Here is a 110,529-nt window from a genome sequence, read left to right on the forward strand (position 1 = left end):
CCACCACGCACAGCGGCTGCTCGAGCCGCGCATGCTCGCGGAATGCATGGCGCTCCGGAAGGTTGAACGCCAGCGCAATGTCGATGCGGCCCTCTTGCAGCGCCTCCAGTACCGCGCGCGAGCCGACCACGGAGGCCACCACCCTGACCTGCGGATGCCGCTTCTGGAAGCGCGCGAGGTTGTTCGAGAGAAAGTGGCCGACCATGCCCTCGATGCTGCCGATGCGCACCACGCCGCAGGGCTGGCCCACCAGCTCCTGCAGCGCGCCGCGCAGTGCCGTGCTGTCTTGCAGCACCCGCTCGGCATGTGCCAGCACCAGCTCCCCGGCCGGCGTGAGCACCGTGCGGTTGGCGCGGCGGTCGAGCAGCGCGGTCTGCAGCTCGCCCTCCAGGTTGGCGATCTGCCGGCTGATGGCGCTCGGCGCCACGCCCAGCTGTTCGGCCGCCCGGCGCAGCGAGCCGGCACGCGCGGTCTCGCGGAAATAGAGCATCGCCGTGGAGAGCATCGTGGGTCCTCTTCTTTTCATTTGCCGGATGGCACGACCGGGCCGAACCATCGGCCCTTCCGCGCCGGACGTCAAGCAACCGCCGTGCCGCGAGAGGCCGATGCGACAATTGCCCTCCCATGACAGACACCCTCACCATCACCCGCCCGGACGACTGGCACCTGCACGTGCGCGACGGCGCCGCGCTCGAAGCCGTGGTGCCGCACAGTGCGCGCCAGTTCGGCCGCGCGCTGATCATGCCGAACCTGCGCCCGCCCGTGACCACCGCAGCGCAGGCCACGGCCTACCGCGACCGCATTCGCGCCGCGGTGCCCGAAGGCACGGCCTTCGAGCCCGTGATGTCGCTCTACCTGACCGACAAGCTGCCGCCCGAAGAAATTGCCCTGGCTGCCCAGGCGAGCGTGCGCGCGCTCAAGCTCTACCCGGCCGGCGCCACCACCAACAGCGATGCCGGCGTGACCGACATCCGCCACACCTACAAGACGCTCGAAGCCATGCAGAAGCACGGCCTGCTGCTGCTGGTGCACGGCGAGGTGACCGATCCGGCCGTCGATTTGTTCGACCGCGAAGCTGTCTTCATCGACCGCGTGATGATTCCGCTGCGCCGCGATTTCCCTGAACTCAAGGTCGTGTTCGAGCACCTCACCACGAAAGAGGGCGCTCACTACGTGCGCGACGCCGGCCGCTTCACGGCCGCCACCATTACCGCGCACCACCTGCTGTACAACCGCAACGCCATCTTCACCGGCGGCATTCGCCCGCACTACTACTGCCTGCCCGTGCTCAAGCGCGAGACGCACCGCGTGGCGCTGGTCGAGGCGGCCGCGAGCGGCAGCGACCGCTTCTTTCTGGGCACCGACAGCGCGCCGCACCCGGCGCACCTGAAGGAGCATGCGCTGGGCTGCGCCGGCTGCTACACCGCGCTGACCGCCATCGAGCTCTATGCTGAAGCGTTCGACAGCGTGGGCGCACTCGACAAGCTCGAGGGCTTTGCGAGCTTCCATGGGCCCGACTTCTACGACCTGCCCCGCAACAGCGGCACCATCACGCTGAAGCGCGAAAGCTGGACCGTGCCCGAGACGGTGCCTTACGGCGACGCCACGCTCAAGCCGCTGCGCGGCGGCGAAACCGTTCATTGGAAACTCATGTAATGAACGCGGTCGGCACGCCGGCAAGCACCTCGGCCAAGAGCATGGCCGTTTTCATCGACGCTGACAACTTGAACGATGCCACTGCGCTCGACCATGTGTTGTTGGCGTTGCGATCGATGGCCGACCGCATTCTTTACCGGCGTGCCTACGGCCGGCCCGAGAGTCTCAAGAGCATCCACGCTGTCCTTTGGAGGCACGGGGTTCGGCCTGTCGCCAACCTTATCGTCGACAAAACGACGACCGACAGTGCGTTGGTGATCGACGCTGTAGAAGCGGTGTGCACCAATGACATAGACATCGTCGCCATCTGCTCGGGCGACGCGGATTTCGTCCCGCTAGCCATCTGGTTGCGTGAGAAGGGCTGTAGGGTTCTTTGCTACAGCCTTGCCAACAAGATATTCGCCAATCCCGACAGCTTCTATGACGATGTGGTGCTGCTGGACGTGGTGGAAGCGGCAGATTTCGCCGAGATAGCTCCTCAATCCCAGATCGCGCGCGGCAGCGCGGCGGCTACAGAGGTTGAGTCCGCTAAGGAGCCAGCGTCAACCGTCAAGTCTCAGCCGATAGCGGCGAAGGCAGGAGGCGTGCCGGTGGTCAAGGCTGCTGTTGTGTCGGGGCCTTCCATCAAAAAGATTCTCTCGATCCTGCCTGAGCTCAAGAGCAAGGAACCCGTGCACTTGAGCTTGATCGCCAAGAAGCTGCGTGATGCTGGCCTGCTCACAGCGACCGCGAAGCCGGTTTTGCTATTTCGGCGCCATCCTGCGCAGTTCGAGTTGATGCCGGAGCGCCAACCGAATACGGTCAGATATCGGGGCTGAGCTCCCCGATCCTTGCAAAGGCGACTGAAGAGCCTCAGTCCAATACCCACTGGAACCAATATGACCCCCAGCCTTCGCGTGATGCTGTTGATCGATGCCGACAACGTCTCGGCGGACGTGATCGAGCAGGCCGTGCAGCGGACCCTGGCCGAGCATGGCGCGGTTCATGTGCGCCGCGCCTACTGCAACGCCGAAACGGCGCTCAAACAGCAGGCGCTTTTCAAGCGGCTGTCGGTGCGGCCGATGGTCAATATCTCGGCCGGCAAGAACAGCACCGACATCGCGCTCGCCGTGGATGCCATCGACCTCGTGATCGCCGAGCGTCCCGACGTGGTGGTGCTGGTGTCTTCCGATTCCGACTTTGCGCCGCTCGTGATTCGCCTGCGAGAAAAGGGCTGCCGCGTGTGCGGCCTCGGCCAGCAGGGCAAGACGGGCGAAGAGACGGTAACGGTCTACGACGAGTTCACCGACCTGCGGCACCATGGTGCGCCGGTGGCACCGCGCGCCGCGCCGGCGAAGAAGGCCGCGGCCAAGGTGGCCGCCAAGCGGGCTCCCGCCAAGACCGAGAAGAAAAGCGCAGCCGCGCCGGCCCGCAAGACCGCGGCCAAGACGCCGGCCCGAAAGACCGCCAAAGCAGCGAAGCCGGCACAGGCGCAGCCGCCTTCCGAAGCCGCCGAATTCATCCTGCAGGCGGCGCCTGCGCTGCGAAGCGGTGCCGATGTGCCGCTCAACGACGTGGCCCAGGCATTGCGCGCGGCCGGGCTGCTCGGCAAGCACGGCAGTTCGCTCAAGCTGTTCGACAAGCTCCCGGCGGAGTTCACTGTGCTGCAGCACCCAGACCGCATCCGCTGGACAGGGGCTCCCACGCCTTGAGCCTGGCGGCGATCGACTGGGCGCAGCCCTGGCTTGCGCCTTATCGCGCCATCGGCGAGGCGGCGGCCCACGCCGCACTTCACACCACCTCGGTGGCGGCTGCGCTTCAGCAGGGCGCGGTACCGGGCGCCTCGCCCGAGTTTGTGCCGCAGTTCGATCTGCCCGCGGGCCAGGCCTACGAAGCGCACATCTTCCAGACCGGCACCGTGCCCACGCGCGACAACCTGCACGACTTCTTCAACGGCCTGGTCTGGCTCGCTTACCCAGAAGCCAAGCGCCGCCTCAACGAGCTGCAGGCCGCGGAGATCGCCCGCAGGGGCATCGCGTCCACGCGCGGCGCGCTGCGCGATGCGCTCACGCTCTTCGACGAGAACGGCGCCGTGCTCGATGCGCCCGCACCCTTGTGGAAGGCGCTGGCGGCGCGCGACTGGCACACCCTTTTCGTGACGCAGCGCGCCCTGTGGGCCGAGGCGCGGCTGCTGGTGTTCGGCCATGCCCTGCTCGAGAAACTCACCACCCCGCGCAAAGCGGTCACCGCGCATGTGCTGCTGCCTTTGCCGGAGGCGGCCAGGCAATCGGCGCTCGACGACCGGGCGCTCGCGCGCAGCCTCGATCCAGACTATCTGGTGCAGAAGCCCTTCGTTCCGCTGCCGGTGCTGGGCGTGCCGGGCTGGTGGCCGGAGAACGAATCGCCGGATTTCTACGAGGACGCGAAGGTCTTCCGGCCCGGGCGGTAGAACTTTTGCTCCTATCATCGCTCTACCCGCGAGCCGCCGTGCAGGCCGCCTTCAGAACCAAACAACAACGGAAGAGGGCCACACATTGCACGGCTTGAAGAGGGCCATCCGGTCCTCATCTATGCGGCAGCGTTCCCCCACGGAGAATTCAACTTGAAACGTATCCTTCTGTTCGTTTTGACCAATGTGATGGTCGTTGCGGTGCTCGGCATCGTTGCCAGCCTGCTCGGCGTCAACCGCTTTCTGACGGCCAACGGGCTGAACCTGACGGCACTACTCGGCTTTGCGCTGATCATGGGCTTTGGCGGCGCGATCATTTCGCTGCTGATCAGCAAGCCCATGGCCAAGTGGACCACCGGCATCCGCATGATCGACAACCCCCAGTCGCCCGACGAGGCCTGGATTGTCGGCACCGTGCGCAAGTTTGCCGACAAGGCCGGCATCGGCATGCCCGAGGTCGGCATCTTCGAGGGCGAGCCCAACGCCTTTGCCACTGGCGCGTTCAAGAACTCGTCGCTGGTGGCGGTGTCGACCGGCCTGCTGCAGAACATGACGCGCGAAGAGGTCGAGGCCGTCATCGGCCACGAGGTGGCGCACATCGCCAACGGCGACATGGTGACGATGACGCTGATCCAGGGCGTGATGAACACCTTCGTCGTGTTCCTCTCGCGCGTGATCGGCTACGCGGTCGACAGCTTTTTGCGCCGCGGCGACGACCGCTCGTCGGGCCCCGGCATCGGCTACTACGTGAGCACCATCGTGCTGGACATCGTGCTGGGCTTTGCGGCGGCCATCGTGGTGGCCTGGTTCTCGCGCCAGCGTGAGTTCCGCGCCGACGCCGGCGCCGCCGCGCTGATGGGCAACCGCCAGCCGATGATGAACGCGCTCGCCCGCCTGGGCGGCCTGCCGGCCGGCGAACTCCCCAAGGCGGTCGAAGCCATGGGCATCACAGGCAGCATCGGCAAGCTGTTTGCCACGCACCCGCCGATCGAAGAGCGCATTGCGGCGCTGCAGAACGCACGCTGATCACTGCGCAGAGGCACAAGAAAAAGGGGCTGGTGAATCACCAGCCCCTTTTTTCATTCACCGAACGGTCTGCCGTCCGATCAGAGATTGAGTGCCGCGATGGCTTCCAGGCCCTGCTTGATGTTGTTGCGCGCGGCACCTTCCACAGACATGCGCAGGCGGGTCGTGCCGACGAGCGAATCGAACGCGCCACCCGTGTAGGTCGACTTGATGACCTGGCGCATCGCCACCGACTTGTCAGAGGTCTTGATGAGCGACCAGCCCGCCTCCATGTCGACTGTGAACGCGGCGCCGAACGTGGGCTTGGTCAACTTGACGATCGAGACCGAGAGCTCGTAGTCGCCGCTCTTGCCCTTGACGACTTCCTTGAACAGGGCCGATTGCGTCACCGTCTTCTCGATGGCGGCAGCCAGGTCCTCGTTGGAGATATCCGAGCTCCACATCGGGTTCGTTTCATTGCCGCCACCGGTTTTCACCGACAGCGAGTACGGCAGCTTCTTGCTCGAGGCGATGCTGGTGGGCGTCATGGCCTCGCGGTTGGCCGACGAAGCGCAGCCCGCGAGCACGACGACGATGGAAAGAACGGCCAGGGCGCCTGCGCGGCGAAGGGTGGTGGTGCTGATCATTTGGATTTTTCCGATTCTTTGAAGATGTTGCCGACCACCTCGTCGACCATTTCGGTCGGCGAGAGGCGTGTGAGGGAGGAGTGGAGCGAATTGCCGGTGGCCAACGGAAAGTCGGATTTCGGCTCGCGGACCGTGACGGTTAGCTCGATCAGGTACATCGTGATGTCCCACATCCACTTGTCGACGTACGTCACGACTGCATCTACCTTCTCGGGCGGCTTGGCGTCTTCCGACACCTCATACCCGCGTTTTCGCAGATTGCTGGCGATCAGTTTCTGGATCGTGCCGTCTTCACCCTCAAGCTTCCTGACCTGCACCACGCGCAGCTTGTCGAGATTCGCCGAGGGGTCGACGGTGGCTGTTGCGCGGTTGACGGCGCAGCCGCTCGCGAACACGGAAACAGCCACGGCTGCGAGAAGCAGCCTGATGACTCTTTTCAAATTAACTTCTCCTCCGCCCGAAATGGGCCGGAGAAATGTAACTGGAAATGTATAAAAACGTTTCCAGAGCGCCGATTCCTAGCGAAAAATTTCGCCGCGACCCGGTCAGACTGCACAGTTGCGGCCTTCCGAGCGCTTCGGGCGTTCAATTGCCGGTGGCGGCGGGCTGGTCGGACCCCGTAGTGGCCGGTGCCGCTGCGGCGGCAGGCGCGGCGGTTTCGGCCGCAGCCAGTGCCCGCTTGTTGTCGTCACGCGCCCGTTGCAGCGTGCGCGTCACTTCGTCGGCGTCCATGCCGTACATCTCGGCAAAGGCCTGCTCGCTGTCGCGTCCGCTGGCCTCGAAGGCGCGCAGCAGCGCCTCGCGCTTGGCGGCTTGCCGGCCCAGTTCGGCCAGCGCCTCGTCGAGCACGGCATTGGTTTCTTCGTCGCGCGAGCGCACCAGCACCGCGTAGGCTTCGCGGTCGAGGCCAGAGGCTTCCACCGCGCGGGCAATGCGTGCCACCAGCTGCGGACGCAGGTCCTCGCCGGGGTTGCGCTGCGCACGGCGGCGGTGGAGTTCGAGGATGGCGTGGTGCACATGCTCGGGCGCCACGGGTTCCACCACGTTGCCGTCGAGGTCGTGCCGCGCAAGGCCCGCCGCCACCGCCTCGAGGTAGCGCGTGGAACGCGCATGCAGGCCGAGTGCGACCTTCAGGTCGTCCTTCTTGAAATCGTCGGGGTGCTTTTCGAGCAGGTCCTGGAACACGCCGAGCTTGAGCGGCAGGAAGCGCGCGCCGAACATGCCGGGATAAAGCTCGAACAGCTTTTCGAGCGCGGGGTGCACCTTGCGCGCGCGCTGCGGCTGTTGCTGCTGCGCCGCGGCCTGCTTGCCGGGCTTTTGTTTTTGCTGCTGCTGCCGTGGCTGGCGCGGCTGCCGGGGCGGGCGGCCGCCCTCGGCGCGGGGCTGCTGGGCAGCGCCCTCGGCTTGCGTTTGCTGGACTTCCTGGATTTCTTGAGGCGTGGCGGTGTCGGTCATCGGTCGGTTCTTGTCAGGTTGGCAGCAGGCAGAAAGAAAAGCAATGTTCCCTCGCGCTCAGCGCGGTCGGAACATCTTGAAGAGATTGTCGGGGCTGATCTCGAAATAGTCGGCCGGGCCGCCGCCACGCAAGATGGGGCGCGCGGCAGCCGTGTCGTAAATGCCGTTTTTCAGCAGGTGCCGTGCAATGTGCACGCCCACCACTTCGCCGAGGATGAGCCATGTGGGCACCGGCTCGCCGTTCACGCCTTCGAGCTGCAGCAGCTGCGTGAGCCGGCATTCGAAGGACACCGGGCTTTCGGCCACGCGCGGCACCGCAATGTTGCGCGAAGCCGCTGGCGTGAGGCCGGCAAGCTCGAACTCGTTCACCTCGGGCGGGACGGCCGCGCACGACTGGTTCATTTGCTCGGCCAGCGGCCGGGTGGCCAGGTTCCAGCCGAACTCGCGCGTCTGGCGGATGTTGTGCAGGCTGTCCTTGGCGCCAATGCTCGCAAAGCCCACGATGGGCGGCGTGTAGTTGAAGGCGTTGAAAAAACTGTACGGCGCGAGGTTGAGCGCGCCGTTCTCGTCCTGCGACGAGATCCATCCGATCGGCCGCGGACCGACCATTGCATTGAACGGATCGTGCGGCAGACCGTGGCCCTTGGCGGGCTCGTAGAAGTGGAAGTCGTCTTCGCTGTTGCTGTTGCTGGACATGGCGGTGGCTCCTTACGTTCCGGTGACGCTGCGTGCCACCGCCTCGGCCACCTTGATGCCGTCCACGCCGGCCGACAGAATGCCGCCCGCGTAGCTCGCGCCTTCGCCGGCCGGATACAGGCCGCGCACGTTGAGGCTTTGAAAGTCGTCGCCCCGCGTGATGCGGATCGGCGACGAGGTGCGCGTTTCCACACCCGTCAGCACGGCATCGTGCAGGTCGAAGCCCTTGATCTTGCGGCCGAAGGCGGGAAAGGCTTCGCGCATCGCCTCGATGGCGTAGGCCGGCAACGCCTGGTGCAGGTCGGTGGGCGTGACGCCGGGCTTGTACGACGGCAGCACGCTGCCGAGCGCGGTCGAAGGCTTGCCCGCGATGAAGTCTCCCACCAGCTGGCCGGGCGCGCGGTAGTCGCCGCCGCCAAGCACGAAGGCGTTCGATTCGAGGTCGCGCTGCAGCGCGATGCCGGCGAGCGCATCGCCCGCGGTCTCCGCCGTCCAGCCCGGAAAGTCGCGCGGGTCGATGCCCACCACGATGCCCGCGTTGGCGTTGCGCTCGTTGCGCGAATACTGGCTCATGCCGTTGGTGACCACGCGGCCCGGCTCGCTGGTGGCTGCCACCACGGTGCCGCCCGGGCACATGCAAAAGCTGTAGACCGAGCGGCCGTTGCTTGCGTGATGCACCAGCTTGTAGTCGGCCGCGCCGAGCAACGGATGGCCCGCATGGCGGCCCCAGCGCGCACGGTCGATCAGGCCCTGCGGGTGCTCGACCCGAAAGCCGATGGAAAACGGCTTGGCCTCGATGTGCACGCCGCGCTGGTGCAGCATGGCAAAGGTGTCGCGCGAGCTGTGGCCAAGCGCCATCACCACGTGGTCGGCGCGCAGCTCGCTGCTGGTGCCGGTGGCCTGGTCGACCACCGTGAGGCCTCTAAGCTGGCCGTCTTCGATGTGCACATCGGTCACGCGCTGCTCGAAGCGGATTTCGCCGCCCAGCGCCACGATCTGCTCGCGGATGTTCTCCACCACCTTCACCAGCTTGAAGGTGCCGATGTGCGGATGCGCGACGTAGAGAATTTCGGGCGGTGCGCCGGCCTTGACGAACTCTTCCATCACCTTGCGGCCGAGGAAGCGCGGGTCCTTGATCTGGCTGTAGAGCTTGCCGTCCGAAAAAGTGCCGGCGCCGCCTTCGCCGAACTGCACATTCGACTCGGGGTTGAGCACGCTCTTGCGCCACAGGCCCCAGGTGTCGCGGGTGCGCTGGCGCACAGTTTTGCCGCGTTCGAGCACGATGGGCTTGAAGCCCATCTTCGCGAGCATCAGCGCCGCAAAGATGCCGCAGGGGCCAAAGCCGATCACCACGGGCCGGGGCGCACCCTCGGGCGCATGCGCCGGCGGCGTGTAGCGCATGTCGGGCGCAGGCTGGATGTGCGGATGGCCGGCATGCTTTGCGAGCAGCGCGGCCTCGAGCTGGGCGTTGGCCAGCTGCACGTCGACGATGTAGACCTGCAGCAGCTGCGGCTTGCGCGCGTCGAAGCTGCGCTTGAACACCTTGAACTCGCGCACGCTGGAAACCGGCGTGTCGAGGGCGGCGGCAATGGCCTGGGGAGCGCCGCGTCGTCGTGGTCGAGCGGCAGTTTGATTTCAGAGATTCTCAGCATGTCGGTGTGGCTTGTGGTTATCAAGCAGGCCGCAGATTTTACGCGCCCGGGGCGCTATGAAAGAGATAGCTGATCAGGCTGGCAGGAAGCCTTCGACCGAGAGGTAGCGCTCGCCGGTGTCGTAGTTGAAACCCAGCACCACCGCATCGGGTGCCAGCGTGGGCAGCTTCTGTGCAATGGCTGCGAGCGTGGCGCCGGACGAAATGCCCACCAGCATGCCTTCTTCGACCGCGCAGCGGCGCGCCATTTCGCGGGCCGGCTCGGCGTCTACCTGCAGCACGCCGTCGAGCAGCGAGGTGTCGAGGTTCTTTGGAATGAAGCCCGCGCCAATGCCCTGGATCGGGTGCGGCGAGGGCTGGCCGCCCGAAATGACCGGCGAGGTCACCGGCTCCACGGCAAACACCTGCAGCTTGGGCCACTTCTTCTTGAGGGTCCTCGCCACGCCCGTGATGTGGCCGCCGGTGCCCACGCCGGTGATCAGCACGTCGATGCCGTCCGGAAAGTCGGCCGCAATTTCTTCCGCCGTGGTGCGCACGTGCACGTCGACGTTGGCGGGGTTGTTGAACTGCTGCGGCATCCACGCGCCCGGCGTGCCGGCCACGATTTCCTCGGCGCGCGCAATGGAGGCCTTCATGCCGCCGGCGCGCGGCGTCAGGTCGAAGGTGGCGCCGTAGGCCAGCATCAGGCGGCGGCGCTCCATCGACATGCTGTCGGGCATTACCAAGATGAGCTTGTAGCCCTTGACGGCCGCGACCATGGCCAGGCCGATGCCAGTGTTGCCCGAGGTAGGCTCCACGATGGTGCCGCCGGGCTTCAGCGCGCCCGATTTCTCGGCGTCTTCCACCATCGACAGCGCAATGCGGTCCTTGATGGAGCCGCCCGGGTTGGCGCGCTCGGACTTGATCCACACCTGCTGCTTCGCATTGCCGAACAGGCGGTTGATGCGGATGTGCGGCGTGTTGCCGATGGTCTGGAGGATGTTCTGGGCCTTCATTGGATCTCCTTGGGCTTTATGGGGCAGGGCAGGTCAATCGAAGCGCCATTGTGAAACGGGCCGCCGGCGGATGCGAGGGGATCAGGCGATAATTCCGTTCGTGAAGCACGCCAGACCGCCGCTGGTGCAAGCCCGAAAGGGGCGACGCCGCAAGGCGCCGCGTCGAAAGACCGCACTGGAGGAACGTCCGGACTGCACAGGACAGCGCAGGAGTTAACGACTCTCCACCGTGAGGTGAGGATCAGAGCAACAGAGACGAGCCGATTAAGTTCGGGTGAAACGGGCAATCTCTGCGCGCAGCAACACCAAGTAGGCCAGTATCGAGGTGGTTCCGCTGAGCTGGCGGGTAGGTGGCATCGAGCCGTTTGGCGACAAACGGCCCAGAGTAATGGCGGTCACGTTGGGGGCAACCCCAACGCACAGAATCCGGCTTATCGGCGGGCTTCACACTTTTTCTTGCCCGGGGCAGCGAGCCATTGCGCAGCTGCCGCGGAGCGCGCGCTCAGCGCGTAAACAGCCAGCCGCCCTTGGGCTGGCGCATCAGTTCGTGCCGCCTGACGGAGCGCTCTTCGCCGTCGTCTCCCACGTACACCACGTCGAACCGCAGCAGCTTGGGCGACACCATCTTCCAGTTCTGGATGCGCTTGACGGTGACGCAGGCTGTCCTGTCGTGGTACTGCATTTCCGCCATTGGGCCGCCCTGAAAGCCCGTTGCATCGAACAGCCGCCCCGGCGCCGCAAAGGGGTTGAGCACGGCGCCGTTGCGGGCGGTGATGCAGCCTTCGGTCCGCACGAAAGATTCGATGGTCGGCGCCGCGCTTCGCACGATCTTGGCCACGGCCGGCGTCGGCGGCTTGGCGACGATTGCCTCGCGAATGCGCTCCACCTGCTCTTCGGTGATGGGTGCGAGCCCGCTGGGAGAAACGACCGGTGGTGGCGCCGGTGGCGCAGGCGGCGCCTGGTTGGGCAGCAATGGCGCCAGATAACTGCAGCCCGCCAGCGCAAGAGGCGCTGTGCAGGCAAGTGCGGCGGTCTTGAATCCGAACTTCATTTTTTCTCCTGTCCCTGTACCTGTCCCTGTACCTGTTTTTTGTCCCCCGACAGCTTCTTTCTTGTTGTTGTCGTTGTCGTGTCAGAAGCGTTCGTGCGGCGAAAGATAACGCCACTGCCCTGGCTGCAGCCCCGACAGCGGCACGCGGCCGATGCGAATGCGCCGCATCGCAAGAATGCGCAGCCCTGCGTCATCGCACAGGTGCGCGATTTGGCCCGGCCGCGCGCCCTTCAGCGCAAAGCGCAGGCCCGTCTGATCGTCGGCCTGGCGGCCGATGCTCACGCGCGCGGGCGAGCGCTCGAAGCGCACCAGCTGCTCGGGGCTGACCGTGCCCGCCACGTCGACCATGACCTCGTGCTCGATCACGCCCGCGTCTTCATGCAGCTTGCGTTCGATGCGCCAATCCTGCGTGTACACGACGAGTCCGCTGGCGCCGGTTTCGAGCGGCGTCATGCAGTTCTGGCCCTTGGCATGCGCCGGCAGAAAGCGCATGCCCGCGCGCTCGGGTTCGTGATGGTTGGCGGCCACCAGCAGCCGGTGCGCGTTGTCGGTCGGCATGCCGGCCGGTTTGTGCAGCAGCAGGGTGACGGGCAGCACCGGCTCAGGCTTGGCGCCGGCTTCGATCTCGACCTTCTGGTGGTCTTGCACGCGCGACTGCGGCAGCAGCGCCGGCACGCCGTCCACCCGCACTGCGCCGTTTTCGATGAGCAGCTCGGCCTCGCGGCGCGAGCAGCCGGCGATGGCGGCCACGCGCTTGGCAAGGCGAATGCCTTCTTCGCTGGCGCCGGTCATTGGGCGGAAGCCAGTTGCCGGATGCGCGCCACGTGGGCGGCCAGCGAGCGGGCCGCCACGGGCCACATGCGCTCGGGCACGTCGTCGTAGGCAAGCGGCAGCCAGTCTTCGGGCGTGCCTTGGGGGAGTTTCTTCATGGCGGATGCAATCTTGGCTTCGCGCTTGAGGCGATGCGCTTTCAGTTGGGCGATGGCGGCGCGCGCGCTGCCGATGACGTAGCCGTGCGCCGGCAGGATGAAGTCGATGCCGCCCACTTCGCATGCCGCGTCCAGCTTGTCCAGCGAATCGAGGTACGCGTTCATGTCGCCATCGGGCGGGTCGACCACGGTGGTGCTGCCGTTCAGGATGTGGTCGCCGGAGAACAGCAGTCCGTCTTCTTCCAGCACCAGGCACACGTGATTGGCGGCATGGCCGGGCGTGTGAATGGCGCGCAGCGTGTGGGTGATTTTTTGGCCTTCGGCGCCGGTGCCCGAGAGCACCAGGCGCTCGCCGTCGAGCAGTTCGCGCTCGGCGGCAAAGCGCGCGGAAGAGCGCGCCGTGGGCGCAGAAGAAAGCCCGAGGATCGGCGGCTTTGCCTTTTCGCACAGCGCCTGCAGCGGTGCCGCACCGGGTGAATGGTCGGCGTGCGAATGCGTGCAGACGATCATGCGGATGTCGCCCTGCGTGGCACGCCAGAGCCGGCCGATGTGCGCGGCATCGTTCGGCCCGGGGTCGATCACCAGGTAGCCCGTGGCCGCATCGCCCACGATGTAGCTGTTGGTGCCCGGGCCGGTCATGGCGCCTGAATTGGGCGCGGTCAGGCGCTGCACGTTCTTGAGCAGCGGCACCGCGTGCTCGCTTTGCCAGTCGAGCGTGTGCAGCAGTTGGCCGTCGGGGCATACCAGCGCGAGCTCGCCGTAGGGCGATTCGCCTTCCATGTAGCGCGCATCCTGCCCGCCGAGCAGTCCGGCGCGCGGGCAGCTGGTCCACAGCGGCTTTTCGCCGGCGCAGGCTTGCAGCACCGCATCGACCTTGGCATAGGCCGCCAGCCGCTGCAGCGTGCGCACTGTCGGAAAGATCATGAAGAAACTGCCCGCCGCGTGGCGCGCCAGCGCATCGGCCGGCCGCACCCAGCAGGGCTCGAACTGCTCGCTTTCGTCGGCCGTGGGCGTCTGGCCTTCGGGCATGCGCGCCACCAGAAAGGGCACGTCGAAGCGCTTGGGCAAGTCGCGGTCGGTGATCCAGTGCGCGAGGGTGAAGACCTGGTCGGACGCGAGCAACAGCCCGCGCTGCTCGCACTGCGCCACAAAGGAAACGGGCGACGTGGTGCTGCGGTCCATCGATGCGATGTCTTCCGCGCTCACGGGCCGGCCGTCGGCGTGGCGCGCGAGCAGCACGCCCAGTTCTTCAAAGCCTTCGCGAATGGCCGCAATGGCCTGCGTGAGTTGAAGTCCGCTCTGCGTCGGGCGGTGCGTGGCAATGCGCTGGGCGGCTTCGTCGGCCGCATCGATCTGGCCGCCGGGAAACACATAGGCGCCTGGCGCGAAGCTTGCTCTGTCGGAACGGCGCGTCATCAGCACTTCGATGCCGGCTTCGGAATCGCGCAGCAGCAGCACGGTGGCTGCTGCGCGCACGGGCACCGGCTCGCGTGCGGGGTGGAGTTGTTGGGTGGGGCGGACCATGCGGCGATTATGGAGAGGTAGCGCGATGCGGGCGCGACCCGCATAAGCTCATACCGGATCGGGCATGAACCGCGCGCCACAATCCCGGGCTGCACCGCCCGCATCGAGGAAAGACAGTCATGACTCATTCTCCCTTTTCACGTTCCTTCCGGCCCGGCCTGCTGCTGGCCGGCGCCGCCCTGTGCGTGGCCGCGTCGTCCGCCGCCTTTGCCCAGGCCGAGTGGCCCCAGCAGCCCGTCACGCTGATCATGGGCTTTCCGGCCGGCTCCGGCGTGGACGTGGTGGCCCGCGCCATCCAGGAGCCGCTTGCAAAGCAACTCGGCAAGCCCGTGATCATCGACTACAAGTCGGGCGCGGCCGGCAACATTGCCAGCGAGTATGTGGCCCACGCCAAGCCGGACGGCTACACGCTCTCTTTTGGCACCGCCGCCACGCACGGCAGCAACGCCGCGCTCTACAAGAAGCTGCCGTTCGACGTGGAGGCCGACTTCGTGCCCGTGGCGCCGGTGCTCGATGTTTCGAACGTGCTCACCATCAACCCCGAGGTGATCAACGCAAAGACATTGAAGGAGTTCGTCGATCTCGTCAAGGCCAACCCCGGCAAGTACAACTATGCGTCTACAGGCAACGGCGCCGGCACGCACATGGCCTTTGCCGAATTCAATTCGCGCCTTGGCCTGAACATGGTGCACGTGCCCTACAAGGGCGGGCCCGAGGCCATCACGTCGGTGGTGCGCGGCGAAACCTGCTGCATCATGAACCAGGTGCAGACGGTGCTGCCGCACTACAAGGCGGGCAAGGTGCGCCTGCTGGGCGTGACCACGGCCAACCCGGTGGCGGCCGTCAAGGAGGTGCCCACCATCGCCTCGAGCGGTCTCCCTGGCACCAAGGGCTTCGACAGTTCGATCTGGTTCGGCATCTTCGCGCCCAAGGGCACCGATGCGCAGGTCGTCAACAAGCTCAACGCCGCGGTGAAGGCGGTGCTGGAGCAGCCCGACATCCGCGAGCGCTTCGAAAGCCAGGGCAACACCGTGCGCATCGAAACGCCAGCGCAGTTCAAGAAGACCGTGCACGACAACCGCGTGAAATGGGCCGAGGTGGCCAAGGCCGCGAATATCAGCATCGATTGATGGCAGGGGCGGGGCCCCGCAGTGCTATTCGAGCAGCGCCCGGTGAACGCGAATCGCCTCGGCCGACACCGGGTTCAACGCCCCGCTTCCATCCGCATCCAGGTGCGCGAGCAGTTCCCTGCGCATGCGCGGCTCCCAAAAGCGCTTGAGGTGCAGCGCAAGATCTTGCAAGGCCTCCGCGCGGTCGGGCATGGCTTCGAAGAAGCTGCCCATCTGGTTCACCATGCGAATCAGCTGGTCTACATGCATTGCTGAAAACCTCAGGCGGTTGCGGGCTGGCCGTTCAGCCGCCCCGGGTGGGTGTAGATGACCAGGTCGTCGCCGCGCACGAAGCCCGCCAGCGTCAGTCCTGTTTCTTGCGCGACGGCCGTGGCCATCGAGGTCGAGGCCGACACCGCGGCCAGCAGCGGCACCCCGGCCGCAACGGTCTTTTGCACCATCTCGAAACTCGCGCGGCTTGTCACGGCGATGAAGCCGGTGGAAGCGGCCAGCGTGCTCTTGGCAAGCGCACCCACCAGCTTGTCGAGCGCGTTGTGCCGGCCGATGTCTTCGCGCACCAGCAGGGCCTCGCCTTCTGCCGTGCACCAGGCCGCCGCGTGCACCGCGCCCGTCACCTTCTGCAGCACCTGCAGCGACGCAAGCTCCCGCATGCCGCGGGCCACAGCGCTCTTCGATAGCGAGGAGCCCGGAGGCAAGGCAGGCAGCGTGCGCGCGACATGCGCGAGGCTTTCGGTGCCGCACAGTCCGCAGCCCGTGCGGCCGGCCATCGAGCGGCGCCGCTCCCTCAGCCGCGCGAAGGCCGCGCTTGCGACTTCGAGCTTCAGGGTGATGCCCTCGGGCCCGTACTCTTCCTCGATGCCGTAGAGCTCGCCGCGCGCCAGCAAGATGCCCTCGCTGAGCGCGAAGCCCAGCGCAAAGTCGGCCAGGTCGGTGGGTGTTGCAAGCATCACGGCGTGCGCAATGCCGTTGAACTCCAGCGCAACCGGTATCTCCACGGCCACCCAGTCGCGGTTGTCGAAAGCCTGCCGTGCGCGCACGCCGCGCACGGGCAGCAACTCGGCGCCTCCGGGCCGCAGGGGTATGTCGGCCAGGTTCATTTGGCCACCGCTGTTTCTGCCGCTTCGCCGAGCCGCTTGTTCAGCAGTTCTTCCTGCAGCGCGTTGAAGCGGCTGTACTCCTGCTGCCATTCCGAAGGCTGCATCACCGGCATCACCTGCACCGCGGTTACCTTGAATTCGGGGCAATTGGTGGCCCAGTCGGAGTTGTCGGTGGTGATCACGTTGGCCCCCGATTCGGGGAAGTGGAAGGTGGTGTACACCACGCCCGGCTGCACACGCTCCGTGATGGTGGCCCGCAGCACGGTTTCGCCGGCCCGGCTGCGGATGCCGACCCAGTCGCCCTCCGCAATGCCGCGGTCCTCCGCGTCGGCCGGATGGATCTCGAGCCGGTCTTCGCTGTGCCACTGGTTGTTCTCGGTGCGGCGGGTCTGCGCGCCCACGTTGTACTGCGAGAGGATGCGCCCCGTGGTCAATATCAGCGGGTACATGCGCGTGACCTTCTCGTCGGTGGGCACGTACTGCGTGATGATGAACTTGCCCTTGCCGCGGACAAATTCGTCGATGTGCATGGTCGGCGTGCCTTCGGGCGCGGCCTCGTTGCACGGCCACTGCACGCTGCCCAGTTTTGCCAGCTTGGCGTAGCTCACCCCCGTGAAGGTGGGCGTGAGCGCGGCGATCTCGTTCATGATTTCTTCGGCGCTCGCATAGTTCATGGGGTAGCCCAGCGCGTTGGAGAGCAGCTGCGTCACCTCCCAGTCGGCATAGCCGGCCTTGGGCGGCATGACCTTGGTGACGCGCGAAATGCGCCGCTCGGCGTTGGTGAAGGTGCCGTCTTTCTCCAGGAACGACGCACCCGGCAAGAACACGTGCGCGTACTTGGCGGTCTCGTTCAAGAACAGGTCTTGCACCACGATGCACTCCATCGCCATCATGGCCTCGGCCACGTGCTGGGTGTTCGGGTCCGACTGCACCACGTCTTCACCTTCGCAGTACAGGCCCTTGAAGCTGCCGGTAATGGCGGCATCGAACATGTTGGGAATGCGCAGGCCCGGCTCGGGCCGCAGCTCCACACCCCAGGCCGATTCGAAACTGCCGCGCGCGGTGCTGTCCGACACATGGCGGTAGCCGGGCAGTTCGTGCGGAAACGAGCCCATGTCGCACGAGCCTTGCACGTTGTTCTGGCCGCGCAGCGGATTCACCCCCACGCCCTCGCGGCCCACGTTGCCCGTGGCCATGGCCAGGTTGGCAATGCCCATCACCATGGTCGAGCCCTGGCTGTGCTCCGTCACACCCAGGCCGTAGTAGATGGCGGCATTGCGCTTGCCGTCATAGCCTTGGGCAAACAGCCGCGCGGCAGCGCGCAGGTCGGCGGCCGGCACGCCGGTCACTTCTTCCATGGCCTCGGGCGAGTTGGCCGGGCGTGCGACAAATTCGCGCCATTCGTTGAACGACTTGGGCTCGCAGCGCTCGGCCACGAAGGCTTCGTCGACCAGGCCTTCGGTCACGATCACGTGCGCCATGGCGCTGATGACCGCCACGTTGGTGCCGGGCTTGAGCTTCAGGTGATAGTCGGCCTTGACGTGCGGCGACCTCACCAGGTCGATGGTGCGCGGATCGACCACGATCAGCCGCGCACCGGCGCGCAGGCGCTTTTTCATGCGCGATGCGAACACCGGGTGGCCGTCCGACGGGTTGGCGCCAATCACCATGATCACGTCCGACTTTTCCACCGACTTGAAGGTCTGCGTGCCGGCCGATTCGCCCATGGTCTGCTTCAGGCCGTAACCGGTGGGCGAGTGGCATACGCGCGCGCAGGTGTCGACGTTGTTGTTGCCGAAGGCCGCACGCACCAGCTTCTGCACCAGGTAGCCCTCCTCGTTGGTGCAGCGCGACGACACCAGGCCGCCGATGGAATCGGTGCCGTACTTGGCCTGGATGCGGCGGAACTCGCTGGCGGCGTAGTTGACGGCTTCGTCCCAGCTCACCTCTTGCCACGGGTCGGTGATCTTGCTGCGGATCATGGGCTTGAGCACCCGGTCCTTGTGGGTGGCGTAGCCCCAGGCAAAGCGGCCCTTCACGCAGGAGTGGCCTTCGTTGGCCTTGCCGTCCTTCCACGGCACCATGCGCACCACTTCATTGCCCTTCATCTCGGCCTTGAAGCCGCAGCCCACGCCGCAGTAGGCGCAGGTGGTAATGGCGCTGTGCTCGGCCTGGCCCAGCCAGATGACCGATTTTTCCTGCAGCGTGGCGGTGGGGCAGGCCTGCACGCAGGCGCCGCAGCTCACGCATTCGGACTCCATGAATGGCTGGTCTTGGCCCGGCGACACGCGCGACTCGAAGCCGCGCCCGCTGATGGTGAGCGCAAAGGTGCCCTGCGTTTCTTCGCAGGCACGCACGCAGCGGTTGCACACGATGCACTTGGACGGGTCGTACGTGAAATACGGGTTGGACTCGTCCTTGGCGCTCTTCAGGTGGTTGGCCCCGTCATAGCCGTAGCGCACGTTGCGCAACCCGGTCACGCCGGCCATGTCCTGCAGTTCGCAATCGCCGTTGGCGGCGCAGGTGAGGCAGTCGAGCGGATGGTCGGAGATGTAGAGCTCCATCACGCCCTTGCGCAGCTCCTGCAGCCTGGGGCTTTGCGTGCGCACCTTCATGCCGGCCTCTGCCGGCGTGGTGCAAGACGCCGGGTAGCCCTTGCGCCCGTCGATCTCCACCAGGCACAGCCGGCAAGAGCCGAAGGGCTCCAGGCTGTCGGTGGCGCACAGCTTGGGCACCTGCACGCCCGCGTCCGCTGCGGCGCGCATCAGCGAGGTGCCCTTGGCCACCGTCACCGGCATGCCGTCGATTTCGAGCGTGACTTCCTCGGTGGACTCGCGCCTGGGCGTGCCGTAGTCGATGTCTTGCGATGGGTTCAGCATGGAGTGGCTCCTGTCAACTAGGCTGCAGCGCGGTCGGGGGCTTCGATGCCGAAGTCCTCCGGGTAGTGATTGATGGCGGACAACACGGGGTAGGGCGTCATGCCGCCCATGGCGCAGAGCGAGCCGTGCAGCATGGTGTCGCACAGGTCGCGCAGCAAAATGACTTGCTGCGGCCGGTTCTGGTTGCTGGTGATCTTGTCGATCACTTCCACGCCGCGTGTGGAGCCGATGCGGCACGGCGTGCACTTGCCGCACGACTCGATCGCGCAGAACTCCATGGCGTAGCGGGCCAGCTGCGACATGTCGGCCGTGTCGTCGTGCACCACGATGCCGCCATGGCCCACTACCGCGCCCACGGCAGCGTAGGCCTCGTAGTCGAGCGGCAGGTCCCATTGCGATTCCGGCACATAGGCGCCCAGCGGGCCGCCCACCTGCACCGCCTTGATCGGCCGGCCGCTCGCACTGCCGCCGCCGAAGTCGTAGAGCAGTTCGCGCAGCGTAAGGCCGAACGCCTTTTCGACGAGGCCCCCATGCCGGATGTTTCCGGCCAGCTGAAACGGCAGTGTGCCGCGCGAGCGGCCCACGCCGTAGTGCTTGTAGAAGTCGGCGCCGCGCGCCAGGATGAGGGGAACCGACGCCAGCGTGATCACGTTGTTGATCACCGTGGGCTGGCCGAACAGCCCCTGCAGCGCCGGCAGCGGCGGCTTGGCGCGCACAATGCCGCGGCGGCCTTCCAGGCTTTCGAGCAGCGCGGTTTCTTCGCCGCACACATAGGCGCCCGCGGCCTTGCGCACGATCAAGCGAAAGCTGCGGCCCGAGCCCAGGATGTCGTCGCCCAGAAAACCCGCCTGCTCCGCATTGCCGATGGCCTCGTTCAGCGTGGCAATGGCATGCGGGTATTCCGACCGCACGTAGATGTAGCCCTCGGTCGCGCCCGTCGCAATGCCGGCAATGGCCATGCCTTCGACCAGCATGAGCGGATCGCCTTCCATCGTCATGCGGTCCGAAAAGGTGCCTGAGTCGCCTTCGTCCGCATTGCAGACGATGTATTTCTGGCGTGCCTGCGCGGCCAGCACCGTCTTCCACTTGATGCCGGCCGGAAAGGCGGCGCCGCCGCGGCCGCGCAATCCGGAGTCGAGCACTTGCTGCACGATATCCGCCGGTGCCATTGCCAGCGCGCGGCGGAGCCCCGCAAAGCCTTCGTGCGCCTCGTAGTCGGCCACCGACACCGGGTCGGTCACGCCCATGCGGGCAAAGGTCAGGCGCTCCTGCTTCTTCAGGTAGGCGATTTCTTCCGTCAGGCCCAGGTTCAGCGCATGCGCGCCGCCGTCAAGAAAGCCTGCGTCGAGCAGGCCGGCCACGTCGGCGCGTGTGACCGGACCGTACGCAACGCGGCCTTGCGGTGTTTGCACTTCGACCAGCGTTTCCAGCCAGAAAAGGCCGCGCGAGCCGTTGCGCACAATGCGCACCGGCAGGTTGCGCGCAAGGGCTTCGGCTGCAATCTGCCGGGCCACACGGTCGGCGCCCACCGCCAGTGCGGCGGAGTCGCGGGGAACATAAATGGTGGTGGTCATGAGGCTTGCCGCGCTTCCCCGACGATTTCGTCGAACAGCGCCGGCGTGATGCGCGCATGCACTTCGTCGTTGATTGCAATGGACGGCGACGAGGCGCAAAGGCCAAGGCAGAACACCGGCTCCAGCGAGTACTGGCCGTCGGCCGAGGTGCCATGCACGCCGCAGCCCAGCCGTTGCTCGGCATGCGCCAGCAGCGCGTCCGCACCCATCGCCTTGCAGGCCTCGGCCCGGCAGACCTGCACCAGCAGCCGGCCCGCCGGCGCAGAGCGAAAGTGGTGGTAGTAGCTGACCACGCCGTGCACCTCGGCGCGCGACAGGTTGAACTGCTCGGCCACGAGCGGCACCGCATCGGGCGGCACGTAGCCCAGCGCGTCTTGTATGCCGTGCAGCGCGGGCAGCAGCCCGCCGGGCACGTCCTTGTGCGCGGCGGCAATGGATGCCGCGATGCCCAGGCCTGCCGTATCTGTCGTCTCTGTCATATGCTTTTCATCTCCTAATTTCGGAGTTGCCATACCCGTGGTTGCGCGAGTGTATGGAGCAGCATCAAGTGCCACAATATGATGCGACCGGCCCAATAAATATGCTTTGAAAAGCCTAAACCTATGCATGAAGTGCACATCAAGCCGCAATGGACCATTCGCCAGCCCGATGGCGCAGCCCTGGCGCCGCGGGTGATCGAGCTGCTGGTGAAGGTGCTGGAGCACGGCAGCCTGTCCAGCGCCTGCACGGAGGCCGGCGTGTCCTACCGCCATGCCTGGGAGCTCATTCGCCAGGGCGAAGCCATGTTCGGCCAGCCGCTCGTGGCCATGCAGCGGGGCAAGGGCTCCAGCCTCACGCCGCTTGGCGAAAAGCTGGTGTGGGCAGACCGCCGCATCACCGCGCGCCTGTCGCCCTTGCTCGATTCGCTGGCCTCCGAGCTGGGCGCTGAAATAGAAAAGCTGATTCCCACCGCGCCCAACTTGCTGCGCATTCATGCCAGCCACGGTTTTGCCATCGAGGCGTTGCACGGCTTCCTGGCCGCGGCGCAGGTGCCGGGCGATTTGCGCTACTGCGGCAGCGAAGAGGCTGTGGCCTCGCTGCATCACGGCAGTTGCGACGTGGCGGGTTTTCATGTGCCGCTCGGCGCGTTCGAGGCCGAAGCCGTCACCCACTACGGCGCCTGGCTCAACGCCGATACGCAGAAGGTCATCGGCATGGCAACCCGCCACCAGGGCCTGATGGTCGCGCCCGGCAACCCGAAAAAGATCTACTCGCTGGCCGACCTGGCGCGCCCCGATGTGCGCTTCATCAACCGGCAGGCGGGATCAGGCACGCGCTACCTGTTCGATCTTCAGTTGCGCGAGCAGGGCATTGCGCCCGAATCGATCAAGGGCTACGAGCAATGCGAGTTCACGCACGCGGCCGTGGCCGCCTTCGTGGCCAGCGGCATGGCCGACGCGGGCTACGGCGTGGAAACACCCGCGCGGCAGTTCAAGCTGGACTTCATCTCCAACCAGGTGGAGCGCTACTTTCTGCTGTGCGACGAACGCTCGCTCGCCGCGCCCATCGTGCAGCGCATGCTGGACATTCTGCGCAGCGATGCCTATCAGCAGGCGGTGAACCGGCTGCCGGGCTACCAGGCGGTGAACTGCGGCCGTGTGCTGTCGCTCTCCGAGGCGTTCAGTTCATTGGGCAATCAAGCCGCTTCGATCGAAAGCCGGGGCCACCGCTCGGCAAACCGCTTGGCCTGAACGCGCTCGCGGTAGGTCGCAGCGCTTGCCCTCTGCGGGTTGTGCCGAACGCGCAGCCCGAAAAGGTCGTCGAGCCCATGCGGAGCAACGACGCCCAGTGTTCCGTCGTCGTTGAGGTACACGCCAACGCACGTCGCGAACTCCGGCCACGTCGCAACGCCTTCTTCAAGCGAGGCAAGTGGCGCAACAACCTGGCCGAGGGCGTCGGCAAACCAGCGATGGACGCCGGCCTGGTTCGTGACTTCCCAGCAGAGGTTTGGCATGGCTGAGCGAAGCTGCTCTTCGAGATGGGCATCGTGCTCGGGACTCGCCTTGGCGTCGAAGTACACGACGTCCATGTCTTCGACGGGCGAGCGGTCGTCGAAGCCATGAAGGGTGTCCCAAACCAACGAGCGGATGGCGCCGGCACCGATGCACCAGGACCGGAGTTGAAGCGAGCGGACCGCATGCAGCGCGGCCATCAGCGGGTCTGATGCGGCCACCATCGCGGTGAGCCTGCGCTCGAGGTGCGCATGGGGTGCGTCAGTGACGAACGTGCGACTGCCAAAGCCGTGGGCGTCGGGCTTCGCTGCCGAATTTCCAATCAGCATACGAGCGGCCCCAGCTCGATAATGTCACCCTCAAAGAGGCAGAAGTCGAGGTCTTGCTTCAGGCAGATTTCCACACCTTGCCGATAAACATGGATGTCGACGAGGCAGCCTGCATCTGCGTCGTTCTCCTTGAACTTAAAGTACTTGGGCTCAGCAAGGTAAGGATCGAGGGGGTCGCCAGCGAATGGCGTAATCGTCACATTGAATCGAGCTTCATATGCGGCAATTGCCTGCCCGAGCGTTGCGACATCCAGTTTGTATGCCAGATCTTTGTGCGGCACTGGCGAACCAGTGAATGAGTAGCGGGAATTAGATGGGCCAAAGATCAACTGCATTGCGAAGAAGCTTGTCTAAGGCTGCTCATGAGCCGAAAAAATGTTTGAACAGCCAGATAGCCGCCATTCCTATGGCCGCGATAACGGCTGCTCCTCCTGCTTCATTGAAGATCTCTTTCCACCACTTCGGTCGCTGAATCCGGACCTCGGCAGTGCGCTTTCTTGGGGCAGTCAATTGATATGAAGCGACCAAGTCGTGCCCACATCGAGCGCAGAAAGCTGCAGTCGGAATATTCTCACCGCCACAGTGCTTGCAGTACATGAATGAACTGTAGAGCAGATTGATCGCCGGACCTCGAAAGCCAAGAATCCCGAACTGTAAGTTGTTAAAAATTCCTCTTCACGGCATTCTTGAACTTCGTATCGCGCCGCGGTGGTTCCTCAAAGAACAGGCGGAACATCCCTCAAGAACACCGGCAAGTCCATCGTCGGGGGACGAACCGATGCCTGGTAAAGCATCTGCGCCACGTATCCGCGGTGATAGGTCTTGTGATTCACCACATGGAGCACCATGTCGCCGCAGGTCATCGCGCCTGAGCCGCCGTCGACGAACTCGAAGTGCACCACTTCATCGTGCGCCGTGCCGGAGATCCGGTCGGCGTAGTCGATGTACCAGTCGTCGATGAGCGCCTGTGCATCGCGAAGCTCCCCAAGGCTTGGCATCACTTCCGTATTGCGCCAAGTGAAGCCATGGCGTTCTCCTTCGAGATGAGCCTTCCAGATCAGGTCGACCACATAGGCGTGATTCAGCGTCTTGACCATGTCGCCCAATGCGGATGCAGCTGCCTCGCTTTTGGGCAATTCGGCCAGCGCGCTGAAGAGGCGCGAGTTTGCCCAGGCCGTGTAGCGCGTGAGCATGCGGATGTTGCGGGTGTCGGTCAAAAATGCCTCCGTGAGCTGCCAATGATCGTCATCTCGTGCTATTGCTCCAGAAAGAGATCGGAGATGACCGATCTCAGCCACTTGTTGGAAGGGTCATGCTGGTACCGCTCGTGCCAATGTTGCTTGATGGCGAAGCCCGCCAGCTTGAAAGGAGGCGGAAAAACCTTCACGCTGGCAATTCGCAGCAAAGTCTCGGCCACGCGGGCAGGCACGGTGATCATCAACTCCGTCTGCGCAATCAGCGCGCCTATGCCCAGAAAATCCGGAAGGTGCAGGCTGACGTTTCTTTGTACGCCAAGCCGCGCGAGTTCGCGTTCGACGAGTTCGTTTCCTGCTCCTGTGGCTGACACCACCACGTGGTTCTCTCGCTTGAACATGCCTGGAGTAAGGCGAGACTGGATACGAGGGTGGTCTTTTCGCACGACGCATACGAAGCGCTGGTCGAAGAGCTTTTGCTGGTAGAAGCCTGCCTCCAGTTCCGGCATGAAGCCCACGGCCAAGTCTGCATCGCCCGATTCGAGCATCTTGGGTGTCTGAGCTGAAATGTGGGTGATCTCGACGCGGATCGACGGCGCAACCGCATTCAGGCGGTTCATGAGGTCGGGCAGAAGTACAAGGTGGGTAATGCCGGTCATGCACACGCGAAAAGTGCGGTCGGCCTTTGCCGGATCGAAGATGGCCTGCTGCCGCGTGACGGCACGCAGCAGCTCCAGTGCCTGCCGGATCGGAGCCACCAACGAAGTGGCGTGCGGCGTCGGTTGCATGCCGTCGGACGTGCGAACGAAGAGCGGGTCGCCGAAGTGCCGCCGCAGCCGTGCCAAGGCGATGCTGATGGACGACTGCGGCATGCCGAGGTGATCGCCCGCGCGAGAGACGCTGCGGGTCTTGTAGACCTCGTCGAAGATGCTCAGCAGTTTCAGGTCCATTATTTAGATTCTTGATCAAATGTATTGAGCGTATGTCATAGCTTAAATACTTTGGCAGACCTAGCATCGTTGAATGACTCTGAAATTTCCGATGGTGGTTCTCGCCCTCTTGCCCCTCGCCCTACCCGCAGGAGTTTTGGCGAAGCCGAGGCAGGCTGACCCGCCAGTCGTCAGTGCCTTCTATCGTGATCCAGAGCACTGCGCTTACATGGCGGGGTTGCCGGAGAACGATTCACCAGAGTTTCTCAAGCGCTTCGAAACCGATGTCAAAGCCGCGGTAGAGGCCCTGCAGGTTCGGAATCCGTCGCTGAATCTGACGACCGCCCTTTTCCATCTCAAAGCTGGGTGCGATCGGGCACTGGCAAGGGTCAGATAAAGCCGCTGCCGGGACCTTCTCTTTCACACCGCATAAGCAGCGCAGGCCCGTCAGGCGTCATGACTTCGCCAACGTCCTTGAAGCCGACTTTTCTGTAGCACCGTATGGCACGTGCGTTCTCGGGCGAGGGGTCTGTCTGCACTTTCGAAACCCTTGGGTCTTGAAAGAGCCGGTCGACGAAGGCCTTGATCATTGCGGTGCCCAGACCCTGGTTCAATCGCGCGGCGTCTGCCAGGAACTGGTCGATGCCTCTCGCGCCGGCATCGGTTTCGTCTTCCCACCACCCGTCTCCGGAGCCTTGCACCACATAGACCTGGATGAACCCGATCGGGTCATCGTCAAGGCTGGCGATGAATGCCCTAGTCGACGACCTGCCGTCGAGCGTCGGAAGGTACTCGTCCCTGATCTCTTCGAGCGTGCTGGGCTCGCTCCACCATTAAGCGACGTGGGGCCGCCGAACCCATTCGTGGAGCATCGGAAAGTCGCGCTCTTCCAGTGGCCTGAATGAAAGTGTCGTGAACACGAGCGGTACTCCTTTTCAAGGTGAGGGCGGGTCTTTACTATAGGGCTCGAGTCGGCGTCGACCTGTACCAGGAGCTCACATGAACCGCGCTGCCGTATGCATGCTGCTGGCCAGTGCCCTTGTGCTGGGCTGCGCGCCAGGCCCGGGCCAGACCGACACCGGGTGGGGCGCGCTGCGCAATGGCGATGTCGTTGTGTTCAGGCATGCCGAGGCACCTGGAATCGGAGACCCGCCCGGCATGCGCCTGGACGACTGCAGCACCCAGCGCAACCTTGACGACACGGGTCGCAAGCAGGCGCGCCGCATCGGCGAGCGGTTTCGCGAACGCGGCATTGCAGTGTCTACCGTGCTTACGTCCGAATGGTGCCGTGCGCGCGATACCGCTACCTTGGCCTTCCCCGCCATCAAGGCTCGTGTCGACAGTGCATTCAATTCGCTGTTCTCCGATCGATCGCGCGAACCCGAGCAGAGCGAGCGTGCGCGGGCGCTGCTCCTGGCCTGGCGCGGCCCGGGTGTACTCGTGGTGACCACGCACCAGGCCAACATCAGTGCGCTGACGGGCGTCGCGCCGGCGTCTGGCGAAGGCGTGGTCATGCGATCGCGCCAGGGCGCCTTGGCGGTGGTGGGCACGCTACCCACCGACGGGCAATGACGCCTGGGTCAGGTGAACGAAGCGACCCAGTCCCAAACCGCTTCGGGCGCCTCGATCATCACGTTGTGGCCGTGCGGCCCGAGGTCGCGTGCATCAGGGTCGAGCGCGCGGGTCTGCTCCATCGTCACCAAAGCATCGTCGCGTCCCCGGCCAAGGTGAACGGGGCAGCGGGCCAGCGCCATCAGTTCGGACAGCGGCGGTTTGCCGACTGCATTGGCCCGTGGGTCCATCGCCAGGCGCCATCCATCGGCGTCGCGCTCCACGCCTCTTGCAGCGGCAGCCGCCGATGCATCGGCGATTCCCGCAAGGCCTGAAACCTTCACGTATCTCTCCCGCGCCTCTTCTTCCGTGGAAAACTTCTTTGCGGGTTGCGATGCCAGCGTGTCCATGCGGCGCAGTTCATCGTCGCTCCATGCTGCCTTGATGCCGGCCCCAAAGACCCGGTGCGGTGCCACGCCGAACCAGCCGGTGGCCAGTGCGAGGGCGATCACTCCGCCCAGCGAATGCCCGAGCACTACCAGCCGACCTGCGGGGTCGACGTGCGGAAGTGCGGCGCGCGCAACAGTTGCGGCGTATTGGCCAATTGCATAAGAGTCTTGCCGGCCAGAGCGGCCATGGCCGGGCAAGTCCAGCGCGAGCCAGCGGCCGGCCCAGCGGGTGCCAGCCATGCCGCACATGGGCGACCACACGGCGCCGGTTGCGCCCATGCCATGCAGCATGAGAAGCAGGTCGGGGCCTTCGCCGCCTTGTTCCGCGTAAATGTTCGCTGTTTGCATCGCATCGCTCCTCAGGCGCGGCGCACTTCCATCACGCCATGCTCGCCGGCCTGCTCATAGACCGATGGCACGCGCGCGGCCAGGTGCAAAAGAATGCGGGGCGCCTGCTTCTTGACGGACCACCGCACCAGGATGCCGGCCACCACCGACGGCCCGCCGATCCACAGATGCCCGGCCAACGCCGCGGCAATGCCGGGGCCGATGAGGGCAAGGGCCAATGCCGTCGCATGCATGCGGTGCGACACGAAGGGCGCTGCCAGCGCGGGGTTGACGATGACCCGAAAGCGCCCTTGCGGCAGCCCCTCGCGGAATTCCTCGAAAGGAATGTGTTCGGTGGTCTCCTGCGTGTCGTTATGGTGGCTCATGGGCGCATTCTGGCCAAATGGCTATGGGTCGGCTACTGCTGCTTTCGATAGCTCAGCGGCGGCCCTCGCTCTCCGGTGGGACGTGCCCACGGATCTTCGACCAGTACTCATCTCGAGCGTCGTCGTCTATGGCTGGCTTGATGTGCGTTGCATACAGGGCGTCTTTCCCGTCCTTCCTGGGACCAGAGATCCAGTAGTGCTCGCCGGTTTCAACGTCGTAGTAGTTCGATTTGAAACCGTCGCCCTTGAGGCTGCAGAACGCCTTGCCTCCGTAGTAGAGCGTTGCGCCAGATTTGGAACTGGTGACGCGGCCTATGCGGGCCGGCCCTGTCAGCCCGCCCGTCTTCGCTTCGATGTACATGATGCGGCTTTTCATCAGCGCTCACCCTTGGGAAGATCAAAGACGTGCAACTCTTCCCATCGGCCGGTCGAGTTTTCGATCAGCATGACCGAAGTGCAATCTGCGGTGACAGCACCGAGTGCATCGAGCCGGCTCTGCAGCTCAGCGGCGACTGCACTGGCTTCGGCCGCGTCACCATGGGCCACCGTGAGGTGCGGAATGATGCCTTGGTGCTCTCCGCCGTAAGGCTGAAAATCCGGAAAAGCCTCCACGAGCGCTTTGGTCATCCTGATGAAGGGCTCGGCCGATTGCGGTGAGACATACGCGGTGGTCGGAAAGCACGCCACGGTATTCAGCGAGAAGGAGAACGCGGCAACTGTGTTCAACACGGTTTGCGCCCGCTCCAATACGGCAGGTGTGATGTGCCGAGGGTCCATGAACGGCACGAGCACGGTGATATGCGCAGGCACTCCCAGCTCGGTGGTCGCATCGAAACGCCGGCGCAGGTCTCCAACGAGCGCTTCGGCCGAGGGCACCGGAACAATGAATGCGGATATCGCCATGCCCGATGATATTCATCAAGCCGCGTACTCCGCATCGCCTCATGCAAGATCTCCTGACGGCGTTCTGCAACCTGTTCGTGAGCGAGAACAAAGGGCTGGACGTGCACCTCGCTGCCACGGGCCATCGCTACGAGGAGGAACACTTCGGCCTGCAACGAAACGTGCGCGCCCTCGGCCTACGCAAAAGTCCGTTGTCGGCTGTAGAACGCCGGGCCGGCGCCAGGAGAGCCTTAGCCGCAGATTCAAATTTTCGAAAAGAAAAGAAAGGCCTTCCATGCGCGCCAACGACAAATCGCTGTTCGGACCCGTTGCCGATGAACTGACGCCGCTGGAAATTTCCCAGGCCGTTCTCCAGGGCGAAGAAAACCCCAACACGGCACGGCCGCTCACGCCGCTCGAACAGGCCGCCACAGGCATCGGAACGGGCAGCGGACAACGCTCGTCGCTCGGCCGCATGCTGTGCAGCCCCGCGGTGGCTTGGGGCGCCGCGGCCATGGCGGGCCTGGGCCTTTTTGCCGCGCTGGCCTATGCAAGGCGGGAGCCCACGCTCAGGCCTTGACGCCGCTAGCGGCGATGGCGGGCACGCGGAGCCTGCCTCACTACACTGCTGCGGATGAGCCTTTCCCTCCACCGCATCGCGTGCGAGAAGACCACCTCGTTTCCTACTTCCTGAGCGGCGACGCCATGCGCAGTCGCAGCGTAGGCGATGTCGTGCTGTCCGGCACGGTCGATGTGCCGGTGCCTCCTGCAAGGCTCACAGCCGATTGGGAGCGCGAGATCTCTTCACGACTGGCCTTGGAGCCCGGCGACGTGGAGTCGTTGCCCCTGGCGCGGGCGCGTGCGCGCTGGCCCGACTACGCGCGTTGCGTGCAGGCTGCGGCGGAGTGGACGCGCGCGCTCGGCCTGGGCGACGTGCTTGCGTCGAGCGACGTTGCCCTCATGGCTTGCCGCGGCGCGAGGTACCACCACGATGCTGCGCAATACGGCGGCGCGGCGTTCTGCAATCTCTTTCTGAGCGAGGACAAGGGGCTCGACGTGCACTTTGCTGCCACGGGCCATCGCATTCCGCTTGCGCGCGGCACGGTCCTGGTCTTCGATACCGGCCAGCCTCATGCGGTGGTTCCGCGCGGCGGCAGCGGTTTCGATGCGGCCAGCTTCGGCCCGGAGAAAGACTGCACCCAGGTGTTTCTTACCTGGGAGCTGCCCATTGAAGATGCCAATGTGGCGCGCGCACTCGGCGTTGCGTTCGACGTCGATCCTTCGACCGCATCGCAACTGCATGAAGAGCAGGTGAGGGTGAACGGCAAGCGAGCAACGGTGTGCCCTGAATTCGGCCGATGGACGCCGTTCGACTGAGAAACATCGGCAATGCATTACCAATGCATTACTGATTTGCCTCCGACGCCTACCAAGGTTCGCATCGCTGCTACATCGCGGTGTCATGGCTGCTTCGTACGCTTGATGCCGCCTTGATGCATTGGCGGCGGAGACACTGCCGGTCGTCAAGGCCATTCAAATTGCCTCGGCGAAATCAGGAGTGACTCATCCATGCATTCACGGCTTTTGTATTTGCGCGCGCCGCTCGCGCTGTTGGTCCTCGCTTGCGCGTTGAGCGCATGCGGCGGTGGTGATGGCGGTGGCGGAAGTGGCGGCTTCAGCGCCAGTGCCTCCGCAAAGGACAGCGGTGACAACACGGCCAAGACCGACCCCGCATCGACCACGTCCAACGCGGGCAACAACAGCGAACCCACCGTCAGCTACGCCCCCTGAAGGCGCGCGCATCTTCAACACCTGAAACCGACCCACCATGACCACACGTCGCAAGTTTCTCCAGAGCGCCACGGGCACCGGCATTGCAGCCGCCACGCTGGCCACCTTTCCGCCCAGCATTCGCCGCGCGCTGGCCATTCCGGCGCACCACGACACCGGCACCATCAAGGACGTGAAGCACGTCGTCCTGCTGATGCAGGAGAACCGGTCATTCGACAGCTACTTCGGCACCTTCAAGGGCGTGCGCGGCTATGGCGACCGCTTTGCCATTCCGGCGCCCAACGGCAAGACCATCTTCCACCAGACCTATACCAAGACATCGCCGCCCAGCACCTATGTGCCCTACCGCCTGGACGAGAGCAAGGGCAACGCGCAGCGCGCGGGAAGCACGCCGCACAGCTGGTCCGATTCGCAGGCCGCTTGGGACCATGGCCGCATGTTCAAGTGGCCGGACTCGAAGAACCTGCTGTCGATGGGCTACTACGACACCGCGGAAGTGCCGTTCCAGCGTGCGCTGGCCGAGGCCTTTACGCTGTGCGACCACTACCACTGCGGCATGCACACCGGCACCATTGCCAATCGCCTGTTCTACTGGAGCGGCACCAATGGCCCCAACGGCACCAGCCCGGTCGATGGAAGCAAGGTGCAGCTGGCGGTGCTCAACAACCAGTTCAACGCGGGCAACGACATTGGCGCCTCCACCGAAGGCTGGACCTGGACCACCTATGCCGACCGGCTCGAAAAGGCCGGCGTCAAATGGAAGGTCTACCAGAGCCTGATCGACAACTTCGGCTGCAACGAGATGATGAGCTTCAGGCACTGGCGCACCGCCATCGAGCAGATGCCCGAAGCCCGCCGCCCCGTGTACGTGCCCGCCACGGACATCACGCAGCCGGTGACCGCCGCGGGGCCGTTTTATGACCCTGCCATCGACGACCCGCTCAGCCCGCTGGCCAAGGGCTTCGGCAACACCATGCCGTATGGCTTTCTCGAAACCTTCCGTGAAGACATCCGCAACGGCACCTTGCCGGCAGTGTCGTGGATCATTTCGCCGTCTGCCTACAGCGAGCACCCCGGCCCTTCGAGCCCGGCCAAGGGCGGCTGGTATGTGCAGGAAGTGCTGGACGCACTCACCTCCAACCCCGAGGTGTGGAGCAAGACCGTGCTGCTCATCAACTTCGACGAGAACGACGGCTTCTTCGACCACCTGCCTTCGCCCGCGGCACCGTCGCGCAACCCCGACGGAACGCTCGCCGGTGCCACCACCATGGCCGAGGCCGACGTGGCCGTCGAATATCACAACTACACGCCGGCCACGCCGCGGCAGCCCGCCATGGACGGCCGCCCCTACGGCCCCGGCCCGCGCGTGCCGATGTGGGTGGTTTCTCCGTGGAGCCGCGGCGGCTGGGTCAACTCGCAGGTGTGCGACCACACCTCGACGCTCATGTTCCTGGAAAAGTGCTTTGGCGTGGCCGAACCGCAAATCAGCAAATACCGCCGCGCCGTGTGCAGCGACCTCACCAGCGCCTTCAACTTCGAGCGGCCCAACGACGAGCCCTTGCCCACCCTGGCAGGCCGCAAGACCAAGGCAGAGGCCGATGCGCTCACCGCCGCGCAGCAGACCATGCCGAGCATCGTGCCCACGGCCGACGCCGCATTGCCGGTGCAGGCGACCGGTGTGCGGCCCTCGCGCGCGCTGCCCTACGAGCTGCATACCAGCGCGCGCAGCGATTCGCTCAACGGCCGCGTTCAGCTGCTGTTTGCCAACAGCGGCAAGGCGGCCGCGGTGTTCCACGTGTACGACAAGCTGCACCTGTCGGACAGCCTTCCGCGCCGCTATGCGGTAGAGCCCGGCAAGCAGCTCGACGGCTACTGGAACGCCATGACCGACAACGCCGGGCTGTACGACCTGTGGGTGCTCGGCCCCAACGGCTTTCACCGCCAGTTCAAGGGCGACCTGAACCGGCTGCGCGCCGGCGGTGCGGCCGCGCCCGAAATTCGCGTGGGCTACGACGCGCGCCGCGGCGACATCTACCTGCAGATGCGCAACGACGGCCGGCGCGATTGCCGCTTTACCGTGCAGTCGAACAAGGCCTACCCGCGACCCGACGCCTACCAGGCCGGAGGCAAGGGCCGCCACGAAGACCGCGAAGACGACGACAACGACCGCCGCCACGACAACAACGGAAACAACAACCACGGCGACCACGGCAACAACGGCATCTACCGCCCCCACCCCGACGGCTCATGGCGCGTTCGCGTCAAGGGCGGCGGCGACACCGCCATGCGCTGGAGCCTGGACGCCAGTGGCCAGTGGTACGACTTTGTGGTGACCTGCGATGCCGACCCGTCCTTCTACCGGCGCTTTGCCGGCCGCATCGAGACGGGCCGGCATTCGGTGAGCGATCCGGCCATGGGGCTGCCAGACCGCTTCTGACCGCGACAGCCGGGGCCTAAGGCAGCAGCTTCGCAACCGAATCCGTGAACGACGGAATATCGGTTGCGGTGTGCGTGGTCGAGTAGGTGGTTTCTTCCACCGTAAGGCCCTGGTACACGCGCCCCTGCAGCCGCCTGAATATCGAGTCGACAGGGCCCGAGTTGCACTCGACCGGGTCGCTGCAGCGCGTAAGAATGAGTGTGGCGGGCAGGGGCCGGCCGTTGAGTGCGTCGTGCATTTGCTGCTCGAGGTTTTCGTACTCCGGTCCCTGGTACGAATACGCGCCTTCGAACGACAGGAAGTGCGAGAACGTCAAGCTGCCCGCCGCCCCTTCGAGAAAGAGCGCAATGCCCGCCATGCTCCCGCTCAGCGACAGGCCGGTGAGCATGCGCCTGCCTGTGTCGGCGCGGTACTTCGCTTCGATGAACGGCACCAGCTCTTGCGTCAGAAAGTCGTGATACGCCCTGGCGCCGGGCAAGGTGTAGTCCTGCTCGCGGCGCGACGTGCCGCCAATGCCGACCAGGATCGCCTGCGTTCCGCGGCTTTCGAGAATGTCTTTGAAGTTGGAAAAGCGCGTGCCCGGCGGGTTGAAGATCGCGTCGCCGTCCATCGCGTAGATGATGGGGTAGCGCGTTGAACTGCCGTCGTAAGAAGCGGGCAGATAGATCTCGAGCGGATAGCTTGCGCCGGTCTTGGCCGAGGCAATGCTGTCGGAAACCACGCGGCTGGTTGCCGGAGGCGGATCGACCGGCTCAGCAGGTGGGGGCGGCGGCGGTGAAGGCGGCGCGGCGGGCGTATCGCTCGGCGGCGGCGGCGGGGTACCCACGGCCGCAATGGGAAACACCGCGCCACCACCTCCGCCACCTCCGCCGCCGCAGCTCGACATGCCGAGCACCAACGCCCAGCCCCCAACGAATACGAACGCGCGCAGCGTTCGTCCAAGTTGCCGCATCGCAACTCCTCGATCGAGTGTGGTTGAAAAGAAATGCCGTCAGGCGCCACGTCGACAAAGTGCGCGCGCAAGCCAATACAGCCCCGCTTCAGAATGCCACACGAGCCCGCCGTTGCGGGCCAATCAAGGGGTAGCTCAGCCCTGAAACACTCGTATCAATCCCATGCGGGCGAAAGGCCCGCGGGGTCGGTCAGCCGCTCGCCGCGGTCGAGTGCCGCAATCTGCGCCATCTCGGCATCCTCCAGCCGCAACTGCTGCGCCTTCAGGTTGCTCTCGAGGTTGGCGCGTCGGGTCGATGACGGAATGACCGCGTAGCCCAGCTGCATGGCCCACGCCAGCACCACCTGCGCGGTGGTTGCGTTGTGCGCCTTCGCAATCGCCTCGATCACCGGGTCGGCCAGCACCTTGCCGTAGGCCAGCGTCATGTAAGAGGTGATGTGAATGCCCTGGCTCTTCGCAAACTCTGCCACCTTGCGGTTCTGCAGGTAGGGGTGCAGCTCGATCTGGTTGGTGGCAATGTTCTGCGCGCCCACTGCCGCAATAGCCTCCTTCATCAGCGCGATGTTGAAGTTGGAAATGCCGATCTGCCGCGTGAGCCCCTGCGCCCTGGCGTCGGCCAGCGCGCCCATGAACTCCGCCACCGGCACCGCGTTGCCGGGCGAGGGCCAATGGATGAGCGTCAGGTCGACATGGTCTGTGCGCAGCCTGGCAAGGCTTTCTTTCAGGCTGGGCACCAGCTTGTCTTTTGCGTAGTTGTCCGTCCAGATCTTGGTCGTGATGAAGAGCTTGCCGCGCGGCACGCCGCTTTCGGCGATGGCCTGGCCCACCTCGGCCTCGTTGCCGTAGATCTGCGCCGTGTCGATCAGTCGGTAGCCCAGGTCGAGCCCGTTCTTCACCGAGTCGATCACCACTTGGCCCTTCAGGCGAAAGGTGCCAAGGCCGAAGGCGGGAATGGTGTTGTCGGTTGTCATGATGTTGTTTGTCCTTGTGCGTTTTAAAAAAGAGAAAGAAGAGGGCCGCTCAGTGCCCTACCGGCACCGGGCCCGAAGCCCGCACCGGAATGCCGGCACGTCGGTCGAGTGCTCCGCTCCACTGCGTGAGCGCCAGCGACACCAGCACCACCAGCGCGCCAATCCACGGCGTGTGCATCAAGCCAAGGTGCGTCACGATCAGTCCGCCCACCCACGCTGCGAGCGCAATGCCCAGGTTGAACGCCGCAATGTTCAGGCCCGAGGCCACGTCGACCGCCTGCGGCGTAAAGCGCTCGGCCTGCTTCACCACATACACCTGCAGCCCCGGCACGTTGCCGAAGGCCACCGCGCCCCACATCAGCACCGCCACCAGCGCCAGCCACTTGTGCGGCGCTGCAAAGTTGAACACCAGCAGCACCGCGGCCAACAGCGCAAAGATGATCTTCAGCGCCGGAATCGGCCCCATGCGGTCGGCCAGCCTGCCGCCCCAGATGTTGCCCACCGCCACCGACACACCGTACACCAGCATGACCCAGCCCACAGCGCCCGCGCTGAAGCCCGACACCTCCGTGAGGATGGGCGCCAGAAACGTGAACGGAATGAACGAGCCGCCGTAGCCGATGGCCGTCTTGGCATACACCAGCAACAGCCGCGGCTCTGCCAGCACCTTGGCCTGCTGCGCCAGCGAGGCCGGTGGTGTGTGGCGGATGTTGCTGGGAACAAAAAACCAGCTGCCGATGAACGCGATAACCCCTAGCGCAGACACTGCCAGAAAAGTCTCGCGCCAGCCGAAGTGCTGCCCGATGAACGTGCCCAGCGGCACGCCCGTAACCAGCGCCACCGTGAGCCCGGTGAACATGATGGCAATGGCGCTCGCGGCCTTTTCCTTAGGCACCAGGCCCGTGGCAATGGTCGAGCCAACCGAGAAGAACACCCCGTGCGCCAGCCCTGTGAGCACGCGGGCGGCAATCAGCGATTCGTAACTCGGCGCCTGCCACGCCAGCAAGTTGCCGAGCGTGAACAGCGTCATCAGCCCGAGCAGCAGCGCCTTGCGCGGCAGCTTGCCCGTGAGCGCGGTGAGCACCGGCGCGCCGATGGCGACGCCCAGCGCATAAAGGCTGACCAGCAGGCCGGCGGAGGGAAGGCCGATGCCGAGATCAGCAGCGACAGTTGGGATGAGGCCAACGATGACGAACTCGGTCGTCCCGATGGCGAAGGCGCTGAGGGTCAGCGCGAGTAGGGCGATTGGCATGAGGCACTCCTGAATGGGTTAGGAGGAGTGTCTTGGGATTACCTTTGCGGATAAATGGGGGTTGGGGCAGAAGATAGTTGCTAGCAAGTCAATAGTCGACCGCACTGCAAGCGGTGTGGAGCATGACTTCGTAAGCACACATCGGTCAGTGAGAGGAATGGCTTGCCTCCCCTAAGGACGAACATATCGCAAACCTAGTGGTGATTTGTCAACTCTCTTGTCATACTCCGTTCGGCATTTAAATTCTCTTAGGGGGAGATGTATGGCAACTGTAGTCACAGTCATGAATATGAAGGGTGGCGTCGGCAAAACAACCGTGGCAATGCATATTGCCGGGGCAAGTGCAGCTTATAAATTTGGGGCGACAACGCCGCGGCGTGTTCTTGTTATTGATTACGACCCGCAGTTCAATCTGTCACAAGCTCTCTTGCCCGCAAGGAAATACTTCGCTCTTGAGGCCGAGCGGAAAACAGTGCTTTCGGTATTGACTGATGCGCAAGAGGAGCTCAATCCATATGAATTGGCGGTTCCTGGAAATGAAAGACCTCCAACGGTTACATCGCTAGCAGCCAGAGTACTCAGTTATGGATCGATCGGACACTTGGATATTGTTCCTTCGACACTGGATTTAATGTATGTAGCCCTAGGTGATCACGAGCACAGTGCGAAACCTATGGAGAATAGGTTCAAAAAATTTATTGCTGAATGTCGGACTTGCTATGATCTGATTTTAATCGATTGCCATCCAGCGGGTTCAATCTTTACAAAAACATCGCTGCGAAATTCTGATCATGTACTAATTCCGGTTTTGCCGCAAAAATATGCAGTGCGAGGGGTTGGGCTCATGGCTGCATTTATAGATGCAAAAAAACAAGGTGCGAGTGGCCCCAAACCTCATATTTTGTTTAATCGGGTGCCTCGAAAGGGAGTTTCTCGAGAAGAACGAAGTATCCGCGCAGAGGCTAAGTTTTCCTCGCTTTGTCTTGCGCATACGTTAAAAAAATATAGTGCTTTTACCGAGCCGGAAAATGGTTCTGGATTTGTTTGGGAGAGCAGTAAGCCATATAGCACAGAGGCTTTTAATAATCTAACCGCAGTGACCAAGGAGTTTTTAATTCGTATAGGGGTGGCCAATCCATGAATGAGAGAAAAAAGCGTTGCTGCGCACAATGTGTGTTGCAATCTTTGGTAATTTCAGCGATGCTGAAATTAAAAAAATAGCAAGAGAACTGAAATCGGATTTTTCCTTCACAGAAGACCTGCATTCGATCTTAATGCGCACCCTTGTCGCTTGGGACGAGGGGCATGGTGAAGCTAAGCACTCTCCAATGCCGATGCATAGCGAGATGTCAGTTGTCGATGAGTTGTATCGAGGAGTGCAGCAAAGAAAGATCTCCAGATTGAGGCTGATCGACATCCTTCATAACCTCGGCTTCTTTTTCGACGACGCTGCGATGGACGAAAATCTAACAATACGTCAAATATTGGAGTCATTTTTCTTGGATTCCACTGTGCGCCAAATGGAAGAGTTTAAGGCAAGAATTGGAATTTCTTCTGACCCCTATCTAAAAGGTATTGTCGATTCGAAGAGAGGAAAAAAATGACAGTTCTGCAGCTTAAAAAAGCGCTAAGTTCTGTCGATTGGAATGCCGGTGTTCTGAATTTTTCTAACGATGCGAATACCATGGAAAAATTCGATAAAGGGTGCGCGCGCATCGCCGAATGGGTGAGAGGTCTAGCGTCCGCAGATGCCGGAAATCCTGCACTTGCGTTCCTATGGTCGGCTCAGACAGCAGCTAACACCGCAGTGGTCTCGTCTTCGCTTTCTCTTTACCACGCCGCAGCAGCCTCAATACGAAACGTCGTGGAGAACGGGTTGTACTACTCGTATTTTCGATCTCATCCCGCGGAATTGGCGACTTTGGTGAGGGATAAGTCGTTTTATATTTCGAAGGCCGATGTAATTGCGTTTTATAGGTTGCACATTCCTGAGTTCAAGTCAATACAAGAAAAACTTGGTCTCCAGAGTCGACTTGAAAACTGGTATAGCGATATATCTGCAATTGTTCACGGGCAATTGCCAGGCGTATGGGTGCATCATGTGGCAATCAAGGACATAAATCCAAATCAGGCTACTCAGGGGAGGTGCTGAAGCAATTTCAGACTGCCGAGCAGATTTTGCACGATATCTTGCTGGCAACAGTAGCGCAAGAAATGTGGGATAAATTCACTGCTTCTACGAAGCGGGCGCTATTGAGCGGAATGAGTGGAGATTTGAAAACAATCTTGAAATTAGACAGGGCATAATGAGAAAGCGCTGCAAGGTTAAAATTCTATTTCAAAAATAGGAATATTGGCGATATTTTATTTCTTTTTGTGAATTGAGTTTTTTATTTGAGGCGTGACAAGTTCGGGGTTGATGTCGGACTGTCTTGGATATACTTCGGAGTCGCGCAAAAAAGCGCGATCGGGTTTGGAAGCCCGTTGAACCCTCTGCGACGAAAGCCGCAGTTACCGCACGTGGTCTGCGGCCTTTTCGTTCGTGCGCCATTTATGGCGGCTCGGACGGGAGGGCGCGAGCCCTGCCGGCTTTCGCAAGAGGGTTCCCGGTCTTCCAACCCGTTCGAGCTGCCGCCACCGTTTGGAAGCGGGTGCGTCGGCTGTAGCAAACAGAACCCGACTGGAGGCCTCTATGGCTGAATCTGAAGCTGCCCTAGGGCGATCTAGCGCCCCTTTCACCGCTCCTGAGCCAACATCATCCAGCCTCGACGACTTCGCTCTGCAAGCTTGCGACGACGCCCAGGCCCTAAACCACGTAGTGCGCGCCTACACGGCGCTCGAAAAGCTCATCGACACCAGCGCCCTGAGTGACTGCGAAGTACTCACCCCAAGCCGTACCGAACTGAGCGCCTTGCTGCGCCTGCTCAACGACGCCCTGCTGGTCCGCATCAACACCGTCAACGCCGCCACTGGCGTGGTTCACGAAGCGCTTCAACGGAACACTACCGGCGCCATGTAGCGCCAGCTTTTTCCCCACAACACAGCCGATGCCCGTTTCACCCGTTGCCGATGGCAAATCTGAAAGCGTTTCCGCCACTTGGGCACGCCTCCGGAACATGGTCGCGGCGCGAGCCTCTTCAGACGGCCGCACCGACGCCCTCTACCCCGGGCTGCGCTACTACCGTTTCTCCCACCCCATCCGCTACGAGAAAACCCAACGCCTCACACCCGGCGTCGTGGTCGTCTTGCAAGGCCGCAAGACCGCGCACCTTGGTAATAGCGACCGTCGCTCGCTCGACTACGGCGCCACCCAATGCCTGGTGCTCGGCGCCGAGGTCGCGTGCCTGGGCACGGTCGTCGGGGCGAGCGCCGAAGAGCCGTACCTCGCCATTCACCTCGACCTGCCGCCCGACGTGCTGGTCAAGTCTTTCGTCGCGCTGGCAGAGAGCGGCACGCTCGCGGCCGAGCCGGCCAGGGTGACCGAGAACTTCACGGCGCCGGTAGTGCCGGAGGTGGTCGAGGCCTTCGCGCGCTTGCTGCTGGCGGCGGACGACCCGGTGGACCGCCGCACGCTCGCGCCGCTGGCGGTCGAAGAGATCGTGCTGCGGCTGCTGCGCTCCGAAGCGGCGGCGGCCATTCGCAGCGCGAGCGCCGTCACCAAGGCGGGCGCACGCATACAGGCGGCCATCGCCTTCATGCGCCGCCACTTGGGCCGGCCGCTGTCGGTGGCCGAAATTGCCAGCCACGTGCACATGAGCCCTTCGCACTTTGCGCACAGCTTCCGCGAGGTGGCCGGGGTCACGCCGATGCGCTGCATTCGCGACCTGCGGCTGGAAGAGGCGCGCATGCTGATGCTGGGCACCGGGCTGCGCCCCGGCGATGCGGCCGCGAAGGTGGGCTTCGAGAGCGCCGCGCATTTCAACCGCGCGTTCCGCAGACGGTTCGAGGCGACGCCCGCGGAATACGTGCGGCGCGTGCAGTCGGGTTGAAGGGACGGTGGCTGCGGCAGTTCGCAGCCATGGTCAATGTGTTCGCAGCTTTGCGTCTTGGCGCGGGGAAGGGCGCTGGCTAACCTGCCTGCTTCCTTTTTCTTTTGTTGAAAGCAGCGCGAAATTTCATGGACCCGATCAACGTCATCATCACTTTCGAAGCCAAGCCAGAGGGCGCTTCTGCATTCGCCGAGCTCATGAACCAGGTCAAGCAGTCGTTGCCGTCGGCCGATGGCTGCCGGGGCGTGCGGCTGTTCGGGCACGGCGACAACGCCTGCGCGTTCACACTGGTCGAATCATGGGAGTCAAAGCGCCACCATCAGGCGCATATCGATCGTGCGGTGGCGTCGGGCGCCTGGAGTGCGCTGGAGGCGCAGCTGGCTTGTGCGCCTGTGAGCCGCTATTGCATGGAGCTTTGATCGACGGTCCGGCGGCGCGCCGTCAGCGGCGGCTTAATCTGGCAAGAGGTGTGAGGCCATTGCCGACGCAACGACTGCAACGGCGCCCCCGGCCTACACTCCCCACGCATGACCGCCACCGTCGCTTGCATCCACGTTGCCTTGGCTGCGCTGCTTCTCGCAGCGGCCTATGCCCGTGTGGCCGCAAAGAAGGTGCGTCGTCAGCTGACGCCCGCACATTCCTAAGCCCGGCGGTCCGCTCTTCCCCTTTCAGCGCAACCATCCACCGCCGGGCACAAAGCCTCGCGCGGTAGCGGTCGCCGTCCCCATCGGACGGCGCTCGCATTCGATGGAGTGCGTCAATGCATGCAACGATTCACGGCGAGCGCATGCTCACCGACCTTGACTTCGCCCGCCTGAGCAAACTGCTCGGGCGCGAGCTTCCGCCAAGCCTGGCAGACCTGTTGGCAATTGCCGAAGTAACGAGCTCGCGCGCGGCGCCACCCGATGTGGTGACGATGTACTCGCGAGTGGAACTCGTCGACCTGCACACCGCGCGGCGTCAAACGCTCACTGTGTGCTACCCGGGCGATGCCGATGCGGGGGCCGGTTTCATCTCGGTGCTCTCTCCGGTCGGCGGCAGCCTGCTGGGCCTGAAGGTCGGCGACATTGCGAAATGGCTGACGCCGAAGGGCGACAGCTGCGCTGCTGAAGTCGCGGCGATTCTCTTCCAGCCAGAGGCCGCTGGCGACTACCAGCGATAGACGCCCGGCTCGAGGTGGAGCTCCCGCGCGGGCGCCGAGTGCGCGCTGGCGCGCCGCAAACGCCAGGCCGCCCTTACGGCAACCCTACGCCCGAAACCAGATCTTGAGTGTTACGTAGGCTGCATAGCCCAGGCCAAGGACCATCCACGCAAGGAAGAACATGTTGGCCCAGTAGTCGCCAGTATTCGCCGCCAGGGTGTAGACCTGCATCCTGCACGCCTTGCCGACGCATGGCACCTCACCTCGAACGAGCGCGCGCAAAAACTCGAACAGGAAGTAGCAGACTCCGGCAGCAGTCATGAGCAATCCCACCGGCCCTACAAGGCCTTCGGTGCGCTCGCCCTTTTCATTCCAACGCTCTTTTTGAAGCAAGTTTTGCCCGTACTTGTACCAGGCAAATCCGAGCAGGAGCATCAGCGAGTAGTAAATGGCGGTACGCATGTCATCGAGCCGTCGTGCTGTTGGGGGAAGAGCGTTCGACAAGATGGTATCCGAGCAGTGAAACGGCGGCCGATTTCGAAGCGCTCGCCCGTTCGGGCAAATGTGGATCGGATGCGCGGCGGGCTTCAACCAGGGGAGTGCGGAATGTCGGGACTGAGGCACCACTCGAAAAAGCGGTCGAGTTCGTTCGATTTGTCGAACAGTGCATCGGCGCCCAACTCCAGGCTCCGGCGCCGCATTTCTTCGGTCGGATAGTTCGTCAACACAACCATCCTCTGATGCGATGCGCGTTCCTTGCAAGCTCGCAATACCGTGAGACCCGAGCCTTCGCGCAAGAAAAGATCGACCACAGCCAAGTCCCAGGCATTGCCCAGATTCTTGAGAACGGTGACAGCCTCGCTTGCCGTCTCAGCCAGGGCAACAACTTCCGCATTGGCGAGGTCAGCTAACGCCGGGATCAGAGCCTCTCTGATGGTGGTGCTGTCCTCGATGAGAACTGTCTGGAGCGGCATGGCGGTTGGAGCGTCGTTGCTCAATCCCACTTGTTGCAACAGGTTGCGGACTGTGAATGTTTATACGTACTGGTGGGTTGATGATGTAGGTCAAAAGCTTGATCTTGCAGAAGCGACCGAGTCGTTGCTACATGCCGACTAACATCGGATTTCAAAGTGAAAGGTGTGCCATGACCCGCCCATCCCCCGACGAGAAAGACCCTGCCGATCTGGCCAAGGCGCTTGAAGAGAACAAGCATGCGGCTGAGACGGTCCAGGAAGTTGCCGAGGATCTATCGGTCGTCCATACGGTGCTGGACAGTGAAGTGCCGAAAGAGACGCTGCACCCCGACGTCGGCCAGGCGATCGAGCAAACAGACCAGCTCAAAGACAAGCTCAGGTCGGCCGAGGAAAAGCTGAAGACAGTGAACGAGACGCTTGAACAGCAGGTCGCCTCGAAAGACTCTTGAGGTGACCATGGGAGAAACTCTTGAGCATCGGCTCTACTGGAAGAATTTCCGAAGTGAACTCATGCGTATTCACGCTGCACCGCATGCGAGAGCACCAGCGGATCGGCCAGCAGCGAGGCCGCCAGAAAGGTCGGCCGTAGGTTGATCGACGCGAGTTCCGCGAGGGCGAACCAGCGGAACTCCAGCTTCAAGTGGCTCTCGATGCCGTGGTGGGTTCGTTCCTTGTCGAGCACGCTGGAGCACGGATCGAGTGCAACGCGAAAATAGAAGCCGATCTCGTGGTTGCGCTGGCCCGCAAGGTCGAAGAAATTCTCGGCGACATGCACAAGAGGGCCGCATTCGACCGCCTCGCCGAGTTCTTCCCTCATCTCGCGCACAACCGTCGCCGACGCGGCTTCGCCGACCTCGACGCGGCCGCCCGGCAGCGCCCAGTACGCATCGCCCGGCGCACGATGCACGAGCAGGTGACCGGCATCGAGCACGATGGCCGCGGCACGGACCTGGAAGCGCTGGCCGTGAAGATGAACTGAAATCATGGGGGCTGCCTGTCGTTTGCAGTGGGACTCGCGCAAGTTTGCACCATCGAGCAGCGCAGCCCCCAGCGCCCGCCCGCTAGTCCGAATGCGGCCAAGAGCGCGCGTTGCTCCGCTCACTGCGGCCGGCAGTCATAGTGCAACGCCACCGTGTCCGACCCTGGCAGGCGATTCTGGCTCAACAGCTTCCAGTTCTGCGCCAGGCCGGGCTCGAAGGTGGGGACACCCTCACCCAGCAACACGCTACCCACCAGCAAATGCAGCTCGTCGACCAGCCGCCGTGCCAGAAGGTCGTTGTAGAGCACGTGGCTGCCGTAGATCAGCAGGTCGGGGCCGGGCGCGGCTTTGAGTTGGCCGATGCGGGCCGGTGCTTGGGCTCGGCTGACCACTTCGGTGTCGGCCCAGGGTGAGTCGGGGCGCACGACCAGGCGGTCGCTGACAAGCACTTTGCGTGCTGCCCCCACACGCTCGGCAATCTCGCGCTGCACCGGTTCACTGCCAGGGCCGCGGTCGACGTTGGGCCAATAGGCCTCGAACATAGGGAAGGTGGTCGCGCCGAAGAGCAGCGTGCCGGCGAGGCGCATGCAGTCGAGGTTGTGGGCACTGAAGGCGGCATCCATCGGCAGGCTGGCGAGCGCGCCGCCCGGGCCGGCGCAGTAGCCGTCCAGTGAACTGAGGATGCTGACGATGAGCTTGGCCATGAAAAGGTCTCCTTGAGTTGTGCCACGCCGCCGGCCCTTCCGGGGCGTGTCATCTACTTGGAGACAGGGCGAGGGCCAAACTCATCGGCCCCGGCAGCCGCATCAGCAGATAAGAAGTTCGTCGGGCATGCCGAAGCGCCGGCAGACTGCCGGGTCGATGAAGCTGTCGATGGATTCGATCAACCCACCGCGCAGGCGCAGCAGCACCACGCCGCCTGGCGTAAACCGCTCGGCACCGGCGTGCTGCATGTAGCAGGCAAAGCCGGGTTGGCCATTGGCGCGCAGGGGCTGCAAACGCCAAGGCGTCTGGAACACGCGCTCGGCGAAGAACATCATCGCGAAGCGGCGGCCGCTGAACCAGGCGGGCAGCGGCGGCATGGTGAATCGCGCGTCCTCGGCCAGCAGGCTGGCCAGGGCTGCGACGTCGCGGCTCTCCCAGGCGCTGACGAAGCGCTGCAGCAGACTATGGACGCCTTGCGCCCCGAGTGCCTCCACGTCGGCCGCCGGTGCGCGCTCCTTCACCGTCTTCTGCGCGCGCTGCAGCGCGCTGTTGACCGACGCCACCGAGGTGCCGAGCATCTCGGCCGCTTCGGCTGCCGAATACTCCAGCACCTCGCGCAGCAGCAGCACGGCGCGCTGCGTGCCGGGCAGGTGCTGCAGCGCGGCCACGAATGCGAGAGCGACCGACTCGCGCCCTTGCAGCGTGATGGCCGGATCTTCATGATTGCCGATCCACTCGGCATCGGGCAAGGGCTCCAACCACACCGGCCCGGCCACCGGCTCGCCCAGTTCGGCCGTGGCCTGCAGCGGCGCACCATGGTCCGGCGATGTCATGCGGCGGGGGCGCTGCGAGATCATGCGCAGGCATGCGTGGGTGGCAATGCGGTAAAGCCAGGTGCCGAGCGCGCTGCGCGACTCGAAGCCGGCCAGGCCACGCCAGGCGGCAAGCAGGGTCTCTTGAAGCGCGTCGTCTGCATCGAACGGAGAGCCCAACATTCGATAGCAGTGAGCGTGAAGCTGGCGGCGATGGGGCGCCACCAGTTGGTCGAAAGCAGCGGTGTCGCCGGCACGGGCACGCGTCAGGCACTCGGCTTGGGCAGCAAGGTCGGGCGCAGGGGGCATGGCGCATTCTGGCGCAACCGACGGCAATCGCTGCGTAGTCGCCCCGCGGGCAAACGCCCGAAATGAACCGCATTGCCCCCTTGTTTGCCCACTGCCGCGACGAGGCCCCCAGGAAAATCGAACCTCCATTCGTTCCCGAAAATTCCATGAGAGACCTGAAGATCGGCACCCGTCTAGGGATGGGCTTCACGCTACTGCTGCTGCTCCTGCTTGCCATCGGCGCGATCGGCCTGCAACAAATGGCCAGGCTCGCCGATGAGATCCGGGTCGTCAACGAGGTGGCCGGCGGCAAGCTTTATGCGCTCAACCGAATTCGATTTGCAATCGGCACACGGGCGATCGCGGCGCGCAATCTGGCGCTGGTGAGCGATGCGCAGCTGCAGAAGAAGGACCTGGAACTCGTGAAGTCCTCCCAGTCCGAGATCGACGAGGGCATGAAGACCTTGGGCGCCATATTGAAAGACCCCCACTCGGCCGCGGTGGAAGAAGAGCAGCGCCTGCTCGCGCAGCTGCAGGCGCTCGAGGCACAGTACCTGGTGATCGCGGGCAAGGTCGTGTCGCTCGCGACCGGCGGCAAGACCGAGGACGCCGTGCGCGCGCTCACGCAGGAATGCATGCCGCTCCTGACGCAGGTGATCGCTCATGTCGGCACCTTCGAGAAGGTGCTCAAGGAAGGCGCGGATCGCACCGCGGCCGAGGCCGCGCAGGCCTACCAGACCGCCCGCTGGCTGATGCTGCTGCTCAGTGGTCTCTCTCTGGCGCTGGGCATCACCGCTGCGCTGTGGCTCACGCGTTCGATCACGCGTCCGCTCAACGAGGCGGTGCGCGTGGCGCAGTCGGTCGCCGCCGGCAACCTTGCCACCCAGGTGATGCCCGCCGGCCGCGACGAAGCCGGCCTGTTGATGCGGGCGTTGCACGAGATGAACACCAGCCTCGTCCGGCTGGTCAGCGAGGTGCACCGCGGCGTGGCGAACATCGGCGAAGCCTCGGCCCAGATCTCGGCCGGCAACCGCGACCTGTCGTCGCGCACCGAGCACCAGGCGAGTTCGCTCGAGGAGACGGCGGCGTCTATGGAAGAGCTCACCTCCACCGTCAAGCAGAACGCCGCGAACGCGCGGCAGGCCAACCAGCTCGCGGTCTCCGCATCGTCGGTGGCGGCCGAGGGCGGAACGATCGTCGGGCAGGTGATCGACACCATGGCGGCCATCAATGGCTCGTCGAAGAAGATCGTCGACATCATCGGCGTGATCGACGGCATCGCCTTCCAGACCAACATCCTCGCGCTGAACGCAGCGGTCGAGGCGGCACGGGCCGGCGAGCAGGGCCGCGGCTTTGCCGTGGTGGCCTCGGAGGTGCGCAGCCTGGCGCAGCGCTCGGCCGCGGCGGCCAAGGAGATCAAGGATTTGATCGGCGATTCGGTAGGCCGCGTCGAAGCCGGCAGCGAACTGGTGGACCAGGCCGGCCGCACCATGCGCGAGATCGTTGCCAGCGTGCAGCGCGTCACCGAGATCATGGGCGAGATCACGGTCGCGAGCCGGGAGCAGACCGACGGCATCGAGCAAGTGAACCAGGCCATCGCACAGATCGACCAGGGCACGCAGCAGAATGCCGCGCTGGTGCAGCAGGCGGGCACTGCCGCCGGATCGCTGCAGGCGCAGGCCGGCAGCCTCTCGCAGGCGGTCAGCGCGTTCCGGCTCTGACGCGACGCGGCTTTGCAACGCGCCCGTCGCCGCCACGTAGGAACACCCGCACCCGTCATGGGGGTGACAGAAGATCTCGCTTCTCGAACGGCTGGAGTGGGCCCCTTTGCGCCGATCGGCCGTGAGGCTACAGTCGGCCAAGATCGGACATCTGGACTTAAGTCAGAATTCGCTCCAACTGGTGATCACCACAGCAGAGAAGGCCGAACGTCATGAGCGATTCCGTTGTCTTGTATCGCCCGACCGGGCCAGAGGAACTCGCCCTTGTTCGGGAGAGTGGATTTACCAAGTGGCCGCCCCGCCTGCCGGAGCAACCCATTTTTTACCCGGTGACCAACGAGCAGTACGCCGTTGACATTGCCAGTGACTGGAACGTCAAAGCCAGTGGGTATGGCTGTGTCACACGGTTCCACGTCCGAAAGGAGTTCATGGACCGTTACGAGATTCAGAAGGTCGGAGGCGTGAACCACACTGAATGGTGGATTCCCGCGGAAGAACTCGAGGAACTCAACGAAAACATCGTCGGACTGATCGAGGTAATTCGAGAATTCAAAGCCTGATGTGCAGGCAGGTCTCGGCCACAACCGGACCTTCGCTACGGTCGCCGAATGAATTCTTGCCATCCATGAACATCCAGGAAGCGCGCCCCTCCGATGCCCCAATAGTTGCCTCTATCCTGCAAGAGGCAGCCGAGTGGCTCGCTGGCGGCGGTAGGCCACTTTGGTCGGCAGCGGAAATTGACCGCGAACGCGTTCAGAAAGATGTGAACGACGGCCTTTTCCACATTGCCCGTCAGGACGGGCAACTGATTGGCGTCATGAAGTTCGAGTTGGAGGACGCCTATTTTTGGCCGGAGGTTCTGCCGGGCACCTCGGCATTCGTCCACAAGCTCGCCGTGCGCCGGGCGTGGGCGAAGAAGGGCGTCTCGACGGCACTGTTGTCATATGCTCGAAGTCGGGCCCAGCAGCTTGGACGTGCTCACCTTCGCCTAGATTGCGTCGCCGATCGCCAAGGGCTCCGGAACCTTTATGAAGGCTTCGGCTTCGCCCTACACAGCGTCGTTCAGATAGGGGCCTTCTCGTATGCGCGGTATGAACTACCGACTGCAACCACTAGGGACTAAAGAGGGTTCGACCGGCTACAGCCGCCCAATAGCCATCGTTCAGCCACTGGTCTAAGCCATGGAAGCCACATGCGATTGTCCGATGTTCAAGCGCTAGAGCACCTCGCGGCGCGAATCACCTCCGGAGAACTGGTTGGCGAGGACGCCTTGGCAGCGCTACGGCCGTATTCAGAAGCAGAGGCTGCAGCCGTCAATGTCATTCACCTTCTTTATCACTTCGTCTCTGATGCAGACATACGAGCGCTTGAGCCTGAGTACGAGCGTAAGCAGACGCAGCGCCTGAAAGCGATTCTGGCCTCTTTGCAGCATGACGCCACGTGAGCCAGTCGTGCTCCGGTGCATAGTCCCTAAGGGCAAAATGCGGCCAGAACCAGCCGGTCGCGATCGTCAGCTTTTTCTGCGGGCTGTCTGACGCCCAATCACCAGATGCGATTCGCGCGAGCGGAGTGGCAACAACACGAGCCTTGCAAGCGGCAGCACTGGTCATGCCGTTGCAGCGCCCACTCCTCGCTTGGCGTAACGTCCCGGCGGAATGCCAACGTGCCGTGTGAATGCAACGCCGAACGTGCTTACCGAGCTGTAGCCGACGCGCTCCGCGATTTCCGAGATCGCGATTTCGCGTTGCCGAAGCAGCTGCTTCGCGAGCGCCATGCGCCAAGCCAGCAAGTATTCCATCGGTGCCATGCCAACAGCCCCGCTGAAGCGTTCGAAGAATGCCGAGCGCGACATCGCGGCCTCGCGCGCCAGCTGTGCAACCGTCCATGGATCTGATGGCCGCTGGTGCATCAGCCGAAGCGCCAGCGCCAGCCTGGTATCGGACAGGCCCCGCACGAGACTGGAGGATGTCGATGAGCTAGCTGTCGAGCGCAGCGCTTCGATCAGGAGCACCTCCAGCAGTCGCGCCATCACGATCTCGCGCGCGGGCCGATCGTTGCGGGATTCGTCGCCCACCAACTGCACCAGCGTCGACAGGCGGTGCTCGCCCTGGATATGCACCCAGTTCGGCAGCAACGACACCAGAATCGCAGCGTCCGGCGATCCGAAAATGCAATTGCCCACGAGCATGCGGGTGTCGACGGGTCCATCCGGATCGCCGACCCGCGCGCCGCCGGGCATTGCGACGATCGCCGTATCAACGGCTTCGTCGTCGCCCGGCGGCTGCCGGTCGAGGCTCGACGTTGCAAAGGAACGCGCAGAGGGGAGCAGCGCGAAGTCGCCTTCATTTAGCGTGATGGTGTCGCTGTGCGTTGCGCTGTCGATGCGCAGGAGGCAACTTCCCTGCAACAAGACGAAGTAGAAGGGGCGGCCGGTCTCGGTACGGCGCACCGCCCACGGCGCTGACGCGACCACGAGCTTGGAGAACGGCGCGCCCGGCTGCAGCAACGACACGACTTCGGCCAGGGGATCGGTCATGTGGACTCTCTCGACAAAAACTTGGACCTACAAATGTAGCCAGTCCGGCTTTGGACTTCTATCGTGACGACATCACCTCAAAGGAGTTTGTTGATGTCTCTCACTTCCACTGTCCTCATCACTGGGTGCTCGTCCGGCTTTGGCCTCGAGACCGCCCACCTCTTCCTCGAAAGAGGCTGGCGCGTCATCGCGACGATGCGCACGCCCCGCGAAGACGCATTGCCGTCCTCCGATCGGCTACGCGTGCTCGCGCTCGATGTGACCGATGCCGAAAGCGTCCGCCATTGCGTGGAGCAGGCCGGGTCAATCGATGCGTTGGTCAACAACGCCGGCATCGGCCTGCTGGCCCCGTTGGAAGGCATCGCGATGACTAGCGTGCGCGAGGTCTTCGAGACCAATGTCCTCGGCACGATTGCGATGACCCGGGCCGTGGTGCCACAACTGCGCGAGCGGCGAGCGGGCGTTGTCGTCAACGTAACATCGAGCGTGACGCTCAAGCCGCTGCCGCTGTTGTCGGTGTATACCGGGAGCAAGGCGGCGGTGAACGCATTTACCGAATCGCTCGACTTGGAGCTGGCGTCGTTCGGCGCGCGCGCGGCTGGTACTGCCAGGTCGAGCGCCGGGCACGAGCTTTGGCGACAACGCCCGCCGCCTCGTAAGCGGCAGCGCGCATGCGGCCTATGCCGACTTCACGCAGCGTGTGTTCGCCGCTGTGCGCGACACCGATTCGCCGGTCACGCACTCGAAGGATGTGGCTGAGGCCGTGTGGCGGGCGGTGACCGACCCTGCCGCGCCGATGCGGATTCCGGCAGGTGTGGACGCGATCGCACTGTTAGACGCATGAGCGTCGAGGACGCTATATCGAAAGGACCGTGCGCAGGACGAATGGCCGCTTCCCGCCGCGGACTTCGACGTTCTGAACGTCGCTTCAGGGCCCCAAGCCGACCTTCCATTTGCTCCAAAGCGGCCGTCCATTCAAAGAGCCGTAAGCGCGCGACAACAGTGCGGTGCTCGCCTGCCAACTCGGGTCAGCGGTGCTACTCACCCCTCAACGCAGCGCTAGCTCAAGAAATTCCAGGCGGTCCTGCCCCCAGAATAGTTCGCCATCGAGCACATAGGAGGGCGAGCCGAAGACGCCCGCCGCGACGGCGGCATCGGTGTTGCGTACATAGGCTGCCTGGACGGCAGCCGTCTCGGCCAAACGCAGCAGCGTGTCGGCGTCCAGGCCGTGTAAAAGAAGGATCGCCCGCAGCGTCGATGCGTCGGAAATGTCCTGTTCATCGCACCATTCGGCCGCCAGAATTGCCTTGTAGAGCGGGGCCACATGCACTCCCGCCGCGTCGGCTGCGATGACCACGCGTGACGCAAGGCCGGCATCCGGGCACATGAACCGGGGCGTCGGATTGACATGGATGCCGAGGCGCTTGCACCATCGCTTCAACTCGGCAATGCGATAGGCCTGCCGCTCGGGCGCACGTTTCGGCAAGATCACGCCCCCGGTGCGCGCGTAAACGGCGGGAAGATCGACAGGCAGGTAGCGGATCGAGACGCCGTGCCGCGCCGCCAGGTCCTCGAGCCGGTCCGCACCCAGGTAGGCCCAGTCCGAGTTCATCCAGAAGTAATAGTCGATCGTTCGCGGCATCTTCAGGGCGCCTTCGCCAGGAGCGGGGATGCAGCAAGCACCTTGAAGCGCTGGTCGCCGTGCATCTTCCACGCGCTGAAGCAAGCCACGGCCCCGAGTGCGCTCAGGTACCAGATCACGTACTGCGGATCTCCATTTCCCTTGCTCAGCAGCCAGGTCGCGACGATCGGCGCGAGGCCGCCGCCGATGGCGCCGGATACCTGCACCGCCAGCGAAATGCCGGTGTAGCGCACTTCCGCGGGAAATTGGCTGGAGAACAGGCTGCCTTCAGGCCCGTAGAGCGAGGCATACACCAGACCCACGGCAAGGATCAGCGCGGCGTTGATCCAGAAGCCCTCGCGTGTATGAAGGAACGAGAAGAACAGCGGCGCACATGCGAGGATGCCCACGGTGCCGATCATGAACACCCATTTCTGGCCGATCCTGTCGCCCAGCCATCCGAAGAAGGGCATCGTGAGCAACGCGGCGGTGGCGCCCCAGATGATTGCATCGAGCATGGTGCTGCGCGGAATGCCGAGAGTGCCTGTGGAATAGGCAAGCGCGAATGTCACCGTGGTGTAGAACCAGGTCACCTCGGCCAGGCGGGCACCCACGACGACCAGCGTTTCGCGCGGGTATTTCTTCAGCACCTCGACCACGGGCACCCGCACTTTCTTGCCCACCTGCTCGATGTCCTGGAAGTCGGGCGACTCGGCCACCTTCGCGCGGATGAACCAACCCACGAGCAGCAGCACGACGCTGGCCAGGAACGGAATGCGCCAGCCCCAGGACAGCATGTCCGCTTCCGGCAGCTTGGCAACCGCGCCCATCGCCAGGGAAGACAGGATGAGGCCGGGTGCCACGCCGACTTGCGGCAGGCTTCCGAAGAATCCCTTCTTGCCTTCGGGCGCGTGTTCGACCGCCATCAGCACCGCACCGCCCCATTCGCCGCCCACCGCCACGCCCTGCAGGAAGCGCATGCACACCAGCAGCACTGCGCCCCAGTAGCCAATCTGCTCGTAGGACGGGATCAGGCCGATCAGGATCGTGGGCACGCCCATGAGCATCAGGGTGATGAGCAGCATCGACTTGCGTCCGACCTTGTCGCCGAAGTGCCCGAACACGATTCCGCCGAGCGGCCGCGCGAAGAAACCGACGGAATAGGTCGCAAAGGCCGCCATGGTGCCGACGATCGGATCGAAGGCCGGAAAGAAGATCTTGTTGAAGATCAATGCGGCGGCCGTTCCGTAGAGGAAGAAGTCGTACCACTCGATGGTGGTCCCCATCATGCTTGCGAGACCGGCCGTCACATAGCGACGCTTGGCGTCGGTTTTCTCGCTTGCACCGCTGTCAGTGTGTGTGTTCATGGTGTCACCAGGTAGTGTTGCGAATGCGTGTGGGATTCAGGAGGCTGCATGGCCTGTGCGCAGTGCCGTGGTCTGGCGACACCAGTAGTTGAACGTCGCGTTGACGATCGACGGCTTCAGCAGATAGTCGTGCGCCTCTCGCGCCAGCGCGTCGTCAACGGGCGTGAGCACCCCGAAGGCAGCCTGCGCCCGAAGCTGCATACGGGCAGCACGCTCCAGGTAGACGGCAAGGTAGGTAGCCTCTTCGATGGTGTGGCCGGCCGTCAGGTAGCCGTGATGAGCGAGCACTATTGCCCGCTTGCTGCCGAGCGCTTCGGAGATGATCACGCCCTCCTGGTCGGCAATGGGCACACCCGGCCACTCGGCAAGGAACGCACAGTCTTCGTGAAGCGGAGTCATGTCCATCTGCGAGATGACGAGCGGCTGACGCGCCGCCGCCAACGCCGACGCCCAGGGCGAATGGGTGTGGATGATCGACTGCACGTCGGGGCGGGCGCGGTACACCCAGAGGTGGAATCTGGTCGCCGGATTGGCCATGCCCGTGCCGCTCAAGGTGTTCAGGTCCTGGTCGACTTCGATGAAGTCGCTTGGCGTGGCCTCGTCGAAACCGAGGCCGAAACGCAGGGTCCAGTAGGCGCCTGGACGCTCCGAGCGGGCGCTGATCTGGCCGGCAAGGCCGGCCTCCTGTCCCGTCATCGCAAGGATCCGGCAGGCAAGGGCCAGCGTCTCCCACATGTCGCGCGGTGTGTCCTTCAGGTGTTGCGCCATCTCGCGCGTCGCGCGCTCGTCAAAATACTCCTTGGTTCGCAGGTCGTCTTTCATGCATGCCGTCCGTGGTTTGGGTTTGCGGCTGCATGAGCACCCCACGCACGTCCGCTGCCGTGGGAAGTATCGAGACAGCGGCCTTCGCGAGCCATGCAGCAGACCGCATAGCACCTATGCGGCGGCGGGCCTCAGGAGCCGGCGGCGATGGCGATGGCGGCGTCGACCAGGTGCTCGACGATCGGCGGAAGCACGCGTCCTGCCTTGACGATGACGACGACCCGCCGGCGTAGCGCCGGCCGGGTAATGGCGACCTTGCGCAAGCGGTGGTCGATCAGCAGCTTGTCGGGAATCCGGCATGGCAGGATGCAGCACCCGACCCCAGAAGACACGATCTCGAGCATGGCGTCGACCGTCTCGGCCTCTGCCGCTATCTGGGGAACGAGCCCGCTGCTGTGCACCATGCGCCGCAGCATGTAGTGGGAAGGAAATGCGACAAGCTTCGGCAGATGCACGGTCAGGTCGATCCGATCGCCGATGTCGCAGGCCTCCGGCACGAGCAGGCACATCTCGTCGTCGAACAGCGGCCGCGAGACCACGCCGGCCGATGCAACCGCCGAGTCGTAGACGAAGCCAACATCGGCCTTGCCGCTTTCCACGAACTCCACCACCTCGGGAGAGCTGCGCCCCAGCAGCGAGAGATTGACGCTTTCGTGCTGGCTGACGAAGCGGGCCACGACCTCGCCCATGAAGTAGTAGCTCAGGGTGTGGATCACGGCAAGCCGCACCGTGCCCTGGGTGACGCCATCGCGCACTCGTAGCGTGTCGAGTGCAGTGTCGATGGTGCGGAATGCGCCTTCGGTCTGCTCTTTGAGCTGTCGGCCCGCCTCGGTCAGCTCGACACCTCTGCCGGTGCGGACAAACAGTGCCTTGCCCACGTGGGCTTCGAGCGCGGCGAGCTGCCGGCTCAGGCCGGATTGCGTCTGGTCCAGATCTTCAGCCGCCCGCGATAGCGATTTCAGCTGTGCAATCTGCAGAAAATAGCGAAGCTGGCGGTCGAAGGTTTCCATGTGGCCTTTGCATCTGGAACGGAAAGCACCCACTGGAGCGAGCGCGCCCGTATTGGCGCAATGCAAGGATCGGGCCGAGCAGATCTGCCTGCGAGAGCAGCCCAGGCGTCGGGATTCCCCTGATGCAATGAGCAATGCGAAGCGACGCCCTTAACCATCGGTTAAGACCGGCTAAACAAGACGCGAATTGTCGGCCTGCGCGCGAATTGTGAGGATGCGAAGCGCTGACACCAGCGTCGGTCCGCACAAAAAAAGAGACAGGAGACAGCATGCACCCCAACAGCCCGGTCGGGCGCCAGTTGCGCCTGCGCTGGTTCACGGCGACAGCCGCAGCGGCCATAGCTATTGCTGCCGCGCCCGCGAATGCCCGCGTCACTCGCATCGTGATCGACAGCGTCGCGCCTCTTGCGGGGCAGTCGATTCCCTATGAGCAGATTCGCGGCCGTGCCTTCGGCGAGCTCGACCCGAACGATCCGCACAACAGCGTCATCACCGACATCAAGCTGGGGGCGGACGCAGACGGCAAGGTGCGGTACGAGACCACCTTCAATCTGGTGAAGCCGGTCGACATAAGCCGGGCGAGCGGCTTTCTGTGGCACGACGTGCCCAACCGCGGCGGCGCGGGCACCATTGTTGTGGACGAACGCGAGCTGGGCGACATTGGCCTGCGCAGCGGCTGGCAGGCGGACAACGCGGGCAACACGGGCATTCCCGCCAACCGGGCGGAGGGCACCAATCACTGGGTGGCGGCGCCTATTGCCAAGGTGAACGGCGTGGCTGTCACAGGCCAGGTGTTCGGGCGCATCGTCAACCGCAGCGGCGCAGCCTCGCAGCCGCTGATGGTGCAGACCAACCCCGTGCCCTACCTTCCGGCCACGCCGGACACGACCAAGGCAACGCTGAAGACGCACACCAAGGAAACGGTCGATGGCGTTGTCACCGAAGGGCCGGCCATTGCGGCGGGCGATTGGGCGTTTGCCAAGTGCGACGCGGGCAATCCGTTTCCTGGCACACCCATCGACATCAACCCGGCCAATGCGCCCGGCAACCTGCCGGTGCACATCTGCCTGCGCAACGGCTTCGACGCCAACCTGCTGTACCAGGTGGTGTACCCGGCGCAAAACGCCTATGTGTTGGGCGTGGGCATGGCGGCGTTCCGCGATGTGGGCACCTTCTTTCGCTACGAGGCGGCCGACGACTTCGGCACGCGCAATCCGGTAGCGGGACTGGTCAAGGGCACGGCGGTGCGGGGGGTGTCGCAGTCCGGAAACATGGTGCGGCAGTTCATCTTCATGGGCCTGAACCAGGACGAGCGCAACCGCAAGGTGTACGACGGGGCCTGGCCGATCATCGCGGGCCGCCGGGTGGCGGCCAACTCGCGCTGGGCCCAGCCGGACGGCGTGCTGGAGCTGTACCAGCAGGGCAGCGAAGGCCCGCAGTGGTGGGTGGACTGGCCAGACCCGGTGCGCAAGCAACCCACCGGCAGCATCTTCTCGCGCTGCGACACCAACGACACCTGCCCGAAGGTGATCGAGCACTTCGGGTCGGCCGAGGTGTACGCGCTGAAGCTCACGCCCGAGTGGATCGGCACGGCGGGCGATGCGGACATTCCGCTGCCGCGCAACGTGCGGCGCTATTACGTGCCGAGCTCGCACCACGGCGGCGGCGCGGGCGGCTTCACGCACATGCCCGCGGCGACGGGCACGGCCACTGCTACCGCCACGACTGGCCCAAGCTGCCCCGGCAACAACTTCGGCCGTGGCACGTTGGCGGCAAACCCGGTGCCGCACACTGAAATTACCAACGTGCTGCGCCTGGCCATGCGCGACTGGGTGCTGAACGGAACGCCGCCGCCGCCCAGCCGTTGGCCCACGCTTGCGGGCAAGACGCTGGTCGACGCCAACAAGAAGGCGATGGGTTTTCCGAGCGGCGTGCCCGGCATTCCGGACTCGATCTTCCTGCCGGAGAACTTTGCCTTTCCGGTGTTCGATTACGACTGGGGGCCGCAATTCAATCATGCGGAAGCCTCCGGCGTGCCCACCCACGTGCCGCCGGTCATCAAGAAGGTGATCCCGATGAAAGTGCCGAAGGTCGATGCCGACGGCAACGAGATCGACGGCGTTCCCACGGTGCTGGTGATGGCGCCGCTCGGCACTTACCTGGGCTTCAACGTCACCGCAGAGGGGTTCCATCGAGGCCAGGTGTGCAACTACGTGGGCGGCTACGTGCCGTTCGCACGCACGCGCGCCGAGCGAGCTGCCAGCGGCGACCCGCGCCTGTCGCTCGAGGAGCGCTACGGCAGCCACGAGGGCTACGTGGCCGCCGTGCGAGGCGCCGCCGAGAAGGCGTTCGCGCAGGGCTTTCTTCTGCCCGCGGACCGCGACCGCCTTATCCGGCAGGCTTCGGAGAGTGCCGTGCTGCGCTGAACGCGGCGGTGCTTTCTTCGATCATTTCCACCAGGGCAGCCGCCGGCACGGAGAGTTCCACGCGGCTGCGCATGGCCAGCAGCAGCACGCGCTCCATCTCGATGCCTTCGAGGCCCACCTGCACAAGGCCGAGGGCCTGGGCATAAAGCGCGGCAGCCGCGCGCGGCAAGATGGCCAGGCCAAGCCCGAACGAGACCATGCGGCACATCGAATCGAAGCTGCGCACCTGCACCCGGATGCGGGGTGTGCGCTTGACCGCGTCGGCCGCCGCCATCACCTTGCGCGTGAGCGATGCGCTGCGTGCCAGGGTGACCAGGTCATGGTCGAGCACGTTCACGATGGAGGCGTTCTGCTGGCCGGCGAGCGCGTGGCCCGCCGGCACCAGCAGCACCAGCTGGTCGACGTTGCAGACGATGGTTTCCAGGCCTTCGTGCGGCACGTTGTCGCCAATCACCGCCAGCTCGGCCGTGCCCTTGAGCACGGCGCGAATGCCGTCTTCGCTCAAGGCGTCTTCCATGTCGATCACCACCTGCGGATAGCGCCGCGCGTACTCGGCCAGCACGCTGGGCAAAAAGCCGCCGAAAGCGGAGGGGTTGGCGCACAGCCGCAGGTGGCCGGTGGCGCCCGATTGAAGATCGTCGACGGCCTGCACCAGCTGTTCGAGCCGCGCAATCACCTCGATGGCGTGCCGGTGCAGGGTCTGACCTTCGGGCGTTGCGGTGACGCCGCGCTGGCCTCGCTGGAGCAGCGCCATGCCGCAGTGCTGCTCAAGCTCGGTAATGCGCTTGCTTGCCGCCGGGAGCGAAACGCCGAATCGGTCCGCGCCCGCGGTCAGGCTTCCGCCATCGACAACTGCGACAAAAAGTCGCAGAGAGATGAGATCGAAACGATTCAGGTTGATCATTGCGGGTGGATTTGACCACCGCCGGCGATACGATCCGTTGAAAGAAGCGACACACACCATGCCCATGCCTCAGCAAACCGGTTTCATCTCTTCCACGCGGGCGCGCGGCGCCATGGCGGCGGCCCTGTGCGCGGCAATGCTGTTCATTGCCGGCTGCCAGGCACAGCCTGAGTTCCGCCCGCTCACCTCCGAGGCGCCGCCGCCGCCGAGCTTTGTGACTGTGCCCGCCGAGGAAGCTTGCCAGGCCACGCAGGCGCGCTACGCGCTCGGCCGGCCGCTCAACCCGCCGCTGCTTGAAGAAATGCGCACCCGCACCGGCTCCAAGTCGGCCCGTACCTCGGCGGCCGGCACGCCGCTGCCGGTGCCGACGGATCCGGCGCGGCTCAATGTCGACCTTGACCCGCAAGGCCTGGTGGTTGCCGCCCGCTGCGGCTGAGGGGCATTGACCTAATAATTTCGCAATGACGAAGAAGACCAGCACCACCTCGACTTCCTCCGCCGCGCCCATCGCGCTGGACTGCTACTACAGCCTTTCCTCGCCCTGGGCCTACCTGGGCGGCCCTCAGCTGCAAGACATCGTGCGCCGCCACCATGTGCGACTCACGCTCAAGCCCTACGACTTTCAGGCGGTGGTCCGCAAACCGGCGGCATTCCGCTGAAGACCCGGCCCGAGCCGCGGCGCACGTACCACGCGCTCGAACTGGCGCGCTGGCGCGACTACCTGGGCATGCCGCTCAACCTGGAGCCGGCGTACTACCCCAAGGGCGCTCCGGTCGACCCCAACTGGAACAAGTACCCGGGCTGGATGGTGATCGCCGCCCAGCTGAAGGGCCTCGACGCGCAGCCGCTCTCGCATGCGCTGCTGCGCGCGCTGTGGGCGGAAGAGCGCGATACCTCCGAAGCGGCGGTGCGCATCGCGGTGGCCGACGAAAACGGCTACGACGGCGCCTCGCTGCAGGCGCTGGAGCAGGCGGCCGAAACCCTTGCGATCTACCGCGCCAACAGCGCCGACGCCATAGAGGCCGGCGTGTTCGGCGCGCCCACGTTCATCCTGAACGGCGAGCGCTTCTGGGGGCAAGACCGGCTGGCCTTTCTGGACAGGGCTTTGGACAAGCTGCGCCACGCCAGGGGCGGATAATCGCCGGATGCGAATCCGCTTTACCAAGATGCAGGGAGCCGGCAACGATTTTGTCGTGCTCGACGAAACCCGCGGCACGCTGGGCCTCACGGCCGCGCAATACCGCTTTCTGGCCGACCGCCACTTCGGCGTGGGCGCCGACCAGATCCTCACGGTGCGGCGCCCCTCCAAGGACGCGGGCAAAGACATCGACTTTCAGTACGTGATCCACAACGCCGACGGCGGCGAGGTGGAGCAGTGCGGCAACGGCGCGCGCTGCTTCATGCGCTTTGTGCGGGAGCACCAGCTGACCGACAAGGACATGGTGCGCGTCGAAACGCTGGCCGGCATCATCGAGCCGCGCATGAGCGAAGACGGACGCGTGACGGTGGACATGGGCCCGCCCATCTTCGAGCCGGCCCGCGTGCCCTTCGACACCGCGGGGCTCGACCCGCAGCCCACGGGCGCTTGGCACACCTGGCACCTGGCACTTGGCACGCATGCCGATTCGGCCATTGTTTCGGTAGCGGTGCTGTCCATGGGCAATCCGCATGCGGTGCAGGTCGTCGACAACGTCGACACGGCGCCGGTCGAGCGGCAGGGCCCGCAAATCGAGCACCATCCGCGCTTTCCGCAGCGGGTGAATGCCGGCTTCATGCAGGTGATCGACCGCACGAACGTCAAGCTGCGGGTGTTCGAGCGCGGCGCCGGCGAAACGCTGGCCTGCGGCACCGGCGCGTGCGCGGCGGTGGTGGCGGGCATCCGGCTGGGCCTGCTCGACAGCCGGGTCGACGTGCAAACGCACGGCGGCGTGCTCACCATCGGCTGGGAGGGCGAGGGCAACCCGGTGCTCATGACCGGGCCGGCCACCACGGTTTTCGAGGGAGACATCGAGGTGCCCGAGCTGCCATGACCAACTTCAGAAACAACAAAGACGACGCCATGAACCCGATCACCGAAGACGACATCGCCAATTACCTGGCGAACACGCCCGACTTTTTCGAGCGGCATGCACAATTGCTGGCGCAGGTGCAGCTCACCAGCCCGCACGGCAACCGCGCCGTGAGCCTGCAGGAGCGCCAGGCCGAGATGCTGCGCGAAAAGATCAAGGCGCTGGAGCATCGCCTGATGGACATGGTGCGCCACGGCACTGAAAACGTGGTTATTGCCGACCGCCTGCAGCGCTGGACCAAGGGCCTCTTGACCACGCGCGACCCGCGCAGCCTGCCGTACCGCATTGCGGTCGACCTGCAGTCGCTGTTTTTGGTGCCGCAAACCGCCATCAAGGTGTGGGATTGCGGCGCCGACTACCTCAACGAGGCCTACGCCCAGTGGGTGAGCGACGACGTGAAGGCGCTGGCCACCTCGCTCACTTCGCCTTATTGCGGGCTCAACTCGGGCTTCGAGGCGGCCAACTGGCTGCCCGAACCGGCCGGCGCCATGTCGATTGCGCTGATTCCGCTGCGGCCCGATGCCGAGTCGCCGGCCTTCGGCCTGCTGGTTTTGGCCTCGCCGGACGCACAGCGCTTCAACGCCGAAATGGGCACCGACTTTCTCGAGCGCATTGCCGAGCTGGCCTCGGGCGCGCTGTCGCGGCTGCGGCCTTGAGCGGGCGGCACCGGTCCGGGCGGGCCGTGCGGCCCGTGCTGTGGACGGTGCTGCTTGGCGGGCTGCTGGCTTACCTGGCCATTGCGGCCATCGTCTGGCGGCGTGCGGTCGAGGTCCTCGACAGCCCGCCCCAGCGCGCGGCCGATGCCGCGCTGATCCTGGGCAACCGCGCCTACCTGAAAGGCAAGCCCAACCCGTGCCTCACCGGCCGGGTCGACACCGGCATTGCGCTGGCCAATGCGGGCCGCGTGAAGCAACTGGTGCTCTCGGGCGGTGTCGACAAGGAAGACGGGCGCATCGAAGCCGAGGTCATGCAGCAGCATGCGCGCGCCGAAGGCTATGCCGGTCCGCTGCTGCTGGAGCCGGCCTCCACGTCCACCCGCCTGAACCTGGCGATGTCGCGCCCCCTGCTGCAGGCGGCGGGCATCCGCAGCGTGATCGTGGTGTCGGAGCCCTATCACCTGTGGCGCGTCGAGCGGCTGGTGCGGGCCGCCGGGTTCGACAAAGACTTCGACGTGCAGTACGCCGCTGCCAGCACGCGCTGCTGGCAGCGCTGGGGCATGGTTTTCAAGGGCGCATTGCGCGAGCCTTTGGCTGTCGTGAACAATGCGTTCAATGGCTACCTCCACTGAGACGACCGACACGCGCTGGGTAGAAAAATACCTGGAGCACGTGCGCGTGGAGCGCCGGCTGGCGGCGCGCACGGTCGAGCTCTACGCCATTCACCTGCAGGCGCTCTCGGCCAACGCCGCCGAGGCCGGGCTTGCGCTGGACCGCGTGCAAACCGCGCACATCCGGCGCTGGATGGCGCAGTTGCACAGCGCCGGCCGCGAGGCGCGCGGCATTGCGCTGGTGCTTTCTTGCTGGCGCAGCTTCTACCGCTGGCTCGGCAACGAGGGGCTGGTGGGCTTCAACCCCGTGCAGGACGTGCATGCGCCCAAGGCCGCGCGGCCGTTGCCCAAGGCGCTGGCTGTGGACGACGCGGTGCGGCTCGCCGAAACCTACGACCCCGAGGCCGACCCCTGGACCGAGGCGCGCGACGGCGCCATCGTCGAAGTGCTTTACGGCTGCGGCCTGCGCGTGAGCGAACTCACCGGCCTGGATGCGCGCGCCAGCAACACGGCCCTTGGCTGGGTCGACCTGGACGCGATGGAAGCCAACGTGCTCGGCAAGGGCAGCAAGCGCCGCATCGTTCCCCTGGGCAGCAAGGCGGCCGAGGCGCTGCGCGACTGGCTCGCGGTGCGCGGCGATTGCCCGGCGCTGGCCACGGCCGGGCTGCGGGATCCGGCCGGCGCCGCGGCGCTTTTCATCAACAGCAAGGGCCTGCGGATGTCCTCGCATGCGGTGTGGAAGCTGCTGCGCGAGCGCAGCCTGAAGGCCGGCCTTGCAGCGCCGGTGCATCCGCACATGCTGCGGCATTCGTTCGCGAGCCACGTGCTCCAGTCGAGCAGCGACCTGCGCGCCGTGCAAGAGCTGCTGGGCCACGCCAACATTGCCACCACGCAGATCTATACCCGGCTGGATTTTCAGCACCTGGCCAAGGCCTACGACGCGGCCCATCCGCGCGCGCAGGCCCGGCCCGAGAGCACGGATACACAGGCACGCGCCGAAGCAAGTGCGCGGGCCAAGCCCAAAAAAGACGACACCCAAAAATGAAAACCCTCCGCCTCAAGCCCGGCAAAGAGCGCTCGCTGCAGCGCCGCCACCCCTGGATCTTCGAATCCGCCATTGCACGCGGCGGCGCCGATTCGGGCGAAACGGTGCGGGTCGAATCGCATGACGGCGCCTTCCTGGCGTGGGCGGCGTTCAGCCCGGTTTCCAAGATCCGCGCGCGGGCCTGGAGCTTTGTCGAAACGCAGCGCATCGATGCCGCATTCCTGGCCTCGGTGTGCGCCCGCGCCGTGGCCGCCAGGGGGCTTTTCGACCTGCAGAGCGACGGCGTGCGGCTGATCCACGGCGAGGCCGATGGGCTGCCGGGCCTTATCGTCGATCGCTACGGAGACACGCTGGTGGCGCAGTTCCTGTCGGCCGGCGTCGAGCGCTGGAAGGCTGCCATTGCCGACGCGCTGCTCGAGGCGACCGGGCTGCACAAGCTTTATGAGCGTTCCGACGCCAGCGGGCGCGAGCGCGAGGGCCTGAAGCCCGTCACGGGCTGGTTGCGCGGGGAGGGCGCCACCGAGATCACGATTCGCGAGCATGGCTGGAAGCTGTCGCTCGACATTGCGACCGGCCACAAGACCGGCTTCTATCTCGACCAGCGCGACAGTCGCCAGCGCTTTGCCGAGCTGGCTCAGCACCGGCGCTTCAGGCGCGTGCTCAACTGCTTTTGCTACACCGGCGGCTTTACCGTGGCGGCGCTTGCCGGCCTGCAGGCGGCGGGTGCGATGGATGGCGTGGAGCTGGTGTCGGTCGATTCTTCGCAGCCGGCGCTCGAAAAGGCGCGGGCCAACCTGGCGCTGAACGGCTTCGGCAGCGAGGGTTCGGGCGTGAAGGCCGAGTTTCTGGACGCCAACGTCAACACCGTGCTGCGCGAGTTCATCGAACAGGGCCGGACCTTCGACGCCATCGTGCTCGACCCGCCCAAGTTTGCGCCCACCGCGGCCCATGCCGACCGCGCGGCCCGCGCCTACAAGGACATCAACCGCCTTGCGCTCAAGCTGCTGGAGCCCGGCGGCGTGCTGCTGACTTTTTCATGCTCGGGTGGCATCAGCGCCGATCTTTTTCACAAGATCGTGGCATCGGCGGGCATAGACGCCCAAGTAGACGGCTACATCAGCGAACGCCTCGGCGCGGCGCCCGACCACCCGATGACCATCGAGTTCCCGGAGGGCGAATACCTCAAGGGCCTGGTGGTGGTGAAAAAGCCGGCTTGACCCCGCGCCAACGCAACTGAGTGGCATTGGCTAAACTGCCTCTCCAGTTTTTCTTCTTCCCAGTTTTCCGCCTTCGGAGCACACCATGGCCCTTATTCCCGCCACCATCCTCACCGGCTTTCTAGGCTCGGGCAAGACGACGCTGCTCAAGCGCATCCTGACGGAGGCCCACGGCCAGAAGATCGCGGTGATCGAGAACGAGTTCGGCGAAGAGAACATCGACAGCGACATTCTCGTGACCGAATCGAAAGAGCAGATCGTGCAGATGAGCAACGGCTGCGTCTGCTGCACCATTCGCGAAGACCTGCGCGAAGCCCTGCAACTGCTGGCCGCCAAGAAGCGCCAGGGCCTGCTCGACTTCGACCGCGTGGTGATCGAGACCACCGGCCTGGCCGACCCCGGCCCCGTGGCGCAGACCTTCTTCATGGACGACGAAATTGCCGAGAGCTATTTGCTCGACTCGATCCTGACGCTGGTCGATGCCAAGCATGCGCCGCAGCAGCTCAACGACCGCCAGGAAGCGCGCCGCCAAGTGGGTTTTGCCGACCAGATCTTCATCAGCAAGAGCGAGCTGGTGTCGGCCGAAGAAACCGAGGCGCTGATTCACCGCCTGAAGCACATGAACCCGCGCGCGCCGCAGCAAAAGGCGCATTTCGGCGATGTGCCGCTGAAAGACATTTTCGACCTGCGCGGCTTCAACCTGAACGCCAAGCTCGACATCGACCCCGACTTCCTGAAGGAAGACGACCACGATCACGACGACCACGATGGGCATGACCACGCGCATGGCGAGCATTGCGACCATCCCTCGCACAAGCACGAGGGGCACGGCCACCATCACCACACGGACGACGATGTCAAGAGCTTCGTCTACAAGGCCGACCGCCCCTTCGACCCGGCCAAGCTGGAGGATTTTCTGGGCGCTATCGTCAACATCTACGGCCCGCGCATGCTGCGCTACAAGGGCGTACTGAGCATGAAGGGCACCGAGCGCAAGGTGATTTTTCAGGGCGTGCACCAGCTGATGGGCAGCGACCTGGGCCCCGAGTGGGGCAAGGACGAAGCGCGCCAGAGCCGCATGGTGTTCATCGGCATCGAGCTGCCGCGCGAAATACTGGAGCAGGGGCTCGAGCAGTGCCTGGTGTGACGGCGCGCTGCCTGCACTGAGCCCGGCCAAATAAAAGGCGCTGCCCCGAGGGGCAGCGCCTTTTTTGTTGAGCCGAGGCTTACTTGCCGCCCATGCCGCCCAGCGGCTTGCCGTTGACCTTCAGGTTGCCTTCGCTGTATTCGACCTGGCTCGTGATGTCGGTGCCGTCGCGCTTGACGAAGCCCATGCCTTCGCCTTGCTCGACCAGGCCGGCCACCATTTCAGGCGGCGGCAGCTGGCCGCTCTCGGCGCCGGTGGCGGCAATCTGCTCCAGCCATTGCATCGGCAGCCGCACACTGGCCTTGAGCACGCCGCGCTTCATCAGGAGCGCCATGCCGGGTTCCTTCAGGTCTTCGTCGGTCACGCCGACCAGGCCGGCCGTGTAGCTGATTTCGCCGCGCTTGCCGCCGATTTCGACCAGCATCTTGTCCAGCCCGAGCTCGGGGTTGTACTTGGCCATGGCCTTGAGGTCCGGGGCGAGCTGGTCCATCAGCGCCTGCATGGCGGCCTGGGAGGCTTTGCCGCCGCCCTTGCCGCAGCCGTTGATGGCGGCCGACTGCATCCAGGCGTCGGCCAGCTTCTTGTAGCCGGCCGCGTGAATGCGGCGTCCGCCGCTGGTCATCTCGAACTTGTCGATCTTCGTTTCGCCGACCTTGCCGGTGCCCTTGATGGTGCCGATCGATTCGTAGAGGCCGTCCTTGATGTTGGCATCGGCAATCATGTCGATGTTCTGCAGCAGCACGGCGGGCAGGGGCTTGCCGCTGCCGCTGGCACCCAGGCCCTTGGGCGCCGAGAACTCGAAGCTGTCGAGCCGGGCTTCGGTCTTGCCCGTGGCAAGAATCCAGCCTTCGCTCTTGTTCATGTCGGCCTTGCCGGCCAGCTTGCCCATTTTCAGGGTCACGCCGGTGCGCGTGTCGGTCAGGTCCAGGCCGGGCATTGCCAGGCTGTAGTTCACCTGGGTACGGGCGCCGTTCATCTCGGCGCGCATTTGTGCGCCTTGCCAGGTGAACTGTCCCTTGCCTTCTTCGGCCAGCTTGATCGGCGCCACCGTCAGGTCGGTTGCGTAGCCGCCGTTGAACGCCACCTTGGTGTGGGCGGTCAGGGGCTTGGCCTTGCCGAAGAGCTTTTCGGCTTCGGCCTGGGCCTTCACATCGAGCACCAGTTCGCTGTCAATGGTGGCCGCAGCCAGCGTGCCGCCGGCAATCGGGCCGTGGCGAATGGTGTCGCGCACGGTAATGCGCACCGGCTTGAACGGCGTGCTCTCGGCATCGGCTTCTTCGTCGTCCTCTTCGCCCGGCTCGGCGGGCTTGGCAACCGCGGGCACCTGCGCGGCGGCCGTATCGGCGGCGCAACCGAACTCGAAGGTCACGGTGCTGACTGCACCGAAGAATCCGCTTTCGTATTTGCGATCGATCACGCGCACCAGCGCGGTCTGCTTCGGCAACTCCTCCAGGGCGGCTTCGTAGCTGGACTTGACTTTGGAGCCCGCCCACCACGTGCTGCCACCATAGGCAACGGCGATGGCTGCGGCCAGCGTGCCCAAAACTGCTTTTTTGCTCAAGATTTCTTCTCTTTTGTATGAATGATCGGATCGATCCGCTGGGCCGCTTGGGCTCGGCAGGTCTTGTTGCCCCCTCCGGCAACGCCGGGGATGCTAACGGACGTAAGCGGTTTGCAGGTACATCTCCCTTCTGTTTTGAGTTCTCTATACAATCGCGCGCCTGTTCCGGCAGCCACGCTTTCGTTTTAAGAGCGAGATGTGGCTTACGGCAGGGGGCGCCGCAAGTTTCTGGCGGGCTTTCGGGGGTATAACCCCGGGGTTCGTCGCTGCGAGCACTCCGACAAGTGGAGCCCGCGGGGCCTCAATCCCGCAGTGGTTCCCTTGGGAGGAGACACCCAGTGAAAGCGCGTTCCAGTTCGTTCAAGGAGCCAGTCACCGTGAAGAAACCCGCCGCCAAGGCAATGCCAGCAACCAAGTCCGCCGCCACCAAAGCGGTGGCTGCAAAGCCGGCTGTACCCGCGGCAAAAAAGATTTCTTCCGCTGCAAAGGCTCCGGCCACGAAAGAAAAAAGCGCTCCAAAGAAGCCAGCAACGCCAACGGCCAAGGCCGCGACCGTTGCAAAGAAGCCCGTCAAGCCTGCAAAGTCTGCTGCGCCGCCGGAGGCATCCGCCCCGGCCAGGAGTGCAACCAAAACTGCAGATGCGGGTCTACCGCCATCCAAAACTGTCGGCCGCACTGCTGCCGTTACTTCTGCCCCTCCGATACCAATGAAAAAAACGGCTGCCGCCTCTTCTTCCGCCACGGCGACACCTTCGATGCCCGCTCAGACCGCCGCACCCGCCCCCGCGCGAGGTGGCCGCGTGTCCCGGCTGTCGCAGCTGACCGTGCCTTCCATGCCGCAATCGGTGGCTTCCACCGCTGCCAAGTCCTCCTTCTCGCAGGCGCCCTCCAATGCGCTGGTGCCGCCGCCTCCCGTGGCGGTCAAGAAAGACCCGAAGCTCGCCAACAACTGGAAAGCCAAGTCGGCTGCCGAGTTGACCGACGCCGAGGTCATCGCCATGCCCGACTCCGAGTACATGAACGAAAAGCAGATGGCGTTCTTCCGCCTGAAGCTGGTCGAGCTCAAGCGCGGCATTCTCGAAAACGCCGGTGAAACCACCGAGCACCTGCGCGAAGACACCGTGGTGGTGCCCGATCCGGCCGACCGCGCCACCATCGAGGAAGAGCACGCACTCGAGCTGCGCACGCGCGACCGCGAGCGCAAGCTGCTCAAGAAGATCGAGCAGTCGATCCAGCGCATCGACGCCGGCGACTACGGCTACTGCGACGAAACCGGCGAACCCATCGGCGTCGGCCGCCTGCTGGCCCGCCCCACGGCCACGCTGTCGCTCGAAGCGCAGCAGCGCCGCGAACTCAAGCAGAAGATGTTCGGGGACTGAACGGAAAGATTGCAAGAGCCCAGTTCGCCTCGAAATTCCTGTAGATGGCTAAGGAAGAAACGAGCCGCCTCCTTTCCAAGGTGGCGAAGTTCGTCCGCAATCCGCTGAAGGATTGGTCGGAGCTGAATGCGGCCGCCGATTCCACGCTGCCCGATCAGGCCTACAGCCGGGAAATGCTCAAGGAAATGATCGAGCGGCGCCAGCGCAACGACTTTGTGCGCCGGCGCGAGTTCGACATGCTCCGCAAGCTGCGGCAACGCGAAGCGGCCGCCCATGCCTTCGAAGGCACGGTCACGCCGTCGTCCTTCAACCTGAACACCACCACGGAAAAGTCCGAGGGCCGCGCACTCACGCTCAAGAAGATCGACGAGATCGAGGAGCAGATGTCGCAGCAGTGGTGGAAGGGCCGCGGCCCCAACGGCGAGGTGCTGGCCAATGCGCCGCCCGAGGCCGGCGCCGAGACGCTGCCCCCGCCGATGGACGAGGCCGAGGTGGCCAGCCTGCTCGCGGCGCCCACGTTCAGGGCTGCGCCTGCTGCACCGGCCGCTGCGCCCGCCGCCGAGACTCCTGTGCCGGCCCACGCGGCCGCTCCTTTTCGGCCAGCATCCCGGGCAGCGCGGCAGTCGACGACACCTCGCTGCTCACCGCGCGGCTCGCGCGGGACAGCGCACTCGAAGAGGCCGTGATCCGTTTCGCGCATGGCGACGACACCGGCGCCGAAGCCATTCTTCTGCAGGCCCTGGCCTCCGAAAGTGCCGGCGCCGAGGGCGACCACGCCGCCGCCGAGCGCGACGAGACGCGCTGGCGCGCCTTGTTCGACCTGTATCGCGCCACCGGCGACGCGACCCGGTTTGCCGCCGCCCGCATGCGCTACGCACAGCGCATGAAGCGCATGGGGCCCGACTGGGTTCCACTCGACGAACTGGCGCGCGACGTGCAGGCGGTAGCCGCCAGCGAGCACGCCGAACTGGCTTCGGCGGCTGCCGACTGGACCAGCCCCGCACGCCTGTCGCGCGATGGGCTGGTCAACCTCACGCGTGCGTTGTCGCAGGCCGGCCCGATCTGGACGCTCGATTGGCGCGCGCTGACCGCGGTCGAGGCCGATGCCGTCTCTCCATTGCGCGTGCTGTTCACCCATTGGGCGAATTCGCCGGTCAAGCTGCGCTTCATCGGCTCGGCCAAACTGCTTGCCGTGCTGGCCGAGGCCACGCCCAACAACGAGCGCAGCACCGAAGACGTGTGGTGGCAGTTGCACCTGGCCACGCTGCGCATGATGAACCTGCCGGACGACTTCGAGCTGGTGGCGCTCAACTACTGCATTACCTACGAGGTGTCGCCGCCTGCGTGGCAAGACCCGAATGGCGAATGCACCACGATCGAGGCGCCGGAAGGGAGCCGCTCGGGCGCCGGCTCCGTGTGGTCGCTGTTGTCCGTCAACGGCGAATCGGACAGCTTTCCTTCCACCGACAGCGGCTTTGCCGCCTTGGCCGGCGACCTGCGCGGCGAGGCGCATTCGAGCCTGCAGCGGCTGGACGTCGACTTGCGCAACACCACCGCGCCGGTTATTTCGTGTGCGGCGCTGCTGCGCATGGACCTTGCCGCCGCCGGCACGCTGCTGAGCTGGGTGCGTGCGCGCGACGCCCAGGGCGAGCGAGTCCAGTTCGTGGACGCCCATCGCCTGATTGCGGCGTTGTTCGACCTGGTGGGCATTGCCGACCACGCCACGGTAGCGGTTCGCAAGAACTGACTCCGCCCGGTCGACTTGCGCCGGACGGGGTTGCATTGCCCCGCGGCATCCCCAGATGGCTTCGATGGAACAGTTTCACGGCACCACCATCGTGAGCGTGCGCCGCAAGACCCCCCAGGGCGACCAAGTCGCCATTGGCGGGGACGGGCAGGTCACTCTCGGCAATATCGTCATCAAGGGCACGGCGCGCAAGGTGCGGCGGCTCTATCACGGCAAGGTGCTGGCTGGCTTTGCCGGCGCCACGGCCGACGCCTTCACGCTCTTCGAGCGCTTCGAGGCCAAGCTTGAAAAGCACCAGGGCCACCTGACCCGCGCCGCGGTCGAACTCACCAAGGACTGGCGCACCGACCGCGTGCTACGCAAGCTCGAAGCCATGCTGGCCGTAGCTGACGCCACCACCTCGCTCATCATCACCGGCAACGGCGACGTGCTGGAGCCTGAAGACGGCGTCATCGCCATCGGCTCGGGCGGTGCGTATGCGCAGTCGGCCGCCAAGGCGCTGATCGACAACACGGACCTGACGGCTGAGCAAATTGTGCGCAAATCGCTCGCGATAGCCGGCGAAATCTGCATTTACACGAACATGAACCACACGGTGGAAGCGCTCTGACCATGTCCATGACCCCGCAGGAAATCGTTTCCGAGCTCGACAACCACATCGTCGGGCAACCGGCCGCCAAGCGCGCCGTGGCCATTGCGCTGCGCAACCGCTGGCGCCGCCAGCAGGTCGAAGAAAAGCTTCGCACCGAGATCACGCCGAAGAACATCCTCATGATCGGCCCCACGGGCGTGGGCAAGACCGAAATTGCGCGCCGCCTCGCGCGGCTGGCCGATGCGCCCTTCATCAAGGTGGAAGCGACCAAGTTCACCGAGGTGGGCTATGTGGGCAAGGACGTCGATTCGATCATTCGCGACCTGGCCGAAATCGCCGTCAAGCAGACGCGCGAAGCCGAAAGCGCCAAGGTGCGCGCCCGCGCTGAAGACGCCGCCGAGGAACGCATTCTCGACGTGCTGCTGCCGCCCGCGCGTGGCAGCGACGGCGCCGCGCCGGCGCTGGATGGGCCCAACCCCACCCGGCAGGCCTTCCGCAAGAAGCTGCGCGAGCACCAGCTCGACGACAAGGAGATCGAGCTCGACCTTGCCGAGACCCGCGCTCCGCTAGAGATCATGGGCCCGGCGGGCATGGAGGAAATGACCGAGCAGCTGCGCGGCATGTTCGGCCAGCTCGGCGGCGGCAAGCGCAAGACGCGCAAGCTCAAGATCGCCGAGGCCATGCGCCTGCTGATCGACGAAGAGGCCGCCAAGCTGGTCAACGAAGACGAAATTCGCACCCAGGCCATCACCAATGCCGAGCAGAACGGCATCGTCTTCATCGACGAGATCGACAAGGTCGCCACGCGCAGCGAAGCCCAGGGCTCCGACGTGTCGCGCCAGGGCGTGCAGCGCGACCTGCTGCCGCTGGTCGAGGGCACGGCCGTCACCACCAAGTACGGCGTGGTGCGCACCGACCACATGCTCTTCATTGCGAGCGGCGCCTTTCACCTCAGCAAGCCGAGCGACCTGATTCCCGAGCTGCAGGGGCGCTTTCCGATCCGCGTCGAACTGCAGTCGCTCTCGGTGGCGGACTTCGAAAGCATCCTCACGCAAACGCGCGCTTCGCTCGTGAAGCAGTACCAGGCGCTGCTTGCAACCGAAGGCGTCACGCTCGAGTTCACGCCCGAGGGCGTCAACCGCCTGGCGGCCATTGCATTCGAAGTGAACGAGCGCACCGAGAACATCGGCGCACGCCGTTTGTCGACCGTGATGGAACGGCTGCTCGATGAGGTAAGCTTCGATGCCACCCGCATCGGCGGACAGACCATCCGCATCGATGCTGCTTACGTCGACGAGCGCCTTGCGGCACTAAGTCACGACGAAGACCTTTCGCGCTTCATCCTCTGAAGCCCCTTTGCAGCCCCTGTTACGGGGTTGCGCTTCACGCATTACATTCATTGCGTGAGCTAAGTACTTCTTTTTCAACGAAATTCGCCGATTTCCAGGTTTGGAAATCGGCGCTAAGTCGTTGATTCCATTACAAAAAATACCACCAACGACCAGTTGCGCGTGAAGTGTTTCCTGCTACAGTGCAAAAAAGTGCAGTTAAGTGGGAAAAAGTGCGGATGGCGCCCCTTTCGGGTGCCGCGGCCTTCCCAACACAAAGGTCCTGGTCGTGTTTCAAGGCGCTTCATCGCTCAGTCTCGATGCCAAGGGGCGGCTCTCCGTGCCGACCCGGCATCGTGACGTCCTGAGCGCGACGGCGAACGGCCAGCTCACCATCACCAAGCACCCGCACGGGTGCCTCATGGTGTTCCCGCGTCCCGAGTGGGAGAAATTCCGCGAGCGCATCGCCGCATTGCCGATGTCGGCACAGTGGTGGAAGCGCGTTTTCCTCGGCAACGCCATGGACGTCGAGATGGACGGCACCGGCCGTATCCTCGTGTCGCCCGAACTGCGTGTGGCCACCGGCATCACGCGCGAGACGCTGTTGTTGGGCATGGGCAACCATTTCGAGCTCTGGGACAAGGCCACCTACGAGGCCAAGGAGGCCGAGGCCACCCAGGGCGAGATGCCCGATGTGTTTCAGGACTTCGCGTTCTGAGGGCTTGTGTGAACACTCCATGGATTCATACAACCGTGATGCTGAACGAAGCGGTGGAAGCCCTTCTTTCCGGCAGCACCGCGGCGACCGGCACCTACGTGGACGCGACGTTCGGGCGCGGAGGGCATTCGCGCGCCATTCTCGCGAGGCTGGCTCCGGAAGGCAGGCTGATCGCATTCGACAAGGATGCGGAAGCGGTGGCCGAAGCAGCGCGCATCTCGGATGCGCGTTTTTCCATCCGGCACCAGGGATTCCGTTCGCTGGGTGAATTGCCCGATGCCAGCGTGGCGGGTGTGCTGATGGACCTGGGCGTGAGTTCGCCGCAAATCGACAACCCGGTGCGCGGTTTCAGTTTTCGTTTCGACGGCCCGCTCGACATGCGCATGGACACCACGCGCGGCGAGAGCGTGGCCGAATGGCTGGCAACAGCCGAACTTCAGCAGATTGCAGAGGTGATCCGTGACTATGGCGAAGAACGGTTTGCTGTTCAGATTGCAAAGGCGATTGTTGCTCGCAGACAAGAACGGGGCGCAATTTCAACCACCACCGAACTGGCCGAGCTCGTGGCTGGCACGGTCAAAACCCGCGAGCAGGGCCAGAACCCTGCAACGCGCACATTTCAGGCTTTTCGGATTTTCATCAACGCCGAGCTTGAAGAGCTGCAACAGGCGCTAGAGGCGAGCCTGTCGGTGCTGCAGCCCGGCGGCCGGCTCGCGGTGATCAGCTTCCACTCGCTGGAAGACCGCATCGTGAAGCAGTTCATCGCCAAGCACTCCAAGGAGGTGTACGACCGGCGTGCGCCTTTCGCGGCGCCCAAGGTAATGAAGCTCAATGCGCTGGAGCGCATCAAGCCCTCGGCCGAAGAGGTGAGCGGCAACCCGCGCTCGCGCAGCGCCATCCTGCGCGTGGCCGAGCGCACCGAGGCTGTTTGACATGACACGCCTCAACCTGCTCCTGCTGCTGGCCGTCGTTGCGACGGCGCTGTACCTTGTGCACACGCAGTACCTGTCGCGCCAGCTGTACACCGAGCTCGACCGTTCGCAGCAGGAAGCGCGTCGCCTCGAGCTCGACCACGACCGGCTGCAAGTGGAAAAGCGCGCCCAGGCCACGCCGCTGCGCGTTGAAAAGCTCGCCAAGGAACAGCTTCAGATGCGCACCACCACGCCGGCCATCACGCAGTACGTGCGGCCCGATGGCACGGTCATTCCGGCCGTGGTTGCCCCGCCGCCCGCGCCGCCGGCCGCGCCCGCGCCAAAGCCCACCGCAGCGAGGCCCCAGCGATGAGCCGCCGCAGCGTCCGCTACACCACAAGCCCCTTGCTCGCGAGCAAGACGCCGGTCTGGCGCAGCAAGTTCATCGTGGCCGGCATTGCGCTCGGCTTCGTCGTGCTGGCGGGCCGGGCCGCGTACGTGCAGGTCTTCAACAACAGCTTCTTCCAGCGGCAGGGCGAAGTGCGTTTTGCGCGCACGCTGGAGCTGCCGGCCAACCGCGGGCGCATTCTCGACCGCAACGGGCTCATCCTGGCCTCCAGCGTGGTGGCGCCGAGCATCTGGGCCATTCCGGAAGACATCGAGCGCGACGATCCCGAGGTGCGCGCCAAGCTCAAGCAGGTGGCCAAGCTGCTCGAAATGCCGCAGAAGGAGTTCGACAAGAAGCTCGAGGACGAAGACAAGACCTTCGTCTGGATCAAGCGCCAGGTCGACGAGCCCATTGCCAAGCAGATTGCCGCGCTCAACCTCAAGGGCATCTACCAGCGCAAGGAATACAAGCGCCAGTACCCCGAGGGCGAGGCTGCCGCGCACGTGGTGGGCTTCACCAACGTCGAAGACAACGGACAGGAAGGCATCGAGCTTTCCTTCAACAAGGAGCTGGCCGGCAAGGCCGGCTCGCGCCGCGTCATCAAGGATCGCCTGGGCCGCGTGGTCGAGGGCGTGGGCGAGCAGGTGCCGCCGGTCGACGGCAAGGACATCCAGCTCAGCGTCGACAGCAAGGTGCAGTTCTTCGCCTATCAAAAGCTGCGCGACGCCGTGACGGCGCGCCGTGCCAAGGCCGGCAGCGTGGTGGTGCTCGACGCCGTGACCGGCGAAGTGCTGGCGCTGGCCAACTACCCGAGCTACGTGCCCGACAAGCGCCAGAACCTCACCGGCGAACAGCTGCGCAATCGCGCGCTCACCGACACCTTCGAGCCCGGCTCGACCATGAAGCCGATCACCGTGGCCATGGCGCTGGAGGCCGGCCGCGTGAAGCCGTCCACGCTCATCGAAACCTCGCCAGGCCGCTACCAAATGGGCGGCTTCACCATCAGCGACACGCACAACTACGGCACGCTCACAGTCGAAGGCGTGATCCAGAAGTCGAGCAACGTCGGCGCGCTGAAGATCGCGCAGAAGATGTCTCCGCATGAAATGTGGGACACCTACACCGCGCTCGGCTACGGCCAGAAGCCGCAGATCCAGTTTCCCGGGGCGGTGACCGGGCGACTGCGCCCCTGGAAGACCTGGAAGCCGGTCGAGCAAGCCACCATGGCCTACGGCTACGGCCTGTCGGCGTCGCTGTTTCAAATGGCGCATTCGTACACAGCCTTCGCGCACGACGGCGCGATCATTCCGGTCACCATTCTGAAGAGCAACGAGCCGCCCGTCGGCGTGCGGGTGTTCTCGCCCTCGAACGCGCTGGCGGTGCGCAAGATGCTGCAGATGGCCGCAGGGCCGGGCGGCACCGGCACGCGCGCGCAGACCATCGGCTATTCGGTCGGCGGCAAGTCGGGCACGGCGCACAAACAGGTTGGCAAAGGTTACGCAAGCAACAAATATCGCGCGTGGTTCACCGGCATGGCGCCCATCGAAAAGCCGCGCATCATCGTCGGCGTGATGATCGACGAGCCGAGCGACGGCCAGTACTTCGGCGGCGTGGCCGCCGCGCCTGTTTTCAGCGAAGTCGTGCAGCAGACCCTGCGCATGATGAACGTTGCGCCCGATCTCGCGGTCAAACCTCTGGTGGTGACGCAAGGCGTCGACGAGAGCTTCTGAGCATGCTGACACTCACTTCTCCCCAGCTCGCCGCGCTCTGGCTCCAGGAGCGCGTGCAGGGTGCGCTGCATGCGGACAGCCGGCCCGTAGGCGCCGGCGACGGCTTCATTGCCTGGCCCGGCGCCGCAACCGACGGGCGCAAGCACGTGGCGGCTGCACTGGCGCAAGGTGCCGCGGCCTGCCTGGTCGAGCACGAAGGCGTGGAAGCCTTCGGCTTCGACCAGGGCGAATTCAGCGACCGCATCGCAAGCTACCCGGGCCTCAAGGCTGCGACGGGCCCGATCGCCTCCGCGTTCTACGGCAACCCCTCGGCCGCGCTCGAAGTGCTGGCCGTCACGGGCACCAACGGCAAGACGTCGACCGCATGGTGGCTGGCCGAAGCGCTGTCCACCTTGACCGTGCCCGGCGGCGTTCGCACCCTGCGGCTCGACGGAAGCACCGAGCGCAGCGTGCCGTCGCCCTGCGCGGTCATGGGCACGCTGGGCATCGGCGTGCCGCCGGAGCTCACCTACACCGGCCTCACCACGCCCGACCCGGTAATGATGCAGCGCGAACTGCGCGCGCTGGTCGAACGCGGTTTCGGCGCCTGCGCCATCGAGGCATCGTCGATCGGCATTGCCGAGCGCCGGCTCGACGGCGCGCGTATTGCCGTGGCCGTGTTCACCAACTTCACGCAGGACCACCTCGACTACCACGGCAGCATGGAGGCCTACTGGCAAGCCAAGGCCGAGCTGTTCCGCTGGCCCGGATTGCGCGCCGCGGTCATCAACATCGACGACGTGCACGGCGCGAGCCTGTGCGCCAACCTGATCGAAGCCGGCGTCGGCGCGCTCGACGTGTGGACCGTTTCGGCCGCCGGTTCTCCGGCGCGGTTGATGGCACGCGACGTGGGCTACGACGCGCAGGGGCTTCAGTTCTTGGTGGCCGAGCACGGCACCGATGCCGTCGAGCGCATCTCGACCGGACTGATCGGCCAGTACAACGTGGCCAACCTGCTGGGCGTGCTGGGCACGCTGCGCGCGTTGGGTCTTACGCTCGCGGAGGCCGTGGCGGCTTGCGCGAATCTCGGCAGCGTGCCGGGCCGCATGGAGCGGGTGAGTGCCGGTGCGGGTGCGCCGCTGGCGGTGGTCGACTACGCCCACACGCCCGACGCGCTCGACAAGGCGCTGGCCGGCTTGCGCCCGCTCGCGCAGCAGCGCGGCGGCACGCTCTGGTGCCTGTTCGGCTGCGGCGGCGATCGCGACCCGATCAAGCGGCCGATGATGGCGGCGGTGGCCGAGCGCCAGGCCGACCGCGTGATCGTGACCAGCGACAACCCGCGCAGCGAGAACCCCGACGCGATCATCAGCCAGGTGCTGCTCGGCCTCTCGCGCCCCGAAGCGGCCCAGGTGCAGCCCGACCGGGCGGCCGCCATTGCCGACGCCATTGCGCAGGCCGCGCCGCAAGACGTGGTGCTCATCGCCGGCAAGGGCCATGAAGCCTGGCAGGAAATTGCCGGCCAGCGCATTCCGTTCTCCGACCGCATCCACGCGCAGGACGCGCTCGCCCAGCGAGGTGCCGCATGAGCGACGCCATGATGCTCACGCTGGCCCAGGCGCAGCAGTGGATTCCCGGCTCGCGCCTGGTGGGCGACCCCGGAACCGCGATTGCCCGCGTTCACACCGACACCCGCACGCTGTCGCAGGGCGACCTGTTCGTGGCGCTCAAGGGCGAGCGCTTCGACGCCAATGAATTCCTGGCCGACGCCAAGGCGCACGGTGCCGTGGCCGCCATTGCGCACCATGGGCTGGAGGCTGCCGGCCTGGCCGGTCTCGAGGTGCCCGATTCCCTCGCGGCCCTCGGTGCACTGGGCGCACGCTGGCGCGCACAGTTCGATCTGCCGCTCATCGCCGTGACCGGCAGCAACGGCAAGACCACCGTCACGCAAATGATCGCGGCCATCCTGGTCGCCTTCAGGGCCGACCGTGCCATGGCGACGGCCGGCAATTTCAACAACGAGATCGGCGTGCCGCTGACGCTGCTGCGCCTGCGGGCCAAGCACCAGCATGCAGTGGTCGAGCTGGGCATGAATCACCCGGGCGAGATTGCACGCCTGGCCGCCATTGCGCGCCCGACCATTGCGCTGGTGAACAACGCCCAGCGCGAACACCTCGAGTTCATGGCCACCGTCGATGCGGTGGCGCGCGAAAACGGTGCGGTGTTTTCCTTCTTGCCGGAGGGTGGCACCGCCGTGTTCCCGCATGCCGACGAGTTCAGTCCGCTGTGGAACGACATGGCACGTGACGGCGCATCGCCCCGGTGCATGACCTTCGGCGAGCAGCCGGACGCCGATATTTCGCTGGTCCGTGCCGACTGGGGGCATGGCGCCTGGCAGGTCGGCATTCGCACGCCGCTGGGAGACTTCGATGCGAGCCTGCACATTGCGGGCCGGCACAACGTCGTCAATGCGCTGGCGGCCACCGCCTGCGCGCTTGCGGCCGGGGTTTCGCTCGAAACCATTGCAGCGGGCCTCACCAAATTCGAACCAGTGAAGGGCCGTTCCAAGGCGAGCGAGGTTGTGCTGCCCGGCGGGCATTCGCTCACGCTTGTGGACGACACCTACAACGCGAATCCCGATTCCGTGCGCGCCGCCATCGACGTGCTCGCGGCGCTGCCTGGCCCGCGCCTGCTGGTGCTGGGAGACATGGGCGAGGTGGGCGACCACGCATTCGAATTTCATACCGAGGTGGGCGACTGGGCGCGGCAGCGCGGCATCGAGGCCGTGTACGCGCTGGGTGCCGAAACGGCGCACAGCATTGCCGCATTCGGCGGTGGAAGCAGCGGCAGCGATGGCCGGCACTTCGCGGAGATCGATGCGCTCAACGCCGCCGTGCTCGCGCGCTTGCCGCAGGTCGGGAGCGTGCTGGTCAAGGGCTCGCGCTTCATGAAGATGGAGCGGGTGGTGCAGGCCATCGAGCAATCACGACAACAACAAAAGGAGGCCGGTCATGACGCATGAGCCGCGCAAAACAACATGCTGATGAGCCTGGCCCAATGGCTGCAAACACTGTCGCCCGAGTTCGGGTTTTTGCGCGTTTTTCAGTACCTCACCTTCCGTGCGCTGATGGCCGCGCTCACGGCGCTGGTGGTCGGCCTGGTCGCCGGTCCGTATGTGATCCGCCGCCTGGCCGCGCTCAAGATCGGCCAGCCGGTGCGCGGCTACGGCATGGAAACGCACCTGACCAAGAGCGGCACGCCCACCATGGGCGGCGTGCTGGTGCTGTTTGCCATCGCCTTTGCCACGCTGCTGTGGTTCGACCTGTCGAACCGCTTCGTCTGGATCGTGCTGTGGGTGACGATGGGCTTCGGCGCCATCGGCTGGGTCGACGACTGGCGCAAGGTGGTGCGCAAGGACCCGGAAGGCATGCGCTCGCGCGAGAAGTATTTCTGGCAGTCGGTGGTCGGCCTGATCGCCGGCTTCTACCTGCTCTTCAGCATTTCCGAAAGCTCGAACTGGCGCGTGCTGCAGCTGTTCTTCGCCTGGGTGCAGTCGGGTTTCGATCTCGACTTTCCGCCGAAGATCAACCTGCTGGTGCCGTTCTTCAAGGAAGTGAGCTATCCGCTCGGCGGTATCGGCTTTGTGGTGCTCACTTACCTGGTGATCGTGGGCGCAAGCAATGCCGTCAACCTGACAGACGGCCTGGACGGCCTGGCGATCATGCCGGTGGTGATGGTGGGCTCGGCGCTGGGCGTGTTCGCCTATGTCACCGGCAGCGCCGTGTATTCCAAGTACCTGCTGTTTCCCAACATTCCGGGCTCGGGCGAGTTGCTGGTGTTCTGCTCGGCCATGGCCGGTGCGGGGCTGGCGTTTCTCTGGTTCAACACCCATCCGGCGCAGGTCTTCATGGGCGACGTGGGCGCGCTGGCGCTCGGCGGCGCGCTGGGCACCATCGCGGTCATCGTGCGCCAGGAGATCGTGTTCTTCATCATGGGCGGCATCTTCGTGGTCGAGGCGATCTCGGTGATGGCCCAGGTCATGTACTTCAAGTACACCAAGAAGCGCTACGGCGAGGGCCGGCGCGTGCTCAAGATGGCGCCGCTGCACCACCACTTCGAGAAAAGCGGCTGGCGCGAGACGCAGGTCGTGGTGCGCTTCTGGATCATCACGATGCTGTTGTGCCTCGTGGGTCTTTCAACGCTGAAGCTGCGGTGAGCGGGCACATGCGACACCTGAAAGACCTCCCCGTATTGATCCTCGGCCTTGGTGCGTCCGGGCTGGCGATGGCGCGCTGGTGCGCACGCCACGGCGCGCAGGTGACCGTGGCCGATACACGCGAGGCACCCGCGCTGCTTGCTACGCTGCAGGCGGAGCTGCCCGACGTGGCGTTCGTCGGCGGACCGTTTTCGGCCGCGCTGATCGAAGGCACGCCGATCCGGGCCGTCTACCGTTCGCCGGGCCTTTCGCCCGCGACCATCGCACCGGTTGCCGATGCGGCGCGCGCCGTGGGGCTGCCGGTCGGCGGCGAGCTCGACCTCTTTGCGCGCGCGCTGCAGGATTTGCGAACGGTCGAAGTGCCGGTCGTGGAAGCGGAGCCCGAAGTGGAAGCGCCGGCCGAAGCCGAGCCCGCTGCGGAAGTGCCCGTGGAAGTTGCGGAGCCTGAAGCGCAGGCCGAACTGGCCTTGGACGTGGAACCGCCGGCAGCTGCACCTGTCGAGGCTGAAGCGGCCGAAGTGCCGGAATCGACCGGGCAGGTCGAAGCTGCTGCGCAAGCGCCTGAAGCTGCAGAGACGGCTTCGGCAGTCGAAGCCACGGAATCCACCGAAGCAACGAACGCAACCGAAGCGCCGGCAACACCCGGGCCAACGGAAGCGCCGGCCGAGGCGGCCACCGAAGGCGAGCTTGCGGCAACCCCGCCATGGCGGAAGCCATGCCGCGCGATCCTTCTCTGAGCATTCCTGTTTCGCCGCCTTCGGACGAAGCGCCGAACGCAGAAACGCCGAACGCAGAAACACCTGAAGCGACCGCCGCATCGCCGGCGCCCGCTACCGTTTCGAGGCTGCCGAGCACCGGCAAGCCCTACGTGCCTACCGCGGCCAGGGAAGCCGCCGAATTCGTCGCCAAGATTGCCGAGCTCGCCGCCTCCAATCCGGCTTCCGCCGCCGTCGAGGAAGAGCCGACGGCCCAGCTCCCACTGGTGCCGATCGAAGAGCCGCCGGCACCGAAGGGCTACACGCCCGCCGTGCTTGCCATCACCGGCACCAACGGCAAGACCACCGTCACCGCGCTCACGGGCCAGCTGGTCGAGCGCGCGGGCAAGACCGTAGCGGTGGCGGGCAACATCGGCCCGACGCTGCTCGACACGCTGGCTGCACACATCGACGCCGAGACGCTGCCCGACGTGTGGGTGCTCGAACTCTCGAGCTTCCAGCTCGACGGCGTGCAGGGCTTCGAGCCCACGGCCGCAACGGTGCTCAACCTCACGCAGGACCATCTCGACTGGCACGGCGACATGCCCGCGTACGCGGCTGCGAAGGCGCGCATCTTCGGCGCGCAAGGCCTTATGGTGCTGAACCGCGACGACCCGGGCGTGATGGGGATGTTGCCCGCGCCCGTCAGGGTGAAGCTGCAGCGTCCGCAGATCCGCACGCACATTACCTTCGGCAGCGCGATGCCGCTGCGCCCGGGCGACTACGGCATCGAGCGCGTCAACGGCATGGCCTGGCTGGTGCGCGCGTTGGAAGCCGACGAAACGCAAAAGCGCAAGCGCGGCGCGGTGGTGGAAGAAGAAATCTTCCTTCAGCGCCTGATGCCTGCGGACGCGCTGCGCATTCGCGGGCGCCACAACGCCATGAACGCATTGGCTGCACTTGCGCTCGCCAGCGCCGCCGACTGCCCACTCGGCCCCATGCTCTATGGCCTGCGCGAATACCGCGGCGAGCCGCACCGGGTCGAACCGATCGCGCTGGTGGACGATGTCGAGTATTTCGACGACAGCAAGGGCACCAACGTCGGTGCCACGGCCGCCGCCCTGAGCGGCCTGGGCGAAGACCGGCGCGTGGTCGTCATCCTCGGCGGCGAAGGCAAGGGACAAGACTTCGAACCACTGGCCGAGCCGGTGCGCCAGTTTGCGCGCGCCGTGGTGCTCATCGGCCGCGACGCGCCGCTGATCGAACAGGCGCTGGCCTCCACCGGCGTCTCGCTGATGCATGCGGGCTCGATGGAAGAAGCCGTGAACCTGGCCGCCGCGCGCGCCAACCCCGGCGATGCCGTGCTGTTGTCACCGGCCTGTGCGAGCTTCGACATGTTCAAGGACTACGAACACCGCGCCGCGGTGTTCCGCGAAGCCGTGCAGACGCTCGCGGACAACCCGCGCGAAGCGGCCTCGTCGTCGAACGATTCCGACTTTTCCTCGGGAGACCCGGTTTGAACACCACAGCCGCCGGCGCCACGCCCAACGCCAAGCCCACCCGTTTCGGTGGCTGGTTCGGGCGCGCGCGCAGCGGCATCGACGCCTTGCCCATGCACCTGCCGGTGCGGCTGGGCGGCGCCGGCGTTACGCAGACCAAGGCCACGCCGATGCGTGTGCTGGGCTTCGACCAGGCGCTGGTCTGGGTGACCGTCGCGCTGCTCACCTGGGGCCTGGTGATGGTGTACTCAGCCTCCATTGCGCTACCGGACAACCCGCGCTTCGCACGCGCGGGATACGGCCCGGTGTTCTTCCTCACGCGGCATGCGGCGTCGGTGGCGGTGGCGTTCATCGCGGCGCTGCTGGCCTTCCAGATTCCCATGAAGACGTGGGAGCGCTCTGCGCCCTGGCTCTTCGTGGCCTCGTTGCTGCTGCTGGTGGCGGTGCTCATTCCGCACATCGGCATCAACGTGAACGGCGCGCGGCGCTGGCTGCCGCTGGGCTTCATGCGCTTTCAGCCGTCCGAACTCGCCAAGCTCGCAATGGTGTTCTATGCCGCCAGCTACATGGTGCGCAAGATGGAAATCAAGGAGCGCTTCTTCCGCGCGGTGCTGCCGATGGGCATTGCAGTAGTGGTGGTCGGCATGCTGGTGATGGCCGAGCCCGACATGGGCGCCTTCATGGTGATTGCCGTGATCGCCATGGGCATCCTGTTCCTGGGCGGCGTGAACGCGCGCATGTTCTTCGTCATTGCCGCGCTGGTGGTGGTGGCCTTCGGCACCATCGTGGCCAGCAGCCCGTGGCGGCGCGAGCGCATCTTTGCGTACCTCGACCCGTGGAGCGAGGAGCATGCGCTGGGCAAGGGCTACCAGCTCTCGCATTCGCTCATTGCCATCGGCCGCGGCGAGATCTTCGGCGTGGGGCTGGGCGGCAGCGTTGAAAAACTGCACTGGCTGCCCGAGGCGCACACCGACTTCCTGCTGGCCGTAATTGGCGAGGAGTTCGGCCTGGTCGGCGTGCTGCTGATCATCGGCCTGTTCCTCTGGCTGACCCGACGCATCATGCACATCGGCCGCCAGGCGATCGCACTCGACCGCGTGTTCTCGGGGCTCGTGGCGCAGGGCGTGGGCGTGTGGATCGGCTTCCAGGCCTTCATCAACATGGGCGTGAACCTCGGCGCGCTGCCGACCAAGGGGCTGACCTTGCCGCTGATGAGCTTCGGCGGCTCGGCCATCCTGATGAACCTGGTGGCTCTGGCGGTAGTGCTGCGAATCGATTATGAGAATCGTGTGCTGATGCGTGGAGGCCGCATATGACAGGCCGCACAGCACTCGTCATGGCCGGCGGCACGGGCGGCCACATCTTTCCGGGACTCGCGGTGGCCGAGGCCCTGCGCGAGCGCGGCTGGCGCGTGCACTGGCTGGGCGCGCCCGGCAGCATGGAAGAAAAACTGGTGCCGCCGCGCGGCTTCGCTTTCGAGCCGGTCCAGTTCGGCGGCGTGCGCGGCAAGGGGCCGCTCACGCTGTTCCTGCTGCCGCTGCGGCTCCTTCGTGCTTTCTGGCAGAGCCTTGGCGTGGTGCGCCGCGTCAAGCCCGACGTGGTGGTGGGCCTGGGCGGCTACATCACCTTCCCGGGCGGAATGATGAGCGTGCTGCTCAACAAGCCGCTGGTGCTGCACGAACAGAACTCGGTCGCGGGCCTTGCCAACAAGGTACTCGCGGGCGTGGCCGATCGGGTGTTCACTGCTTTTCCCAATGTGCTGAAGAAGGCGCAGTGGGTGGGCAACCCGCTGCGCGCGGCGTTCACCTCTCAGCCCGCGCCGGCCGTGCGCTTTGCGGGCCGCAGCGGGCCGCTGCGGCTCTTGGTGGTCGGCGGCAGCCTGGGCGCCAAGGCGCTCAACGCCGTGGTGCCGCAGGCGCTCGCGCGCATCGAGCCGGGCACCCGCCCCACGGTGCTGCACCAGAGCGGCGCCAAGCAGATCGACGAACTGCGCGCCAACTACGCCGCCGCCGGCGTGGAAGGCGAACTCACGCCGTTCATCGAAGACACCGCGCAGGCCTATGCCGACGCCGACATCATCGTCGCGCGTGCCGGGGCCAGCACCGTCACAGAAATCGCGGCCGTCGGCGCAGCAGCGCTGTTCGTGCCTTTTCCTTCGGCGGTCGACGACCACCAGACCACCAACGCGCGCTTCCTCGTCGATGCGGGCGGCGGCTGGCTGGTGCAGCAGACCGACCTCACTCCTGAATTGCTGGCTGACTTGCTACAGAAAACCGAGCGCACCGCGCTGATCGAAAAGGCCGCCAAGGCCAAAACCATGCAGAAGACCGAAGCCGTGGAAGCGGTCGTCCGCGCCTGCGAGGAGCTTGCCAAATGAAGCACGCGATTCGTCATATTCACTTCGTGGGCGTCGGCGGCTCGGGCATGAGCGGCATTGCCGAAGTGCTGCTGAACCTGGGCTACCGCATCACAGGCTCCGACCTGGCGGACAGCGCCACGCTGCGCCGGCTCGCGAGCCTGGGCATCGGTACCTTCGTGGGCCACGCGGCCGCGCACATCGAGGGCGCCGACGCCGTCGTGACCTCCACGGCGGTGCAGTCCGACAACCCCGAGGTGCTCGCCGCGCGCGAGAAGCGCATCCCGGTCGTGCCGCGCGCCATGATGCTGGCCGAGCTGATGCGCCTGAAGCAGGGCATCGCGATTGCCGGCACGCACGGCAAGACCACCACCACCAGCCTGGTGGCGAGCGTGCTCGAAGCCGCCGGGCTCGACCCGACCTTCGTGATCGGCGGCCGCCTGAACAGCGCCGGCGCCAACGCACAGCTCGGCAGCGGCGACTACATCGTGGTGGAGGCCGATGAGTCGGACGCTTCGTTCCTGAACCTGCTGCCGGTGATGGCGGTGGTCACGAACATCGATGCCGACCACATGGAAACCTACGGGCACGACTTCGCGAAGCTCAAGAAGGCGTTCGTCGACTTCCTGCACCGCATGCCGTTCTACGGCGTGGCCATCTTGTGCACCGACGATCCGGCGGTGCGCGACATCGTCGGCGAGGTCACCTGCCCGGTCACCAGCTACGGTTTCGACGAAGGCGCCCAGGTGCGCGCGGTCGACGTGCGCGCCGTGGGCGCGCAGATGCATTTCACGGCGCAGCGCCGCAACGGCGTCACGCTGCCCGACCTGCCCATCGTGCTGAACCTGCCTGGCGAGCACAACGTGCGCAACGCGCTCTCGGTGATCGCGGTGGCGGTGGAACTCGGCATTCCCGACGAAGCGGTGCAGCGCGGGCTGGCCGGCTTCAAGGGCGTGGGCCGCCGCTTCCAGAGCTACGGCGATGTGGCCGTGCAGGGGCAGGCCGGCGTGGATGCGCCGGGCACTTTCACCGTGATCGACGACTACGGCCATCATCCGGTCGAAATGGCCGCGACCATTGCCGCCGCGCGCGGCGCCTTCCCGGGCCGCCGGCTGGTGCTGGCCTTTCAGCCGCACCGCTACACCCGCACGCGCGACTGCTTCGAAGACTTCGTCAAGGTCATCGGCAATGCCGACGCGGTGCTGCTGGGCGAGGTGTACGCCGCCGGCGAGCCGCCCATCGTGGCCGCCGACGGCCGCTCGCTGGCGCGTGCCCTGCGCGTGGCAGGCAAGGTGGAGCCGGTGTTCGTGGACGACATCAACGCCATGCCGCAGGCCATTGCGGACAACGCGCGCGCCGGCGACGTGGTGCTTTGCATGGGCGCGGGCTCCATCGGCGCGGTGCCCGGCAAGGTGGTCGAACTTGCCACCGCAGCGCGCGGCGCGGAGGTTACCCAATGACTCTTCAAGATCCAAAGCAATTCGGCAAGGTGGCCGTGCTGTTCGGCGGAAGCTCCGCCGAGCGAGAAATTTCCCTCATGTCGGGCAACGGCGTGCTCGAGGCCCTGCGCTCGCGCGGCGTCGATGCGCATGCCTTCGATCCGTCGGAGCGCGATCTGGTCGAGCTTCGGCGCGACGGCTTTGCGCGCTGCTTCATCGCGCTGCACGGGCGGCATGGCGAAGACGGCACGGTGCAGGGCGCGCTCGAGCTGCTCGGCATTCCCTACACCGGCTCGGGCGTGATGGCTTCCAGCGTGGCCATGGACAAAGTTATGACCAAGCGCATCTGGCAGGCCGATGGGCTGCCGACGCCGAAATACGTGCGCCTGGCTTTCGATCAGCAAAGCCGCGAACAGATTCGCGCCGTGCCCGACGTGCTGGGCCTGCCGCTGATCGTGAAGCCACCGCGCGAGGGCTCGTCCATCGGCGTGACCAAGGTCGAGGGCTACTCGCAGATGCAGGACGCCGTGGCGCTTTCGGCCAAATACGACGCCGATGTGCTGTGCGAGGAATTCATCGAGGGCGAGGAAGTGACCTGCGCCGTGCTCGGCCAGGGGCTCGATGCGCGCGCGCTGCCCGTGGTGCGCATTGCCGCACCCGAAGGCGCCTACGACTACCAGAACAAGTATTTCACCGACGACGTGAAGTACCACTGCCCGAGCGGCCTCGCCGAAGCCGAGGAGCGCGAGATCCAGCGCATCACGCTGGTCGCGTACCACACGCTCGGTTGCCGCGGCTGGGGCCGTGCCGACGTGATGATTCGCGCGAGCGACCGCAAGCCCTTCCTGCTCGAGATGAACACCTCGCCCGGCATGACCAGCCACTCGCTGGTGCCGATGTCGGCGCGCGCATCGGGCATTGCCTACGAAGACCTGTGCCTGCGCGTGCTGACCTCGGCTTCGCTGGACTCCACAGGGGGAACGCAATAGCCATGGCCGACAGCATCCAGGCGCCGTTCGACGTCAAGCTCATGAACATCGTCTCGAACCTCGCGTTCGCGGTGGTGGCGCTCATGCTGCTTGCGGCGGGCGCATGGTGGGTGCTGCGGCAGCCGTTCTTTCCCATTGCCGGCATCAAGGTCGACGGCGACGTGACGCACAACAACGAAGTGACCCTGCGCGCCAACGTGGCGCCACAGCTCTCGGGCAACTTCTTCACGGTCGATCTCGCCCGTGCAAGAACGGCCTTCGAGTCGGTGCCCTGGGTGCGCAAGGCGGTGGTGCGGCGCGAGTTTCCGAACAAGCTGCGCGTCACCCTGACCGAGCAGGTGCCCGTGGCCAACTGGGGCGACGAAGCAGGCTCGAAGCTGATCAACAGCTTTGGCGACGTGTTCGAAGCCAACGTGGCCGAGGTGGACGACCGCCTGCCGCGGCTCGACGGTCCCATCGAGCAGGCCGGGCAGGTGCTGGGCATGTACCGCGTGATTGCGCCGATTTTCCAGCCCTACGACTTCAGCGTCGACGAGCTCACGCTTTCGAGCCGGGGCAGCTGGAAGGTGGTGCTGAACAGCGGCGCCGAGATCGAGCTTGGCCGCGGGCAGCCCGAAGAGGTGGCCGCCCGTGCGCAGCGTTTCCTGAAAACCGTGACCCAGGTCGCGGGCCAATACCACCGCACCGCGGCGGACGTCGAAGGGGCCGATCTGCGCCACAACGATGCCTATGCGTTGCGCCTTCGTGGCGTCACCACGGTCGTTACCGACCCGAAGACCAAGAAGAAGTAAATAGCGAATACCGAGGACATTCAATGCCCAAAGAATACAAAGACCTGGTTGTCGGACTCGACATCGGCACCGCCAAGGTGATGGTGGTGGTGGCCGAGGTGCTGCCCGGCGGTGAACTCAAGCTGGCCGGGCTCGGCATTGCGCCGAGCAACGGCCTGAAGCGCGGCGTGGTGGTGAACATCGACGCCACCGTGCAGAGCATCCAGCAGGCCCTGAAAGAGGCCGAGCTGATGGCCGACTGCAAGATCAGCCGCGTCTACACGGGCATTACCGGCAGCCACATCCGCGGCATCAACTCGAGCGGCATGGTGGCCGTGAAGGACAAGGAAGTGACGCCCGCCGACGTGGCCCGCGTGGTGGAAACCGCGCGAGCCATCAACATTTCGAGCGACCAGCGCCTGTTGCTGGTGGAGCCGCAGGAGTTCGTGATCGACGGCCAGGACGTGAAGGAGCCTATCGGCATGAGCGGCATGCGGCTCGAAGCCAAGGTGCACATCGTGACCGGTGCGCAGAGCGCGGCTGAGAACATCATCAAGTGCGTGCGCCGCTGCGGCCTGGAGGTCGACCAGCTGATGCTGAACCCGCTGGCCTCGAGCCAGGCGGTGCTGACCGAAGACGAGCGCGAGCTTGGCGTGGTGCTGGTGGACATTGGCGCGGGCACGACCGACGTGGCCATCTTCACCAACGGCGCGATTCGCCACACGGCTGTGATTCCGATCGCGGGCGACCTGATCACCAGCGACATCGCCATGGCGCTGCGCACGCCCACCAAGGACGCGGAAGACATCAAGGTCGAGAACGGCTATGCCAAGCAGCTCCTGGCCGACCCCGACACGCAGGTGGAAGTGCCCGGCCTCGGCGACCGCGGCCCGCGCATGCTGAGCAAGCAGGCACTGGCCGGCGTGATCGAGCCGCGCATCGAAGAAATCTTTTCGCTCGTGCAGCAGGTGGTGCGCGAGTCGGGCTACGAAGAGGTGCTGTCGTCGGGCGTGGTGCTCACGGGCGGCAGCGCCGTGATGCCAGGCATGGTCGAGCTTGGCGAAGACATCTTCCTGAAGCCGGTGCGGCGCGGCATTCCGAAGTATTCGAGCGCGTTGTCCGACATGGTCGCGCAGCCGCGCGCCGCCACTGTGATGGGTTTGCTCGAAGAAGCGCGCTTCGCACGCATGCGCGGCTTCAAGGTCGCGCAGAAGAACGGATCCGTAAAGACTGCGTTCGGACGTTTCAAGGACTTCATCGTGGGGAACTTCTGAGCATGAATCACTCCCCACTCTGGCTCGCACGTGGCGGTCCCCCATTGCATTTCAACGAGCGATGGCGGCGCACAGGTCCACCGCCACGACGACGGCTACGTTGAACTCGTCAAGACACCAGAAAAATTCATAGATACACAACGGCAACTGCAAATTCAAGGAGTTAGAAATGACCATCGAAATGATCGAAGTCGAAGAATTCAACCAAGGCACTCAGATCAAGGTGATCGGAGTCGGCGGCGGTGGCGGCAATGCCGTCGCTCACATGATGGAGCGCGGCGTGCAGGGCGTTCAGTTCGTCTGCGCCAACACCGACGCGCAGGCGCTCCAGCGCAGCAACGCACACAAGATCATTCAGCTGGGCACAAGCGGCCTGGGCGCGGGCAGCAAGCCCGACAAGGGCCGTGACGCGGCCGAAGCCGCGGTGGACGATATTCGCGCAGCCATCGACGGCGCGCACATGCTCTTCATCACGGCTGGCATGGGCGGCGGCACCGGCACCGGCGCCGCACCCGTGATCGCACGCGTGGCAAAGGAAATGGGCATCCTCACCGTGGGCGTGGTGACCAAGCCCTTCGACTGGGAAGGCGGTCGCCGCATGACCAACGCCGACGCCGGCCTGGCCGAGCTCGAGGCGAATGTCGACTCGCTGATCGTGGTGCTCAACGAGAAGCTGCTCGACGTGCTGGGCGAGGACATCACCCAGGACGAAGCCTTCGCGCATGCGAACGACGTGCTGAAGAACGCCGTGGGCGGCATCTCGGAAATCATCAACGAGTACGGCGGCGTGAACGTCGACTTCGAAGACGTGCGCACCGTGATGGGCGAGCCAGGCAAGGCCATGATGGGCACCGCAGCCGCTGCCGGCCCGGACCGCGCCCGCATCGCCGCCGAACAGGCCGTGGCCTGCCCGCTGCTCGAAGGCATCGACCTCTCGGGTGCCAAGGGCGTGCTGGTGCTGGTGACCGCGTCGAAGGGTTCGCTGAAGCTGAACGAGTCGAAGCTCGCGATGAACACCATCCGCGCCTACGCCTCGCCCGATGCGCACGTGATCTACGGCGCCGCCTACGACGAGAGCCTGGGCGACGAAATGCGCGTGACCGTGGTGGCCACCGGCCTCTCGCGCGCCGACGCACGCCGCCAGGCACCGACGCTCGAAGTGATCCGCACCGGCACCGACAACATCCCGTTCAACGTGCCCACGCTCGGCGGCACGGGCCATGCAGGCCACGGTGGCCACGGCGTGAGCCAGCCCAACTACGACGGCATGGCGGTTCCCAGCGTGTGGCGTACCAACCGCACAATGGCCGCGGCCAAGGTGGACGCGCTGTCTTCGGGCGGCATGGACGACTTCGAGATCCCCGCATTCCTGCGCCGTCAGGCTGACTGAGGCCGGGCCACCGAACGCAGAGGGCACGAAGGTTCGCAAGGGGTACGGGGAAGACCTGAAAGGGACTTCCGCCGCCCTAGGCGCTGCGTTCGCTTCGTGCCCTTTGCGTCCATCGCCCCGCTTGAAATAGAACCTATGTCTATCGGTGCCATAGCGAGGGGCATAGGCCGCCATGCCCGTCGCCCGCCTAAAATCGCGGGCGTGCTGCAACAAAGAACTCTCAAGTCGATCAGCCGCGCCGTGGGCGTGGGGCTTCACAGCGGACAGCGCGTGGAGCTCACGCTGCGCCCGGCTCCGTCGGACACGGGCATCGTGTTCCGGCGCGTCGACCTGCCCGAGCCGGTCGACATCCGCATGACCGCCGAGGCGGTGACCGACACGCGCCTGGCTTCCACCGTTTCTACTGGCGGCGCGAAAGTGCAGACGGTCGAACACCTGATGTCGGCCTGCGCAGGCCTGGGCATCGACAACCTCTACATCGACATCACGGCCGACGAAGTGCCGATCCTCGACGGATCGGCCTCGTCGTTCGTGTTCTTGCTGCAAAGCGCGGGCATCGAGCTGCAGAAGGCGCCGCGCCGCTTCATTCGCGTAACCCGCAAGGTCGAGGTGCGCGAAGGCGAGGGCGCCAACGAGAAGTGGGCGAGCCTTGAGCCGTACCACGGCTACAAGCTGAGCTTCGAGATCGACTTCGACCATCGCGTGGTCAACTCCACCGGCCAGCGCGTGGAGTTCGACCTGGGCAAGGATTCCTACAGCCGCGACATTGCGCGCGCCCGCACCTTCGGCTTCACGAAGGAAGTCGAGTACATGCGCAGCAAGGGCCTGGCGCTCGGCGGCGGGCTGGACAACGCCATCGTGATGGACGACACCAAGGTGCTCAATGCCGGCGGGCTGCGCTACGACGACGAGTTCGTGAAGCACAAGATTCTTGATGCGATGGGCGACCTGTACATCATCGGCAAGCCGCTGCTCGCGGCGTACACCGCGTTCCGGTCGGGCCACGCGCTCAACAACAAGCTGCTGCGCGAACTGCTGGCGAATAGCGATGCCTATGAGGTCGTGACTTTCGAAGACGAGAAGCGCGCACCGCGCGGTTTCGGCGAAGTGGCGCGGGCCTGGTAGCAGGCAGGTTCTTCAGTTCCTCGTTTCACGCAATGCTTGTCTTCCGCTGGGCCATCCTGCTGCTTCTGCTGGTGGCGGGCGTGTCGTTCGCGTTCTATGCCGGAACCGGGCAGGTCAAGTACCGGCGCTTCGGTTGGATCGTGCTCAAGTGGACGCTGCTCGCGGCGTTCGGTTTCTTTGCGGTGCTGATTGCGGAGCGCGTGGCCTAGCCTGGTAGCGGGCTTGGCTCGCACCACGCCGTTGACGGGCGCCTGAACAGCGCTACCTCGAGCGGCCTTGCCGGTAGGTGCCGGCGTGCGTTTTCGACAGATCGGCCGCTTCGGCCAGCCGTGCCATCGAACGGCCCACCTGCGCATGGGTGATGGCAATGCCCAACGCGTCGGCCGCGTCCGCACCGGGCAGGCCCGGTAGGTCGAGCAGGCGCTTCACCATTTCCTGCACCTGTGCCTTGGCAGCCTGGCCGTGGCCGGCCACGGCCTTCTTCATTTGCAGCGCGGTGTATTCGGCCACCGTGAGCTTGCTGTTCACCAGCGAGGTCACGCAGGCGCCGCGCGCCTGGCCGAGCAGTAGTGTCGACTGCGGGTTGACGTTGACGAAAATGATTTCGACCGCCGAAGCGTCGGGCTGGTAGCGCTCGGCGATTTCGGCGATGCCGTCGAACAGCACCTTGAGGCGCGCCGGCAGGTTGCCGCTGCCCAGGTGCCGCGTGCTGATGGTGCCGCTTGCCACGTAGCGCAGCGCATGGCCGTCCGCATCCACCACGCCGAAGCCGGTGGTGAGAAGGCCGGGGTCGATGCCGAGAATGCGCATGTGGTCAGACGTTGAAGTACCAGCGGATCGAATGGAAGAAGATGGGCGCCGCAAAACACAGCGCATCCACACGGTCGAGCAGGCCATTGGCGCCGGTCACGCCCACGCCTTTCTTGCCCCAGTTGGGAATACCGCGGTCGCGCTTGAGCGCCTTCATCACCAGGTGGCCCATGGAGCCCGCGATGCAGGCGATGAACGACACGGCAAGCGCCTGGCCGAACTTGAACGGAGTGATGAACGAGAACAGCGCTCCCACCAGGCTGGCCACCGTGATGCCGATGCCCCAGCTGGTCCAGTTGAAGCTGCGGCTCACGTTGGGTGCAAAGGGCTTGCGCTGCGTGCGGCGCGAGATCACGTGCTGCACCAGCACCGAGGTCTGCACCACGAACACCAGGAAGAACACGAGGAATGCGCTCTTGCCTTCGTAGCCCGGAAAGCTCAGGAGCAGTAGCGCCGGCACGTGGCTCATGCCGTAGACGCAGACCATGATGCCCCACTGCAGCTTGGCGTTGCGCTCGAGAAAGTGGCTGGGATCGTTGGCGAGTGCGCTTGCGACCGGAATCGCAAGAAACACGTAGACCGGAATGAAGACGGTGAACAGGTCGAAGCGCGCAGTGGCCACGAGCCAGAACTGGATCGGCAGCACCACGAAGAAGGCCAGGATCAGGCTGCGGTGGTCGCCGCGGCGTGTGGGCGAGAGGGTGATGAACTCGCGCAGCGCGAAGAAGGCGATGAGCGCGAACAGCACGGTGGCCACGGTTTCGCCCAAGGCCCAGCCAACCCAGAACACGATGACCATGAACCAGGTGGTGCCCAGCAGTTTGCGGTAGTGGGCGAGCTCGGCTTGCCATGCGGCGTCGTGTACGGGGTTTCGGCGTTCCCTGAAGCTCAGGAAGAGCGCCGCTGTGCTTGCGATCACGAGCAGGCCGAAGACGATGAGGAACAGGGTCGCGACTTGCTGGGTCGGAGTGAGGCTGCGCAGGAACTGGTTCATGTCAGTTTTCCTTCGCGCGTTGTTGGGGACTGCGTTCTAGGCGCTGTTGTTCGGGGCTTGTGCAAAGGCCACCGGGTACTCCCCTCCGCGAATGTCCCCCGTCGGCGGGTGCGCGTCCCGAAGACGGCCCGCAAAAAAACACCACGCAAAGCAAAAGCCTTCATTTCAAACATCGCGCAAAGCAATCACCGCAGCACGCGCGCGATCGAGGAAAGGGCGGCGCTCTTCGCCTTCTTCCACGCGGATTGGCGCACCGAAGGTCACGGAACACAGGATCGGCACCGGCACGATCTCGCCCTTGGGCATGACGCGCTGCACGTTGTCGATCCATGCCGGCACCAGCACCACTTCGGGAAACATCGTCGCGAGTGTGTAAAGGCCGGACTTGAACTTCTGCGGCTCGCCCGTGTGGCCGCGTGTGCCTTCGGGAAAGATGATGATCGAGTCGCCGCTGCGCAGCGCTTCGACCAAGGGTGCGAGCGGGTCAGGGGCGGGAGCTGCAGTAGCGGGCTCGGACGGCTCTGCCTCCGCCATCACGGCCGGCGGTTCGACAGGGGTGCGGCCGGCGGGGGAGGCGGTGGCGCCGGAAGATCGAGCCGCCCTTGCACTTCGTCGAACGCCTCGGGGTGACATCGACGATAGGCGATGCGATCGGCGCCGTCGGTGCTACAGGCAGCAACGGCTCCATCGAAGGCTCGATGCGCTCGGCGTGCGGTGCAACGGAATTTCGCACGGGCGCCGGTGGCGCTTCGGGTTCCGCCGGTGGTGCGTTCGAGCCCGGTGCCGTGGCCGCACGTTCCACATACACCGCGTTGAACACCTCGGTCGTGATCCATCGCTTGAACGGCGTATTGGCCCAGTAGTCGCGCGCCGCAATGGGCCGGGTGATGCTGCGCAGTTCCTCGGGCAGGGCGGCCCAGATCATCACGAGGTCGGCGTGGCTCTGGTGATTGGCGAAATAGATGCGCTGCTCGGCCTTGGGCGGGCAGCCGTACCAGCGTGCCTGGGCCCCCGTGAGCAACCGGACGATTCCCAACAACAACCAACCTGTGAGCTTTGCCAGCATGGGCGCGATGATACGGGGCATGCGATGGCGTTTCGATCCTCTTTCTCTGGTGTGGGCGGTGGCCCTGTTCGTGGTTCTCGTGCTGCTGGCCACCGTCGGCGCGCGATGGGGCTGGCTGCGGAGTTTCTTCGGCGACGTGCTGGTCGTGGCGTGGGTCTATGTCGTCTTCAAGACCTTCATTGCCGCGCGCGTGCTGCCGTTGGCGCTGGCCGCGCTCGCGCTGGGCTTGGCGGTCGAGCTGGGCCAGTTCCTGGCATCGGCCTGGCACCTGCACATTCCGAACCGCGCCTTGCGCATCGTGCTCGGCAGTACGGCCGACTGGTGGGACGTGGTGGCCTACCTGATCGGCTTTGCGGCCGTCCTGGCCATCGAAGCGCTGTGCGGTGCAGTCAGGGCAACTCGGCCGACGGCATGCGCGCCACGATGGTCGAAGCCCGTCCGCTGAGGTAAGAAGACGAGCCCAGCCGGCGCTCGAAGAACTTGGGGCTGGGCAGCATCACCGCCAGACGCGCGGCCTCGCCGGCACTCAGGCGCGAGGCGGGTTTTCTGAAGTAGTACTGGGCGGCAGCCTCGGCACCGAACACGCCTTCGCCCCATTCGACATTGTTAAGATAGATCTCGAGGATGCGGCGCTTGTCGAGCAGCACCTCGAGCGTCATGGCGAGCACCAGTTCCTGGCCCTTGCGCAGCAGCGTGCGCTCGCCGGAAAGCAGCAGGTTCTTCGCGAGCTGCTGCGTGATGGTGGAACCGCCGCGCAACTGCACGGGTCGCACCGGCTTGCCGCGCGCAATGGCACGCGCCGCGCGCCGGGCCGCAAGCTCTTCGGCCTTGGCATTGCGCTGCCGCGCGCGTTCGATGGCTTCCCATTCCACGCCGTTGTGGTCGATGAAGTCGGCGTCCTCGCTGGCGATGACTGCCCGCTTGAGGTTGTCGCTGATCTGCGCGTAGGGCACCCACTCCTGGCGCCAGGCGCCCTTGCTGCCCTGGTGAATGGCGATCTGCCAGGCCTCGGAGCGCTGGAACGCCGTGCTCTGCGGAGCGATCACGGCCATGGCGGCAATGCGCGCCACGAAGAAAAGCTCGAGCGCCACCGCCGCGACCAGCAGGGACGCAATCAGCCGCAGCAGCCCCTTCATTGGCCGGCGGCGATTGAAGCGCGCAATTCGGCCAGCACCTGCGCAGCGGGCGGGCGCACGCCGCGCCAGGCCTCGAAGGCTTCGGCCGCTTGCTGGACCAGCATGCCGAGCCCATCGCGTCCCACAGCGCCGTGCGCTTCGGCCCAGGCAATGAAGCCGGCGGCGGCAGAGCCGTACATCAGGTCGACCGCGAGCGCGCCGGGGCGCAGCACCTGCGCACGCACCGGCACCGCATCGCCCGCAAGGCTGGAGGCGGTGGCGTTGATCACCACGTCGAAATTGCCGGGTACTTCGTCGAGCGCCCACGCTTCGAGCGTGGCGCCGTGGCGCAAGGCCAAGGCCGCATGGCGCTGCACCAGGGCCATGGCTTTGCCGACGGTCCGGTTGGCCACCACGATGCGCGAGGCGCCCGCATCGAGCAGCGGCCCGAGCACGCCCGCGGCAGCGCCGCCCGCGCCGATGAGCAGCAGTTCGCTGCCGGCCAACGGCACGGCGGCGTTGCGCACGATGTCGTTGACCAGGCCGATGCCGTCGGTGTTGTCGGCATGAACGCTGCCGTCCGCTTCGAAGCGCAGCATGTTCACCGCTTGCGCGAGCAGGGCGCGTTCGCTGGTGTGCTGTGCAATTGCGGCGGCATCGAACTTGAACGGCACCGTGACATTGCAGCCGCGCGCGGCGTTGCCCTGCTCCGCGGCTTCTCGCCGGAAGCCGGCGACGCCTTCGGCAAAGGCGCCGATCGGCACGAGCCGGCGGGTGTATTCCAGCTCCTGGCCGCAGAGCTCGGCAAATCGGGCATGGATGCGCGGCGAGCGGCTGTGCTCGACGGGGTTGCCCATTACGCAGTACAGGTCCATGGCGCCGTGATTCGCAGTCGTTGCTATTGGGTTGCTATTGAGAAGAGAGCTCGATGGTTTCGTCGCGCGTGAACTTGAAGCGCGACTGCAGCACGATCTGGTCGGTCTGCTTGCGCATCGCATCGGTGAACTTGCCGAAGTTGCCGATGCTGTGCACGATCGCCTTGGCGCGCCGGTCGAGCGTGGTGTCGCCCGAGCTTTCATCGACCACGGTGTCGAGGATCTTGCCGTCGTGGTTGATGGTGATCGTCATCTTGAGCTGGCCGTAGAGCTTCTTGCCGGCCGCCGTGGGAAAGTTCTCGGTGCCCCGCACCTCGATGCGGCGGCGCAGTGTGTCCACGTAGATGGCATAGGCCGCCTCGCGTGTGGAAGGGCTCAGGTAGCGCTTCTTGGGGCGTGCGTTTTCTTCGTTCACGCGCCGTTCGATTTCGGCCAGCAGCTCGACCATCTGGCGCCGCTTTTCCTCGCGGGCCACGGCTTCCTTCGGGTCGCCCGAAACGCGTGGATCGGGCGCGGGCATGGCGGCCAGGTCGCGCTTGAGCTGCGCGAGCAGCTGCATCTGCTGCGCCTGCATGGCCTCGACCTGGCGCTGCGCTTCCTCGGCGGAGTCGCCCACGGCGGTAAAGCTCGACGGCGGCAGCGGGCTTGTGGCGCGGCCCCGTTCGAGGTCGCCGCCGCCGGCCAGCGAGGTTTGCGCCATCACGCGGGCCGTGGCGTCGGGTTTGTCGTTGGTCTTGCTGTTGACCAGGATCACCTCGAGCGGCGTGTCGCTGAAGACCCGGTTGAACGATTCAGGGTCGACGAAGCGCACCGTCAGAAGCGCGGCGTGCGCGATGATCGACACACCGAGTGCAATCTGCAGCGTGCTCAGATCCCTGAAGTTCATTGACGACGCTCCTCGCGGCTCATTGAATGGTTTTTATGTTCCGCGCGGCGCTCACGCCGGCGTGTTCTCCGGTGCCGGCTCGCTGTCGGTAAGGTCGACCGCAATCGCGATGGGACCGGCCACTTCTTCTTCCTCGTCGCCGCTTTCCTCGTCGGCTGCGGCATCCGCCTTGGGCGCATCGAGGCGCTCGAGCACCGTGCCGTGCACGTCGAGCGCAATTTCGTCGATCTCGCCGAGCTTCACGCGCAGGCGCGCACCGCGCTCCTGCTGGCCCGCCACCGGGAACACCAGCGGCAGCGTGTCCGCACGCACCAGCGCGCCGTTCTGTATGTCCTTGATGACAGTGACTTCAAGCTCGGTGATGCCTTGCTGCTCCAGGTACTTGAGCGTCCAGAAGCGTTCCATGCCGCCCTGATAGGCGTTGTAGGTTGCGTAGGCGGCGTCGAAGCCCGAGAGAATCGAGAACAGGTCGGCGTCCTTCGGCTTGAAGGGTGCGGCCAGCGCGGCCGTCTTGCCGTGGCGGGCGGCCGCAATGATCTGCCACTGGTTCACGAGGTCGGTATAGCGGCGCAGCGGCGAGGTGCTCCAGGCGTAGCTCTTCACGCCCAGGCCCGCATGCGGCAATGCCCGCGTGCCCATGCGCACCTTGATGCCCGGCGCCAGGCTCGCCTGGCTGCGGTAGAGGCCGGGCACGCCGAGTTCGCCGAGCCAGCCGCCCCAGCTGCTGTTGGCCAGGATCATGGCCTCGGACACGATCAGGTCGAGCGGCGCACCGCGTTGGCGCGTGGTGATCTGCACCTGCTCGCTGCCATCCGGCTCGCCGTCATTGCCGACCAGGCGAAAGTTGTAGTCGGGCCGGTTGAAGTTCTCGGGCTTGCCGCGCACCACTTCGCGCTGGGCCTTCAGCTGCTTTGCGAGACGGAACAGGAAGGAGAGCGGGGCACGCAGCTTTGCAGCAGCCTCCGGCGTGTTCTCGTTCGTGAAAGACGCGTCTTCGAGCCAGGGCTGGGTGACGATGCTGTCGAGTTGGTCGTGGCGCAGATTGGCCACGATGGGCACGCGTTCGAGCTTGGTCTCGCTGGACTGCAGTTCGAGCGTGGCTTCGTCGAAGCGCACGTAGAGCGACACGGCCGGCCGGTCGCCGCCTTCGAGCAGCGTGTAGGCGTTGACCACCTCGTCGGGCAGCATGGTGATCTTGTGGCCCGGCATGTAGACCGTGGACATGCGTGCGCGCGCCACCTGGTCGATGGCGCTGCCCGGCGTGAGCGCAAGGCCCGGCGCGGCAATATGGATGCCGACCGTGACGGTGCCGCTGCCCAGGCCCTGCACCGACAGCGCATCGTCGATTTCAGTGGTTTGCGAATCGTCGATCGAGAAAGCCTGCACGCCGTCGGCCAGCGGCAGGTCGTCGGCGATGGCGGGCGCGGCGAGCGCCGGAAAACCCGTGCCTTTCGGAAAATTCTCGAAAAGGAAGCGGCGCCAGTGAAACTGGTAGGGCGAATCGATGGCGCCGGCGCGCTCCAGCAGTTCGAGCGGCGGGCGCTGCGTGGCGCGCGCGGCGTCGACCACGGCCTTGTACTCGGGCGCGTTCTTGTCGGGCTTGAACAGGATCTTGTAGAGCTGCTCGCGAATCGGCTGCGGGCACACGCCTTCGGCCAGCTGCCCGGCCCACTCGACGATTTGCGCCTGGACGACTTTTTTCTTTTCGATGGCGGCCAGCGCCTGCTGCACGATTTCGGCCGGCGCCTTCTTGAAGCGCCCTTTGCCTGCGCGGCGAAAGTAGTGCGGTGCCTCGAACAGCGCGAACAGCGCGGCGGCCTGCTGTGCGAGCGTGGGCTTGTCGCTGAAATAGTCGGCCGCGAGTTCTGCAAAGCCGAATTCGCCTTCGGCCGCAAACTCCCATGCGAGGTCGAGGTCCATTGTGGCGGCGATGGCGCGCGCTTCGGCAATCAGCTCGGCCGGGGCCGGCTTCTCGAAACGCAACACGATATTGGCGCCCTTGACCTTGAGGCGCTTGCCGGTGTCGAGCTCGACCTGCGCCGATGCTTCGGCCTCCGACAGCACGCGGCCGCCGAGGTACTTGCCGGCTTCTTCAAACAATACAAACATGAGCCGATTGTCCCACGCTGGACCCGGCCCGCCGCTCGGCGCCGGAGGACTTCAGACCGGGTTGATGAAGTCGATGACGTCGTCCAGATGGTTCTGCTCGAAATCGGACAGCGCGTGGTCGCCTCCCTCGAGCAGCTTGATGTTGCTATCGGGGTAGCGTGCGGACATTTCGTGCCAGTCGAGCGCCTCGTCGCCCTTGGCGATGATGGCCAGCACGCGCTCGGGGCGCGTGAGGGCGCCAACCTCCATGGTGCGCAGCTCCTGGATGTACTCGGGCCGGAAATAGAAGTGCTCGGCCGGGTCCTGCCACGTGGTCTGGTCGCCGATATAGAGCTGCAGGTCGCGCGCGGGGTGCACGGCGGGGTTGAGCAGCACGGTGCGGCAGCGCGTCATTCCCGCAACGTAGGTGGCATAGAAGCCGCCGAGCGATGAACCGACCACGGCCATCGACTTGCGCGGCCAGTCGGCAATGCCTTTCATCACCATGTCGATCGCTTCGCGCGGAGAGGGTGGCAACTGCGGGCACCACCACTGCAGGTTGGGGTGCTCCAGCGCCACGCGCCGCGCCATCAGCCGCGCCTTGGTCGAGCGGGGCGAGGAGCGGAAACCGTGCAGATACAACAGGTGAGTGGTTTTCGGATCCATGCGAGGCGGAGACTGAAAATGTTGCGTTCGACGCAACTCCATAGAAGGAGCCGGGTAATTTTGCATGAGGTCCTCGTGCGGGGCGCGGGTGCCGGTGAGGGCTCTCGCATGCAGGCTTCGTGCGGGGAGGTGAATGTTTACCACTGGAATCTCCGGCCCGCGGGATTTTTCTGCATCCGATCGGGCGCGGGCCGTGTCCCGGAACCCGAAAGTACTCAGCTGATGCACCAGGAATGGCCAAGTTCGCCTGGTGCTGTTGCGTTTTTGCAAGCGGCGCGAAGTTTCGCGGCCCGGGATCGATGCCTGCATCCCATGAAGATGGGAGGTGCCGCGGCCTTTTGAATCGATGTGGCGGCTTATGCTAAGCCCATGAATATCGAGGCTCCTGATCCTGGAACGGCACGCCGCTGGGGCGTGCTCGTGGTCGAGGACGACAGCCGCGCGCGTGCCTTCTTCGAGGCCAGCGTGCAGCGCAGCGCAAGCCTCTTCTGGCTTGGAAGCGCCGGCACCGTGCATGAGGCATTGGCATGGCTTGCGCAGACCGCCACCATTCCCGACGTGCTGCTGGTCGATCTCGGCATGCCCGACGGCAGCGGGCTGGACGTGATCCGCGAGGCCGTCGCGCGCTTTCCGGGCTGCGAACCGCTGGTGATCTCGGTCTTCGGCGACGAGGAAAACGTGCTTTCCAGCATCGAGGCCGGCGCTGTCGGCTACATCCACAAGGACGCGGCACCCGAGGACATCGCGCAGACCATCGTCGAGATGAAGGCCGGTGCGTCCCCGATCTCGCCCATGATCGCGCGGCGGGTGCTTGCCAAGTACCGCAGCCTGCAGACGGCGGGCACGCCCGCCGCGGCAGTGCCCCAGGCGGCCATCGACAGCACGGCGCCCAGCCTGCTCTCCGCCCGTGAACATGAAGTGCTGACGCTGATCGCGCGCGGCTTCTCCTATGCGGAAATCGCCCGGCTCAAGGGGTTGAGCGTGCACACGGTGCAAACCCACATCAAGAATCTCTACGGCAAGCTGGCGGTGCATTCCAAGAGCGAGGCGGTGTTCGAAGCGACGCGCCTCGGCCTGCTGTCCCACCCCGGGTGAGCCGTGTGGCGGGGCGCATGTTCGCAAGGCCGTGGAGGGCGCTGTTCGCGCTCTGGCTTGCGGTAGTCCTGCTGGCGCCGGCGGTTGCCGCGGCGGCGGATGGCCCCCTTGAGCTGCGCAGCGGCACGGCGACCGTCACCGTCGACGGCGCCACGCGGACAGCGCCCGTCGAGCTTTCCTACCATTGGGATCGCCAGCACCGGGGGCGCCCCGGCTTCGCGAGCTTCGAACTGCCTTTCACGCTCGACGCCGCGCCCGAGACGCCATGGGGCATCTTCATTCCGCGGGCCGGTAACGTCCTCGAGGTGTCGCTCAACGACGCATTGCTGCAGGTGTACGGCGATCTGGACCGCGGCAACGGGCCCGACTACGCCAAGGCGCCCATCTATGTGCCGATTCCGGGGCATTTGCTGAAAGCAGGCGACAACCGCTTGCAGATTCGCATCCGCGCCGACGGCGCCCGGCGGGCCGGGCTTTCACGCGTGACGATCGGGCCGGCTACCCCCGTGCGCACCGAGCTTTTCGAAACCGCCTATGGCTGGCGCTTTACGGGCTCGGTGCTCCTGAGTGCCTTCAGCCTCATCGTCGGCGGCATTGCACTGGCGCTGTGGCTCACCCAGGTGGACGCCGACGCGGTGGGGCGGCATCGGCGCGACGGCATCTATTTCTGGACGGCGCTCGCCGAATTCTGCTGGGCGCTGCGCGTGGCCGACGGCGTGATTGCCGAACCGCCTCTGCCTTGGCCGGCCTGGGGTGTGCTCATGGCCGCCTGCTATGCCGGCTGGGCGGCGTCCGCCATGATGTTCTGCTACCACCTGGCGGGCTGGGACCACAGGTCCCGCATGCGCTGGCTGCGGTGGCCAATGGCGGGAGTGGTTGCCGGAACGGTCGCCGCAAGCTCGATGGCGCTGTTCCGCGAGGAGCCGTATTGGCTTACCGGCTGGCTTGCGGCGGAGATCGTGTTCATCGCGCTGTTCGTCTGCGCCTTCGTGGTGGCGACTGTGCGGCGACCGAACCTGGGGCTCCTGCTGGTGGCGGCCGCCGCGCTGGCAACGCTGGGCTTCGGCATCCGGGACTGGCTGGTGATCCGCCTGAGCGACGCCTACGGCGAAACCACCTGGGTGCGCTATTCCTCCGTGTTCTTCGGTATTGCGCTGCTGCTGATCGTGCTGCGTCGCTTTCGCGCCGCCAGCATCGAAGCGCGCGGCTCGGTGGCGGCGCTGGCCCAGCGGGTGGCGCAGCGCGAACGCGAGCTCGCATCGACCTTCGCGGCGCTGGAGCAGGTGGCGCGCGACCAGGCCCGCACCCACGAGCGCGAACGCATCCTGCGCGACATGCACGACGGCGTGGGCTCGCACATCAGCTCGGCCATCCGGCAACTGCAGTCCGGCCAAGCCAGCTCCGAAGAGCTGCTGCGCACGCTGCGCGACTCCCTCGACCAGCTCAAGCTCTCGATCGACTCCATTCACCTGCCGCCGGGCGACGTGGGCGCCCTGCTGGCAGCGCTGCGCTACCGGCTGGAGCCGCGCCTGGCGGCCGCGGGCATCCGGCTGGAGTGGGGCGTGGAAGAGGTGCCGACGGTAAAGGGGCTCGATGCGCAAGGCATGCGGCAATTGCAGTTCCTGCTGTTCGAGGCGGTTTCCAACGTGATGCAGCATGCCCAGGCAAAGACGCTGCGGATCGAGTCGGAAGCGCCGGCCGGAAAGGTGCAGTTGCGCGTGATCGATGACGGCCGGGGTTTCGACGCGTCCCAGGTGCCGCGGGCGCTCACGGAGCGTGCCGGCGCCGTCGGCGCGCGGCTGGCGGTCGAAAGCCGACCGGGACGCACGGTCGTTCAGTTCGAATTCGACTGACCGGGCGTGCCGGGCGCGGATAATCCAGCCCATGTCCGCCGTGTTCAATCAGCCCTCCCTGGCGCGCCGCGTCGCGCCCATCTTCCAGGGGTTCGACGGCTTTCTGGCTTTTGCCGTGCTGTTGCTGGCGTTCGCCGGGTTGCTGACGATGTATTCGTCCGGCTACGACCACGGCTCGCGTTTTGCCGACCACGGCCGCAACATGCTGCTGGCGGGCTTCATCATGTTCGTGGTGGCCCAGGTGCCGCCGCAGCGCCTCATGATGTTCGCGGTGCCGGTGTATGTGACGGGCGTGGCGCTGTTGATTGCGGTTGCGCTCTTCGGAATCACGAAGAAGGGCGCCACGCGCTGGATCAACCTCGGCGTGGTGATCCAGCCGAGCGAAATCCTCAAGATCGCGATGCCGCTGATGCTGGCCTGGTGGTTCCAGCGCCGTGAAGGCCAGTTGCGGCCGCTCGATTTTGTGGTGGCGACAGTGTTGCTGGCCATCCCGGTCGGGCTCATCATGAAGCAGCCCGACCTGGGCACTTCGCTGCTGGTGCTCGCTGCCGGCCTGGCCGTGATCTTTTTCGCCGGGCTCCCGTGGAAGCTCATCGTGCCGCCGGTGGTGATCGGCGCCCTGGCCATCACGCTGATCGTGAGCTTCGAGTCGCGGCTGTGCGCGGAGGGCGTCGACTGGCGGGTGCTGCACGACTATCAGAAGCAGCGCGTTTGCACCCTGCTCGACCCCAGCAAGGACCCGCTGGGCAAGGGCTTTCATATCATCCAGGGAATGATCGCCATCGGCTCGGGAGGAGTGGGCGGCAAGGGGTTCATGCAGGGAACGCAGACGCATCTCGAATTCATTCCCGAGCGCACCACCGACTTCATCTTTGCGGCCTATTCCGAAGAATTCGGCCTCGTGGGCAACCTGGCGCTGATTGCCGCCTTCATCCTGCTGATCTTCCGCGGCCTGGCCATCGCGGCCAGCGCCACGAGCCTGTTCTCGCGGCTGCTGGCGGGGGCGGTGACGATGATTTTCTTCACCTACGCCTTCGTCAACATGGGCATGGTCAGCGGCATCCTGCCCGTGGTGGGCGTGCCGCTGCCATTCATCAGCTACGGCGGCACTGCGATGGTCACGCTGGGGCTGGGGCTGGGCATCCTGATGTCCATCGCGCGTGCCAGGAAGCTTTCTCAAAGCTAGGCACGCAGTCGCAGCGCGGTTGTTGGCCCCGGCCGGGGAAGGCGAAGCGCCGCACAGCGCACGCAGTCTGGGGGCGAGCCCTAGAATCCACTTCATGATCTCTCGCGAACCCACCATCGAGCGCCTTGCCACGGCGCAACAGCTCCTGCTCACGCCGTTCGGCCTCGACGAATCGCACCTGAGCAAGGCCCTGGCCGAGATCACCGCTCACAAGGTGGACGACGCCGATCTGTACTTCCAGTACACGCGCAGCGAGGGCTGGAGCCTGGAAGAAGGCATCGTCAAGACCGGCAGCTTCAGCATCGACCAGGGTGTCGGCGTGCGCGCGGTCAGCGGCGAGAAAACCGCTTTCGCCTATTCGGACGATATTTCCGAGGCGTCGCTGCTCGATGCGGCCCGCACGGTCCGCTCGATTTCCTCCGCCGGCCGCACCGGCCGCGTGAAGACGCCGGCGCGCAAGATTGCTTCGAGCCGTTCGCTCTACAACGGCGTCGATCCTATTTCAACGCTCGACAGCACGGCCAAGGTCAAGCTGCTCGAGCGGGTCGAAAAGCTCGCACGCTCGCGCGATCCGCGCGTGGCCCAGGTCATGGCCGGCCTGGCGAGCGAATACGACGTGGTGCTGGTGGCGCGGGCCGATGGCACCCTGGCCGCCGACGTGCGGCCGCTGGTGCGCCTCTCGGTGACCGTGATCGCCGAGCAGAACGGCCGGCGCGAGGTCGGCTCCGGCGGTGGTGGCGGGCGCTTCGGGCTGGCCTATTTCACCGACGAGCAGATGGCCGAATACGTTGACCAGGCGGTGAAGGCCGCGCTGACCAATCTCGACGCCCGTCCGGCGCCCGCCGGCGAAATGACGGTGGTGCTCGGCTCCGGCTGGCCCGGCATCCTGCTGCACGAGGCCATCGGCCACGGGCTGGAAGGCGACTTCAACCGCAAGGGCTCGAGCGCGTTTTCGGGCCGCATTGGCCAGCGCGTGGCGGCCAAGGGCGTGACAGTGCTGGACGACGGCACCATTGCCGACCGCCGCGGCTCGCTCAACGTGGACGATGAGGGCAACGCGAGCCAGCGCAACGTGCTCATCGAAGACGGCATTCTCAAGGGCTACATCCAGGATTCGCTCAACGCGCGCCTCATGAAGGTCAAGCCCACCGGCAACGGCCGCCGCGAGAGCTACGCCCACGTGCCGATGCCGCGCATGACCAACACCTACATGCTCGGCGGCGACAAGGACCCGAAGGAAATCGTCGCCAGCATCAAGAAGGGCCTGTACGCCACCAACTTCGGCGGCGGCCAGGTCGACATCACAAGCGGCAAGTTCGTGTTCTCGGCCAGCGAGGCCTTCTGGGTCGAGAACGGCAAGATCCAATACCCCGTGAAGGGCGCGACCATCGTGGGCAACGGCCCTGACGCGCTCACCCGCGTGACCATGATCGGCAACGACATGGCGCTCGATTCGGGCGTGGGCACCTGCGGCAAGGAAGGCCAGAGCGTGCCCGTGGGCGTCGGCCAGCCGACCTTGCGCATCGATGGTTTGACCGTAGGCGGAACGGCCTGAGAGCTTGCTAAGCTCCGCTCCTTATTTTTCAAAAAGAGGAGCATTCGATGAGGATCAGGATCAATTCGTCCGCGGCCCTGTGGGCTGCAACCGCCGCAGTGGCGCTCGCAACCGCAGGTTGCGCTTCGCGCGGCAGTTCGGGCGACAGCAGCCAGCCCGCGGCCTCGGCACCCGCTGCCAGCGCACCCGCCGCTCCGGCGCGCGGCGGCGTCAAGGCCGGCATGGACGCCAAGGGCAACGTCATTGATTCGTCCAAGGTCGAAGCCGGCAGCGGCCGCACCGTCAAGGGCCTGAATGGCTACGAAGGCGAAATCACGGGTGTTCCCGCCCGCAACAGCAAGTTCTCGCGCCTGCAGATCGGCATGAGCGCCAGGCAGGTGACCGACCTCGCCGGCCAGCCGACGGACCAGGGCGCCTATGTCACGGGCAAGGCCTTCATTCCGTTCTATTTCGGCAGCGACCGCCACCGCTACGAGATGACCTACAAGGGCCAGGGCCGGCTGGTTTTCGCGGGCGGCGGCATGGGCGACTACTCGGGCGGCAACCTGATCTGGATCATTCACAACCCCAACGAATCGGGATACCGCTGAGCCGTTCGGAGCCGGGCCTTTTGCCCGGCTTTTTGTTTTCCGTGCTACATTTCGCCCACATGTCCGCCCTCCGCGCTTATTTCTTTGCCTACTTTTGGTTCCCGGTTTCCGGCGGACGAGAGGCGAGCGCGTAGAGCAAACGAACACCCTCCCAGAACCGCCGGTGGCCCAGAGCCCCCGGCGGTTTTTTTATGCCCTGACGATATTCACTCCAACAAGGAAAGCACCATGAGCACGAACACTGCCCCCGCCAGCGACAGCTGGTATGCGAGCGTCGAAAAAACCAGCAAGACCGACGACGAACGCATCAAGGACATCAACGTGCTGCCCCCTCCCGAACATCTGATCCGCTTCTTCCCGATCCGCGGCACGCCGGTCGAAACGCTGATCGAGGGCACCCGCCGCAACATCCACAACATCATGGCCGGCAAGGACGACCGGCTGCTGGTGATCATGGGGCCTTGCTCAATCCATGACCCGGCCGCCGCGCTCGACTACGCCCGCCGCCTGAAGGTGGAGCGCGAAAAGTACGCCGGCACGCTGGAGATCGTGATGCGCGTGTACTTCGAGAAGCCGCGCACCACGGTCGGCTGGAAGGGCCTCATCAACGATCCGTACCTGGACGAAAGCTACCGCATCGACGAGGGCCTGCGCATTGCGCGCCAGCTGCTCATCGACATCAACCGGCTCGGCCTGCCGGCGGGCAGCGAGTTCCTCGACGTGATCTCGCCGCAATACATCGGCGACCTGATCGCCTGGGGCGCCATCGGTGCGCGCACCACCGAGAGCCAGGTGCATCGCGAGCTGGCCTCGGGCCTCTCGGCGCCCATCGGCTTCAAGAACGGCACCGACGGCAACATCCGCATCGCCACCGACGCCATCCAGGCGGCGGCGCGCGGCCACCACTTTCTCTCGGTGCACAAGAACGGCCAGGTCGCCATCGTGCAGACCAACGGCAATCGCGACTGCCACGTGATCCTGCGCGGCGGCAAGGCGCCGAACTACGACGCCGAGAGCGTCGAGGCCGCCTGCAAGGACCTGGAAGCTGCCAAGTTGCCGCCCACGCTGATGGTCGACTGCAGCCACGCCAACAGTTCCAAGCAGCACCAGAAGCAGATCGACGTGGCGAAGGACATCGCCAACCAGATCGCGGGCGGATCGAACCGCGTCTTCGGCGTGATGGTCGAGAGCCACCTGCAAGCCGGCGCCCAGAAGTTCACGCCGGGCAAGGACCAGATCGCGGGCCTCGAATACGGCAAGAGCATCACCGACGCATGCCTGGGCTGGGACGATTCGGTGCAGGTGCTCGACGTGTTGTCGCAGGCAGTCAAGCAGCGCCGGGGATAAGCCGCGCTGGCGGGGTCAGAGCATCCCGGCCAGTTCGGGCCAGTGGTGCCGCATGGCGGTGGCTTCATCGCTTTCGGGCGGCACCATGGAAAAGTCTGCGAAATCGAAGCCGGGGCCGACCATGCAGGCGACCAGTGTGTAGTCGCCGCTCGCGTGGCCCTGGATCGGCCGGGCGGCCTGCCACTGGCCGGCCGGCACCACGTGCTGGGGGCGCGTGCCGTGTGCGTCGACCGGCCCTAGCCGCACGTGCGCCGGCGCGGTGCGCATGGCGGCATCGCACGTCCACAGTGCCAGCGGCACGCCTTCCAGGTGAACCCAGACCTCGTCCGAGAGCACCCGGTGCCAGCGCGAATGCTGGCCGGCCTCCAGCAGAAAGTAGATGCTGGTGAGCGCGCTGCGCGGCGCGCGGCCATCGGTGGGAACCACGCTCGCGGCCGAACGGAACACCTCGCTGTACCAGCCGCCCTCGGGGTGGGGCTGCAGCTTCAGGCTCTCGATCAGCTCGCGGGCGCGCATGGCGGTCATGGAGCCGCGGCGCTGCGCAGTGCCGCAAGCAGCTTGTCGTGCACGCCGCCGAAGCCGCCGTTGCTCATGCAGACGATGTGATCGCCAGGCCGCGCCGCGGCAACGATCTGCGCGACCAGCGGCTCGACGGCACCGGCTACCTGCGCGCGGTCGCCCATCGGCGCCAAGGCCGCGGCGGCGTCCCAGTCGAGCCCGGCGGTGTGGCAGAAGGACAGGTCGGCCGCTTCCAGGCTCCATGGGAGCTGCGCCGCCATCACGCCGAGCTTCATCGTGTTGCTGCGCGGTTCGAAGGCCGCGAGGATGCGCTCGCCTTGCTTGCCGGCATCGTCGAGCTTCTTGCGCAGGCCGTCGAGCGTGGTGCGGATGGCGGTCGGGTGATGGGCGAAGTCGTCGTAGACGGTGATTGCGCCGCCGCTGCGCTCGACCGTACCGCGCAACTCCATGCGCCGGCGTACGTTGCGGAAGCTGCCGAGTGCCTTGGCCGCATCGGCCGGCGCAACGCCCACATGCTCGGCTGCCGCTATGGCGGCCAGCGCGTTCATCTGGTTGTGCAGGCCTGAAAGCTCCCATTCGACGCGGCCCACGGCCTCGCCGCGGTACAGCACGTCGAAGGCGTCGTGCGTGCCGCGCGCCTGCCATTCACCGCCAGCGCCAAAGCGGGCGAGCCCGCTCCAGCAGCCTTGGCTCAGCACGCGCTGCAAGCTCTCTTCGGTGGCGTTGACCACCAGCCGGCCGCTGCCGGGTACCGTGCGAACGAGGTGATGGAACTGCCGTTCGATGGCGGCGAGGTCATCGAAGATGTCCGCGTGGTCGAATTCCAGGTTGTTGAGAATCGCCGTGCGCGGGCGGTAGTGCACGAACTTGCTGCGCTTGTCGAAAAAGGCGGTGTCGTACTCGTCCGCCTCGATGACGAATGCCGGGCCGTCGCCAAGCCGGGCCGACACGCCGAAGTCGAGCGGAACGCCGCCCACCAGAAAGCCCGGCGCCTTGCCGCCTTTCTCCAGCACCCAGGCCAGCATCGACGTGGTGGTGGTCTTTCCGTGGGTTCCGGCCACGGCAAGCACGTGTCGGCCCAGCAGCACGTGCTCGGCGAGCCACTGCGGTCCGCTGGTGTAGGGCTTGCCGGCATCGAGGATGGCTTCCATCAGCGGGAACTTGGGGCTGCCGTCGGGCAGCCGGGCCCTCGAAACCACATTGCCGACCACGAACATGTCGGGTGAAAGTGCCAATTGGTCGGCGCCAAAGCCTTCGATCAGGTCGATGCCGAGCGACCGGAGCTGGTCGCTCATGGGCGGGTACACGCCGGCATCGCAGCCCGTGACCCGGTGGCCCGCTTCGCGCGCCAGGGCGGCCAATCCGCCCATGAACGTGCCGCAGATGCCAAGAATATGAATGTGCATCGGGCGATTCTAGGGAGGCCGCATGCCGCGGCCGCGCCGCAGCCTTGCCCTTTGTACTGATGTTTGGTGTGAGGGCGGCGTAGTGCGGGCAAAATGTTCCGATGGACACGACCACCAAGCGTGAGATCGCCGCCACCGCAGCCCGACTCGTCGTCGAGGAGGGGCTGGAGTACGGCCCGGCCAAGCGCCGGGCAGTGCGAGACCTTGGCCTGTCGTCGCGCACGGCGCTGCCAAACAACGACGAGGTCGAGGCCGAAGTGCGTGACTACATCGCGCTTTACTGCGCCGACACCCAGCCGCAGGAGCTGCATGCCTTGCGGCTGCTCGCGCTCGAATGGATGGAGCGCATGGCGGCGTTCCGGCCGCACATCGGGGGTGCTGTGTGGCACGGCACGGCCACGCGGCTGTCAGACATTTATATTCAATTGTTCTGCGATGATTCCAAGTCGGCCGAAATTGCCCTCATCGACCATCACGTGGATTACGAGCCGCGAATGGTCACCGGATTTCACGGTGAGCAGGTCGAGGCATTGAGCGTGCATGCCGCAAGCCGTGCGTTGGGCGAGGAAATCGGGGTCCACCTGCTGGTGTACGACCTCGACGACCTGCGCGGAGCGCTCCGGCCCGACGCCCAGGGGCGCACACCGCGCGGCGATCTGGCCGCGCTGCGCCGGCTGATTGAAAGAGAAAAGGACAAGTGAATGACTTCTTCGCCCACACGGCGCCGCCTCATGTATGGCGGCGTGGCGGTCGCGGCCGCTGCGGCAGGCTTGGGCGGCGCGTGGTGGCGTGAGCGCGGCGTCAGCACCAAGGGCGGGGTCCTGGATGCCGCCTTCTGGGATCAACGATTCGACCGTCCGGAGGGCGGTGAACTGGTTTTCTCGAGCCTGCGCGGCAAGCCGCTGCTGTTGAATTTCTGGGCCACGTGGTGCCCGCCGTGCGTGGAAGAAATGCCGATGATCGATCGCTTCTTTCGCGAAAATGGCGGCAATGGTTGGCAAGTCGTTGGATTGGCCATCGATCAGCCGAGTGCCGTGCGCAAATTTCTCCAGAAGACGCCGGTCGGCTATCCCGTCGGATTGGCCGGTTTGCAGGGTACTGAACTGGTAAAAAGCCTTGGCAATACCGCCGGAGGATTGCCGTTCACGCTGGTTCTTACGGGCGCGGGGACCGTCGCGGCTCGTAAAATGGGCAAGCTCGAGCCCGCCGATCTGGACACGTGGCGACGTGAACTCGTTCACGGTTAGAATCAGATACACCTCGGCATTCGCCGCCAATCGCTAAAGATCAACGATTTTTAGCCAAGTTACATCCTAATGACCGGCAAAGTCGGCACTGGAGCCTCATGGATCTGCGCAAACTCAAGACACTGATCGATTTGGTGTCGGAATCCAATATTTCCGAACTGGAAATCACCGAAACCGAAGGCAAGGTTCGCATCGTCAAGGGCGGCGGCGCTGCCCCGGTGCAATATGTTCAGACCGTGGCGGCACCTGCCGCTGCTCCCGCCGCCGGTGCGCCTGCGGCGCCTGCGCTTGCTGCTGCCGCGCCGGCCGCCGAAGCCGCGCCCGCCGGGCATGCGGTCAAGTCGCCGATGGTCGGCACTTTCTATCGTTCGTCCAGTCCGGGCGCACCGGCTTTTGTCGAAGTCGGCAGCAAGGTCAATGAGGGCGACACCGTCTGCATCATCGAAGCGATGAAGATCCTCAACGAAATCGAAGCGGACAAGTCCGGCACGATCACCCAGATCCTCGGCGAAAACGGTCAGGCAGTCGAATACGGCCAGCCGCTGTTCATCATCGAGTGACCATGTTCAAGAAGATCCTGGTTGCAAACCGGGGGGAAATTGCCCTCCGGATCCAGCGCGCCTGCAGCGAGCTCGGCATCAAGGCCGTGATGGTCTATTCCGAAGCGGACCGCGACGCAAAGTACGTCAAGCTGGCGCAGGAAGCCGTGTGCATCGGCCCCGCGCCATCGTCGCTGAGCTATCTCAACATGCCGGCGATCATCTCGGCGGCCGAGGTCACCGACGCCGAAGCGATTCACCCCGGCTATGGTTTCCTGAGCGAAAACGCCAACTTCGCCGAGCGCGTGGAGCAAAGCGGTTTCCAGTTCATTGGCCCCACGCCCGACAACATCCGCACGATGGGTGACAAGGTCTCGGCCAAGCAGGCCATGATCAAGGCCGGCGTGCCTTG

Annotated in this window: 115 protein-coding genes, 1 other RNA gene and 5 pseudogenes (2 of these 121 running past the window's edge); 71 read left to right on the forward strand and 50 right to left on the reverse strand. The window is 65.2% G+C overall.

The annotated features are described in order from the left end of the window. Nucleotides 1-505 carry the 5' end (the start) of a LysR family transcriptional regulator gene (locus tag M0765_RS12555; RefSeq protein WP_258503967.1) on the reverse strand. Its footprint begins 512 nt before the window's first position, so 505 of the gene's 1,017 nt are visible here — the first part of the coding sequence; the start codon lies at nt 503-505; the stop codon falls past the left edge of the window. Nucleotides 506-624: 119 nt separating this feature from the next. On the opposite strand from M0765_RS12555, the gene pyrC reads away from it, so the two are divergent. The 5 genes from pyrC (at nt 625) to htpX (ending at nt 5,110) form a co-directional block, all read left to right on the forward strand. Further along, on the forward strand, nt 625-1,656 hold the full coding sequence (gene pyrC, locus M0765_RS12560; protein WP_258503968.1) for a dihydroorotase: 1,032 nt from the start codon (nt 625-627) through the stop codon (nt 1,654-1,656). Continuing rightward, nucleotides 1,656-2,474 carry an NYN domain-containing protein gene (locus tag M0765_RS12565; protein ID WP_258503969.1) on the forward strand — a complete coding sequence of 273 codons (819 nt, stop codon included), beginning with the start codon at nt 1,656-1,658 and terminating at the stop codon, nt 2,472-2,474. The genes pyrC and M0765_RS12565 overlap by 1 nt, the downstream gene beginning before the upstream one ends. Nucleotides 2,475-2,534: 60 nt before the next feature. Beyond that, nucleotides 2,535-3,347 (forward strand): NYN domain-containing protein, encoded by an 813-nt coding sequence (locus tag M0765_RS12570; RefSeq protein WP_258503970.1) that lies wholly within the window; start codon nt 2,535-2,537, stop codon nt 3,345-3,347. Then, entirely contained in the window at nt 3,344-4,084 is a 741-nt protein-coding gene (locus M0765_RS12575) for a DUF3025 domain-containing protein (protein ID WP_258503971.1), read from the forward strand. The genes M0765_RS12570 and M0765_RS12575 overlap by 4 nt, the downstream gene beginning before the upstream one ends. A gap of 153 nt (nt 4,085-4,237) precedes the next feature. Beyond that, a complete protein-coding gene (htpX, locus tag M0765_RS12580) occupies nt 4,238-5,110 on the forward strand; it encodes a protease HtpX (RefSeq protein ID WP_126747554.1) in 873 nt (290 codons plus the stop codon). An 80-nt stretch (nt 5,111-5,190) separates the two neighbouring features. Here htpX and M0765_RS12585 read toward each other — a convergent pair whose 3' ends face one another. The 6 genes and pseudogenes from M0765_RS12585 to cysK form a co-directional block, all read right to left on the reverse strand. After that, nucleotides 5,191-5,736 carry a hypothetical protein gene (locus M0765_RS12585; RefSeq protein ID WP_258503972.1) on the reverse strand — a complete coding sequence of 182 codons (546 nt, stop codon included), beginning with the start codon at nt 5,734-5,736 and terminating at the stop codon, nt 5,191-5,193. Further along, nucleotides 5,733-6,176, reverse strand: coding sequence for a hypothetical protein (locus M0765_RS12590; RefSeq protein WP_258503973.1), 444 nt, complete (start codon nt 6,174-6,176; stop codon nt 5,733-5,735). Before M0765_RS12590 ends, M0765_RS12585 begins: the two co-directional genes overlap by 4 nt. A 145-nt stretch (nt 6,177-6,321) precedes the next feature. After that, the gene (locus M0765_RS12595) at nt 6,322-7,191 is read right to left on the reverse strand and encodes a ProQ/FINO family protein (protein WP_258503974.1); all 870 of its coding nucleotides are present in this window, start codon (nt 7,189-7,191) and stop codon (nt 6,322-6,324) included. Nucleotides 7,192-7,248: 57 nt separating this feature from the next. Next, a complete protein-coding gene (locus tag M0765_RS12600) occupies nt 7,249-7,887 on the reverse strand; it encodes a flavin reductase family protein (RefSeq protein WP_258503975.1) in 639 nt (212 codons plus the stop codon). Between the two features lie 12 nt (nt 7,888-7,899). Next, nucleotides 7,900-9,539 (reverse strand): annotated as a pseudogene (locus M0765_RS12605) (NAD(P)/FAD-dependent oxidoreductase). Nucleotides 9,540-9,612: 73 nt separating this feature from the next. Further along, on the reverse strand, nt 9,613-10,533 hold the full coding sequence (gene cysK / locus M0765_RS12610; RefSeq protein ID WP_258503976.1) for a cysteine synthase A: 921 nt from the start codon (nt 10,531-10,533) through the stop codon (nt 9,613-9,615). 102 nt (nt 10,534-10,635) lie between these two features. On the opposite strand from cysK, the gene rnpB reads away from it, so the two are divergent. Then, an RNA gene (gene rnpB / locus M0765_RS12615) (RNase P RNA component class A) lies at nt 10,636-10,983 on the forward strand. Nucleotides 10,984-11,035: 52 nt separating this feature from the next. Here the strand turns inward: rnpB and M0765_RS12620 are convergent. The 3 genes from M0765_RS12620 to M0765_RS12630 all read right to left on the reverse strand — a co-directional run bounded on the left by M0765_RS12620 (nt 11,036) and on the right by M0765_RS12630 (nt 14,037). Then, entirely contained in the window at nt 11,036-11,584 is a 549-nt protein-coding gene (locus tag M0765_RS12620; RefSeq protein ID WP_258503977.1) for a hypothetical protein, read from the reverse strand. Nucleotides 11,585-11,665: 81 nt separating this feature from the next. Further along, nucleotides 11,666-12,376, reverse strand: a complete 711-nt coding sequence (locus M0765_RS12625; RefSeq protein ID WP_258503978.1) for an RNA pseudouridine synthase — start codon at nt 12,374-12,376, stop codon at nt 11,666-11,668. Further along, nucleotides 12,373-14,037 carry an MBL fold metallo-hydrolase gene (locus tag M0765_RS12630; RefSeq protein WP_258503979.1) on the reverse strand — a complete coding sequence of 555 codons (1,665 nt, stop codon included), beginning with the start codon at nt 14,035-14,037 and terminating at the stop codon, nt 12,373-12,375. Before M0765_RS12630 ends, M0765_RS12625 begins: the two co-directional genes overlap by 4 nt. 119 nt (nt 14,038-14,156) lie before the next feature. On the opposite strand from M0765_RS12630, the gene M0765_RS12635 reads away from it, so the two are divergent. Further along, nucleotides 14,157-15,167: a Bug family tripartite tricarboxylate transporter substrate binding protein gene (locus tag M0765_RS12635; RefSeq protein WP_258503980.1), complete on the forward strand. Its 1,011-nt coding sequence runs from the start codon at nt 14,157-14,159 to the stop codon at nt 15,165-15,167. Nucleotides 15,168-15,191: 24 nt separating this feature from the next. On the opposite strand, the gene M0765_RS12640 is transcribed toward M0765_RS12635, so the two are convergent. From M0765_RS12640 to M0765_RS12660, 5 genes are read right to left on the reverse strand one after another with little or no spacing between them, the layout of a single operon-like run. Beyond that, a complete protein-coding gene (locus M0765_RS12640) occupies nt 15,192-15,416 on the reverse strand; it encodes a formate dehydrogenase subunit delta (RefSeq protein ID WP_258503981.1) in 225 nt (74 codons plus the stop codon). 11 nt (nt 15,417-15,427) lie between these two features. Beyond that, on the reverse strand, nt 15,428-16,264 hold the full coding sequence (gene fdhD, locus M0765_RS12645) for a formate dehydrogenase accessory sulfurtransferase FdhD (protein ID WP_258503982.1): 837 nt from the start codon (nt 16,262-16,264) through the stop codon (nt 15,428-15,430). Next, a complete protein-coding gene (fdhF, locus tag M0765_RS12650; protein WP_258503983.1) occupies nt 16,261-19,143 on the reverse strand; it encodes a formate dehydrogenase subunit alpha in 2,883 nt (960 codons plus the stop codon). Before fdhF ends, fdhD begins: the two co-directional genes overlap by 4 nt. 17 nt (nt 19,144-19,160) lie before the next feature. Continuing rightward, entirely contained in the window at nt 19,161-20,717 is a 1,557-nt protein-coding gene (locus M0765_RS12655; RefSeq protein WP_258503984.1) for a formate dehydrogenase beta subunit, read from the reverse strand. Next, entirely contained in the window at nt 20,714-21,196 is a 483-nt protein-coding gene (locus tag M0765_RS12660) for a formate dehydrogenase subunit gamma (protein ID WP_258503985.1), read from the reverse strand. The genes M0765_RS12655 and M0765_RS12660 overlap by 4 nt, the downstream gene beginning before the upstream one ends. Nucleotides 21,197-21,319: 123 nt before the next feature. Between M0765_RS12660 and M0765_RS12665 the strand changes: the two genes are divergently transcribed. After that, nucleotides 21,320-22,447 (forward strand): helix-turn-helix transcriptional regulator, encoded by a 1,128-nt coding sequence (locus tag M0765_RS12665; RefSeq protein ID WP_258503986.1) that lies wholly within the window; start codon nt 21,320-21,322, stop codon nt 22,445-22,447. Here the strand turns inward: M0765_RS12665 and M0765_RS12670 are convergent. The 5 genes and pseudogenes from M0765_RS12670 to M0765_RS12690 all read right to left on the reverse strand — a co-directional run bounded on the left by M0765_RS12670 (nt 22,393) and on the right by M0765_RS12690 (nt 26,031). Then, nucleotides 22,393-22,932, reverse strand: coding sequence for a nucleotidyltransferase family protein (locus M0765_RS12670; RefSeq protein WP_258508241.1), 540 nt, complete (start codon nt 22,930-22,932; stop codon nt 22,393-22,395). The genes M0765_RS12665 and M0765_RS12670 overlap by 55 nt on opposite strands. 98 nt (nt 22,933-23,030) lie before the next feature. Further along, nucleotides 23,031-23,372 (reverse strand): hypothetical protein, encoded by a 342-nt coding sequence (locus M0765_RS12675; RefSeq protein WP_258503987.1) that lies wholly within the window; start codon nt 23,370-23,372, stop codon nt 23,031-23,033. Between the two features lie 381 nt (nt 23,373-23,753). Beyond that, on the reverse strand, nt 23,754-24,254 hold the full coding sequence (locus M0765_RS12680; protein ID WP_258503988.1) for a DinB family protein: 501 nt from the start codon (nt 24,252-24,254) through the stop codon (nt 23,754-23,756). A 38-nt stretch (nt 24,255-24,292) separates the two neighbouring features. After that, nucleotides 24,293-25,180: a LysR family transcriptional regulator gene (locus tag M0765_RS12685; protein ID WP_258503989.1), complete on the reverse strand. Its 888-nt coding sequence runs from the start codon at nt 25,178-25,180 to the stop codon at nt 24,293-24,295. A 368-nt stretch (nt 25,181-25,548) separates the two neighbouring features. Next, nucleotides 25,549-26,031: pseudogene (locus M0765_RS12690) on the reverse strand (GNAT family N-acetyltransferase). A 127-nt stretch (nt 26,032-26,158) separates the two neighbouring features. Here M0765_RS12690 and M0765_RS12695 point away from each other — a divergent pair. Further along, nucleotides 26,159-26,731 (forward strand): histidine phosphatase family protein, encoded by a 573-nt coding sequence (locus M0765_RS12695; RefSeq protein ID WP_258503990.1) that lies wholly within the window; start codon nt 26,159-26,161, stop codon nt 26,729-26,731. Between the two features lie 8 nt (nt 26,732-26,739). Here M0765_RS12695 and M0765_RS12700 read toward each other — a convergent pair whose 3' ends face one another. The 4 genes from M0765_RS12700 to M0765_RS12715 are packed head-to-tail and all read right to left on the reverse strand — an operon-like array spanning nt 26,740 to nt 28,775. Further along, complete coding sequence (locus M0765_RS12700; RefSeq protein ID WP_258503991.1) at nt 26,740-27,507, reverse strand: alpha/beta fold hydrolase; 768 nt, start codon at nt 27,505-27,507, stop codon at nt 26,740-26,742. An 11-nt stretch (nt 27,508-27,518) separates the two neighbouring features. Then, nucleotides 27,519-27,872, reverse strand: coding sequence for a hypothetical protein (locus tag M0765_RS12705; RefSeq protein ID WP_258503992.1), 354 nt, complete (start codon nt 27,870-27,872; stop codon nt 27,519-27,521). 52 nt (nt 27,873-27,924) lie between these two features. Continuing rightward, a complete protein-coding gene (locus M0765_RS12710) occupies nt 27,925-28,248 on the reverse strand; it encodes a 1-deoxy-D-xylulose-5-phosphate synthase (RefSeq protein WP_258503993.1) in 324 nt (107 codons plus the stop codon). Next, nucleotides 28,248-28,775 carry a 2'-5' RNA ligase family protein gene (locus tag M0765_RS12715; RefSeq protein ID WP_258503994.1) on the reverse strand — a complete coding sequence of 176 codons (528 nt, stop codon included), beginning with the start codon at nt 28,773-28,775 and terminating at the stop codon, nt 28,248-28,250. Before M0765_RS12715 ends, M0765_RS12710 begins: the two co-directional genes overlap by 1 nt. Before the next feature lie 41 nt (nt 28,776-28,816). Here M0765_RS12715 and M0765_RS12720 point away from each other — a divergent pair, with 41 nt between their 5' ends. From M0765_RS12720 to M0765_RS12740, 5 genes are all read left to right on the forward strand, one after another. Further along, entirely contained in the window at nt 28,817-29,098 is a 282-nt protein-coding gene (locus tag M0765_RS12720) for a hypothetical protein (protein ID WP_258503995.1), read from the forward strand. Further along, a complete protein-coding gene (locus M0765_RS12725; protein ID WP_258503996.1) occupies nt 29,050-29,334 on the forward strand; it encodes a hypothetical protein in 285 nt (94 codons plus the stop codon). The genes M0765_RS12720 and M0765_RS12725 overlap by 49 nt, the downstream gene beginning before the upstream one ends. Nucleotides 29,335-29,459: 125 nt before the next feature. Then, nucleotides 29,460-30,131, forward strand: coding sequence for a hypothetical protein (locus tag M0765_RS12730; RefSeq protein WP_258508242.1), 672 nt, complete (start codon nt 29,460-29,462; stop codon nt 30,129-30,131). 192 nt (nt 30,132-30,323) lie between these two features. Further along, nucleotides 30,324-30,545 (forward strand): hypothetical protein, encoded by a 222-nt coding sequence (locus M0765_RS12735; RefSeq protein WP_258503997.1) that lies wholly within the window; start codon nt 30,324-30,326, stop codon nt 30,543-30,545. 37 nt (nt 30,546-30,582) lie between these two features. Then, entirely contained in the window at nt 30,583-32,982 is a 2,400-nt protein-coding gene (locus M0765_RS12740) for a phosphocholine-specific phospholipase C (protein ID WP_258503998.1), read from the forward strand. Nucleotides 32,983-32,998: 16 nt separating this feature from the next. On the opposite strand, the gene M0765_RS12745 is transcribed toward M0765_RS12740, so the two are convergent. The 3 genes from M0765_RS12745 to M0765_RS12755 form a co-directional block, all read right to left on the reverse strand. Beyond that, the gene (locus tag M0765_RS12745; RefSeq protein ID WP_258503999.1) at nt 32,999-33,934 is read right to left on the reverse strand and encodes an alpha/beta hydrolase; all 936 of its coding nucleotides are present in this window, start codon (nt 33,932-33,934) and stop codon (nt 32,999-33,001) included. A 155-nt stretch (nt 33,935-34,089) separates the two neighbouring features. Further along, complete coding sequence (dkgB, locus tag M0765_RS12750; RefSeq protein WP_258504000.1) at nt 34,090-34,905, reverse strand: 2,5-didehydrogluconate reductase DkgB; 816 nt, start codon at nt 34,903-34,905, stop codon at nt 34,090-34,092. A 49-nt stretch (nt 34,906-34,954) separates the two neighbouring features. Next, the gene (locus tag M0765_RS12755; RefSeq protein ID WP_258504001.1) at nt 34,955-36,157 is read right to left on the reverse strand and encodes an MFS transporter; all 1,203 of its coding nucleotides are present in this window, start codon (nt 36,155-36,157) and stop codon (nt 34,955-34,957) included. 262 nt (nt 36,158-36,419) lie between these two features. Between M0765_RS12755 and M0765_RS12760 the strand changes: the two genes are divergently transcribed. The 7 genes from M0765_RS12760 to M0765_RS12790 all read left to right on the forward strand — a co-directional run bounded on the left by M0765_RS12760 (nt 36,420) and on the right by M0765_RS12790 (nt 41,308). Next, complete coding sequence (locus M0765_RS12760; protein ID WP_258504002.1) at nt 36,420-37,298, forward strand: ParA family protein; 879 nt, start codon at nt 36,420-36,422, stop codon at nt 37,296-37,298. 16 nt (nt 37,299-37,314) lie between these two features. Continuing rightward, entirely contained in the window at nt 37,315-37,761 is a 447-nt protein-coding gene (locus tag M0765_RS12765) for a hypothetical protein (RefSeq protein WP_258504003.1), read from the forward strand. Beyond that, on the forward strand, nt 37,758-38,309 hold the full coding sequence (locus M0765_RS12770) for a hypothetical protein (RefSeq protein ID WP_258504004.1): 552 nt from the start codon (nt 37,758-37,760) through the stop codon (nt 38,307-38,309). Before M0765_RS12765 ends, M0765_RS12770 begins: the two co-directional genes overlap by 4 nt. A gap of 540 nt (nt 38,310-38,849) precedes the next feature. Further along, nucleotides 38,850-39,176 (forward strand): hypothetical protein, encoded by a 327-nt coding sequence (locus tag M0765_RS12775; RefSeq protein WP_258504005.1) that lies wholly within the window; start codon nt 38,850-38,852, stop codon nt 39,174-39,176. 28 nt (nt 39,177-39,204) lie between these two features. Next, entirely contained in the window at nt 39,205-40,146 is a 942-nt protein-coding gene (locus tag M0765_RS12780; RefSeq protein WP_258504006.1) for an AraC family transcriptional regulator, read from the forward strand. Between the two features lie 128 nt (nt 40,147-40,274). Beyond that, nucleotides 40,275-40,565 carry a putative quinol monooxygenase gene (locus tag M0765_RS12785; RefSeq protein ID WP_258504007.1) on the forward strand — a complete coding sequence of 97 codons (291 nt, stop codon included), beginning with the start codon at nt 40,275-40,277 and terminating at the stop codon, nt 40,563-40,565. Nucleotides 40,566-40,906: 341 nt separating this feature from the next. Then, the gene (locus M0765_RS12790) at nt 40,907-41,308 is read left to right on the forward strand and encodes a GreA/GreB family elongation factor (RefSeq protein ID WP_258504008.1); all 402 of its coding nucleotides are present in this window, start codon (nt 40,907-40,909) and stop codon (nt 41,306-41,308) included. Between the two features lie 84 nt (nt 41,309-41,392). On the opposite strand, the gene M0765_RS12795 is transcribed toward M0765_RS12790, so the two are convergent. Then, a complete protein-coding gene (locus tag M0765_RS12795) occupies nt 41,393-41,749 on the reverse strand; it encodes a hypothetical protein (protein WP_258504009.1) in 357 nt (118 codons plus the stop codon). Between the two features lie 125 nt (nt 41,750-41,874). Continuing rightward, nucleotides 41,875-42,285, reverse strand: coding sequence for a response regulator (locus tag M0765_RS12800; RefSeq protein ID WP_342456006.1), 411 nt, complete (start codon nt 42,283-42,285; stop codon nt 41,875-41,877). Nucleotides 42,286-42,431: 146 nt separating this feature from the next. Between M0765_RS12800 and M0765_RS12805 the strand changes: the two genes are divergently transcribed. Continuing rightward, a complete protein-coding gene (locus M0765_RS12805; RefSeq protein WP_258504010.1) occupies nt 42,432-42,710 on the forward strand; it encodes a hypothetical protein in 279 nt (92 codons plus the stop codon). Between the two features lie 59 nt (nt 42,711-42,769). On the opposite strand, the gene M0765_RS12810 is transcribed toward M0765_RS12805, so the two are convergent. The 3 genes from M0765_RS12810 to M0765_RS12820 all read right to left on the reverse strand — a co-directional run bounded on the left by M0765_RS12810 (nt 42,770) and on the right by M0765_RS12820 (nt 45,066). Continuing rightward, on the reverse strand, nt 42,770-43,246 hold the full coding sequence (locus tag M0765_RS12810) for an NUDIX hydrolase (protein ID WP_258504011.1): 477 nt from the start codon (nt 43,244-43,246) through the stop codon (nt 42,770-42,772). 113 nt (nt 43,247-43,359) lie between these two features. Next, the gene (locus M0765_RS12815; protein ID WP_258504012.1) at nt 43,360-43,944 is read right to left on the reverse strand and encodes a dihydrofolate reductase family protein; all 585 of its coding nucleotides are present in this window, start codon (nt 43,942-43,944) and stop codon (nt 43,360-43,362) included. A gap of 102 nt (nt 43,945-44,046) precedes the next feature. Beyond that, the gene (locus M0765_RS12820) at nt 44,047-45,066 is read right to left on the reverse strand and encodes an RNA polymerase subunit sigma-70 (RefSeq protein ID WP_258504013.1); all 1,020 of its coding nucleotides are present in this window, start codon (nt 45,064-45,066) and stop codon (nt 44,047-44,049) included. A 146-nt stretch (nt 45,067-45,212) separates the two neighbouring features. Here M0765_RS12820 and M0765_RS12825 point away from each other — a divergent pair, with 146 nt between their 5' ends. From M0765_RS12825 to M0765_RS12840, 4 genes are all read left to right on the forward strand, one after another. Next, entirely contained in the window at nt 45,213-46,766 is a 1,554-nt protein-coding gene (locus M0765_RS12825; RefSeq protein ID WP_258504014.1) for a methyl-accepting chemotaxis protein, read from the forward strand. 212 nt (nt 46,767-46,978) lie between these two features. Further along, nucleotides 46,979-47,326 (forward strand): hypothetical protein, encoded by a 348-nt coding sequence (locus M0765_RS12830; protein WP_258504015.1) that lies wholly within the window; start codon nt 46,979-46,981, stop codon nt 47,324-47,326. Between the two features lie 65 nt (nt 47,327-47,391). Continuing rightward, on the forward strand, nt 47,392-47,889 hold the full coding sequence (locus M0765_RS12835; protein WP_258504016.1) for a GNAT family N-acetyltransferase: 498 nt from the start codon (nt 47,392-47,394) through the stop codon (nt 47,887-47,889). 69 nt (nt 47,890-47,958) lie between these two features. After that, entirely contained in the window at nt 47,959-48,210 is a 252-nt protein-coding gene (locus M0765_RS12840) for a hypothetical protein (protein WP_258504017.1), read from the forward strand. Between the two features lie 162 nt (nt 48,211-48,372). Here the strand turns inward: M0765_RS12840 and M0765_RS12845 are convergent, their stop codons facing one another. Continuing rightward, on the reverse strand, nt 48,373-49,302 hold the full coding sequence (locus M0765_RS12845) for an AraC family transcriptional regulator (protein ID WP_258504018.1): 930 nt from the start codon (nt 49,300-49,302) through the stop codon (nt 48,373-48,375). 93 nt (nt 49,303-49,395) lie between these two features. Between M0765_RS12845 and M0765_RS12850 the strand changes: the two are divergent. Then, nucleotides 49,396-50,146, forward strand: a pseudogene (locus M0765_RS12850) (SDR family NAD(P)-dependent oxidoreductase). 204 nt (nt 50,147-50,350) lie between these two features. Here M0765_RS12850 and M0765_RS12855 read toward each other — a convergent pair. The 4 genes from M0765_RS12855 to M0765_RS12870 form a co-directional block, all read right to left on the reverse strand. Next, nucleotides 50,351-50,944, reverse strand: coding sequence for a 2-hydroxychromene-2-carboxylate isomerase (locus M0765_RS12855; protein WP_258504019.1), 594 nt, complete (start codon nt 50,942-50,944; stop codon nt 50,351-50,353). Nucleotides 50,945-50,946: 2 nt separating this feature from the next. Then, a complete protein-coding gene (locus M0765_RS12860) occupies nt 50,947-52,290 on the reverse strand; it encodes an MFS transporter (RefSeq protein ID WP_258504020.1) in 1,344 nt (447 codons plus the stop codon). Nucleotides 52,291-52,326: 36 nt separating this feature from the next. Then, a complete protein-coding gene (locus M0765_RS12865; protein ID WP_258504021.1) occupies nt 52,327-53,112 on the reverse strand; it encodes an aldolase in 786 nt (261 codons plus the stop codon). 131 nt (nt 53,113-53,243) lie between these two features. Then, nucleotides 53,244-54,122 (reverse strand): LysR family transcriptional regulator, encoded by an 879-nt coding sequence (locus M0765_RS12870; protein WP_258504022.1) that lies wholly within the window; start codon nt 54,120-54,122, stop codon nt 53,244-53,246. A gap of 269 nt (nt 54,123-54,391) precedes the next feature. Between M0765_RS12870 and M0765_RS12875 the strand changes: the two genes are divergently transcribed. Then, on the forward strand, nt 54,392-56,548 hold the full coding sequence (locus M0765_RS12875; protein ID WP_258504023.1) for an alpha/beta hydrolase domain-containing protein: 2,157 nt from the start codon (nt 54,392-54,394) through the stop codon (nt 56,546-56,548). Here M0765_RS12875 and M0765_RS12880 read toward each other — a convergent pair. Further along, the gene (locus M0765_RS12880; protein ID WP_258504024.1) at nt 56,511-57,452 is read right to left on the reverse strand and encodes a LysR family transcriptional regulator; all 942 of its coding nucleotides are present in this window, start codon (nt 57,450-57,452) and stop codon (nt 56,511-56,513) included. The two genes, M0765_RS12875 and M0765_RS12880, sit on opposite strands and share 38 nt — an antisense overlap. A gap of 58 nt (nt 57,453-57,510) precedes the next feature. Here M0765_RS12880 and M0765_RS12885 point away from each other — a divergent pair, with 58 nt between their 5' ends. The 9 genes from M0765_RS12885 (at nt 57,511) to M0765_RS12925 (ending at nt 64,197) form a co-directional block, all read left to right on the forward strand. After that, a complete protein-coding gene (locus M0765_RS12885) occupies nt 57,511-57,888 on the forward strand; it encodes an I78 family peptidase inhibitor (RefSeq protein ID WP_258504025.1) in 378 nt (125 codons plus the stop codon). 25 nt (nt 57,889-57,913) lie between these two features. Next, nucleotides 57,914-58,111: a hypothetical protein gene (locus M0765_RS12890; RefSeq protein WP_258504026.1), complete on the forward strand. Its 198-nt coding sequence runs from the start codon at nt 57,914-57,916 to the stop codon at nt 58,109-58,111. Further along, nucleotides 58,108-58,590, forward strand: a complete 483-nt coding sequence (locus M0765_RS12895; protein ID WP_258508245.1) for a 2-hydroxychromene-2-carboxylate isomerase — start codon at nt 58,108-58,110, stop codon at nt 58,588-58,590. The genes M0765_RS12890 and M0765_RS12895 overlap by 4 nt, the downstream gene beginning before the upstream one ends. Before the next feature lie 7 nt (nt 58,591-58,597). Beyond that, nucleotides 58,598-59,482 carry a diaminopimelate epimerase gene (gene dapF, locus M0765_RS12900; protein ID WP_258504027.1) on the forward strand — a complete coding sequence of 295 codons (885 nt, stop codon included), beginning with the start codon at nt 58,598-58,600 and terminating at the stop codon, nt 59,480-59,482. Next, nucleotides 59,479-60,177 carry a DUF484 family protein gene (locus M0765_RS12905; RefSeq protein ID WP_157612032.1) on the forward strand — a complete coding sequence of 233 codons (699 nt, stop codon included), beginning with the start codon at nt 59,479-59,481 and terminating at the stop codon, nt 60,175-60,177. Before dapF ends, M0765_RS12905 begins: the two co-directional genes overlap by 4 nt. A 26-nt stretch (nt 60,178-60,203) precedes the next feature. Next, a complete protein-coding gene (locus tag M0765_RS12910) occupies nt 60,204-60,809 on the forward strand; it encodes a YdcF family protein (RefSeq protein ID WP_258504028.1) in 606 nt (201 codons plus the stop codon). Then, entirely contained in the window at nt 60,793-61,833 is a 1,041-nt protein-coding gene (locus M0765_RS12915; protein WP_258504029.1) for a tyrosine recombinase XerC, read from the forward strand. The genes M0765_RS12910 and M0765_RS12915 overlap by 17 nt, the downstream gene beginning before the upstream one ends. Further along, entirely contained in the window at nt 61,830-63,050 is a 1,221-nt protein-coding gene (locus M0765_RS12920; protein ID WP_258504030.1) for a class I SAM-dependent rRNA methyltransferase, read from the forward strand. Before M0765_RS12915 ends, M0765_RS12920 begins: the two co-directional genes overlap by 4 nt. Nucleotides 63,051-63,135: 85 nt before the next feature. Further along, the gene (locus tag M0765_RS12925) at nt 63,136-64,197 is read left to right on the forward strand and encodes a CobW family GTP-binding protein (RefSeq protein WP_258504031.1); all 1,062 of its coding nucleotides are present in this window, start codon (nt 63,136-63,138) and stop codon (nt 64,195-64,197) included. 79 nt (nt 64,198-64,276) lie between these two features. Here M0765_RS12925 and M0765_RS12930 read toward each other — a convergent pair whose 3' ends face one another. Continuing rightward, nucleotides 64,277-65,758, reverse strand: coding sequence for a YdgA family protein (locus M0765_RS12930; protein WP_258504032.1), 1,482 nt, complete (start codon nt 65,756-65,758; stop codon nt 64,277-64,279). 301 nt (nt 65,759-66,059) lie between these two features. After that, complete coding sequence (locus tag M0765_RS29220) at nt 66,060-66,500, reverse strand: hypothetical protein (RefSeq protein ID WP_337297390.1); 441 nt, start codon at nt 66,498-66,500, stop codon at nt 66,060-66,062. Between the two features lie 13 nt (nt 66,501-66,513). Here M0765_RS29220 and dksA point away from each other — a divergent pair, with 13 nt between their 5' ends. The 23 genes and pseudogenes from dksA (at nt 66,514) to M0765_RS13045 (ending at nt 90,489) form a co-directional block, all read left to right on the forward strand. After that, the gene (gene dksA / locus M0765_RS29225) at nt 66,514-67,137 is read left to right on the forward strand and encodes an RNA polymerase-binding protein DksA (RefSeq protein ID WP_012746056.1); all 624 of its coding nucleotides are present in this window, start codon (nt 66,514-66,516) and stop codon (nt 67,135-67,137) included. Nucleotides 67,138-67,181: 44 nt separating this feature from the next. Beyond that, nucleotides 67,182-67,823 carry a hypothetical protein gene (locus M0765_RS12940; RefSeq protein ID WP_258504033.1) on the forward strand — a complete coding sequence of 214 codons (642 nt, stop codon included), beginning with the start codon at nt 67,182-67,184 and terminating at the stop codon, nt 67,821-67,823. After that, the gene (locus tag M0765_RS12945) at nt 67,820-68,884 is read left to right on the forward strand and encodes an STAS domain-containing protein (RefSeq protein WP_258504034.1); all 1,065 of its coding nucleotides are present in this window, start codon (nt 67,820-67,822) and stop codon (nt 68,882-68,884) included. Before M0765_RS12940 ends, M0765_RS12945 begins: the two co-directional genes overlap by 4 nt. 64 nt (nt 68,885-68,948) lie before the next feature. Further along, complete coding sequence (gene hslV / locus M0765_RS12950; protein ID WP_026283873.1) at nt 68,949-69,494, forward strand: ATP-dependent protease subunit HslV; 546 nt, start codon at nt 68,949-68,951, stop codon at nt 69,492-69,494. 2 nt (nt 69,495-69,496) lie between these two features. Next, nucleotides 69,497-70,825, forward strand: coding sequence for an ATP-dependent protease ATPase subunit HslU (gene hslU / locus M0765_RS12955; protein ID WP_258504035.1), 1,329 nt, complete (start codon nt 69,497-69,499; stop codon nt 70,823-70,825). Between the two features lie 268 nt (nt 70,826-71,093). Beyond that, complete coding sequence (mraZ, locus tag M0765_RS12960; protein WP_258504036.1) at nt 71,094-71,522, forward strand: division/cell wall cluster transcriptional repressor MraZ; 429 nt, start codon at nt 71,094-71,096, stop codon at nt 71,520-71,522. 8 nt (nt 71,523-71,530) lie between these two features. Continuing rightward, on the forward strand, nt 71,531-72,454 hold the full coding sequence (gene rsmH / locus M0765_RS12965) for a 16S rRNA (cytosine(1402)-N(4))-methyltransferase RsmH (RefSeq protein WP_258504037.1): 924 nt from the start codon (nt 71,531-71,533) through the stop codon (nt 72,452-72,454). A 1-nt stretch (nt 72,455) separates the two neighbouring features. Further along, complete coding sequence (ftsL, locus tag M0765_RS12970) at nt 72,456-72,806, forward strand: cell division protein FtsL (protein WP_258504038.1); 351 nt, start codon at nt 72,456-72,458, stop codon at nt 72,804-72,806. Beyond that, complete coding sequence (locus tag M0765_RS12975; protein ID WP_258504039.1) at nt 72,803-74,551, forward strand: peptidoglycan D,D-transpeptidase FtsI family protein; 1,749 nt, start codon at nt 72,803-72,805, stop codon at nt 74,549-74,551. Before ftsL ends, M0765_RS12975 begins: the two co-directional genes overlap by 4 nt. A gap of 2 nt (nt 74,552-74,553) precedes the next feature. Next, nucleotides 74,554-76,116: a UDP-N-acetylmuramoyl-L-alanyl-D-glutamate--2,6-diaminopimelate ligase gene (locus M0765_RS12980; RefSeq protein ID WP_258504040.1), complete on the forward strand. Its 1,563-nt coding sequence runs from the start codon at nt 74,554-74,556 to the stop codon at nt 76,114-76,116. Then, the gene (locus M0765_RS12985) at nt 76,113-77,549 is read left to right on the forward strand and encodes a UDP-N-acetylmuramoyl-tripeptide--D-alanyl-D-alanine ligase (protein WP_258504041.1); all 1,437 of its coding nucleotides are present in this window, start codon (nt 76,113-76,115) and stop codon (nt 77,547-77,549) included. The genes M0765_RS12980 and M0765_RS12985 overlap by 4 nt, the downstream gene beginning before the upstream one ends. A 15-nt stretch (nt 77,550-77,564) precedes the next feature. Further along, complete coding sequence (gene mraY, locus M0765_RS12990) at nt 77,565-78,743, forward strand: phospho-N-acetylmuramoyl-pentapeptide-transferase (RefSeq protein WP_258504042.1); 1,179 nt, start codon at nt 77,565-77,567, stop codon at nt 78,741-78,743. 8 nt (nt 78,744-78,751) lie between these two features. After that, a pseudogene (locus tag M0765_RS12995) lies at nt 78,752-79,093 on the forward strand (UDP-N-acetylmuramoyl-L-alanine--D-glutamate ligase); the annotation flags it as partial. Between the two features lie 353 nt (nt 79,094-79,446). Next, complete coding sequence (gene murD / locus M0765_RS13000; RefSeq protein WP_258504043.1) at nt 79,447-80,958, forward strand: UDP-N-acetylmuramoyl-L-alanine--D-glutamate ligase; 1,512 nt, start codon at nt 79,447-79,449, stop codon at nt 80,956-80,958. After that, nucleotides 80,955-82,253 carry a putative lipid II flippase FtsW gene (gene ftsW / locus M0765_RS13005; protein WP_258504044.1) on the forward strand — a complete coding sequence of 433 codons (1,299 nt, stop codon included), beginning with the start codon at nt 80,955-80,957 and terminating at the stop codon, nt 82,251-82,253. The genes murD and ftsW overlap by 4 nt, the downstream gene beginning before the upstream one ends. Then, the gene (murG, locus tag M0765_RS13010) at nt 82,250-83,314 is read left to right on the forward strand and encodes an undecaprenyldiphospho-muramoylpentapeptide beta-N-acetylglucosaminyltransferase (RefSeq protein ID WP_258504045.1); all 1,065 of its coding nucleotides are present in this window, start codon (nt 82,250-82,252) and stop codon (nt 83,312-83,314) included. The genes ftsW and murG overlap by 4 nt, the downstream gene beginning before the upstream one ends. Further along, nucleotides 83,311-84,753 (forward strand): UDP-N-acetylmuramate--L-alanine ligase, encoded by a 1,443-nt coding sequence (murC, locus tag M0765_RS13015; RefSeq protein ID WP_258504046.1) that lies wholly within the window; start codon nt 83,311-83,313, stop codon nt 84,751-84,753. The genes murG and murC overlap by 4 nt, the downstream gene beginning before the upstream one ends. Continuing rightward, nucleotides 84,750-85,721, forward strand: coding sequence for a D-alanine--D-alanine ligase (locus tag M0765_RS13020; RefSeq protein WP_258504047.1), 972 nt, complete (start codon nt 84,750-84,752; stop codon nt 85,719-85,721). Before murC ends, M0765_RS13020 begins: the two co-directional genes overlap by 4 nt. 2 nt (nt 85,722-85,723) lie before the next feature. Then, nucleotides 85,724-86,512: a cell division protein FtsQ/DivIB gene (locus tag M0765_RS13025; protein WP_258504048.1), complete on the forward strand. Its 789-nt coding sequence runs from the start codon at nt 85,724-85,726 to the stop codon at nt 86,510-86,512. 23 nt (nt 86,513-86,535) lie between these two features. Next, the gene (gene ftsA / locus M0765_RS13030) at nt 86,536-87,765 is read left to right on the forward strand and encodes a cell division protein FtsA (RefSeq protein WP_007832444.1); all 1,230 of its coding nucleotides are present in this window, start codon (nt 86,536-86,538) and stop codon (nt 87,763-87,765) included. 169 nt (nt 87,766-87,934) lie between these two features. Continuing rightward, nucleotides 87,935-89,155 (forward strand): cell division protein FtsZ, encoded by a 1,221-nt coding sequence (gene ftsZ, locus M0765_RS13035; protein ID WP_258504049.1) that lies wholly within the window; start codon nt 87,935-87,937, stop codon nt 89,153-89,155. Nucleotides 89,156-89,356: 201 nt separating this feature from the next. Further along, a complete protein-coding gene (gene lpxC, locus M0765_RS13040) occupies nt 89,357-90,280 on the forward strand; it encodes a UDP-3-O-acyl-N-acetylglucosamine deacetylase (RefSeq protein ID WP_258504050.1) in 924 nt (307 codons plus the stop codon). Nucleotides 90,281-90,312: 32 nt separating this feature from the next. Further along, complete coding sequence (locus tag M0765_RS13045) at nt 90,313-90,489, forward strand: hypothetical protein (RefSeq protein ID WP_165442064.1); 177 nt, start codon at nt 90,313-90,315, stop codon at nt 90,487-90,489. 52 nt (nt 90,490-90,541) lie between these two features. On the opposite strand, the gene ruvC is transcribed toward M0765_RS13045, so the two are convergent. From ruvC to M0765_RS13060, 3 genes and pseudogenes are all read right to left on the reverse strand, one after another. Then, the gene (gene ruvC, locus M0765_RS13050; RefSeq protein WP_126747934.1) at nt 90,542-91,090 is read right to left on the reverse strand and encodes a crossover junction endodeoxyribonuclease RuvC; all 549 of its coding nucleotides are present in this window, start codon (nt 91,088-91,090) and stop codon (nt 90,542-90,544) included. A 4-nt stretch (nt 91,091-91,094) separates the two neighbouring features. Further along, the gene (locus tag M0765_RS13055) at nt 91,095-92,084 is read right to left on the reverse strand and encodes a phosphatidate cytidylyltransferase (RefSeq protein ID WP_258504051.1); all 990 of its coding nucleotides are present in this window, start codon (nt 92,082-92,084) and stop codon (nt 91,095-91,097) included. 165 nt (nt 92,085-92,249) lie between these two features. After that, a pseudogene (locus M0765_RS13060) lies at nt 92,250-93,150 on the reverse strand (lysophospholipid acyltransferase family protein). Between the two features lie 7 nt (nt 93,151-93,157). Here M0765_RS13060 and M0765_RS13065 point away from each other — a divergent pair. Then, nucleotides 93,158-93,595, forward strand: a complete 438-nt coding sequence (locus M0765_RS13065; RefSeq protein WP_258508248.1) for a DUF2809 domain-containing protein — start codon at nt 93,158-93,160, stop codon at nt 93,593-93,595. Here the strand turns inward: M0765_RS13065 and M0765_RS13070 are convergent. Genes M0765_RS13070 through M0765_RS13090 form a run of 5 tightly spaced genes read right to left on the reverse strand, consistent with a single transcriptional unit; the run spans nt 93,540 to nt 98,780 of the window. Beyond that, complete coding sequence (locus tag M0765_RS13070) at nt 93,540-94,286, reverse strand: transglycosylase domain-containing protein (RefSeq protein ID WP_258504052.1); 747 nt, start codon at nt 94,284-94,286, stop codon at nt 93,540-93,542. The two genes, M0765_RS13065 and M0765_RS13070, sit on opposite strands and share 56 nt — an antisense overlap. After that, entirely contained in the window at nt 94,283-95,140 is an 858-nt protein-coding gene (gene aroE, locus M0765_RS13075) for a shikimate dehydrogenase (RefSeq protein ID WP_258504053.1), read from the reverse strand. Before aroE ends, M0765_RS13070 begins: the two co-directional genes overlap by 4 nt. Nucleotides 95,141-95,174: 34 nt before the next feature. Continuing rightward, the gene (locus M0765_RS13080; protein WP_258504054.1) at nt 95,175-96,026 is read right to left on the reverse strand and encodes an energy transducer TonB; all 852 of its coding nucleotides are present in this window, start codon (nt 96,024-96,026) and stop codon (nt 95,175-95,177) included. A 51-nt stretch (nt 96,027-96,077) separates the two neighbouring features. Continuing rightward, nucleotides 96,078-98,135 carry a ribonuclease catalytic domain-containing protein gene (locus tag M0765_RS13085; RefSeq protein ID WP_258504055.1) on the reverse strand — a complete coding sequence of 686 codons (2,058 nt, stop codon included), beginning with the start codon at nt 98,133-98,135 and terminating at the stop codon, nt 96,078-96,080. A 51-nt stretch (nt 98,136-98,186) separates the two neighbouring features. Then, entirely contained in the window at nt 98,187-98,780 is a 594-nt protein-coding gene (locus M0765_RS13090; RefSeq protein WP_126747940.1) for a YqiA/YcfP family alpha/beta fold hydrolase, read from the reverse strand. Between the two features lie 369 nt (nt 98,781-99,149). On the opposite strand from M0765_RS13090, the gene M0765_RS13095 reads away from it, so the two are divergent. The 6 genes from M0765_RS13095 (at nt 99,150) to M0765_RS13120 (ending at nt 106,406) form a co-directional block, all read left to right on the forward strand. Continuing rightward, nucleotides 99,150-99,875 carry a response regulator transcription factor gene (locus M0765_RS13095; protein ID WP_157612057.1) on the forward strand — a complete coding sequence of 242 codons (726 nt, stop codon included), beginning with the start codon at nt 99,150-99,152 and terminating at the stop codon, nt 99,873-99,875. A 17-nt stretch (nt 99,876-99,892) separates the two neighbouring features. Then, nucleotides 99,893-101,728 (forward strand): sensor histidine kinase, encoded by a 1,836-nt coding sequence (locus M0765_RS13100; RefSeq protein ID WP_258504056.1) that lies wholly within the window; start codon nt 99,893-99,895, stop codon nt 101,726-101,728. A 31-nt stretch (nt 101,729-101,759) separates the two neighbouring features. After that, nucleotides 101,760-102,914 carry a rod shape-determining protein RodA gene (gene rodA / locus M0765_RS13105; RefSeq protein ID WP_258504057.1) on the forward strand — a complete coding sequence of 385 codons (1,155 nt, stop codon included), beginning with the start codon at nt 101,760-101,762 and terminating at the stop codon, nt 102,912-102,914. 94 nt (nt 102,915-103,008) lie between these two features. Continuing rightward, nucleotides 103,009-104,469, forward strand: a complete 1,461-nt coding sequence (tldD, locus tag M0765_RS13110) for a metalloprotease TldD (protein WP_258504058.1) — start codon at nt 103,009-103,011, stop codon at nt 104,467-104,469. Nucleotides 104,470-104,516: 47 nt separating this feature from the next. Then, a complete protein-coding gene (locus tag M0765_RS13115; RefSeq protein ID WP_258504059.1) occupies nt 104,517-105,059 on the forward strand; it encodes a hypothetical protein in 543 nt (180 codons plus the stop codon). A 228-nt stretch (nt 105,060-105,287) separates the two neighbouring features. Further along, the gene (locus M0765_RS13120; protein WP_126747946.1) at nt 105,288-106,406 is read left to right on the forward strand and encodes a 3-deoxy-7-phosphoheptulonate synthase; all 1,119 of its coding nucleotides are present in this window, start codon (nt 105,288-105,290) and stop codon (nt 106,404-106,406) included. 15 nt (nt 106,407-106,421) lie between these two features. Here the strand turns inward: M0765_RS13120 and M0765_RS13125 are convergent, their stop codons facing one another. Together M0765_RS13125 and mpl are read right to left on the reverse strand one after the other, a co-directional pair. Beyond that, nucleotides 106,422-106,931, reverse strand: a complete 510-nt coding sequence (locus M0765_RS13125) for a cupin domain-containing protein (protein WP_258504060.1) — start codon at nt 106,929-106,931, stop codon at nt 106,422-106,424. Beyond that, nucleotides 106,928-108,331 carry a UDP-N-acetylmuramate:L-alanyl-gamma-D-glutamyl-meso-diaminopimelate ligase gene (gene mpl, locus M0765_RS13130; RefSeq protein WP_258504061.1) on the reverse strand — a complete coding sequence of 468 codons (1,404 nt, stop codon included), beginning with the start codon at nt 108,329-108,331 and terminating at the stop codon, nt 106,928-106,930. The genes M0765_RS13125 and mpl overlap by 4 nt, the downstream gene beginning before the upstream one ends. A 101-nt stretch (nt 108,332-108,432) precedes the next feature. On the opposite strand from mpl, the gene M0765_RS13135 reads away from it, so the two are divergent. From M0765_RS13135 to accC, 4 genes are all read left to right on the forward strand, one after another. After that, entirely contained in the window at nt 108,433-109,032 is a 600-nt protein-coding gene (locus M0765_RS13135; protein ID WP_157612065.1) for a hypothetical protein, read from the forward strand. Further along, on the forward strand, nt 109,033-109,578 hold the full coding sequence (locus tag M0765_RS13140) for a TlpA family protein disulfide reductase (RefSeq protein ID WP_258504062.1): 546 nt from the start codon (nt 109,033-109,035) through the stop codon (nt 109,576-109,578). It abuts the gene before it with no gap. A 98-nt stretch (nt 109,579-109,676) separates the two neighbouring features. After that, nucleotides 109,677-110,138 (forward strand): acetyl-CoA carboxylase biotin carboxyl carrier protein, encoded by a 462-nt coding sequence (gene accB / locus M0765_RS13145; RefSeq protein WP_258504063.1) that lies wholly within the window; start codon nt 109,677-109,679, stop codon nt 110,136-110,138. 2 nt (nt 110,139-110,140) lie between these two features. Beyond that, nucleotides 110,141-110,529, forward strand: partial view of an acetyl-CoA carboxylase biotin carboxylase subunit gene (gene accC / locus M0765_RS13150; RefSeq protein WP_126747952.1) — the 5' portion only. Its footprint extends 961 nt past the window's final position; only the first 389 of its 1,350 coding nucleotides appear in the window; its start codon is at nt 110,141-110,143; its stop codon lies off the right edge, out of view.

This window comes from Variovorax sp. S12S4 (assembly GCF_023195515.1).
Classification (GTDB): Bacteria; Pseudomonadota; Gammaproteobacteria; order Burkholderiales; family Burkholderiaceae_C; genus Variovorax.

Bases quoted from the DNA above. Each gene is read 5' to 3' on its own strand.
- M0765_RS12660 (WP_258503985.1), bottom strand. From the start codon at position 21,196: ATGACAGAGACGACAGATACGGCAGGCCTGGGCATCGCGGCATCCATT.
- M0765_RS13115 (WP_258504059.1), top strand. From the start codon at position 104,517: ATGAGGATCAGGATCAATTCGTCCGCGGCCCTGTGGGCTGCAACCGCC.
- M0765_RS13095 (WP_157612057.1), top strand. From the start codon at position 99,150: ATGAATATCGAGGCTCCTGATCCTGGAACGGCACGCCGCTGGGGCGTG.
- mpl (WP_258504061.1), bottom strand. From the start codon at position 108,331: ATGCACATTCATATTCTTGGCATCTGCGGCACGTTCATGGGCGGATTG.
- M0765_RS12845 (WP_258504018.1), bottom strand. From the start codon at position 49,302: ATGACCGATCCCCTGGCCGAAGTCGTGTCGTTGCTGCAGCCGGGCGCG.
- M0765_RS12675 (WP_258503987.1), bottom strand. From the start codon at position 23,372: ATGCAGTTGATCTTTGGCCCATCTAATTCCCGCTACTCATTCACTGGT.
- M0765_RS12790 (WP_258504008.1), top strand. From the start codon at position 40,907: ATGCATGCAACGATTCACGGCGAGCGCATGCTCACCGACCTTGACTTC.
- M0765_RS13090 (WP_126747940.1), bottom strand. From the start codon at position 98,780: ATGGATCCGAAAACCACTCACCTGTTGTATCTGCACGGTTTCCGCTCC.
- M0765_RS13100 (WP_258504056.1), top strand. From the start codon at position 99,893: ATGTTCGCAAGGCCGTGGAGGGCGCTGTTCGCGCTCTGGCTTGCGGTA.
- M0765_RS12795 (WP_258504009.1), bottom strand. From the start codon at position 41,749: ATGCGTACCGCCATTTACTACTCGCTGATGCTCCTGCTCGGATTTGCC.
- M0765_RS12810 (WP_258504011.1), bottom strand. From the start codon at position 43,246: ATGATTTCAGTTCATCTTCACGGCCAGCGCTTCCAGGTCCGTGCCGCG.
- M0765_RS12865 (WP_258504021.1), bottom strand. From the start codon at position 53,112: ATGAAAGACGACCTGCGAACCAAGGAGTATTTTGACGAGCGCGCGACG.
- M0765_RS13025 (WP_258504048.1), top strand. From the start codon at position 85,724: ATGGCCGACAGCATCCAGGCGCCGTTCGACGTCAAGCTCATGAACATC.
- M0765_RS12685 (WP_258503989.1), bottom strand. From the start codon at position 25,180: ATGGACCTGAAACTGCTGAGCATCTTCGACGAGGTCTACAAGACCCGC.
- M0765_RS13085 (WP_258504055.1), bottom strand. From the start codon at position 98,135: ATGTTTGTATTGTTTGAAGAAGCCGGCAAGTACCTCGGCGGCCGCGTG.
- M0765_RS12755 (WP_258504001.1), bottom strand. From the start codon at position 36,157: ATGCCAATCGCCCTACTCGCGCTGACCCTCAGCGCCTTCGCCATCGGG.
- murD (WP_258504043.1), top strand. From the start codon at position 79,447: ATGGCGGAAGCCATGCCGCGCGATCCTTCTCTGAGCATTCCTGTTTCG.
- M0765_RS12840 (WP_258504017.1), top strand. From the start codon at position 47,959: ATGCGATTGTCCGATGTTCAAGCGCTAGAGCACCTCGCGGCGCGAATC.
- dksA (WP_012746056.1), top strand. From the start codon at position 66,514: ATGCCCGCTCAGACCGCCGCACCCGCCCCCGCGCGAGGTGGCCGCGTG.
- M0765_RS12885 (WP_258504025.1), top strand. From the start codon at position 57,511: ATGCCCATGCCTCAGCAAACCGGTTTCATCTCTTCCACGCGGGCGCGC.
- ftsA (WP_007832444.1), top strand. From the start codon at position 86,536: ATGCCCAAAGAATACAAAGACCTGGTTGTCGGACTCGACATCGGCACC.
- M0765_RS12585 (WP_258503972.1), bottom strand. From the start codon at position 5,736: ATGATCAGCACCACCACCCTTCGCCGCGCAGGCGCCCTGGCCGTTCTT.
- M0765_RS13055 (WP_258504051.1), bottom strand. From the start codon at position 92,084: ATGAACCAGTTCCTGCGCAGCCTCACTCCGACCCAGCAAGTCGCGACC.
- M0765_RS12620 (WP_258503977.1), bottom strand. From the start codon at position 11,584: ATGAAGTTCGGATTCAAGACCGCCGCACTTGCCTGCACAGCGCCTCTT.
- M0765_RS12805 (WP_258504010.1), top strand. From the start codon at position 42,432: ATGACCCGCCCATCCCCCGACGAGAAAGACCCTGCCGATCTGGCCAAG.
- M0765_RS12695 (WP_258503990.1), top strand. From the start codon at position 26,159: ATGAACCGCGCTGCCGTATGCATGCTGCTGGCCAGTGCCCTTGTGCTG.
- M0765_RS12920 (WP_258504030.1), top strand. From the start codon at position 61,830: ATGAAAACCCTCCGCCTCAAGCCCGGCAAAGAGCGCTCGCTGCAGCGC.
- M0765_RS12820 (WP_258504013.1), bottom strand. From the start codon at position 45,066: ATGCCCCCTGCGCCCGACCTTGCTGCCCAAGCCGAGTGCCTGACGCGT.
- M0765_RS12940 (WP_258504033.1), top strand. From the start codon at position 67,182: ATGGCTAAGGAAGAAACGAGCCGCCTCCTTTCCAAGGTGGCGAAGTTC.
- M0765_RS13020 (WP_258504047.1), top strand. From the start codon at position 84,750: ATGACTCTTCAAGATCCAAAGCAATTCGGCAAGGTGGCCGTGCTGTTC.
- M0765_RS12670 (WP_258508241.1), bottom strand. From the start codon at position 22,932: ATGGTGGCCGCATCAGACCCGCTGATGGCCGCGCTGCATGCGGTCCGC.
- aroE (WP_258504053.1), bottom strand. From the start codon at position 95,140: ATGGACCTGTACTGCGTAATGGGCAACCCCGTCGAGCACAGCCGCTCG.
- hslU (WP_258504035.1), top strand. From the start codon at position 69,497: ATGTCCATGACCCCGCAGGAAATCGTTTCCGAGCTCGACAACCACATC.
- murG (WP_258504045.1), top strand. From the start codon at position 82,250: ATGACAGGCCGCACAGCACTCGTCATGGCCGGCGGCACGGGCGGCCAC.
- fdhF (WP_258503983.1), bottom strand. From the start codon at position 19,143: ATGCTGAACCCATCGCAAGACATCGACTACGGCACGCCCAGGCGCGAG.
- M0765_RS12730 (WP_258508242.1), top strand. From the start codon at position 29,460: ATGCGCAGTCGCAGCGTAGGCGATGTCGTGCTGTCCGGCACGGTCGAT.
- M0765_RS12855 (WP_258504019.1), bottom strand. From the start codon at position 50,944: ATGCCGCGAACGATCGACTATTACTTCTGGATGAACTCGGACTGGGCC.
- M0765_RS13135 (WP_157612065.1), top strand. From the start codon at position 108,433: ATGGACACGACCACCAAGCGTGAGATCGCCGCCACCGCAGCCCGACTC.
- M0765_RS12825 (WP_258504014.1), top strand. From the start codon at position 45,213: ATGAGAGACCTGAAGATCGGCACCCGTCTAGGGATGGGCTTCACGCTA.
- M0765_RS12700 (WP_258503991.1), bottom strand. From the start codon at position 27,507: ATGCAAACAGCGAACATTTACGCGGAACAAGGCGGCGAAGGCCCCGAC.
- cysK (WP_258503976.1), bottom strand. From the start codon at position 10,533: ATGAAGGCCCAGAACATCCTCCAGACCATCGGCAACACGCCGCACATC.
- M0765_RS12640 (WP_258503981.1), bottom strand. From the start codon at position 15,416: ATGCATGTAGACCAGCTGATTCGCATGGTGAACCAGATGGGCAGCTTC.
- ftsZ (WP_258504049.1), top strand. From the start codon at position 87,935: ATGACCATCGAAATGATCGAAGTCGAAGAATTCAACCAAGGCACTCAG.
- M0765_RS12630 (WP_258503979.1), bottom strand. From the start codon at position 14,037: ATGGTCCGCCCCACCCAACAACTCCACCCCGCACGCGAGCCGGTGCCC.
- M0765_RS12830 (WP_258504015.1), top strand. From the start codon at position 46,979: ATGAGCGATTCCGTTGTCTTGTATCGCCCGACCGGGCCAGAGGAACTC.
- ftsL (WP_258504038.1), top strand. From the start codon at position 72,456: ATGACACGCCTCAACCTGCTCCTGCTGCTGGCCGTCGTTGCGACGGCG.
- M0765_RS12775 (WP_258504005.1), top strand. From the start codon at position 38,850: ATGGCTGAATCTGAAGCTGCCCTAGGGCGATCTAGCGCCCCTTTCACC.
- M0765_RS12785 (WP_258504007.1), top strand. From the start codon at position 40,275: ATGGACCCGATCAACGTCATCATCACTTTCGAAGCCAAGCCAGAGGGC.
- M0765_RS12600 (WP_258503975.1), bottom strand. From the start codon at position 7,887: ATGTCCAGCAACAGCAACAGCGAAGACGACTTCCACTTCTACGAGCCC.
- M0765_RS13080 (WP_258504054.1), bottom strand. From the start codon at position 96,026: ATGAACTTCAGGGATCTGAGCACGCTGCAGATTGCACTCGGTGTGTCG.
- pyrC (WP_258503968.1), top strand. From the start codon at position 625: ATGACAGACACCCTCACCATCACCCGCCCGGACGACTGGCACCTGCAC.
- M0765_RS12705 (WP_258503992.1), bottom strand. From the start codon at position 27,872: ATGAGCCACCATAACGACACGCAGGAGACCACCGAACACATTCCTTTC.
- M0765_RS12815 (WP_258504012.1), bottom strand. From the start codon at position 43,944: ATGGCCAAGCTCATCGTCAGCATCCTCAGTTCACTGGACGGCTACTGC.
- fdhD (WP_258503982.1), bottom strand. From the start codon at position 16,264: ATGAACCTGGCCGACATACCCCTGCGGCCCGGAGGCGCCGAGTTGCTG.
- mraY (WP_258504042.1), top strand. From the start codon at position 77,565: ATGCTGATGAGCCTGGCCCAATGGCTGCAAACACTGTCGCCCGAGTTC.
- M0765_RS12770 (WP_258504004.1), top strand. From the start codon at position 37,758: ATGACAGTTCTGCAGCTTAAAAAAGCGCTAAGTTCTGTCGATTGGAAT.
- M0765_RS12725 (WP_258503996.1), top strand. From the start codon at position 29,050: ATGCGCGCCAACGACAAATCGCTGTTCGGACCCGTTGCCGATGAACTG.
- M0765_RS12570 (WP_258503970.1), top strand. From the start codon at position 2,535: ATGACCCCCAGCCTTCGCGTGATGCTGTTGATCGATGCCGACAACGTC.
- dkgB (WP_258504000.1), bottom strand. From the start codon at position 34,905: ATGACAACCGACAACACCATTCCCGCCTTCGGCCTTGGCACCTTTCGC.
- M0765_RS12880 (WP_258504024.1), bottom strand. From the start codon at position 57,452: ATGATCAACCTGAATCGTTTCGATCTCATCTCTCTGCGACTTTTTGTC.
- M0765_RS12635 (WP_258503980.1), top strand. From the start codon at position 14,157: ATGACTCATTCTCCCTTTTCACGTTCCTTCCGGCCCGGCCTGCTGCTG.
- M0765_RS13120 (WP_126747946.1), top strand. From the start codon at position 105,288: ATGAGCACGAACACTGCCCCCGCCAGCGACAGCTGGTATGCGAGCGTC.
- murC (WP_258504046.1), top strand. From the start codon at position 83,311: ATGAAGCACGCGATTCGTCATATTCACTTCGTGGGCGTCGGCGGCTCG.
- M0765_RS12980 (WP_258504040.1), top strand. From the start codon at position 74,554: ATGCTGACACTCACTTCTCCCCAGCTCGCCGCGCTCTGGCTCCAGGAG.
- M0765_RS13140 (WP_258504062.1), top strand. From the start codon at position 109,033: ATGACTTCTTCGCCCACACGGCGCCGCCTCATGTATGGCGGCGTGGCG.
- M0765_RS12915 (WP_258504029.1), top strand. From the start codon at position 60,793: ATGGCTACCTCCACTGAGACGACCGACACGCGCTGGGTAGAAAAATAC.
- M0765_RS12735 (WP_258503997.1), top strand. From the start codon at position 30,324: ATGCATTCACGGCTTTTGTATTTGCGCGCGCCGCTCGCGCTGTTGGTC.
- M0765_RS12870 (WP_258504022.1), bottom strand. From the start codon at position 54,122: ATGGAAACCTTCGACCGCCAGCTTCGCTATTTTCTGCAGATTGCACAG.
- M0765_RS12975 (WP_258504039.1), top strand. From the start codon at position 72,803: ATGAGCCGCCGCAGCGTCCGCTACACCACAAGCCCCTTGCTCGCGAGC.
- M0765_RS12740 (WP_258503998.1), top strand. From the start codon at position 30,583: ATGACCACACGTCGCAAGTTTCTCCAGAGCGCCACGGGCACCGGCATT.
- M0765_RS12760 (WP_258504002.1), top strand. From the start codon at position 36,420: ATGGCAACTGTAGTCACAGTCATGAATATGAAGGGTGGCGTCGGCAAA.
- M0765_RS12665 (WP_258503986.1), top strand. From the start codon at position 21,320: ATGCATGAAGTGCACATCAAGCCGCAATGGACCATTCGCCAGCCCGAT.
- accB (WP_258504063.1), top strand. From the start codon at position 109,677: ATGGATCTGCGCAAACTCAAGACACTGATCGATTTGGTGTCGGAATCC.
- M0765_RS13070 (WP_258504052.1), bottom strand. From the start codon at position 94,286: ATGAAGGGGCTGCTGCGGCTGATTGCGTCCCTGCTGGTCGCGGCGGTG.
- M0765_RS13045 (WP_165442064.1), top strand. From the start codon at position 90,313: ATGCTTGTCTTCCGCTGGGCCATCCTGCTGCTTCTGCTGGTGGCGGGC.
- M0765_RS12720 (WP_258503995.1), top strand. From the start codon at position 28,817: ATGCAAGATCTCCTGACGGCGTTCTGCAACCTGTTCGTGAGCGAGAAC.
- M0765_RS13125 (WP_258504060.1), bottom strand. From the start codon at position 106,931: ATGACCGCCATGCGCGCCCGCGAGCTGATCGAGAGCCTGAAGCTGCAG.
- M0765_RS12595 (WP_258503974.1), bottom strand. From the start codon at position 7,191: ATGACCGACACCGCCACGCCTCAAGAAATCCAGGAAGTCCAGCAAACG.
- M0765_RS13065 (WP_258508248.1), top strand. From the start codon at position 93,158: ATGATACGGGGCATGCGATGGCGTTTCGATCCTCTTTCTCTGGTGTGG.
- M0765_RS12985 (WP_258504041.1), top strand. From the start codon at position 76,113: ATGAGCGACGCCATGATGCTCACGCTGGCCCAGGCGCAGCAGTGGATT.
- M0765_RS12710 (WP_258503993.1), bottom strand. From the start codon at position 28,248: ATGAAAAGCCGCATCATGTACATCGAAGCGAAGACGGGCGGGCTGACA.
- M0765_RS12715 (WP_258503994.1), bottom strand. From the start codon at position 28,775: ATGGCGATATCCGCATTCATTGTTCCGGTGCCCTCGGCCGAAGCGCTC.
- tldD (WP_258504058.1), top strand. From the start codon at position 103,009: ATGATCTCTCGCGAACCCACCATCGAGCGCCTTGCCACGGCGCAACAG.
- M0765_RS12655 (WP_258503984.1), bottom strand. From the start codon at position 20,717: ATGACCACCACCATTTATGTTCCCCGCGACTCCGCCGCACTGGCGGTG.
- M0765_RS12745 (WP_258503999.1), bottom strand. From the start codon at position 33,934: ATGCGGCAACTTGGACGAACGCTGCGCGCGTTCGTATTCGTTGGGGGC.
- dapF (WP_258504027.1), top strand. From the start codon at position 58,598: ATGCGAATCCGCTTTACCAAGATGCAGGGAGCCGGCAACGATTTTGTC.
- rodA (WP_258504057.1), top strand. From the start codon at position 101,760: ATGTCCGCCGTGTTCAATCAGCCCTCCCTGGCGCGCCGCGTCGCGCCC.
- M0765_RS12860 (WP_258504020.1), bottom strand. From the start codon at position 52,290: ATGAACACACACACTGACAGCGGTGCAAGCGAGAAAACCGACGCCAAG.
- M0765_RS12875 (WP_258504023.1), top strand. From the start codon at position 54,392: ATGCACCCCAACAGCCCGGTCGGGCGCCAGTTGCGCCTGCGCTGGTTC.
- M0765_RS12905 (WP_157612032.1), top strand. From the start codon at position 59,479: ATGACCAACTTCAGAAACAACAAAGACGACGCCATGAACCCGATCACC.
- M0765_RS12835 (WP_258504016.1), top strand. From the start codon at position 47,392: ATGAACATCCAGGAAGCGCGCCCCTCCGATGCCCCAATAGTTGCCTCT.
- M0765_RS12925 (WP_258504031.1), top strand. From the start codon at position 63,136: ATGGCCCTTATTCCCGCCACCATCCTCACCGGCTTTCTAGGCTCGGGC.
- M0765_RS12890 (WP_258504026.1), top strand. From the start codon at position 57,914: ATGACGAAGAAGACCAGCACCACCTCGACTTCCTCCGCCGCGCCCATC.
- ruvC (WP_126747934.1), bottom strand. From the start codon at position 91,090: ATGCGCATTCTCGGCATCGACCCCGGCCTTCTCACCACCGGCTTCGGC.
- M0765_RS12565 (WP_258503969.1), top strand. From the start codon at position 1,656: ATGAACGCGGTCGGCACGCCGGCAAGCACCTCGGCCAAGAGCATGGCC.
- M0765_RS12625 (WP_258503978.1), bottom strand. From the start codon at position 12,376: ATGACCGGCGCCAGCGAAGAAGGCATTCGCCTTGCCAAGCGCGTGGCC.
- M0765_RS12780 (WP_258504006.1), top strand. From the start codon at position 39,205: ATGCCCGTTTCACCCGTTGCCGATGGCAAATCTGAAAGCGTTTCCGCC.
- hslV (WP_026283873.1), top strand. From the start codon at position 68,949: ATGGAACAGTTTCACGGCACCACCATCGTGAGCGTGCGCCGCAAGACC.